Raw genomic sequence first — 109,633 nt, 5'->3', positions numbered from 1 at the left:
TCGGCGACAAGGATGTCGCCGATAAGCGTGCAGGGAAGTATCCACAGCGTGTCCCGGGCACCCCAAACCCCAACCCCGGGACGGGTTACGAAGCGACCCGGTTCACCGAGTGTAGGTAAGAGGCTGAGCCGCCCCATGTTCGATGACCTTCTCGCCATCAAACGCCAGCGCCCCGTTGATCCACACCGAGTTGATGCTGCTGCCAAACGTTCGGCCCTCGAACGGCGACCAGCCGACTTTCGACAGCACGCGGTCGCGGCTGATGGTCGTCGGGGTGTCCAGGTCGACCAGGACCAGGTCGGCGGCGTAGCCCTCGCGCAGGAAGCCGCGATTTTCCACCTCGAAGCGGATGGCCGGGTTGTGGGCGATCTTGGTAATCACTTCGGCCAGGTCCAGGTGGCCCTGGTGCGCCAGTTCCAGGCTTGCCAGCAGCACGTCCTGTACCAGCGGCAGGCCGGAAGGGGCCTTGCGGTAGTCGGTCAGCGCCTTTTCCTCCAGCGTGTGCGGCGCGTGGTCCGTCGCGAGGATATCGATGCGGCCCTCGCGTACACCGGCCAGCAGGCCGTCCCGGTCCGAGCGCATCTTGATCGCCGGGTTGCACTTGATCAGGTTGCCGAGGGTGGGGTAGTCATCCGCGCTGAAATGCAGGAAGTGAATGCAGGTCTCGGCAGTGATCTGTTTGCCGGCCATGGGTCCCGGCTCGAACAGTTCCAGTTCACGCGCCGTGGTCAGGTGCAGGACATGCAGGCGTGCGCCGTGCTCTTTCGCCAGGGCGACGGCTTTCTCCGATGACGCATAGCAGGCCGCTTCACTGCGAATGTAGGGGTGCTCTTCCACCGGAATGTCATCGCCATACTTCTCCAGCGCCTTTTCCAGGTTGGCCTGGATCATCGGCGTCGACTCGCAATGGGTCGAGATGGGGACCCGGCAGTCGCGGAAGATGGCCGCCAGGGTGTCATCGTCATCGACCAGCATGTTGCCGGTGGACGCGCCCATGAAGATCTTCAGCCCGCAGACCAGCGAGGTATCCATTGAACGGATGTCCTCGATGTTGTCGTTGGTGGCGCCGAAATAGAAGCCCCAGTTGGCCGCCGCGCTCTTGGCCGCGATAGCGCGCTTGTTCGCCAGTTCGGCGGCGTTGACGCAGGGCGGCTTGGTGTTGGGCATGTCCATGAAGCTGGTAACGCCGCCGGCGATGGCCGCGCGTGACTCGGTGTGGATATTGGCCTTGTGGGTCATGCCGGGCTCACGGAAGTGCACCTGGTCGTCGATCATGCCGGGGAGCAGGTGGCGGCCCGCGGCGTCGACGACGGTCGCACCTTCCGGGGCGCTGATCTGGCTGGCGATGGTCTCGATCCGGCCGTTCCTGATCAGCAGGTCGGACTCGAAAATTTCGCCTTCGTTGACCAGGCGGGCGTTGGTGATCAGCGTGATGTCGGACATGCGGGAATTCCTGCGTGTGAGAGGCTGGCGGACATTGTAGCGGAGCGGCAGTCCGTGTTCAGGCATCTTCACCGGATGATTCCCGCGGCGGGGGAACCGGGTCAATGCCGCCATCGCAGAACGGGTGACAGCGCGCGATTCGCCTGGCGGCCAGCCAGCTGCCGCGCGCTGCGCCATGCACCTCGATGGCCTCCGCAGCATACCGGGAGCAGGTGGGGGTAAAGCGGCAGTGATAGCCGACGATGGGGCTCAGCGTGAGCTGGTAGGCGCGGATCAGGGCCAGGAGGATGCGTTTCACGGTTTCAGGCCCGGACGGTTGCCGGTTTCACGGCAAAAAAGACTTGCCCCGCGGCGGCGGTTCGTTTATAACAACGTCCTTTTCTTGCCCCGGTTATATCTATCGGCAGGAATATGTATAGATATATCAATAACATATCAGGTATATCTCATAAAACAAAGGAGTTACTTTCCGCATGGCAGCAAGCAGCGTCACTTTGCCTGAGGGCTACAAACCGTCTGCCGACGAAGAATACATGTCTCCCCAGCAGATTGAATACTTCCGCCAGAAGTTGTTGAAATGGCGGGAAGAGTTGATCGAGGAATCCCGCGAGACGATCAGCAACCTGCGCGAAGAAGTCCGCGATGTCGGCGACGAAGCCGAGCGCGCGACCCGGGAAACCGAGAACAGCCTCGAACTGCGAACCCGCGACCGTTACCGCAAGCTGATCAAGAAAATTGACCAGGCGCTGCACCGTGTCGATGAAGGCGAGTATGGCTACTGCGAAGAAACGGGTGAAGAGATTGGCATTGCCCGCCTCGAAGCGCGCCCCATCGCGACGCTGTGTCTCGACGCCCAGGAGCGTTGGGAACTGCGCCAGCGGCAGATGGGTGACAGTCGCTGACACTGGCGTTGTCATCACGGTATTGAAAAAGCCGGCCCTCGCGCCGGCTTTTTCGTGTCCGCGCTTCGCAGGGTTCACCCGGCCAGGGCGATGGCGTGGCCGCGGATTGCGGTCAGCATGGCGTGCAGGCCCGTCGCCCGGGTGGGGGACAGGTGCTTCGACAGGCCGATGGCATCAATGAAGAATGGCTCGGTATCACGGATCGTGGCCGCGCTGGCGCCCGAGTACACGCGCACCAACAGGGCGATCAGCCCCGAGACAATGGCCGCGTCGCTGGCGGCGCGGATGGTCACGCACGCGGCATCGCCTTCCAGCACCAGCCACACGCGCGACTGGCAGCCCTGCAGGAGATTGGCGTCGATCATGTCGGCTTCGGGCATCAGCGGCAGCTTGCGGCCCAGGTCAATCAGGTACTGGTAGCGGTCCAGCCATTCGGGGAACAGGCTGAACTCGTCGATGATGGCTTCCTGTTCCGCGGCCGGGTCATGCGTGCCGGGCGTTGACGCGCTCATCGTCCGCGCCTCCAGCGCGTGCCGTCGGGGCTGTCTTCCAGGCTGATGCCCAGCGCGTCCAGTTCGTCGCGCAGCGCGTCGGCGCGGGCGAAGTCGCGTGCCGCGCGGGCCGCGTCGCGCTCGCGGACCAGCGCATCGATGGCCTCGTCGTCATCGCCGTCGCCGCCCTTGAGCCAGGCTTCGGGGTCCTCGCACAGCAGGCCAATCAGTTCGCCGTCGGCCAGCAGTTCGCCGCCCAGCGACAGGATGTCTTCCGGCGCCGTGGCATTACCCAGGCGGCGGGCCAGGCCGTTCATTTCCGCCAGCGCCTCGGGCGTGCCCAGGTCGTCATCCAGCGCCGCGGTGAAGGCGTCGCCCGGCCGGGTTGCCACGAGCGACTCACTGGCTCGGCTGGCCGCATCACGCAGCACCGCGTACATGCGGTCCAGCGTGCGCTGTGCCTGTTCGATGGCCTCCGATGACCAGTCCAGCGGCTTGCGATAGTGCGCGCTGAGCAGGACGTAGCGCAGGGTTTCGCCGGGGTGCAGTTTCAGCAGGTCGTGCACGATCAGCGTGTTGCCCAGCGACTTGGACATTTTTTCGCGGTCGGCGGTAACGAAGCCGTTGTGCATCCAGTAGCGCGCGAACGGCTTGCCGCCGTGGGCGCAGACGCTCTGTGCCAGTTCGTTTTCATGGTGCGGGAACACCAGGTCCTGGCCGCCGCCGTGGATGTCGATGGTCTCGCCCAGGTGCTCTGCCGCCATGGCCGAGCATTCCAGGTGCCAGCCCGGGCGGCCCCAGCCCCAGGGGCTGTCCCAGCCCGGCTGCGGGTCGACCGAGGGCTTCCATAGCACGAAGTCACCGGCATGGCGCTTGTAAGGCGCGACCTCGACACGGGCGCCGGCGACCATGTCGTCCAGGTCGCGGCGCGACAGCGAGCCGTATTCGGAAAAGGTATCGATGGCGAACAGCACGTGGCCTTCGGCGGCGTAGGCATGACCGCTGTCGATCAACTGTTCGATCATCGCGATCATCTGCGGGATGTGCGCCGTGGCATGCGGGTCGATGGTCGGCGGTTGTACGCCGATCGCGCCCATGTCCTCCAGGTAAGCCTGCTCGAACCGCGTGGAAATCACGTCGATGGACACGCCTTCGCTGGCGGCCGACGCGTTGATCTTGTCGTCCACGTCGGTGATGTTGCGGGCGTAGTCCACGCGCGGGTAATGACGCTCCAGGTTGCGGCGCAACAGGTCGAAGACCACGGCGGGGCGGGCATTGCCGATATGCGCATAGTCGTAGACCGTCGGGCCACAGGCGTACAGCGTGATCCGCTGCGGGTCCAGTGGTTCGAATGTCTCTTTCTTTCGCGTCAGCGTGTTGTAAATCCTGATGCCCACGTCTTAGCCTTGCCTTGGGAAAGCGCGTATTCTACCCGCATCGAAACGTCACCGTGCGCCCGCCGCACCCAATGAGGACTCTCCAGGAACATGCCAGCCAGCGAAGCCATCACTCAGCACTATGCCCATCACATCAGCGCCCAGCAGCGGGCCTGGGAAGCCGCGCTCGCCGCGGAGGGTTTCGACGCGGCCGTCATCCATTCCGGCAGCCAGATCATCAGTTTTCTCGATGACTATCACTACCCGTTTCGCCCGAATCCGCACTTCCTGGCCTGGGCGCCGCTGACCCGCCACGACGAGTGCGCGCTGATCGTCAGGCCCGGTGAGACACCGGTGCTGTACTACTACCAGCCGGCCGATTACTGGTACCTGCCGCCCGAGGACCCGGAGTCCTGGTGGGCCTCGCAATTCGACCTGCGCCCGGTGCGCGAGACGGGCGCCTGGCGCGAAGGCGTGCCGGCTGGCCGCGTGGCCTTCATCGGTGACGCGCCGGCGCTGGCCAATGAGGAAGATCTGAACCCGACGGTGCTCATCAACCGCCTGCACCTGGCGCGGACCCGCAAGACCGACTACGAGGTTGCCTGCATGGCGGCGGCCAATGAGATCGCCGCACGCGCACACGCGGCGGCGGCTGACGCGTTTCGTGAAGGGTTGGACGAGTTCAGCATCCATCACCGCTACCTGGATGCCGCGCGGCTCGATGACGCCGAACTGCCCTACAACAATATCGTCGCCCTGGACGAGCATGCGGCCGTGTTGCACTACCAGCAGCGGGATCGCGTGGCGCCGGCCCGGGCGCGGACGTTCCTGATCGATGCCGGTGCGACGGTGCACGCGTACTGCTCGGATATCACCCGCACCTGGGCACAGCAACCGGGCGAGTTCGCGGACCTGGTCGATGCCATGGACCGCCTGCAACTGGATCTGTGCGACGCCATGCGTGCCGGTGTCGATTACCGTGACCTGCACCTGCGTACTCACCAGGCGGTTGCCACGGTGCTGGAAGACGCGGGCATCATCAATGTCAGCGCTGAATCGGCGGTGGCGTCAGGGCTGTCGGCGGTGTTTTTCCCGCACGGCCTGGGGCATTACATCGGCCTGCAGACGCATGATGTCGCCGGACTGATCGCGGACGAGCAGGGCACGCCGATTCCGCGTCCGGAAGGCCACCCCTTCCTGCGCCTGACCCGCGTGCTGGAGCCCGGTAACGTGGTGACGGTTGAGCCGGGGCTGTATTTCATCCCGGTGTTGCTTGAGGGCTGGAAGCGCCAGCACGACGCTGCCGCCATTAACTGGAGTGCGGTCGAGCGTCTGCTGCCTTACGGCGGCATCCGGGTCGAGGATAACGTGGTGGTCACCGACGGTGACCCCGTGAACCTTACGCGTCCGGCGTTCGCGGCGCTGCGGTAAGGCCCAGCCCGGCGAGCTGGTCGACCGGCATTTCACCCGCAGGCCCGTGATTCCATATATTGGCGCGCGCCGCCAGGTGGATTTGCTTGTCTTCGCTGGCCATGGCGCGGACGGCGTTCATGATGTCGGCCTCGCCAATGGTGTCGGCGACAAACTGGTCCAGTTGCCCGGCATAAGGTTCGCCAATGATCTGCCGCATCATGCTGTTGGCGGCAGACAGGTCGTCCGGGAACATGTGTTTGCCGGTCTGCAGGCGGTAGTGGTCTGAAAAGGCCTGCAGCGTGGTCAAAGAACAGTAGGCGTCATCGAGCAGGCCAATAATCCCCAGGTGATCAGGAATGATGTCCTCGTCCTGCTCCCAGTACTGGGTCACCGTGTACAGGATATGCGCCATTTCCGACTCCAGGCCGACATTGGCGGCCGCCGTGATGGCGACTTTCAGCATGTAGGGGACCTGCTCGATATAGCCGAGCACGAACCGCGCGCCATTATCGAGGTCGCTCTCCGCGGGGCTGGCGTTCAGCCGCTCGGCCACGATGGACAACAATTCCTGCAGGTCATCTGCGGTATGTTCGTTGCCGCAGGTGTCCGCGATCATGGATTCGATACCCGAAATATCCATTCACCGGGTTCCTTTTGCCTGCCGCGCAGTTTCGGTGATTTGGCGCGTCATCTCAAGCCTGCATCCCGCGCCCCCGGCATCACGGGAATCACGGTAAAATAGCCGCCGTTCCGGGGAGGTCTCGTTTTGCTCATCCTGTCTATTGTCGCCCTGTTTGCGGGGCCGTTGCTGTACCAGTGGTTAAGGGCCGGTGGCCGGTTCGCCCACACCGTGGACCGTGTGCTGGTCATTGTCCTGGTGGTGCTGGTCGTGTTCCTGTTGGTGCCCGAGTCTATCGGTGAGATGGGCGTGGTCGCGCTTGCGGTGATCGCGGCCGGGTACTTCACGCCCTGGTTACTGGAACTGGCCATTCGCCGTGCCGCACACGCCTTTCACATGTTCAGCCTGGCGTTCGCGCTGTTGGGACTGGGCATGCACGCGTTGCTTGATGGCGCCGGGCTTGCCGGAAACGGTGCGCATGGCAGCCATTCGCTGGAACTGGCCATCGTGCTGCATCGCTTTGGCGTTGGCCTGGTACTGTGGATGATGGTGCAACCGGCCCTGGGCCGGGCCTGGGCGATTGGCATGCTGGTGATGATGTCGGTGGCGACCGTGATGGGTTACGTGGCCTCCGAAGCATTGATCAGTATCGAGGGCGAGGGCGTGGTACATGTCCTGCATGCCCTGATCACGGGCGTGATCATCCACAGCCTCGTGCACCGCGGCCACGTGCACAAGCCGCACTGATTTTCCGGCGGGGGATGGAATCTTTTGGTCAATCGGGTGTCCTACAAAGGCAAGCGAGTTTCGCGCGTCTCCCATAGGATGGGCCACGAAATCTCTATTTCTCCTCTTGTGTATCTTTTGAGGCGCCTTTCGGCGCCTCGTTTTTTTGTTTCCGCACTTTGCCTGGCGGTGGCGTTGCTCTGGGTGAATGCCGTTCGTGCCGCGGATGTCGATATCGAGGTCTCCGGGGTATCCAGGGCGATGGCGGACAATATCCGTGCCTTCGTCTCCACCCGCTGGCTGTCCAGCGCGCGCCTGGATGATGAGGGCGTGCGCCAGGACTTCCAGGATGCCGCGGTCCAGGACACGCTGCTGGCCTTGCGCCCTTTTGGCTACTACAACCCGGCGGTCAGCCCCGGCATGTCCAGGCGGGACAACGGCCAGTGGCAATTGCGGCTGGATGTGGTCCCGGGGGAGCCGGTGCGGGTCAGGACGGTTCGCGTCGAATTGACCGGTCCCGGGGCCGACCTGCAGGCTTTCAACACCTGGAAAAAGCAGTGGCCCCTGCAACCGGGAGAGCGGCTGGACCAGTCGATCTGGGAGGCGCAGAAATCCCGCCTGCTGGACCTGGCCGAAGACCTGGGTTTCCTGGCTGCGGATTTCACCACCCGTGACATCGCACTCGACCTGGTCGAACAGCGCGCCGACCTGGCCCTGGTCATGGACACCGGGCCGCGCGCCGTGATGGGCGACGTGGTCTTCCACCAGGACACGGTCACGCCGGAGGTGCTGGCAACGATTCCCCGTTTCGAACGCGGCGACCCGTACCGGCTGGTGTCGGTCGACCAGCTGCGGACCGACCTGTGGAAGACCGGTTATTTCAGCGAGATTGACGTCGCCGAGGTGCGCCTGCTGGACCAGGTGCCACCCGTGGTTGACGTCCGGGTGACACTGGAAGCACGCAAGCCCAACAGTCACCAGGGTTCAATCGGCTGGGGCACGGATACCGAGTTCCGGACCCAGTACCGCTGGTTGCGCAACCGCCTGTCGGAGCGCGGTGACTCGTTTGCGCTGGGCGCCGGTTGGCAAAGCCGTTACGAAGAGCTGACCGTGTTTGGCGAGTACCGGCTGCCACGGCGTGTCGACAGCCAGCAGTACTGGCTCGCTAGCGGCCAGTACAGTACCGAGGTTCAGGAACTAGAAGTGACCGCGAATGATGGCGACCAGCGCTTCAGCCTGGGCAGTGCGCGGGTCGACACGGCCCTGCTGCGTGGCGGCCGGGCGCGGATGCTTGACCCGGGCTGGTCGACCGAGCCCATCGTCGAGCAGATGTATGTTGAGTACCTGTATGAACGCAACGGGTTTGACCAGTTGCTCGAGAACCCGGAGCCGGGCAGGGCCGTGGGGTCCCCGGCGGATGTGGCTGACTCCGGGTTTGGTGACGCGATCGGCACGCTTTCGGTGGGTATCGAGTACGACTGGCCGGTCATTCGTGGCTCCGGCTTCAATACGCTGGGGCACCATGAGCGCGGCTGGCTGTTCACCAGCAGCGAAGCCTGGGGCTCGGATCGTGATTTCACCCAGGTCTACCTGTCGACTCGCCGCAACATCCTGTTTGGCGGGCGCTACAAGCTGCTGCTGCGCGCCGAGGCCGGCTACACCCATGCCGACGTCACCACGGTCGACTTCCAGGTGGACGGGGAAACCTTCCAGTTGTCCGAGACCGCGCTGCCGTTCCAGTACCGCTTCAAGGCGGGCGGCAGCCGTAGTGTCCGCGGCTACAGTTACGAATCGCTCAGCGACAACGGCCTGGGCTCCAACAACATCATCACCGCCAGTGCCGAACTGGAGTACCGCGTGCTGGACAACTGGTCCGCGGCGGCCTTTGTCGATATCGGCAATGCCTTCAACGACTGGTCGGAGACGGACCTGAAGCGTGGCGCTGGCCTGGGTATCCGCTGGTACACCATCGCCGGTGCGGTCCGCGTCGACGTGGCCCGCGCGCTCGACGGCATCGGCGATGACTGGCAGATCCACCTGACCATCGGGACGCCGCTGCTATGAAGCGCCTGTTATGGATGGTTCCCGTGTCGATACTGGTACTGCTGGCCGGCCTGTACCTTGGCGCACTCTGGTGGCTGCAGAACAGTGAAGGCGCGACCCGCTGGATGTTCGACCGCGCGGCCCTGGCGACCGACGGCCAGCTGTCGGCCGAAAAAGTCAGCGGCTCACTGGACAACGGGCTGGTCGTGCACGGGCTACAGTGGCAAGCGGATAACGTGGTCGTGCGCGTGGAACAACTGTCATTGCGCGTTGATGCCTGGTTGGCGCGACGATTGCTGGATATCGACAAGCTCGACGCGCAGAACATCCGCATCGAGACGACCAGCGGTGAGGGCGCCGGGTCTGGGTCCAGTATCGAGGAAGTCCTGGCCCGCATGGTGCTTCCCTGGGATATTGAGATTCGCCTGGGTGAGGGCAGGCTACAGGACATCGAGTGGCGGCATGACGGCGAACCAAGGCTCAGCGCGACCGCATTGACACTGGGCGGCGCCTGGAGTGACCACCTGGCCATCGAGCAGGCCCGGCTCAGCAGCAACGTGTTCAATGGCAGCGTGAATGGTGCGCTGGCGCTGACCGGCGCGCATGACGGGCGGGTGTCGGTTAGCGGCGACGTTTTTGGCCCGGACGGCGAGCCGGTTCTGTCCGGGCTCGAACTGGCCCTTGATGGTGACCGGCTCGAGCTGCACGTGGATGGCCGTTCGGCAACACCGGAGGCCGCGGTCAACGGCGTGATCAACACGCCGTTTGAGCAATGGCGCGTGGGTGTGGATGTCAGCCTACCGCAGAACCTGCTGCCCGCGGACCTGCCGCTGGCGGTGTCGGGCGTTAACGGGCGCATCGAAGGCCGCCACGATGACTGGACTGCTGAGGCCGAAGGCTGGCTGAGCAGTGAGTGGGCCGAGGGAGCACTGTTGGTGACAGGCCACGGCGACCTCTCGGGCATGAGCGTGGAGACCGCTCGCTTCGGCTCCGAAGACATGGATCTTGCGGCGAGCGGGCACGTGGAATGGCCGGACGCGTTCCGAATGGATGCCGGCCTTGTGGTCGAGCGGTGGCTGCCCGGCTCGTTGCTGTCATCCTGGCCTGCGGACTTGCCGGTCTCCGGTACCGCGACCGTGCGCTACGCCGATGGCAACCTGGTCATCGAAGACGGCGTTTCCCGATTTTCCGGCGACACCGAGGTTCGCTTTGACGGCATCTACCAGGCAGCGGACCAGCACGCCCAGCTCGAACTCGAATGGGAAAGTCTGACGTGGCCGCTGGAGGCCAGGTCAAGTGAGCCGGCCGGGGAATTGCGCACCCAGAGCCAGGGGCGCGCCTCGCTGACCGGGCAGGCGGAATCGTGGCGTGCCGTTGTGGATACCGGCCTGTCGACGCCCGGTTATCCCGCAGGCAGGCTGCAATTCAACGCCGCGGGGAATCGCGACGGTGCACGGCTCGAGCGCTTCAGTGGTGAGCTGCTGGGTGGCACGGTGGCCGGACAGGCCGACCTCGAATGGCAGCAAGGGCTGGCCGTTGTGTCGGGCTGGACGGCGGAGCGCCTGGATGTGGGTGCGCTGGTACCCGGCTTGCCAATGACGGTCAGCGCTTCGGGCGCACTGGATTGGTCGGCGGCGGAGCGTTCATTGCAATTGCAGGTCGGCGAGCTCCAGGGGGTGGTCGAAGGGCAGCCGTTCGAAGGCCGTATTGATGCCCGCTTTGGGCCGGGCGGCTGGGAATTCCCCGATCTCTACCTGGCGGCCGAGCGCCTTCGTTACGAGGATATTGTCGTCCATGCGCTGGACGCCCGGACGGATTCGTCGCGTCCCGACGGCATTGTTATTGAGGCCGGTCCGGTTGAGTTCGGCGAGCAGGTCCTGGACCATGCCGTCCTTCGGGTCGACCATGCGCGTTACCCACTGGCCATCTCGGCCGAGGCGAACCGCGAAGATCTCCGCGCCAGCGCCCAGGCCTCTTTGCGGCCCGGAACGGCCACAGGGGATAGCGGCTGGTCCGGTGCGCTCGATGACTTCCGCTTGCGCCAGGGAGATGGCGAGAAAGTCGCGCTGCGTGAAGCGACGCGCTTCGAGTACACCGGCGGACAGTTGCACACCCGTGCGCTATGCCTGGATTTACGCCCGGCGGGCGGCGTCTGCGTGGACCGGCTTGATGCCGGGGCAGGGCAGCTGGGCGTGGATGCCAGTCTGCAACAATTGCCGCTGTCACTCGTGGACCGTTTCTGGGCATCCGACCTCAGGCTGTCGCACACGGTCAGTGGCCAGGTGGCGTGGCAGCGGGGTGCCGGTTTGCCTTCCGGCTCCGCCCAGCTGACCATCAGTCCCGGCGAGGTTTCCGAGGTCGGCGTGACCGAGGTGCTGCGTACCGGGGAAGGCGTATTCGGTTTCGCGCTTGAGAGCGGCGCACTGCGCTCCGGGGTGTTCAGCCTGCCGCTGCCCGGCCTGGGCGAGATCAGTGCCGCCTTCGAGGTCGATGGGCTCGCACTCGACGGTACCGGCCGCGTCGACGGGCAAATCGACGCGCGCATCGATGACATCACCCTGCTGGAAGCGCTGGTGCCCGGCCTGGAGTCCGCGGACGGCCGCCTGACCATGGAGATCGGTATCAGCGGTGTCGTGGCCGATCCGCAGATGCAGGGTTTTGCGCGGCTCGAGAATGCCCGCTTCGACATGCCGGTCATCGGCCTGGCCGTGCGCGACCTGGCCGTTGATGGGCAGGTCACCCGCTCGGACCAGCTGGTGCTGCAGGGTGGTTTTACCGCCGGTGAAGGGCAGGGGCGGTTGAGCGCACAGGTGGATTTCAAGCAACTGTCCGAACTGGCGAGTGAGATCTCGATTTCCGGTGAGGGCCTGCAGCTTGTCGACCTGTCCGACCTGTCGATCAAGGCCAGCCCGGACATGACCGTGGCCTGGCGGGACCAGTCATGGCACGTGGATGGCCGCGTTGTCATTCCCCAGGCGCTGGTCAGCCCCAGCAGCGCATTCAGGGCGCGTACGGGCGAAAGCCTGGACGTGCGCGTGGTGGCCGGTGAGCGGCCAGGTGAGCAGGCGATCACGGAGTCGCGCCCATTGAGCCTGCAGGGCAGCCTGGATGTGCGCCTGGGCGAGAACGTTCGTTTCGATTCCGACCTGGCCAGCGGCCGGCTGGCCGGTGGCGTAACGCTGGGCTGGACCGGCAAGGCCATGCCGATGGCCACCGGCACGATCGATGTCATGGGCAATGTGCGCGCCTATGGGCCCGTCCTGCGCCTCGATGACGCCCACGTTCGGTTCCCGACCGTGGCGCTGAACAACCCGGTGCTGGATATCCGTGCCGAGCGCGAGGTCTACGGCAACACCCAGGTGCGCTCAGCCGGGGTCTTTATTAATGGCACGGCCCGCCGGCCGGAGGTCGAGGCCTATACACGGCCATTCACCAGCGAAGAACGCGCCTGGACACTGCTGATCACCGGCAGTGATATCGACTTCAGCCAGGGCATCGGCGCCTTTGATATCGGCACCTATATCGCCCCGCGCCTGTACCTGAGTTACGGCATCAGCCTGTTCGACGACGAAAACGTCGTCGGTATCCGCTACGACCTGAAGAAGGGATTCGGCATCAAGGCGACCACCGGCCAGAACGAGTCCGGTGTCGATGCGTCCTACACCTTCGACCACTAGTCAGCCGGTCCAGCGGCCGTCTTCGATGGCATCGGCCAGTGAATTGGCCCAGGATTTCAGCGCGCGGCGCGCATCGGAGTAGTTGCTGGGCCGGGTGCGCCACTCCATGTAACCCCAGCGCGGGTCCTCTTTCATGTCGCTGACCTGGACAACCGGTTTGCCGGTCGCGCCGTCTTCGAGGGTCAGCGCCAGGGTCATCCTGCCGGCCGACTCGGAATAGACGTCGACGCGCTGGGCGCGCGGAATATCCGGGGCGACAATGTCGAGGTCGACAATGTCCGGGCGCACCACCAGCGTGCCTTCATCACGGCTTTCGGCGATGACAAACCCACGCTTTTCCATGATTTCGGTGAAGACTTCGTGCGTCAGCCGCGCGTAATCTTCAATCAGTTCCTGCTCGTCCCTTGGGTACACGACGGTACCGCGGTGCGATCGATTCAGGTCCCGGGCCCAGTTCTTGCGAAACTGGACGGCGGGCTGCTCGATATAGACCGTGCGGTAATCAGACAGCCGGCTGGCCGGTGCGACATAGACTTCGTCGAGATGACGGTCGTGGACCTTGCGCAGGCCGTTCTCGTTGACGTTGGGCGTGGCCTCGCCAGCCAGCGCCACGGCGGACAGGCCGCAGATCACGGCACTGAATAACAGGGTTCGAATGGGTTGCTTCACGTTGACACTCCTCCGGCGCCTGCCGGGTTGTCTGCCATACGTCCATTATGACCGCTCAGGCGCGTGCCGGGTTCCCCGGTGCCGGTTGGCCGAGCCGCTGCCAAAACGCTGCGGCCACGGAATAGGGGCCCACCAGCAGCACCATGGGTGAAACGATCACCGCCGCCATGGACAGGTTCCATGCCAGGAGGGCGGCGCCGGACAGGTCACCGGCCTGGTAATAGGCCAGCAGGCGGGCGACAACATCGGGATACCAGGCAATGCCCACCAGCAATACCGGTACCTGCACAGCGAAGATCAGGACGAAACTCAGTTTGCGAAGCAGTTCGTGGTTCATGCCAGCGGTGCTCCTGCGGCGGTTCGGGGAATGAACCGAGCATCGCGCAACGCGCCGCGGCAGGCTTGCCGGGAAAGGACAATCGTTTGACCGTGTGGCCAGGGCAGCGGGCAATAAAAAAGCCCGCGAAAATCGCAGGCTTTTTCATCATGCATTGGTCGGCGTGGCAGGATTTGAACCTGCGACCCCTTCAACCCGAATGAAGTGCGCTACCAGGCTGCGCCACACGCCGATGAAGGCCGCGTATTCTACCGAACAAGTCCGGGAGAGGGAAGCCGAATTTCACGCGATTTTCCGGCCGTTAAACTTTGTTAAGAAATTGTAATTCATTCCTGATAAACTCCTTCCAGCGCTCGAACCCGGGCGCTGGGGAGGCGCCAGGGCAGAAAGGATCGCAAGCGACCGTACTGACCTATTGGTAACGGTGATTTAACGATCCTTAACCGTGTCACGGTTCTGTCACGTCCCCCTGTAAAGATCACGCGATGATTTTTTTTGGGGAGTCAAAAATGAACTGCTACCGACGTAATACGTGGTCCGTGCTCGCGCTGGCCGCTTTTCTTTTATTGCCATTTGCGGCCCTTGCACAGGAAACGAGTTCTTCGCTTCGCGTCGACACGTATTCCGGTGAAGGCACGCCGGTTTCGGGTGTCAACGTCACCGTGACGGACACGCGTACCGGAACAACACGTAACAACTCCACCAGCGGCTCGGGAACGGTCACGTTCAGCGGCCTGCGTATCGGTGGCCCTTACACTGTCGTCACCAGCGCCGAAGGCTTCGGTTCACAGACGGTGACCGACGTTTTCCTGAGCCTGGGCGATACCTATCGCCTGCCACTGGCACTGAGCTCCACCATCCTGGAGGAAGTCATTGTCACGGCGACCCAGGTGCAGACCTATGATGTCGCGCTCGGCCCTTCGTCCACCTTCGGGCTGAAGGACCTGGAAGACTCTCCGCATATCAATCGCGATATTCGTGACATCGTGCGCTTCGACCCGCGTGTCTACCAGGACAACGCGTTTGTCGGCGCCATGCAGTGTGCCGGCGCCAACCCGCGCTTCAACAGCCTGACGGTTGACGGCGTGCGCATGAACGACAACTTCGGCCTGAACAGCAACGGTTACCCGACCGAACGCCAGCCGTTCCCGTATGACGCCATCCAGGAAGTCGCCGTGGAACTGGCGCCGTTTGACGTGCAGTACGGTGGCTTCACCGCCTGTAATGTCAACGCGGTGACCAAGTCCGGTGAGAACGAGTTCTTCGGTTCAGTGTTCTTCGACTACACCAACGACTCAATGCGTGGCGACAAGCTGCAGGGCGATTCCATCGACCTGGGCGACTTCGACGAGAAGCGCTACGGCGGCACCTTTGGCGGCCCGCTGATCAAGGACACGCTGTTCTTCTTCGTGGCCTACGAGAAGCTTGAAGGCGCCAACCTGTTTGATCGCGGTCCGGCCGGTTCCGGTCGTGCGCGCGAGGTGAACGGTGTGTCGCAGGCCCAGTACGACGAGATCCTGGACATCCTGCAGAACGTCTACGGTTTCGACCCGGGTGGCCTGCCGCTGTCCCTGCCGAACGAAGACGAGAAGTACACCGTCAAGCTGGACTGGAACATCAACGACTACCATCGCGCGTCGCTGACGTACAACTACAACGATGGTTTCAACATTGCCCAGTCTGACGGCGACTCCAACGAACTGGAATTCGGCAAGCACTACTACGAGCGTGGCGCGGAACTGAACGCCACCTCCGGCGCGCTGTACTCCGACTGGACGGATCGTTTCTCCACGGAAGTCCGTGTCAGCTACTCGGAGCTGGACAACCGCCAGCTTTCGCGCAGCGACAGCACCTTTGGTGAGTTCCAGATCGAGACCTGGAATGATCCGGACGGTGACGGCAACTACGAGCAGGCCATTGTCTACGCGGGTACCGATGACTCGCGCCAGGCCAACGTGCTGAGCTACGAGACGCTGAACCTGAAGCTGGCCGGCGCCTACGCCTTCGACAACCACACCCTGACCTTCGGTTACGAGCGTGACGACCTGGACATGTTTAACCTGTTCCTGCAGCACGTCTACACCGAAAACCGTTTCGACGAAGAGTGTGGCCCGACCGACCCGAATGGCTGTATCGAGGCCCTTCGTGAAGGCCGTCCGGATGACATCTACTACGGCAACTCGCGGGTGACCAACGACCCGCGCGATTCGGCTGCTGAGTGGGGCTACCAGATCAACACGCTGTACGCCCAGGATGAAATGATCCTGATGGACGGCACGCTGACCCTGGTCGCCGGCCTGCGTTACGACTGGTACACCTCTGACGACCTGCCGACCGAGAACCCGAACTTCATCGATCGTGCCGGCTACACCAATGCCATGAACCTGGACGGCGAAGACCTGCTGCAGCCGCGCGTCGGCTTCACCTGGGACATCGACGGTTACTGGACGGTGCGTGGTGGTTTCGGCCTGTTCGGCGGTGGTAACCCGAACGTGTGGCTGTCCAACAACTACTCCACCGACGGTATCACCCAGGTGCAGTTGCGCGAGTTCCAGACCATCGAGCCGATCTACGGCGTGGACTTCTCGCTGTTCGACATCCCGCTGGGCCCGAACGGCAGTGGCCAGCCGGGCTACGATGTCCCGACGGCCATGATCGATGCCGTGGCGAACGGTACCGCCAACACCGCGGTTAACGCCCTGGATCCGAACTTCAAGATCCCGGCGTCATGGAAGTTCGCACTGGGCGCGACCTGGGATTTCCACGAGAACTACCAGTTGAACATGGACCTGCTGTACAACAAGTTGCAGGATTCCGCACTGCTGGTCTGTGGTACCTGTGAAGTGTCCGGTACGGCACCTGATGGTCGTCCCATCTACAGCGATTCACGGGCGTTCAGCTCCGACTACATCCTGACCAACGTGTCCGGTAGCGACGGCGAGTCACTGTCCGCATCTGTCGGCCTGTCCGCGTCCTACGACTTCGGCCTGGACTGGAGCGTCGGCTACGCCTACACACAGGCCGAGGAAGTGAACCCGATGACCTCGTCAGTGGCGTTCTCCAACTTCGCCAACATCGCGGTCGACGACTTCAACATGCCGAGCGTGGCCACGGCCAACTACGAGATCCCGCATCGCTTTACCTTCCGGGTCTCCTACGAAGCCTACTGGTGGGGTGACAACGCCTCGCGTATCAGCCTGTTCGGTTCTGCCAACGAAGGCCGTCCGTACAGCTACACCTTTGCCCAGGACGACGGTGACACCTTTGGTGACTTCATCGACTGGCGCCACCTGCTGTACGTGCCGACCGGCATGGATGACCCGAACGTGGTGTTCGGCCCCGACTTCAACACCTCGGCGTTCTTCGCCTTTGTTGAAGAAAGCGGCCTGAGCAAGTACGCCGGTGGCATCGCCGAGCGTAACGCGTTCAACAGCAGCTGGTGGACGACCTTCGATATCCGCTTCGAGCAGGAATTCCCGGGTTTCCGTGACGATCACCACTTCTCTGGTTTCGTCACCATCCGCAACTTCTGCAACATGCTGAACGACGACTGGTGCACGCTGGAGGAAGTCTCTTTCCCGCGTAGCCAGGGCGTGGTCGACATGGAAATCGAAAACGGCCAGTACCTGTACGAGCTGTTCCTGCCGCCGGGTGGTGAATCCCGCGCCGCGGACGCCTCGCTGTACGAAATTCGCGTGGGCCTGAGCTACAAGTTCTGAGTTTCGCGAAAAACTGGCGTGACAATGGAGGGGTCGGCAATTGCCGGCCCCTTTTTTGTTATCTGCGTGAACGGCCTTAGAATTGACAGAATGATGCGAAGAATGACTGGAGAATGAATTTGGCTTCTGATGTTGTTAACGCCCGGCTGTACCCGGCGGGCATGCTTACTTCCTTATCCCGCAGCGAAGTTGAACGCCTGCATGACGCCAGCCATGGCGATTTGTATGAACTGCTGAGGCGTTGCTCGCTGGCCGTGCTCAACAGCGGCAACGAGTCCGACGACGCCGAGGCGCTGCTGGCCGAGTTCAGGGATTTCGATATCACCGTGGAGCAGTTCAACCGCGGCATCCGCCTGGAGCTTTGCAACGCGCCGGGCATTGCCTTTGTCGACGGCAAGATTATCGAGGGCGTGCGCGAACTGCTGTCCGCGGTCATCCGCGATCTCGTCTATTACGACACCGAGATCGGCAGCAACCCGTCCTACACGATGGACACCGGCGAGCAGATCACCAACGCCGTGTTCGAGATCCTGCGCAACGCAAACATCATCCAGCCGCGCGTCGAGCCGCACCTGGTGGTGTGCTGGGGCGGGCACTCGATCAGCCGCGCCGAGTACGAGTACACCAAGCTGGTGGGCTACGAGCTGGGCCTGCGCAAGCTGAATGTCTGCACGGGTTGTGGCCCGGGCGCCATGAAGGGCCCGATGAAGGGCGCCACCATCGGCCACTCCAAGCAGCGGGTAAAGAACGGTCGCTACATCGGCGTGACCGAGCCCGGCATCATCGCCGCCGAGTCGCCGAACCCCATCGTCAACGAGCTGGTCATCCTGCCGGATATCGAAAAGCGCCTGGAGGCCTTCGTGCGCCTGGGCCACGGCATCGTGGTGTTCCCCGGCGGCGCGGGCACCGCAGAGGAAATCCTCTACCTGCTGGGCATCCTGCTGCACCCGAAGAACGCCGACCTGCCGTTCCCGGTGGTGTTCACCGGCCCCGCCGGCTCCGCCGCCTATTTCGAGCAGATCGACAAGTTCATCCGCCTGACCCTGGGCGACCAGGCCGCCGCGCGCTACCAGATCATCATCGACGACCCGGTGGCCGTGGCGCAGACCATGCAGGCCGGCCTGGCGGAAGTCGGCGAATTCCGCAGCGAGGTCAAGGACGCCTGGTACTACAACTGGCGCCTGCAGATCGACGAGGACTTCCAGCGCCCCTTCGAACCCACCCACGCCGCCATGGCCGGCCTGGAACTGCACCGCGACCTGCCGGTGCACGAACTGGCCGCCAACCTGCGCCGCGCGTTTTCCGGCATCGTCGCCGGCAACGTGAAACCCAATACCCTGGCCGCCATCCGCGCCGGCGGCAAGTTCGAGATCAGCGGAGAAAAAGCAATCATGGACAAGCTGGACGGGCTGCTTTCAGAGTTTGTGGCGCAGCATCGTATGAAGTTGCCCGGGGTGGCTTATGAGCCTTGTTACCGGGTTGTGAGTGGGGAGTAGTGAGTGGTAAAGAGCCGTTGGGCACGAACTGCGCGGTGATGCTACAGCGCGCCCTCTGAAGCGTTGCTTTTAAGCGGATTGTTAGCGGCTTCAGCCTGGAGCCGCTCAACCAGCCATACCTTGATGATGGACTGACGGGTGACGCCAACCCGAGCGGCTTCGCGGTCCAACGACTCAACCACCCAGGTCGGAAAGTCGACATTGATTCGCTTTTGCTTTTGATTGACACGATTCGCCGAGGACAGATAAAGGTCATCAATGATGTCTTCTTTGTCGTCGTCGAACTTCTTGTCAAATTCGCTGGCTTTCATATAAATCGACCTCCGCTTTTCGGGACCTCCTGACAGATGTCAGGCGGATCCTTAGGTTTCTATAGGTCACAACAGCCGACCAGTGTTTGGAACCTATTCGACCAATCACTAGGAACCGATCTTCATCCTCGGACTTTGCCCGGAGCTGAAGCAGGTCTGGATCTTTCCAAAGTGTCTGGGCGTCATGAAAATCGATTCCATGTTTTTCAAGGTTGGTACCGCTCTTCCGTTTATCGAACTCAAACGCAAGCATGAGTATAAATTATTCCTTTTCTACTCGCCCTGCAAGACTAAACCTTTCCTCGGCAAGAACCTGGTTGCGCTTACAGCCCATGAAACTGTCTATACCCCTGAAAGCGCCGCTCTAGCAACATTGCCCAGTTGCTGGTCGAAGGTGGCCAGTGGGGCGCGGAGGTTTATGGCGAGCGCCAGGTATGCTGCGTCATACGCGGTGAGATTCAAATGCTGGGCAAGTGCGTATTGTGCGGCGCTATCGACAGCGCAGCGGGTCAGGCGCAGGTCTGACAGGTCCTGCAGGGCGCGCTTTGCGGCTTTTTCCAGTCCCGCTTTGGACTTCTTCAGCGCCACGCTGACAATTTCGTGGTCCAGCAGGTCGGGTGCGAACAGCTCTTTGCCCGCCATGGCCACGAGCGCGGTTTCCCTTTCCGGTTCGTCAAACAGCACGGCCGCCAGCACGCTGCAATCAACCACCAGTGGTGGATAGCGGGTGTAACTTCCCGCAGGTTCCGCGATGAACAGCGACGACTCGCCTTCAGCGCGCATCGCGATCCTGTCGAATCAGCTCCGTTGAGTGCGGGCCTTTACGGTAGGGACGCTTCTTGAGTTGACGGTGCTCCTGGGCAATCTGCTCGATGGATTTGTAACCTTTTCGAGCGCGCTGAACGGTTTCCGCGCCAGAAACTGAACCCGGGTTTGTGACAACCTGGGTCACCAATGCCAGCAGTTCACCCTGCAACGAGCGGTGATTGGCGGACGCACGTTCGCGCAAACCGACGATCACGTCAGCAGGGACATTCTTGATGGAGAGGTTAGGCATTGTCGGAATAAATAGTTGCAATATGGAGCCATAATGGAACCATTTGGCACGACTGTCAATCACGAAGGCGCTTGGCCGGAAAAGGTTTGTCAGCGACAATTCCGCCGTTGTGACGGCGCCTCGGGTTCGGTTAATTACCTGGCCCGAATTTTTCCTGTTCACCCTCTATGCAAACCCGAAATTCAGGCGTATAAAGCACTCGAAATGCCGATGTGCCGGACCCGAATCAGGGTTCAGGCGTATGGCGGGTGCCGGTTTGTTCGAGCCGGTGCGTGGCGACCCGCAAGGGGTCGTTGACAATTCGGAGCCGTGGGATGCGTGTCTTTTCTAGGTTCGTGTTTTCACTGTGCGTGCTGGCAGTTTCATTCAGCCTGTTTGCCCAGGAACCGCCTGATGAGGGGCCTGTTGATGGTGGGGAATCTGACCAGGGCGGCGTCTACGCGGCCAGCGCTTCCGAAGACGGGGCGATTCAGCCGTACGTTGAATACCGCAAGCGTGTAGAGGCGGCACAAAACGTTTCCTCACTTGATACCGGCCTATTCGGCGAGCAGGTCAGCCTGTACAACGGCAGCACCGCGTTTGCCGTCACCGATATCGATATTCCCGGAAACAGTACCCTGCCGGTCAGGCTCACCAGGCGTTTCGCGGTTGAAATGCAACCTCAGAATCACCTGAAGCCTTATGACTCGTTGTTGCGCGGCGCCGGGAACTGGGATGTCGATGTTCCCTACATGGCGGCGACCTACCATACGGGGGCCGGCGACGCGCTTCGCTGTAACGGTGGATATACACCGGCACTTGTCATCAGCGCCTTTCGACGGGGAGAAGTCTGGCAGGGGATATCGATAAACGTGCCCGGTCGAGGCGCGCAGACCGCCATGGGGGTGCAAACGCAGGCACCACAGCCAAGCGGTGGCGCCACGTACAAGTTGACCACCACCGACCGCGACGTGTTCGACTGCATCGCCATGAAGACCGGGTTCACCGGGCAAGGCTTCCGGATGACCACGACATCCGGCGACAGGTACTACTTCGATGTGGCGACGACACGAACGGCTGCACGGTTGCTGAAATATGTGAACCAGGGTGGCGGCCAATTCCCACTGCCCGTAGTCATCGACCGGAATCGCCTTTACCTGCTGGCCAGCAAGATCGAGGATCGATTTGGAAACACGGTTGAGTTTCAGTACAACACTGATGGCCTGCCTACGAGAATCTGGGCGAGCGACGGCCGCGAGATCATCCTCACCTACAGCGGAAAGCGCCTGAGCACCGCGACCAGCCATGGTCGCACCTGGAGCTATGCGTACACCAATACGACATCCGGGTACTTTGCGCGGCTGTCTTCGGTGACGTTGCCTGACAACAGCCAATGGGCGTATGGCTACACCAGCAATCTGATGCCGTCACCGGACTCTGCAGGCCTTCCGCCACTGCCTTGGTGCGCCGGTTTCCCGCCCGTCCAGGAGGATGCATTCACGTTTACCGCAACGCACCCCTCAAGCGCGGTTGGTGTGTTTACATTCAACAACCGCCGGCACTATCGCAGTGGCGTCCACGCCAGCGAGTGCCTGAAAACTGGTGACCCCGCCAACCCGGATTTCGAACTATTGGTGCCGCATTACTTCGACGTCATGAGCATCGACAGCAAGGTCATCACCGGGCCGGGTCTGACGTCAATGACGTGGGGCTACGCGTATTCGCTCAACACCCAGGGCCTTTGGGGCGTGCCGACTGAACCGGCTGTTTACCCCTGTACAACGTGCACAAGCGAGAAATCGGTCACGCTGTCTCAGCCGGACGGTAGCAAGAAACGCCACACGTTCGGAATGCGCTACTACGACAATGATGGTCGGCAACTCAGGGTAGAAACGCTGCGCGTAGACAACACGGTGATCCGAACCGAAAACAGCACGTATATGACCGAAACGCAGGCGGCCACCCAGTCGTTCTACGGTCATTACGGTTCCAACCTGGGCGGGATCGCCGATCCCGCCAGCACACGGGTCCGGCCAGTGACCAATCGGACGATCAGCCAGGACGGCACCGCCTTCGTATGGAACGTAGAAAATAGTTGTTCCGGTGCATTGTGTTTCGATGGCTACGCGCGCCCGACGCGCGTCACCCGATCAAGTACCGTCATCGGCAGCCCGACCCGAACGGAAACCACCACATACCACGACAATCTGACCAAGTGGATCCTCGGGCAGGTCCGGCGGATCACCTGCGTGGCACCGACGACGGCTCTTCCGGCCGGTTGCGGTAGCGCGGGCGTCGAAATGTTCGACCGCACATACGATGCGACCTGGGCCGTGCCGTTGGTCACCGAACGCTTCGGCCGGGTGGAGCAGACGCTGGGTTGGGATACGACCTCGACAATTGCGAGCGGCCAGCGAGGCACGATCAGGACCGTCGCGGACGGCGGCGGCAACACCACGACCCTGACGAGCTGGAAACGCGGTACGCCACAATCCATCAAGCATCCCGGTACGCCCGAAATACCCGCCGGGGCGACCCAGACAGCGCAGGTTCACGACAGCGGCTGGCTGAACTGGGTCAGGGATGAGTACGGTTACCAGACAACTTACGCCCACGACGCCATGGGGCGGCTGGCCAGCATTGCCTGGCCCACCGGCGACACGACAACGTGGGCCAACACCACCCTGGTGTTCGAAAAAATAGACGACGTCGAGTACACCATCCCGGCTGGCCATTGGCGTCAGACAGTGAGTACCGGGAACGGTCGTCGAATCACTTACCTCGACGCGCTTTGGCGCCCACTGTTAGTGCGTGAATACGACACGGCCAGCCAGTCAACGACCCAACGCTTCCAAAAGTTTGAATACGACCACGAAGGACGCGCAACATTTACGTCGTACCAATCAACCTCGTCAAACCCGGTAACGGGCACATGGACCGAGTACGACGCCCTGGGTCGTACGCTGTCGGTGGCGCAGGACACGGAGTTGACGCCGGCGCTCCAGGTCACGGAATACGAGTACCTGAGTGGTTTCCAGACGCGGGTGACGAATCCACGCGGCCATGCGACAACCTCCCGCTACCGCGCCTGGGACGAACCAGGTTACGACCTGCCGGTCTACATCGCCCACCCGCAAAGCGCCTGGACGCATATCACCCGGGACGTTTTCGGCAAACCCACCAAATTGCGCCGCAGCAACAGCAGCAGCGCCACAGGCGGAACCGTGGCGCTGGACCGGACGTACACCTATAACGCCTCCCAGCAGCTTTGCCGCTCGGTTGAGCCCGAAACCGGCGCCACGCTGATGGGCTACGACAACGCCGGCAACCTGAAATGGAGCGCGGCAGGATTGCCTTCAGGCCAGGGCTGTGAAGTCAACGGCACAACAACCGCAGTAGCAAATCGACGAGTGGATCGCACCTACGACGGCCGCAACTGGCTCCGTTCACTGGTGTTCAAAGGCGGTATCGGCAACCAGGACTGGACCTACACGCGGGATGGCCTGCCAGCCACCATCGAAACCAACAACAGTAACGGTGGCACAAAGGTCACCAACGCCTACGCTTACAACAAGCGACGCATGCCGATCAGTGAATCGGTGCAACGCGACTATGACGCCGCCTGGACCATCGGCTACGCCTACAACGCGAACGGCCACCTGGCGACATTGACCTATCCCTCAACGCTTGCCGTGAGCTATGCCCCCGATGCCCTGGGCCAGCCTACCCAGGCCGGCAGTTACGCCACGAGCGTGACCCACCACCCCAACGGCGCGGTCAAACAGTTCACCTACGGCAATTCCATGGTGCACACGCTGGCGCAGAACGCCCGCGGCCTGCCGTCGAGAATCACCGACTGCGCCATCAGCGGCACCTGTGCCGCAGCCAACCGCCGACTGGACTTGCAATACGTGTACGACGGCAGTGGCAATGTCACCGCCATCAACGATGGGGTGGCGGGGAGCAAACAGGACCGCGACATGACCTACGACGGCCTGGACCGGTTGACCCAGACCATATCGCCCACGACCGTGTTTGGCACCGCCAGCTTTGGCTACGACGTTCTCGACAACCTGACCAGCGTCAACGTCACCGGCGGCAGCCACGTCCGAAATCACGCCTATACGTATGACACCACGAAACGCCTGACCCAGATCAGGCAAGGCACCACCGTGGTCGCCAACCTGACCTACGACGTCCAGGGCAACCTGGCCAGCAAGGGCCCGTCCGGCGCGGTGCAGAACTACAGCTTCGACCTGGGCAACCGCCTGCGCAGCGTCCCCAACAAGGAAACCGGCTACGAGTACGACGGCCACGGCCGGCGCGTGTACGCCAACACCGTGGGCAGCGCTCACATCCTGTCGCAGTACGCCATCGACGGGAAGCTCCTGTACCAGGAAAACCATAAACTGGGCGAACGCATCGACTACATCTACCTGGGCACCCGCCTGGTGGCCCAGCGCGAGCGACCGCTCGCAACCAGCACCGCCACGCTGAAATACCAGCACACCGACGCCCTGGGCTCACCGTTGGTGGTGACCAACCCATCGAAGGCCACCATCGAAACCAGCGAATACGAACCCTACGGCCAACTGGTCAACAAACCCCTGTTCGACGGCCCGGGGTACACCGGCCACGCCCAGGACGCCGCCACGGGCCTGACGTACATGCAGCAGCGGTACTACGACCCGCAGATCGGGCGGTTCCTGTCGGTGGACCCGGTGACGGCTTATGCGAAGCCTGGGCAGAATTTCAATCGGTATTGGTACGGAAGTGATAATCCATATCGCTACATAGACCCTGATGGGCAAGTGGCAGTCCCTTGGGAAGGTATTGGTGACACGGTTAAAAAGCGTGGGTTGCAAGCGGCGATTGCTTCTCAACTGGATAGCCCGGCACCAGGACCCGGCGACGTTGCCGGCGCTATTATCCTGCTTGGCGGTGTGATTGAGATTGGCAAATTAGTTTGGCAAGCGAACTCGACAGACTCAATCTCTTCAGCAACTGACAAAATTGGCGACGGTACAGTTCCGGCAGAAGGAGTGTCTGGTGAAAAAGGCGAGCGAGAAGGTTCTGGTGGTCGTGAAGGAGCGAATAAAAAGTTCGATAGCGTCAGTGGAACAAATGAGCGAAGCCCCCGGGACGGCGTACGTGTCAAAGACCTTTCGGGCGGAGGGTATATCGAAACTCATGATTCCACTAAGAATCCGGACTACCCCCCAGGAACACCTACAGTCAAGATTCGCGATGGAAACGGAGAAGTTGTAATCACCGTCCGCTACCCGGAACCAAAAAAATGAAGTTCTCCGAAGTATTTAGTGATGTGTTAGGGCCATCGTCTGAGGCTGTTCCATTTGCGGATCCGACATGGATCGGTGTCGCTTTCGCGAGAGATGCTTACGACAACACGCGATTTCCAGAATGGTTCTTTCAGTGCGTCATGAATCAATTCGCGATTTCACGTGAAGTCGACCTCTTGGTGGCTGGCGATTGTTTTGTCCAACTTGGATTGGAAGAGGTTTTTCAGGTTCCTTTTCAATGGGAAAGCTACCAGGCTTTTATGATGGAGCCTGAACACTACTCTATTGAATATCGGGTTGTGAGCAGTAATCGGACGTGCGGATGGTTGTCCGATGGAGACATAACGATTTTCGGAGGCGAGGAGCAGCGAATGACATTGCTTATTGAGCGTATCGGCGGCATTGACAAGGTGCTTGATTCAATGAGGGCGGAGTTTTTTCTGGGAGAGAAAGAAAAATACAGTGAGTTAGATCACTTTCTACAGAGTTTATTAAGGCCAGCTCTTCGCCCCTGTAGAAATTAGCGTAATTAGATACTCGTTGGCCAGTTAAACCAGGGGCTTTATGAGCTTTCTCTTTCTGAAAAACCTCGGGACTCCCACGAGTTGGGACGGCACGGATTACTTTGGCTACAGGTTGTCCATTATCGATAAGTTGTCGCCGGCACTGCAGTGTATGACGTCTGATGAGCGGTATGAGCCTGGCGGCCTGGACTCGTTTTGGAATTCATGGGTCACGAACGCCGGTTTCGATGGAGAAAACCTTCAACTGGATTTCTTCAACCCGGCTAACAACAAGCTATTCAGTTTTCATTATTTCGGTGTCAGGCGGATCCGGTCTGACTACCGGGACTTGCGGGGAAAACCATCGATGGCTGTGCAGGAATTGTGCTTGCTGCCGCGAGTCGATGTGTTCAGGCACGCCATCGTCAGTCCGTTCGGTAAGTTCCTGGTGGTCTACTCGACGTCAATGGATTTTAGTGAAACGCGGGTGCATTGAATCCAGCGCCCGGCCGAAAACCCGGTGCTGGTGCTCACTCCGTCGGGCGCAGTAGCGTGCGGTCGTGGGTCAGGTTCTCTTCTCCCAGTAATGGTCGGAGGTCGCCCAGCGGGATGCCGTGGGTAAAGCGGTAGCGGCCGTCGTCCTGCTGGACTAGCCATCCTCCTTCGAGCAGCGCGTCGCGCTCGGCTATCGTGAGTTCGTCGTCATCGACTACTGCGTAGGGGTCGGCGAACTGCAGGGGGCGGGCGAGGGCGGCCAGATCGTTGGTCAGTTCGAAGTTCGAGGGTGGGTAGCGCAGCGCGTAGCCGTTGTCGGCCGTGACCAGGACCTCCAGGGAGCAGCCGTGGGGCAGGCCCAGGAACTGGTTGTCAACGTCCGGGTTGTCGCGGACGAACAGCAGGTGGCGGCGACCTTCTTCACCGACATCAGGGTTCTGGAAGTAGCACTCGCCCTCATGCAGGCCTTCGTCGTAGACACGCACCAGGTCGCCGACGGGATGAGTGAGCCGCCAACGGATCAGCACGCGCAAAAATGCGGTGCCGCCGGTGGGGAAGCCGCGTGCGTAGACGTAGTCGGTGTCGGCCACCTGGACCACGGCGACCAGGTCGCTCTGGCTGGCCAGTTCGGCCAGGCTGGCGGGGGGTGGGGCTTCGGCGGCATCGTCCGTGCTATCGGTTTGCGCCCATGTGGTGCTTGCCAGGGCGGCCAGTAGCCATGCTGTTGCCCGGGTACTCATGGCGCGCTGGCTGGCAGCGCCAGGCGCTGGCCCATTTGTATTGGCGTGCCGGTGTCGAGGCCCTTGACCGTTGTCACCTGGCCCGGCGGCAGCACCAGGATCACCGTGCTGCCCATGTTGAAGCGGCCCATTTCCTCGCCGCGCGTCAGCGTGACTTCGCCGGGGGCGTAGTCGTGGCGGGCCAGGTCGCGGTGTTTGGCCGGGGTGATGGTGCCGGCCCAGGCGGTGTCCATGCTGCCGACCAGCATGGCGCCGACCAGTACCACGGCCATCGGGCCCAGGTCCGTGTCGAAGATGCTGACCACTCTTTCATTGCGGGCGAACAGGCCTGGGACCTGGCGCACGGTGGCGGGCGAGACGCTGAACAGGCGGCCGGGCACGTAGGTCATGCGCCGCAGTTCGCCGGCCAGCGGCATGTGCACGCGGTGGTAGTCGCGGGGCGACAAATAGATGGTCCAGAACTCGCCGCCTTCCAGCGCGGCGGTGGCCGGGTCGTTGGCCAGCAGGCGTGCCAGCGAGAAGTCGTGGCCCTTGGCCTGGAAGATCGTATCGCCGTTGATGGGGCCGGCGGCGCTGATGCGGCCGTCGCTGGGGCAGATCACGCTGCCTTCGGCATCATCCAGCGGCCGGGCGCCGTCGACCAGGGTGCGGGTGAAGAAGTCGTTGAAGGTTTTATAGTCAGCGGGCTCGGGCCGTGAGGCCTCGGACCAGTCGACGCCGGCGCTGGCGGCGATGGTGCGGATCAGGGCGTTCTTCACCCACGGCGTCTCCACGCGCATCAGCCAGTGCACCAGCGCGGTCAGGCTATGCTGGGGGAGGACGTGCTGGGGCGCGGTGAACACCCGGTCGAGCCAGTTTGACATACGTATTCCATGGGTCGCTCGTTGAGGGGTGAATTATACTGCCGCGATGGGTGATAGCGGCACAGGATCGGTGACGGTCGAGGACTGGACCAGGCGTTGCGCGGCGGATTTCGACGCTGCCGGGCTGCACTTTGGCCATGGCACGGATAACGCGCTGGACGAGGCCGCGTGGCTGGTGCTGCACGTGCTGGGCGCGCCGCTGGACGGTGAGTTCGATGACTGGGACGCCGCGGTGGCCGATGATGCGGCGGCGCAGATCGCCGCCCTGGCGCGGGCGCGCATCGACAGCGGGCGGCCCATGGCCTACCTGCTGGGCGAGGCCTGGTTCTGCGGCTTGCCGTTCAGCGTGACCGACGATGTGCTGGTGCCGCGTTCGCCGCTGGCCGAGATGATCCTGTCGGGCTACCAGCCCTGGCTGCCGGAGCGGTCCCGGGGCAGGGCGCTGGACCTGTGTTGTGGCAGCGGCTGTATTGGGATTGCCACGGCGGTTCACCTGCCGGGCTGGCAGGTCGACCTGTCGGATGTCAGCGACGCGGCACTGGCGGTGGCGCGCGAGAACATTCAGCGCCATGGCCTGGGCGAGCGTGTCAGTGCCTGGGCTTCGGACGGTTTCGATGACCTGCCGGAGCGGCGCTGGGACCTTATCGTCACGAACCCGCCGTATGTGCCGAACGCCGCGTTGAACGAACTGCCGCGCGAATACCTGGCCGAGCCGTCCCTTGGGCTGGTCTCGGGTGATGATGGCCTGGACCTTCCGCTGCGCATCCTGGCCGACGCGCCGGCGCGGCTGGCCGATGACGGCATCCTGGTCTGCGAGGTGGGCGAGTCCGCCGAGCGGCTCGAGGCGGAACTGCCGGATGTCGGCTTTACGTGGATAGAATTCGAGCATGGCGGCGACGGTGTCTTTACAATGTCGAAAAACGAACTGAACGACGCGCGGCCGCGGGTGCTGGCGCGACTGGAGAGCAGGAAGCATGTCCCTTAATACCTTCGGGCGGATGCTCCGGGTGACCACCTGGGGTGAGAGTCATGGGCCGGCCATTGGCTGTGTCATCGATGGCTGTCCGCCGGGCCTGGAAATCAGCGAAGAAGAGATTCGCGTCGAACTGGAGCGGCGTGCCACCGGGCGCAGCCGCCACACTTCGCAGCGCCGCGAGGCCGATGACGTGAAGATCCTCTCCGGCGTGTTCGAGGGCCGTACCACCGGCACGCCCATTTCGCTGTTCATCGAAAATACCGACGCGCGCTCCAAGGACTACGGCAACATCGCCCGGCAGTTCCGTCCGGGGCATGCCGATTACACCTATTTCAAGAAATACGGCCACCGTGATTACCGGGGCGGCGGGCGCTCCTCTGCGCGCGAGACCACGATGCGCGTGGCCGCCGGCGCGCTGGCCAAGAAGTGGCTGGCGCAGACCCACGGCATCGCCATCCACGGCTGGCTGGCGCAGCTGGGTGAGATCCGCTGCGATACCGACACCCAGTGGGACACGGTCAACGACAACCCGTTCTTCTGCCCGGACCCGGCGCGCGTGCCTGAGCTGGAGGCGTACATGGACAAGCTGCGCAAGTCCGGCGATTCCACCGGCGCGCGTGTTGACGCCCGCGCCACCGGGGTGCCGGCGGGATGGGGCGAGCCCGTCTATGGCAAGCTGGATGCGGACCTGGCCACCGCGATGATGAGCATCAACGCGACCAAGGGCGTGGAGATCGGCGCCGGTTTCGACAGCGTGTCGCAGCTGGGTACCGAGCACCGTGATGAAATGACGCCCGAGGGGTTCCTCGGCAACCATGCCGGCGGTATCCTCGGGGGTATCAGCAGCGGACAGGACGTGACCGTGTCCGTGGCGTTCAAGCCGACTTCGAGCCTGCGGCTACCGTGCCGCTCGATCGACATGGACGGTAATGAAATTGAAGTGGTCACCAAGGGCCGCCACGATCCCTGCGTGGGCATCCGGGCGACCCCCATCGTAGAAGCCATGCTGGCGCTGGTGCTGATGGATCACGCACTGCGCCACCGGGGACAGACAGGACAATGACAAGACAACTGAAGATCGCCGTCGTCGGCGCAACCGGCGCCGTTGGCGAAACCATGCTTTCCATCCTCGCCGAGCGGCTGGGCACGAAGGGCCACGAAGTGCACGCGCTGGCCAGCGAGCGTTCGCTGGGCAAACAGGTCGAGTTCGGCCGCAAGCAGCTGGACGTGGAAGACCTGGCCACCTTTGATTTTAGCGGTATCGATTACGCCCTGTTCTCGGCCGGTGGCTCCATCAGCCGCGAGCACGCGCCGCGGGCCTGCGAGGCCGGCGCGATTGTTATCGATAACACCAGTGAATTTAGATATGTAGACGATATTCCTCTGGTTGTGCCCGAGGTTAACGGTCACCTGCTGGACGATGCCGGCCCCGGCACGCTGATCGCCAACCCCAACTGCTCCACCATCCAGATGGTGGTAGCACTGGCGCCGATCCACCGCGCCGTGGGTATTTCACGCGTGAACGTGGCCACGTACCAGTCCGTGTCCGGCGCCGGGCGCCTGGGCATGGAGGAACTGGCTCGCCAGACCGCAGACCGCCTGGGCATGCGGGAAGTGAAGCCGAGCAAGTTCAGCCAGCCCATCGCCTTCAACGTGCTCCCAGCGATCGACACGCTGCAGGACAACGGCTACACCCGTGAAGAAATGAAGATGCACTGGGAAACGCGCAAGATTCTCGAGGACGACGCCATCGCCGTGAACGCCACCGCGGTGCGCGTGCCGGTGTTCTTCGGTCATGCCGAGGCCGTGCACCTGGAAACGCGTGAGCCGCTGTCGATCGAAGATGCCGCCGAACTGCTTCGCAACGCGCCCGGTGTGACCATGCCGGAAAGCGATGACCCCGGCCTGGCACCGACGCCGGCATTCACGGCGGCGGGTAAGGACGGCGTCTTTATCGGCCGCCTGCGCCGCGACCTCAGCCACCCGCAGGGCATCGACCTGTGGGTGGTGGCCGACAATGTGCGCAAGGGCGCGGCGCTGAATGCCGTGCAGATCCTGCAGGCCATTGAAGCCCGTGCCGAAGGCGGGCAGGTGGCGGCCTCGGCGTCACGCACTTAAACTGGGCGTGAAGTCCGGGCAGGTCGGGGGACCGGGAGATGGCCAGAACATGGATGTGAAGTTCAGTGCGGTATTCGCCAGGCTGGTCCTGGCCGTCCTGCTGTTGGGGCTGGTCCAGCCGGCGCACGCGCTGGGGCTGGGGCAGGCCCGCGCGCTGTCCTACCTGCAGCAGCCGCTGGACCTGCATATCCAGCTGATATCCCGCTCCGAGGCCGAAATGGCCACGGTCACCGCTGGCATGGCGTCGGCGGCCGATTTCCGGGTCATGGGCCTGGATGCCGGCGTCATGGCCGTGCCGCTGGAGTTCACTATCGTCCGTGACCTGGACGACCCGCATATCCGGGTCCGCAGCCGCGAGCCCATCACTGAGCCGGTGCTGCAGATTGTCATCGAGGTGGTCTGGGCCAGTGGCCGCATGGTGCGCCAGTACACGGTGTTCCTGGATCCGCCGACCTTCGATTCGGCCGCGCCCTTGCCATCGGTTACGCCCGCGCCGGTGCCGGAAGCCCCGCCTGCCACGCCGCCGACAGTGGTCGAGGAAGCGCCGGTGCTCGAGACCGGCCCGCCGTTCGACCCGGGTACCGAGCCGGTCAGCCCGGTGGATGAGCCGGCCGTGGCATTCGAGTCCCCGGCCGGGTCCGAACCTGCCTTGGCGCCGGAGCCGGTTGTTGAAGAGACGCCGCCTGCCGACACGCCGCTCGAAACCGAAGTCGCAGCGCCGCCCGAAGCGGCGGTGCCCGCGACGACAGAACCCGCGGCCGCGGAAACCTCGCTCGTCGAAACCGTAGCTGCGCCAGAGCCAGAGCCAGGACCAGAGCCTGTCGAGCCAATCCGCTCGGCGCTACCGGACCCGGGTACCCCCGCGGCAGATTCCTACGAAGTGTCGCGCGGCGAGACCCTTTGGGGGCTGTCCTCGCGCTGGGCCGAGGCGCACGGCGTGGATGTAAACCAGATGATGCTCGCGGTTCAGCAGCGCAATCCCGACGCGTTCAACAATGGCAACATCAACTCATTGAAAGCGGGCGCGGTGCTGCGCATTCCCCAGGCGCCCGACGATTTCACCTATGACCAGCGCCAGGCCATGCTGGAAGTGCTGCGCCAGGAGCAGATTTACCGCAACCGCTGGGACATCCCGGTCGATCCGTCCAGCCTGCCGACCGTCTCCGAGCTGGCGCAGCAGCCGCTGGCCGAGCCGGCCGAGTCGGCGGCCAGCAGTACGGCGGACGACGCGCCGGATAGCGCGGGGCGCCTGGAGCTGGTGCCGCCCTCCGAGAGCGCGGACGCTGGCGGCGAAACGCTGGCGCAGGGCGCGACCGGCGAAGCCGGCAGTGCCGGTGAAAGCGTGGTCGAGGAGCTCGCCCGCGCGGAAGAGGAACTGGCCAATGCCCGGCAGGAGAATACCTACCTGAACGAGCGCATCCTCGAACTGGAGGCCGAGATCGAGCGCGCCCGTGCCGAGGTCAGCGACAGCGGCCTGGCCCAGATGGAGGACCAGCTGCGCGAGGACCGCGCCGCCGGTGAGGACGAACCCATCGCCATTGTTCCGGACGATATGCCGGAGCCGTGGCTGGCGAAGTATGTCTGGTGGCTGGTTGGCCTGCTGGTGGCCCTGGTCGCCGGCCTGGTGTGGTGGTTGCGTACGCGCGCGGACGACAGCGAATACGTCGACAGCCACCCGCTGTCCTGAGTCCGGATTCAGCTGATGCGTATCGCTCTCGGTATCGAGTATGACGGCCGTGCGTTCTACGGATGGCAGACCCAGCGCCAGGAACCCACGGTGCAGGCCACGCTCGAGCGTGCGCTCAGCAAGGTGGCCAATCACCCGGTCAGCGTGATCTGCGCCGGCCGCACCGACACCGGCGTGCACGCGCGTTGCCAGGTGGTGCATTTCGATACCAATTCCGAGCGCCAGGCGCGCTCCTGGATCCTGGGCGCGAACGCCAATCTTCCATCGACCGTGTGTGTGCTCTGGGCCCAGCCGGTACCCGAAGAATTTCACGCCCGTTTCACCGCGCTTGGGCGACGCTATTGCTACCGCTTGCTCAACCGCTGGGTGCGCCCGGCCGTTGATGCCGGGCTGGTGAGCTGGGAGCGCCAGCACCTGGACGCCGACGCCATGAACGAGGCGGCCCAGGCCCTGGTGGGCGAGCATGATTTCAGCGCCTTCCGCTCGGCCGGTTGCCGTGCCAATCACCCCGTTCGCACCATCCGGGAAATCTCGGTTCGGCGCGAAGGCGAGCACGTGGATATCGAGGTGGCCGCGAATGCTTTCCTCTATCACATGGTCCGCAATATCGCCGGCACTCTGCTGCCGGTCGGTCGGGGCGAGCGGCCCGTGGACTGGGTGGCCGAGGTGCTGCATGGAAAGGACCGCACACGGGCCGGGGTCACGGCAATGCCGGACGGGCTGTATTTCATGAGCGTGCGTTACCCGGCCGAGTTCGGCTTGCCCGAGGGCGTGCCGACCTGGCCGCAGGGTTCACGGCCGGAATGAGCAACGTCAAGGTCAAGATCTGCGGCCTGGTGCGCGAACAGGACGTCATGGTGGCGGCCGAGGCGGGTGCCGACGTGCTGGGGTTCATCTTCGCCCGCAGTCCGCGGCGGCTGGAGCCTGCGCAGGCCGCGAGGTTGACGGAGCGGGTGCGCGGCGGGATCATCCGGGTAGGGCTGTTCATGGACCAGGATGCCGACGAGGTTCAGGCCATCCTGGACGCGGTTGAACTGGACCTGCTGCAGTTTCATGGCAGCGAGCCCAATGCGTACTGCCGCAGTTTCGGCCGGCCCTTTATCAAGGCGATTTCCATGCGCGCCGGGGATCCCGGCGAACTCGCGGCCGCGTATCCCGATGCCCAGGGTATCGTGCTGGACAGCCATGAGCCCGGCGGCGCCGGTGGTACAGGGCAGACCTTCGACTGGCGCAGGCCGGTGCGGGTCGAGCAGCCGGTCTGGCTGGCCGGCGGGCTGAACCCGGATAACGTGGCCGAGGCCGTGCAACGATTTTCACCCTACGCCGTGGATGTTTCCAGCGGCGTGGAAGACTCACCGGGTGTGAAGAACCACACCCTGATCAGGACGTTTATAGACCATGCCAGGCGCTAGTGATTACGACATTGGGCGGCCGCAACCGGACGCCACCGGCCATTTCGGCGACTATGGAGGCAGCTATGTCTCCGAAACGCTGATGCACGCACTCGACGAGTTGCGCGAGGCCTGGTCGCGCTGGCGCAAGGACGACGAGTTCATTCGCCGCCTGGACCACGACCTGGCGCATTACGTGGGCCGCCCGTCGCCCGTCTATCACGCCGAGCGCCTGAGCGCGGCCTGTGGTGGCGCGCAGATCTGGCTCAAGCGCGAGGACCTGAATCACACCGGTGCGCACAAGATCAACAACACCGTGGGCCAGGGCCTGCTGGCGAAGCAGATGGGCAAGCGCCGCATCATCGCCGAGACCGGCGCCGGGCAGCACGGCGTGGCGACCGCCACGGTCTGCGCCCGGCTCGACCAGGACTGCGTGGTCTACATGGGTGAGACGGACATCAAGCGCCAGTCGATCAACGTCTTCCGCATGAAGTTGCTGGGCGCAGAGGTGCGCAGCGTTACGTCCGGCTCGAAGACGCTGAAGGACGCCCTCAACGAGGCGATGCGCGACTGGGTGACCAACATCGACGATACCTTCTACGTGATCGGCACCGTCGCCGGCCCGCATCCGTACCCGGAGATGGTGCGCGACTTCAACGCCGTGGTCGGGCGCGAGGCGCGCCGGCAGATGCTGGAGCAGCGCGAGACGCTGCCCGACGCGCTGGTGGCCTGCGTGGGCGGTGGTTCCAACGCCATGGGCCTGTTCCACCCGTTTATCGGTGACACCGACGTGAAGATGTATGGCGTCGAGGCCGCCGGTAACGGCCTGGATACCGGCGAACACGCGGCCTCGCTGTGCGCGGGTCGGCCCGGTGTGCTACATGGCTGCCGGACCTACCTGCTGGACGATGATGCGGGCCAGATCGTGCATACCCATTCCGTGTCCGCCGGCCTGGACTACCCCGGCGTGGGGCCGGAGCATGCCTGGCTGAAGGACAGCGGCCGGGCGCAGTACGTGGCCATCAATGACCAGGAAGCGCTGGACGCGACCCAGGCGCTGACCCGCCTGGAGGGCATCCTGCCGGCGCTGGAAAGCGCCCATGCCGTGGCCTACGGTATGAAGCTGGCGGCCGAGATGCGTCCCGACCAGGTCGTGCTGGTGAACCTGTCCGGTCGCGGCGACAAGGACGTGGAGACACTGGCCGGCATCAAGGGGCTGTCGCTGTGAGTGGCCGGATCGATACCGCGCTGGGTGCGCGGCGGCAGGCTGGTGGCAAGGCGCTGGTGCCTTTCATCACCGCGGGCGACCCGGAGCCGGGCTGGACCGTCGACATCATGCACGCGCTGGTGGCCGGTGGCGCCGACCTGATTGAGCTGGGTGTGCCGTTTTCAGACCCGATGGCGGATGGCCCGGTCATCCAGGTGGCCAGCGAGCGCGCCATTGCCAGGGGCGTGACGCTGTCGTCCGTGCTCGACATGGTGGCGGATTTCCGCCGTGACGACCCCGACACCCCGGTCATCCTGATGGGCTACCTCAACCCGGTCGAGCGACTGTGCCAGGCCGGTGGCGAACAGGCCTTCGCCGAGCGCGTACGTGACGCTGGCGTGGATGGCCTGCTGCTGGTGGACTGTCCGCCGGAAGAGGGCGGGGCGCTGCACCAGGCGATGGCCGGGGCGGCCATCGACAACATCATCCTGGTCGCGCCGACCACCGACCCGCAGCGGCTGGAAAAACTGTGCGCCGCCGCCAATGGCTTCATCTACTACGTGTCGTTCAAGGGCATTACCGGGGCCAGCCGCCTGGACAGTGCCGCGGTAGCGGAGCCCGTGTCCCGCATCCGCGCCCATTCCGAGCTGCCGGTCATGGCGGGTTTTGGCATCAGCGATGCGGCATCGGCCGTCGCCGTGGCCGAACATGCTGACGGCGTGGTCATTGGCAGCGCGCTGGTGCGACTGCTGGAAACGGCCGATGACGCCGAAGAGGCCAGCCGCCTGGCGGGCGACTTTGTTGCGTCGGTCCGGCGGGCATTGGACAATATCGGCTGAAACAGACAGGAAGACCCGATGAGCTGGTTGAGCAAACTGATGCCGTCCCGTATTCGTACCGAGGGCGGAAACAAGCGCAATGTACCCGAAGGGCTGTGGACCAAGTGCACCTCGTGCACGTCGGTGCTGTATCGCCCGGAGCTGGAGCGCAACCTGCTGGTCTGCCCGAAATGCGGCGAGCATATGCGCCTGGGTGCCCGTGACCGTATCGACCTGTTCCTGGATGAGGGCGAGCAGCGCGAAATCGCCGCCAACCTGGAGCCGGTGGACGCGCTGAAGTTCCGCGACAGCAAGCGTTACCGGGACCGGATCAGTGCCGCGCAGAAAGCCACGGGCGAGAAGGACGCACTGATCGTCAAGGTGGGTGAGCTGAAAGGGCGCCCGGTGGTGGTCGCGGCGTTCGAGTTCTCCTTCATGGGCGGCTCCATGGGTTCGGTCGTCGGTGAGAAATTCGCCCGTGCCGGGCAGGAGGCGCTGAAGCTGGGCTGCCCGCTGGTGTGCTTTACCGCCAGTGGCGGCGCGCGCATGCAGGAGGGTGTGCTGTCGCTGATGCAGATGGCCAAGACCAGCGCCGTGCTTGAGCGCATGGCCGTGAACGGCCTGCCGTTTGTCTCGGTGCTGACCAACCCCACCACCGGCGGCGTGTCGGCCAGCCTGGGCATGCTCGGCGACCTGAATGTGGCCGAACCCGGCGCGCTGATCGGCTTCGCCGGTGCGCGCGTCATCGAACAGACCGTGCGTGAGAAGCTGCCCGAGGGTTTCCAGCGCAGCGAATTCCTGTTGCAGAAGGGCGCCATCGACCAGATTATCGATCGCCGCAACCTGCGTGACGACCTGGGCGCGATGCTCGACCTGCTGATGTCGGGCCACCGGCCACGCGCGGTGGAAGGCGAAGTCGTCGGCGCCTGATACCGGACCGGCGCCATGTCGCCTGCGCTGACTGACTGGCTGGCGCTGCTCGAGCGCCGGCACCCCGTTGAGATCGACCTTGGCCTGGAGCGCTGTGGCCAGTTGTGGCAACGCCTGGGCGCGCCACGGCCGGGACGGCACGTGGTCACGGTGGCCGGTACCAATGGCAAGGGCAGCACGGTCGCGACGATCTGCGCCCTGGCCCAGGCGCTGGGCTGGCAGACCGCCGCCTATACTTCCCCGCACCTGCTGGTGTTCAACGAGCGGCTCCGCATTAACGGCGAGCCGGTCGACGACGATTCCCTTGTTGACGCGTTCGACGCCGTCGAGGCCGCCCGCGGCGACATTTCACTGACCTATTTCGAATTCACCACGCTGGCCTGCCTGCTGTTGTCGGCGCAGCGCCAGCCGGACCTGGCCGTGCTCGAGGTGGGCCTGGGCGGCCGCCTGGATACGGTGAACCTGGTCGATGCCGACGTGGCCGTGATCACGCCGGTCGGGCTGGATCACCAGGCCTTCCTGGGCAATGACCGCGAAACCATTGGGGCGGAGAAGGCGGGCATCCTGCGCCCCGGCATACCGCTGGTCTGTACCGAGACCGCGCCCCCGGCCAGCGTGCTGGAGCGCGCCACCAGGCTGGGCTGCCAGGTTCACCTTGCGGGCCGTGACTATCACTGTGAACCCAGCGCGGAAGGTGTGCGGTTTCGCATGGGGGCGATCGACCTGGCCCTGCCGGCACCGGCCCTGGCCGGGCGTCACCAGGTCGATAACCTGGGCGCCGCGCTGGCAGCAATCGCCCAATTGCGTCCCGACCTGGGCGAGGAGGCCGACAGGGTCGCCGACGCCATCCGCGGCGTTCGCCTGCCGGGCCGGCTGTATTCGCCACCCGGGCATGGCGACGTGCTCCTGGATGTCGGCCACAACCCGATGGCGGCCGCGGTGGTGGCGCAACAACTGGCAGACCAGGCGCCGGTGGTCTGTGTACTCGCCATGCTGGCGGACAAGGACGCGGTGGCCGCCGTGACCGAACTCGCACCGGTCGTCGGCGAATGGCATTTCGCCGGGCTGTCCGGGTCCAGGGGGCAGGGTGGTGAGGCGCTGGCCGCGCGGGTCGGCGCCGCGGTGGGGCAGGCGGAAACCGCCGTTCATGACCGCGTCGAGATCGCGCTCGATGCTGCCATGCGAGCGGCCGATGGGCGTAAGGTACTGGTGTTCGGGTCTTTTCACACGGTGGCCGAGGCCATGCTCGCGCTGTCCGAACGGGCGTCGTGATGGGTGATAGAATCGCAAGCTGTTTTCCGCCCAGGCAGACCTGATGGATAAAGCATTAAAACAACGATTGGTCGGGGCAAGTGTTCTCGTCGCGCTGGCAGTGATCGTCCTGCCGATGCTGCTGGGTGGCCAGCCCGAACCGGGCCAGGACGCGCGGCCGATTGAAATCCCGCCCAAGCCGCGCGAGACCAGTTTCGAGACCCGCCGATTCCCGATCGGCGACCAGCCGTCCTCGCAGCCCTCGGTGGTTGAGGACATCGAAGATGAGCCCACCGTGGCCTTGCAACCACCGGCCGCCCGTCCCGCGATCGACGAGACTGTGGATGAATCGGCGGAATCTGCGGGCGCGTTGACGCCGGCGAATGACGACACCGGCGCGTCGATGGCTGCCCAGTCGGCCGAAACCGCCGAGGCCGTTAAACAGGCAGCCGGTGGCGAAGTGCTCGCCGCGGCTGAACCCGAAACGACACCCGTCGAAGCCCCTGCGCCGCCGCCTGAGCAGGCGCCTGGGCCAACACCTGAGCCGGTCACGGCGCCGGTCACTGCGGCCGCGGGTGGCCGCTACCTGGTGCAGGTCGCCAGTTTCAGCGCCACCGGCAACGCCACCCGGCTGGCCACGCGCCTGCGTGACCAGGGCCTGCCGGTGATCGAGGACACGGTCGACAGCGAGGCCGGCACCCTGCACCGGGTTCGCCTGGGTCCCTTCGACCAGCAGGCGCAGGCCGACCAGGCCATTGCCAGCCTGCGGCAGCAGTATTCCGACCTGAACCCGCGCGTGCTCGACCTGCGCCCCGGCGACGAGGCGCCTGTGACCGCCCCGTCCGACCCGCTGGTTCGCTGGGTGGTGCAGCTGGGCAGCTTCGGCGAGGCCGAAAACGCGGAGCAGCTGGTTTTCCGTTTGCGCGATGCGGGCTACAGCGCCTTCAGCGTGGCCGTTTCAGGTACGTCAGGCACCTCGCACAAAGTGCGCGTGGGCCCCACGCTCAGCCGCGATGACGCGGTCCGGTTGGAGTCGGATATCGAGTCATCGATGGGCCTGGCGGGCCTGGTCATGAGCACCGACTAGGCACGGACCTACTAGCCGCTTTACTTCACTTGACATGAGCCCCGCCGACATTTTCCTGCTGGCCGTGATCGGCCTGTCATTGCTGGTTGGCCTGTTGCGGGGCTTCGTGCGCGAAGTCTTCGCGCTGGCGGTCTGGGGACTGGCCTTCCTGGTGGGCTACCAGTACGCCGGCGGCGTGGCCGAATGGATATCACCGCAGGTGTCGCTGCCGTCCATGCGCCTGGCGCTGGCCTTTGGCGGCCTGTTTGTCGCCACCCTGCTGGTCGGCGGGCTGGTGACCTACCTGTTGGGGCAACTGGTGGACAAGACCGGGCTGACCGGCACCGACCGGCTGCTGGGCGGCGTCTTCGGCCTGGTCCGGGGTGTCCTGCTGGTGGTGCTGCTGATCGCCGTGGCCGGTTTCACGCCGCTGCCGGCGGACCCGTGGTGGCCACAGTCACGGGTCATCCAGAGCTTCCTGCCGATGGCCGAATGGGCGGTTTCTTTCCTGCCGGAGAACGCCCGGGAATACCACGATTTCGATCCGACGCCCGAAGCGTCCGAACCCGCTGGCCCCGGAGATGCTCCGGGCGCGGATGAGCCCACCACGGATGACGCCGCGGTGTCGACGAACGCGGGCATGGCCGCGGACAGCCGTGTTAGAATCGCCGCCGACGACGCCGGGCCAGCGTCACCAGGGTAAATCAACCATGTGTGGAATCATTGGAATCGTTGGGCAGTCGGCGGTCGCGCCGGCCATTTATGATGCCCTGACCATCCTTCAGCACCGCGGGCAGGACGCTGCCGGGATCGCCACCCTGGAAGGGCACTGGCTGAACCTGCACAAGGCCCGCGGCCTGGTCGCCGAAGCATTCAGCCAGGCGGAGATGGACAAGCTTCGCGGCAATGTCGGTATCGGCCATGTCCGTTACCCGACCGCCGGCGGCGACCATTCCGCCGAGGCGCAGCCGTTTTACGTCAATTCACCCTATGGTGTGGCGCTGGGCCATAACGGCAACCTGATCAACACCGATGCGCTGGCCTCCGAGCTGTTCGAAAGCGACCGCCGTCACCTGAACACCGAATCCGACTCCGAGGTGCTGCTGAACGTGCTGGCGCACGAACTGCAGACCAAGAAGAACAAGAGCCTGACCCCCGAGCGCATCTTCAAGGCGGTGGACGTGGTCCATCGTCGCTGCAAGGGTGCCTACACGGCGATCGCGCTGCTGGTGAACCAGGGCATCCTCGGTTTCCGCGACCCCTGGGGTATCCGCCCCGCGGTGCTGGGCATGCGCGAAACGGCCAGGGGCCCCGAGTACGCGATCGCGTCCGAGAGCGTGGCGCTGGACGGCATTGGCTTCGAGCTGGTCCGCGACCTGCGACCCGGTGAAGCCCTGTTCATCAACAGCGAAGGCGAGATGTTCAGCCACCAGAGCCCGGAGGCGAAGACGCTGACGCCGTGCATTTTCGAGCACGTTTATTTCGCGCGTCCGGATTCAATGATCGACGATGTGTCCGTGTACAAGTCACGCCTGCGCATGGGCGAGGCGCTGGCGGCCAAGATCAACCGGGTCTGGCCCGACCACGATATCGACGTGGTAATCCCGGTGCCGGACACCAGCCGCACGGCGGCGCTGCCGCTGGCGCACAACCTGGGTGTGAAGTACCGCGAAGGGTTTATCAAGAACCGTTACATCGGCCGGACCTTCATCATGCCGGGCCAGGAGCAGCGGCAGAAGTCGGTGCGCCGCAAACTGAACGCGATCGACCTTGAATTCCGCCGCAAGAACGTGCTGATTGTTGATGACTCCATCGTCCGTGGCACGACGTCGCGGCAGATCATCCAGATGGCCCGCGAGGCCGGCGCCAACAAGGTCTACTTTGCCTCTGCCTCACCGCCGGTACGCTACCCGAATATCTACGGCATCGACATGCCGGCGACGGCTGAGCTGATCGCCCATGGCCGCGACGAGAAGCAGATCCAGGAAGCGCTGGGCGCTGACTGGCTGGTGTACCAGGACCTCGACGACCTGGTGGATGCCTGCCGCGAGGGCAACGACGATATCGGCCAGTTCGATACCTCGTGCTTCTCCGGCGAGTACATCACCGGCGTGGAACCGGGCTACCTGGAGAAGCTGGAATTGCGCCGCTCCGACGCGGTCAAGGCCCAGCGGCGCGAAGAGGCCCGCACGGCCACCGGCTGATTGCGATAATCACCCGCGTTACGGGCTGGGTTCATCCAGCCCGAACCATTACAATGCACGATTCCCCGCAATCCGGTGCCAGACATGAGCGACACGGACAAGCGGCTGGCCGACGTGCGCGCGCGGATTGATGCGCTTGATGTCGACATCCAGCGCCTGATCAGTGAACGCGCGAAACTCGCCTTCGAGGTCGCGCAAACCAAGGGTGAGCAGTTGCCCGCGGCCGACTACTATCGCCCCGAGCGCGAGGCGCAGGTGCTGCGCGGCGTGCTCGAGCGCAACCAGGGCCCGCTAAGCGACTCGGAAATCCTGCGCCTGTTCCGCGAAATCATGTCCGCCTGCCTGGCCCGCCAGGAGCCCATGCGGGTGGCCTACCTGGGCCCGGAAGGCACATTCACGCAGCAGGCGGTTTACACACACTTCGGGCACTCGGTGCTGGCCATGGGCCAGGCCGGGATCGAGAACGTGTTCGAGCAGGTGCAGGGCGGCGAGGCCGATTTCGGCGTCGTGCCCATTGAGAATTCCACCCAGGGCGTGGTGACCCATACCCTGGACCTGTTCATCGACTCGCCGCTGCACATCTGTGGCGAGATCGAACTGCGCATTCATCACAACCTGCTGACCCATGCCAATGGCCTGTCGGGTATCGAGCGTGTTTACGCGCACCAGCAATCACTGTCGCAGTGTCGCGAGTGGCTGCGGCGCAACCTGCCGGGGGTGGAACTGCTGCCGGTCAGCAGTAACGCCGAGGCCGCGCGACGGGTACGCAGCGCGCCGGAAGCGGCCGCCATCGCCAGCCTGACCGCCGCGGAGATTTACGGCATTCCGGCCCTGTTCTCGAACATCGAGGACCAGCAGGACAACACCACGCGCTTCCTGGTCATTGGTCGCGAGCGGTTCTCGCCGTCCGGCGATGACAAGACCTCGTTCCTGCTCACCGGCGACGAGGGGCCCGGGCTGCTGCACGCCCTGCTGGCGCCGCTGGCCACGCATGGCCTGAACATGTCACGCATCGAGTCCCGCCCGGCGCCCGGGCGCAAGTGGTCTTACGTCTTTTTCATCGATGTCGATGGCCATGCCGACGAGGCGCCGCTGAGCACCGCGATGGCGGAAATGGAGAAGGTGGGCGGCGAAGTCCGGTTGCTGGGGTCGTACCCGCGGGCGGTGACGTCACGAATCCAGGCTGGCAATGAGAAAGCGTCCTGAGCCGGTGGGCACTTACGGATTACCGAATCATTTGCGCGTCACCGTGAGCACGGCGACGCAGAACCAACGCCTGGAAAGGGCGATCAGACAGGGCAGGGAGCATGATGCCGCTTTACGCTAAGAAAGCCACGGCGCCGTTGGCAGGAACGCTGACACCGCCGGGCGACAAGTCCATTTCACACCGCGCGCTGATCTTTGGCGGCCTGGCCGACGGCGAAACCGTGGTCGAGGGCCTGCTGGTCAGCGCCGACACCACCGCGACACGCAACGCGATGGTCCAGCTGGGCGCCAGCGTGACCGATGAGGGTGACGTGCTGCGCATTCGCGGCCTGGGACAGGCCGGCCTGTCGGCGCCGTCGGCGCCACTGGACATGGGCAACTCGGGCACCGCCATGCGCCTGCTCGCGGGCGTGCTCGCCGCACAGTCATTCGATTCCGTGCTCACGGGCGACGCGTCACTGAACAGCCGGCCGATGCGCCGCATCATGACGCCGCTGGCGCAGATGGGCGCGAACGTGGAGGCCACGGAAGCCGGAACCGCGCCGCTGCACATTCATGGCAATCCGGCGCTGAAGGGCATTCACTACGACTCGCCGGTGGCCAGCGCGCAGATCAAGAGCTGTGTGCTCCTGGCCGGCCTGTTCGCCCAGGGTGAGAGCCGCGTCACCGAGCCGCGCCTGAGCCGTGACCACACCGAGCGCATGCTGCCGCTGTTTGGCGTTCGCATGGGCGAGGGCGCCGCGCTGCAGGGCCCGCAGGGGCTCACCGGTGCGAAGGTCCTGGTTCCGTCGGACCCCTCGTCCGCGGCCTTCCTGGTCGCCGTGGCGTCGCTGGTGCCGGGGTCGGACGTGACCCTGCGCAATGTCGGCCTGAACCCCACGCGGTCGGCATTTTTTGACGCCGTGAAGGCCATGGGCGGCCGCATCGACATCGAGACCGTCAACGATGGCTCCGACGGCCTGGAGCCGGTGGGTGACCTGCGGGTGCGCTACAACGGCCGCCTGAAGGGCATCGACCTGCCGCCGGAATGGGTGCCCGCCATGATCGACGAGATTCCCATCCTGATGGCACTGGCCGCAACGGCCCAGGGCCGCACGCGGGTCACCGACGCGGCCGAGTTGCGAGTCAAGGAATCCGACCGACTGGCGGTCATGGCGCGGGGCCTGGAGTGCATGGGCATCGAACTGTCAGAGCGCCCCGACGGCGTCGACGTGTTTGGCGGTGAACCCTGCCCGGCGCGTGTCGAGGCGGAGAACGACCACCGTTGCGCGATGAGCTTTGCCGTGCTGGGGCAGTTGATCGAGGAGGGCGTGCTGATCGATGGCGCGGACTACATCGATACGTCTTACCCGGGCTTCAGCGCCGACATGCTCAGCATCGGTGCCCAGCTGGAGCGCCGCGACGGATGAAAAATCCGGCGGACGCCATCCCGGTGATCACCATTGACGGCCCGGTCGGGTCCGGCAAGGGCACGATCGCCGCGCGACTGGCGGAGCGCCTGGGCTGGCACCTGCTCGACAGCGGTGCGCTCTACCGGCTGGTGGCGCTGTCAGCGATGGACGGGGGCGTGGCGGCCGAAGACGAGGCCGCGCTTGAGCGCCTGGCGGCGGAACTGGATGCGGTGTTCCGGTTCGAGCAGGGCGCGCTGCGGATTTTCCTGCAGGGCCGCGAGGTTACCGGCGCGATTCGCGAAGAAGCGGTCAGTACCCTGGCATCGCGGGTGGCGTCCGTCGGCGCGGTCCGGGATGCACTGGAGAAGCGGCAGCGGGCGTTCAGGCAGGCGCCGGGCCTGGTGGCCGACGGACGCGACATGGGCACCGTCATCTTCCCCGACGCGAAACTGAAGATCTTTCTGACCGCCAATGTCCAGGCCCGCGCCGAAAGGCGATATAAGCAGTTGAAAGAAAAAGGGGAAAGTGTTAATCTCTCGCGCCTTTTCGGGGACCTGGAAGCCCGCGACCGGCGGGACACCCAGCGCGACGTCGCGCCGTTAAAACCGGCGCCCGACGCAGTCACCATCGATTCGACCGCGATGAGCATCGAAGAAGTGGTGCATGCAGTCGTTAAACTGGCTGAAGAAAGATATCCATCTTCCTGAAAAATATAGATTATTTGGGTCACGTTCGCGTGACATTTATTAACCGGCATTAATGCCGAATTACCGGGTGGGCACTGGCCCGTTGGCCAGCAGCCTGTGAGTATTCAATCAATGACTGAAAGTTTCGAACAACTCCTTAACGAAAGCCCTGCGATGCAAAACCTGACGCCGGGCTCCATCATCACCGGCCAGGTCGTGGAAATCCGTGACGACGTCGTCGTCGTCAACGCCGGCCTCAAGTCCGAAGGCATCGTGCCGATCAGCCAGTTCAAGTCCAGCAATGGCGACCTCGAGGTCGAGCTGGGCGACGATGTGCAGGTCGCGCTGAAAGCCGTCGAAGACGGTTTCGGCGAAACCCGCATGTCCCGTGACGACGCCAAGCGTTCCATGGTCTGGGACAAGCTGGAACAGGCCAACGAGAACGACGAGATCGTCCAGGGCAAGATTTCCGGCAAGGTGAAAGGTGGTTTTACCGTCGACATCAACGATATCCGCGCGTTCCTGCCGGGCTCGCTGGTGGACGTCCGCCCCGTGCGCGATCCCGCGTACCTGGAAGGCAAGGACCTCGACTTCAAGATCATCAAGCTGGACCGCCAGCGTAACAACCTCGTGGTGTCACGCCGCGCGGTGGTCGAGTCCGAGTACAGCGCCGAGCGTGAAGAACTGCTCGAGAAGCTGGAAGAAGGCCTGGTCGTGAAGGGCGTGGTCAAGAACCTGACCGATTACGGCGCCTTCCTGGACCTGGGCGGTATCGACGGCCTGTTGCACATTACCGACATGGCGTGGAAGCGTGTTCGTCACCCGTCCGAAGTCGTCAACGTCGGCGACGAGCTGGAAGTGCGCGTGCTCCGTTTCGACCGCGAGCGCAACCGTGTCTCGCTGGGCCTGAAGCAGCTGGGCGAAGATCCGTGGACGGATCTGGGCCGCCGCTACCCGGTGGGTACCCGCCTGTTCGGCAAGGTCACCAACATCACCGACTACGGTTGCTTCGTTGAAATCGAAGACGGCGTTGAAGGCCTGGTCCACGTGTCCGAAATGGACTGGACCAACAAGAACGTCAACCCGGCCAAGGTCGTTCAGACCGGCGACGAAACGGAAGTCATGGTGCTGGAGATCGACGAAGAACGTCGTCGTATTTCCCTGGGCATGAAGCAGTGCCAGTCCAACCCGTGGGATGCCTTCGCGGCCACCCACAACAAGGGCGACCACGTGTCCGGCGCGATCAAGTCGATCACCGACTTCGGAATCTTTATCGGCCTGGACGGCGGTATCGACGGCCTGGTGCACCTGTCCGACATCTCCTGGCTGACGCCGGGCGAAGAGGCGGTTCGCAACTTCAACAAGGGCGAAGAAATCGAAGCCGTGGTCCTGGCCGTTGATCCCGAGCGTGAGCGTATCTCGCTGGGCATCAAGCAGATGGACCAGGATCCGTTCGCCACTTTCATGGCCAACAACCCGCGCGGTAGCGTGGTGAAGGGCACGATCAAGGAAGTGGACGCCCGTGGCGCCGTGGTTGAACTGGCCGATGCCGTTGAGGGTTACCTCCGCGTTTCGGAAATCAGCAAAGACCGCATCGAGGACGCCAGCCGTGTGCTGAACGTCGGTGACGAGATCGAGGCCAAGTTTGTCAGCCTGGATCGCAAGAGCCGTTCCCTGAGCCTGTCCATCAAGGCACTGGAAGACGACGAACTGGCTGAGGCTCTGGAAGAGTACCAGCAGACCAGCGCTTCCGGCGGTACGACCTCACTGGGTGAACTGCTGAAAGAGCAGCTCGACCAGAACGGTTGATCGGTATGACCGGGCGGCCCTCGCGGCCGCCCGGTTCACCTTTGCCTGAACGTATCGAATTCGCAGAGAACGAACATGACAAAATCAGAACTCATCGAGCGGCTCGCCGAGCAGCAGAAGCATCTCCACCACACCGACGTCGAACTGGGTGTGAAGGCGATCCTCGAGCAGATGAGCTTGTCGCTTGCCGATGGCGAGCGGATCGAGATTCGCGGTTTCGGCAGCTTTTCGCTGCATTACCGTGCACCGCGACTGGGCCGTAACCCCAAGACCGGCGACGCCGTATCGCTGCCGGGCAAGTACGTCCCCCATTTCAAGCCCGGAAAGGCCCTGCGCGAACGGGTCAACGGCGACTGAAACCGGCGGCGCGGCTGAAATGACCCGCATCGCCTTCCTCGTAGCGGCTGCCCTGGTGGCCGCGCTGGGCCTGGTCATCGGCACCCTCAATGCCGACCCGGTCCATCTTGACCTGCTCTGGGTCCAGCTCAACTGGCCGCTCGGCCTGGTGCTGCTGGCGTCATTGTCGTTGGGCATTGCCATCGGTGTGCTGATGACCTGGCTGGTGCGCGTATTGCCGCTGCGTGCCCACTTGCGGACCGTAAAACGTCGCCAGGCGGAATCGGAAGCATCGGCCAGCCAGGCGCTGACGGAAACAGCAAGCAATGATTGAAGCCCTGTGGGTACTGAGCGTGATTGCAGCGGCCCTGCTGGGCGGCTGGTTCGCCCGCAAACTGTCCCGTCGCGGTGAGCGCAAGCGCAACCGTGTCTTCAGCCGGCGCTATTTCCAGGGCCTGAATTACCTGCTCAGCGAACAGCCTGACAAGGCCATCCAGGTGTTTCTCGAAATGGCCGAGGTCAACAAGGATACGGTGGAAACCCACCTTGCGCTCGGCAGCCTGTTCCGGCGACGGGGCGAGGTCGACCGTGCCATCCGCCTGCACCAGAACATCATCTCCAAGCACAACCTGGACGAGAGCCAACGCACCAAGGCGCTGCTGGAGCTGGGCGAGGACTACATGCGTGCCGGGCTGTTTGACCGCGCCGAGCGGCTGTTTTCCGAGCTCACCCAGCGCGGCGCCCACGCGCCTCCGGCCTTGCGGCACTTGCTGGACATCTACCAGCAGGAGAAGGACTGGCCCAAGTCACTGGAGATGGCGGAGAAGCTGGAAGCCCTGACCGGCGAGCGGATGGGCGCCTACATGGCGCATTTTTGCTGTGAACTGGCCGAGAAGGCAATCCAGGAGCAGGCCTTCGAAGACGCCAGGAAACAACTGCGGGCGGCACGCCGGCATGACCCGCAGAGCATTCGCGCGCGGCTGCTGCTGGCCCGCATCGCGCGGCTGCAGGCGCATCATTCCGAAGCGCTGGACCTGTATGAAGAAATTGTCGACATGGACAGCGACTTCATTCCCCAGGTGCTGGAAGATTACCTGGCCTGCGCGCAGGCGGCCGGCGAGGAAGAACGCGTCGATCCGCACCTGCGCGACTGGTGTGAGCGCCATCGCAGCACCAGCGCGGTACTCAAGCTCGCCGCCATGATCCAGGAAGCCGACGGCATCGACGCGGCGGCGCAGTTTCTCGCCGATGAACTGTCGCGCAATCCCTCGGTCCGCGGCCTGGACCGCTTGATCGAACTGAAGCTGAATGGCGGCCCGGAGATCGAGTCCGGCGACGAAATTCTACGGGCGGTGGCGCAGCGATTGCTGGCTCGCCAGCCCACCCATCGCTGTGCACACTGCGGCTACAGCGGGCATACCCACTACTGGCAGTGCCCCAGCTGCAAGCAGTGGGGCACCACGCGGGTGATCCACGGCGTCCTGGGCGACTGAGCCATGTCGTTCCTGACCGCGTCACCGGGGCTGGCCTGGTGGCCGCTCGCGCTAACCACCCTGTTCCTTTCCTTGCTGCTGGTTGGCCTGGTGCGCCGGCTTGCGCTGCGCTCAAACATGCTCGACCGGCCGGGAGAGCGTTCCAGCCATACGACAGACACACCCACGGGTGGCGGTGCCGGGCTGTACGCGGCGATGCTGCTGGTGGCGTTGTTGCCTTTCCCCTGGTGGTCGGTGCCGGCCCAGTGGGTGGTGGTGCTGGTGTGCATGCTGCCCCTGGTCGTCATCGGCTGGGTCGACGACCGTCACGACCTGGCCTGGACCTGGCGGCTGTCCGTTCAGTTTGCAGTCAGTTTGGGGCTGGTACTGTTGGCCCAGGCCAGCCAGGCAGGAATCGGTTGGCCAGGGGCCACGCTGACCGTGTCGTTGATGGCCGTGGCGACGTTCTACCTGGTCTGGATGATGAATATGTTCAACTTCATGGATGGAAGTGACGGCATGGCAGGGGGGCAGGGCATGTTTTGCGGCGGGGTCATCGCCGTTTTGTTCCTGGTCGCAGGCGACACCGGGCTCATGCAGGCGGCGGTCGCACTGGCGGCGGCCTGCCTGGGTTTCCTGGCGTGGAATCACCCGCCGGCACGCATTTTCCTGGGTGATACCGGCAGCATCCCTCTGGGACTCGCCATCGGGGCCCTACTGCTGCTGGGCGTGGCCAGTGGGGACATTTCCCCGCCGGTGGCGTTGCTGGTTCCGGCAACCTTCATGGTCGACGCGGGCATGACCCTGTTATGGCGCGTCGCGCGCGGGGAGCGGTGGTATACTGCGCATCGCAATCACTTGTATCAAAGGCTGATCAGACATGGATGGTCGCACGGCCGGGTGTTGTGGGTTTACCAGGGTGCCAATGTGTTCTTCGTGGTGCCCATGATTGTACTGGCGGACAAAAATCCTGGAACGGCGTGGCTAACAGTGGGTATCTGTGTCACGCTGATGGTGGCGGTCTGGACCGTCTCAACGGCACACCTGGGGGGTGTACGTGAACAAGCCTGACAACCCGTTACCGTGGGGTCCCGTCTATCACCCGCGTGGCGCGGTCGTGCTGCACGACCTGCTGATGGTCGCGCTGGCCTGGTGGGCCAGTCGCTGGCTGGCCGAGCGCCTGTCCGGCCTGCCATTTACCGAGAACATCATTCCCTGGGTCGAACTGCCCCTGGTGCTGGCCCTGCAGGGCCTGGTGCTGTGGGCGACCGGCCTGTACAAGGGCCTGTGGCGCTTCGCCAGTTTCGAAGACCTCTGGAACATTCTCCGCGCCGTCGGCGCCGGCACACTGCTGATTTTCGGTGCACTGGCCGTGTTCAGCGCGCCCGCGGGGCGCGACTGGCTGGCCGGCATGCTGGGTTACCCCGTGCTGCTGTTCGTGCTGCTGGCCCTGCCGCGCATGTGTTACCGCTTCTGGAAAGACTCCAACGGGCCGCGGCGCGAGCCGGCCCGGGATGACAAGCGGGTGCTGATCCTGGGCGCGGGCCGCTCCGGGGCGATGCTGGAACGTGAGCTTCGGCATCGCGGCGGTTTCAATGTGCTGGGTTTCCTCGATGACGACCAGCGACTGCGCGGCACCCATGTGCATGGCGTGCCGGTACTCGGCAGCCTGGATGAGCTGGAAAGCCGCGGCCGGTCGATGCGGCTGGACCTGGCCATCATCGCCATGCCGTCGGCGAGTAACCAGCAGATGCAGCGCATCGTTCGGATCTGCGAGGACAGTGGCCTGGAATTCCGCACCCTGCCAACCCTGCAGGACCTGGGCAGCAAGGCGACCCAGGTCAACGTGCTGAAGAAGGTCGCGATTGACGACCTGCTGGGCCGCGAACCGGTGTCGCTGGACTGGAATTCCATGCGCGAGGGCCTGGTGGGCAAGCGCGTACTGGTGACCGGCGGTGGCGGGTCCATCGGCTCGGAGCTGTGTCGCCAGATCGCCCGCCTGAACCCGGTTGAGCTGGTGGTGGTCGACAACAGCGAGTACTCGCTGTACCGAATCGACCTGGAGCTGCGCAGCGATTACCAGGACCTGGTGTTTACCTCGATCCTGGGCGATATCTGTGACGCGGCCACGGTGGATCGCGTGGTCGGGCGCTACAAGCCGGACGTGATTTTCCACGCCGCCGCGTACAAGCACCTGCCAATCCTGCAGACGCAGATCCGCGAGGCGATCCGCAACAACATCATCGGCACCATGCGGCTGTCGGAGGCGGCAGAACGCCATGGTGTCGGTTCCTTCGTGCTGATTTCCACCGACAAGGCGGTCAACCCGGCCAATATCATGGGCGCGACCAAGCGGGTCGCGGAAATGTACTGCCAGAACATGAATACGCGTTCTGATACGCGTTACATCACGGTCCGCTTCGGCAACGTGCTGAACTCCAACGGCAGCGTGGTGCCGTTGTTCCAGGAGCAGATCAGCAAGGGCGGGCCGGTGACGGTCACGCACCCGGAGATTTCCCGCTATTTCATGACCATCGCCGAGGCCAGCCAGTTGATCATGCAGGCGTCCCTGCAGGGCTCAGGCGGCGAAATCTACGTGCTCGACATGGGTGAGCCGGTGCGCATCACCTACCTGGCCGAGCAGTTGATCCGGCTCGCCGGAAAGGAACCCGGGCGCGATATCCAGATCGTCTACACCGGGCTGCGGCCGGGCGAAAAGCTGTTCGAGGAACTGTTCCACGAACTCGAGCCGAACGAAATGACGACCCACGAGAAGATCTACCTGGCGCATCCGCGCGAGGTCGACTGGGCCGAGCTCAGTCGCGAACTGAAAATCATGGAAGCGGCGGTCAGGGAATACGATACCGAGCGCCTGGCGGCCAGCCTCGACCGGCTCGTGCCCGAACTGTCGCGGCATGTGCAGGTAGACGAAACATCAAGGGTCATACCATTCAGACAACAGGGTACAGCATGACATCTACGCCTCGAGCAGGCATTCCCACCGCAGTTTTCCCCGTCGCCGGCCTCGGCACACGTTTTCTACCGGCAACCCGGGCCGTTCCCAAGGAGTTGCTGCCTGTCGTCGACAGGCCACTGGTACAGTACGCGGTACACGAGGCCGTCGAGGCGGGTGCGAAGACACTGGTCTTCGTCATCAGCCATGGCAAGGAGTCCGTGGCCGAACACTTCCGCCCGGATCCCACCCTGGAGGCCTCGTTACAGGCCGCTGGCAAGCAGGCCCTGGTCGAGCGACTGCACGACATCCTGCCTGCGGGGGTCAACGTCGAAGTGGCCTACCAGCCTGAACCGCTGGGGCTGGGTCACGCGGTGCTGTGCGCCCGCGAGCACGTTGACGAAAACGCCTTTTTCTCGGTGTTGCTGCCCGACGACATGGTGCTCAATGACGGGCCTGGCGCGCTGCAGCAGATGGCGGACGTGCATGCCCGCACCGGTGGCGGTGTCGTCGGCGTGGAACGTGTCGACCCGGCCATGACCGGCAGTTACGGCATTGCCGAAGTGGACGGCGGCGAGCCGCCGCGCATTACCTCGCTGGTAGAAAAGCCGGCGCCGGAAGACGCACCGTCCAACCTGGGCGTGATTGGCCGCTATATTCTCGACGGCCGGATCTTTTCCCGGTTGCAGGACCTGGGCGCCGGCGCGGGTGGTGAAATTCAGTTGACCGATGCGATCGCCGGTATGCTCGGCGAGCACCCGGTGTACGCCGGCACGCTTAACGGAACGCGCTACGATTGCGGCAACCGCGCCGGCATGCTGAAGGCCAACATCGACTATGCGCTGGCCAACCCGGACCTGCGCGAAGGCCTGCTCGCCCACCTGCGTGGGCTCGACCTGAACGGCTGAACGGCATGCCCCGGGTTCGTCCTCCCATCGAATGGCCGCAAGGCCAGGTGCGGCGTTTGCGCCATGTTTCATCTGTCCTGCAGGACAATCCCTGGCGCGACCCGCATGAACGGGAACTGTGCGTGTACCTGCCGCCGGGCTACGAAGACGGGGGTGCACCCTTTGCCGCGCTCTGGGACCTTGCCGCGTTCACCAACGCCGGCCCCGGCCACCTGAACTGGCGCAACCATGGTGAAAACCTGGCGCAGCGCCTCGACCGGCTGATCCACGAGGGTGGCCTGCCGCCGGTCGTCGTGGTCATGCCGGACGCGTACACCTCGCTGGGCGGTAACCAGTACGTGGATTCTCCGGCTGTCGGCCGGTACGAGACACACGTCATCGAGGAACTGGTGCCGTTCGTCAGCGAGCAGTTCAATGTCGTCGACGGTGCCGCGGGCCGGGGCGTGTTCGGCAAGTCATCCGGCGGCTACGGCGCGCTCGTGCATGCCATGCGCCACCCAGACACCTGGGGCGCGGCGGCCGTACACGCGGGGGACTGCGGCTTCGACCGGGTGTTCCTGCCTGAATTCGGCACCGCCGCGCAGGTGCTGGCGGAATACGGTGGCGACCCGCTGGCGCTGGTGGAGGCCTTCTGGCGCAAGCGGCAGCCGGGCGGTCGTGAGTTCACCGCGCTGATGATCGTGGCCATGGCCGCCAGCTACGACCCGGACCCCGACCACCCCGAACACATCCGTCTGCCCTTCGATGTGCACACCTGTGCGCTGGATGACGAGCGTTGGGCGGCCTGGCTGCGGCACGACCCGCTGACCATGATCGATGACCATGCCGACGCGCTGCGTGGCCTTCGGTGCCTGCACATCGACGTCGGCCACCGGGACCAGTACAACATCCAGTTCGGCACCCGGCAGTTGTCGGCGGAACTGGAAAAACGCGACATCCGTCACCATTTTGAAGAATTCGACGGAACCCATTCGCATATCGACTGGCGCCTGGACATCTCCCTGCCGAGAATGGCGGGCGCCCTGGAAGGAAGACAGTGATCGACATCAGCCCGGCGGCGCAGGCCTATTTTCTCAAACTGATTGACCAGCAGGGTGGCGATGGCCTGGCGCTGCGCCTCAGCGTGCTGGCGCCCGGCACACCCCGTGCCGTCTGCGACCTGCAGTTCTGGCCCGCTGACCGGCACAACGACAACGACCGCCAGTTGCATTTCGACGGCTTCGAAGTGCATGTCGAACCGTCCAGCGCCGAGTGGCTGGAAGGCGCCGAGATCGATTTCGAGGTAGCCGATGCCGGCGGCCAGCTGAACATTCGTGCCCCGGGCATCAAGGGCAACGCCCCTGCCGAGGACGCGCCGTTGGCCGAGCGGGTCCAGTGGGTGCTGGAAGCGGAGGTCAACCCCGGCCTGGCCGCGCATGGCGGGCACGTGAACCTGGAGCGCGTGACCCCGGCCAACGAACTGGTGCTACGGTTTGGCGGCGGCTGCCAGGGCTGCGGAATGGTGGGCGTGACCCTGAAGCAGGGTATCGAGACCACGCTGAAGAAGCACTTTCCGGAAATTACCGCGATTCTCGATGCCACCGATCATGAGAGTGGTGAGAACCCGTACTACGATCGTGAAACCGGCGACCAGGCCGCCGGGTAATTCATTCTTCGATTCTCGCTGCGGGCGAAGCGCCGCCCGCGGCGGTCACTTCACCTCAGACAGGTCTTTCAGGCCTTCCAGGCTGGCGTACCAGGCCGCCAGGTCCTCGATGTCCTCGTCGGTCAGGTTGGTCGCAAAACCGCTCATCAGCGGGTTGACGCGCCGCCCATCACGGTAGTCGGCCAGGGACTTGGCCAGGTAGTCGGCATGCTGGCCGGCCAGTTTCGGGTAGGTCGGGTCAATGCCCAGGCCGTCTTCACCATGGCAGGCCTGGCAGGGCACGGACTTTTCCTTGCCGGCAGCGGCGTCACCGGCGGCGACCGCGAACTGGGGCAGGGCAATGGCAAGGCCAATCACGGCCGCGAGTGTCTTGGTGCTGTTCATCACGAGTCGTCCTTGTCGTCCAGGCTGCCCAGCCAGGCGGCGATATCGGCGATATCCTGGTCGGTCATGCTCTCGGCCTGGGCCTGCATGGTCGGGTGTTTGCGCTCGCCGGTACGGTAGGCCTTCAGCACCGCGGTGATGTAGGCCTCGTTCTGGCCACCAATCTTGGGTACCGAGTAGGTCGGGTAGATGTTCTTGTAGTCCGGAATGCCGTGGCAACCTTTACAGGTGTAGGCCTTGATGCGACCGGCTTCCGGGTCGCCTTCGGCCATGGCCGGTGTGGCCTGCAGGGCGGCAATCGCGATGACCGCGAAAATGAATCTGGGCATAACGGGGTGTTCTCCGGCTGGTGCGCTACAAGGGGAGCGATTATACCGGCTGGCGGGGGCAAACCAAAGCCGGTTGGTGCGTTCCGGTGATTTAGGCCACGCGGTGGTGGTATTGACCACCCTGCGTATCGTTTGGCCTGGCCAAAGATGGGCTAAGTGACTGACATATTTAGCTAAAAACGTATGGCGTGGAATTTGCATCTTGTGGGTGCAAGCGCAAGAACGGGGCCGGCCCGCCAGTATCCGCACACGCGGGTCTGCTCCTCCGGACCGCCTCCACCCCGGTGTCTGGTCACCCGGGGTGGGGCGGCCCGCCCTACATCCCTTCAGCAGAAGTCCCGTGAACGGGCCTCCACGCCGGGTAACAGCGACGAGTAGTCGTGAACCCGCTCGGCGATCAGGTGGTGGACATCGCCATCGCTCTCCATGATGCCGTCGACGGCCAGTAGCCGGGCGCCCAGTACCACGGCGCGCTGGCGCTCCCAGGTGCGTTGCCAGAGCACCACGTTGACATTGCCGGTCTCATCCTCGAGCGTCAGGAACATCGTTCCGCTGGCGGTCAGCGGCCGCTGGCGCAAGGTGACCAGGCCGCAGGCCCGTACCCGCGTCCCATGGACACAGGTGTTCAGCGCCGCGGCGGCCTGGGCCCGCCGCTGGCGCAGCCGCGCGCGGATGAACGCCAGCGGGTGCCGCCCCAGGGTCAGCCCGGTCGAGGCGTAGTCGGCCTCCAGGTCGTCGATGGCCGAGGGAGGGCGGATGGCAATGGCGCCCTGTTGTGGGTCGGCGCGCCCGGGCGCGTCATGCAACAGGTCCCGGGGCACCGGCCGTACCGCCGCGGCTTCCCAGCGGGCCCGGTGCCGGTGCCCGGCCAGCGCGCCCAGGGCCGAGGCCTCGGCCAGCGCCGACAGCGCCCGGCGGTCGAGCCCGGCGCGCCGGGACAGGTCCTCCAGGTCGTTGAACGGGCGCCGCGCACGGGCCGCGCACAGGCGCGCGGCGGCGGCTTCGCCGAAACCCTTCACCTGGCGGAGCCCCAGGCGCAGCGCCGGGTGCTCGTCACGGCCGCGCTCCAGCGCACAGTCCCAGTCGCTGTAGCGGGCGTCGACCGGCAGCACCGTGACCCCGTGGCGGCGGGCGTCCTGGACCAGTTGTGAGGCGGTGTAGAAGCCCATGGGCTGGCTGTTCAGCAGCGCGGCCGTGAACGCGGCCGGGTGGTGGCGCTTGAGCCAGGCCGAGACATAGACCAGCAGGGCGAAGCTGGCGGCGTGGGACTCGGGAAAACCGTACTCGCCAAACCCCTTGATCTGGTTGAAAATCTGTTCCGCGAAGCCGGCGCTGTAGCCGCGCTCAAGCATGCCGCCAACCAGCCGCTGCCGCAGCGGCTCGAGCCCGCCGCGCCGCGCCCAGGCCGCCATGGAGCGGCGCAGCTGGTCCGCCTCGGAGCCGCTGAAACCGGCCGCCACCATCGCAATCTGCATGACCTGCTCCTGGAAGATGGGCACCCCCAGGGTGCGGTCCAGCACCCGGCGCAGGTCCTCGGATGGGTACGCCACCGACTCTTCGCCGCGCCGGCGCCGCAGGTAAGGGTGCACCATGTCGCCCTGGATGGGGCCGGGCCGGACGATGGCGACCTCGATGACCAGGTCGTAGAAGCAGGCGGGTTTCAGTCGCGGCAACATGGCCATCTGGGCCCGCGACTCCACCTGGAATACGCCCACGGTGTCGGCGCGCTGGATCATCGCGTAGGTGTCCGGATCCTCGGCGGGAATGCTGGCCAGCGACAGCGCCGTGGCCTGCGTCGGCGCCTGCCAGCCGTTGACCAGGTCGATGCAGCGGCGGATCGCTGTCAGCATGCCCAGGGCCAGGCAGTCGACCTTCAGCAACCCCAGTGTCTCCAGGTCGTCCTTGTCCCACTGGATGACCGTGCGGTCCGCCATGGCCGCGTTCTCCACCGGGACCAGGCAGGACAGCGGTTGCTCGGAGATGACGAAACCGCCGACATGCTGGGACAGGTGGCGCGGGAAGCCGCACAGTTCCGGCACCAGGTAGAGCAGCTGCCGCACCGGCAGGCTGTCCGGGTCCAGGCCGATGCCGGCCAGGCGGGTCGCCAGCTCGTCCGGCCGGTCCCACCAAGCCAGGTTGCCGGCCAGCTGCTCGAGCTGGTCGGCACTGAAGCCCAGTGCCTTGCCGACATCGCGCACTGCGCTGCGGGGGCGGTAGCTGATGATGGTGGCGGCCAGGGCGGCACGCTCGCGCCCGTATTTGCGGTAGATGTACTGGATGACCTCTTCGCGGCGCTGGTGCTCGAAGTCGACGTCGATATCCGGTGGCTCGTCACGCTCGCGGGAGATGAAGCGCTCGAACAGCATGCTCATCCGCGCCGGGTCGACCTCGGTAATGCCCAGGCAGTAGCAGACCGCGGAGTTGGCGGCCGAGCCGCGGCCCTGGCACAGGATGCCCTGGCCGCGGGCGAACTGGACGATATCGTGCACGGTCAGGAAAAAGGGCTCGTAGCCCAGCTCGCCGATCAGCGCCAGTTCGTGTTCCACCTGGGCGCGTACGCTGTCGGCCACGCCGCCGGGCCAGCGCTGGCGCATGCCGGCCTCGGTCAGCTGGCGCAGGTGGGCGGTGGCTGTCAGGCCCGCCGGCACCACTTCCCGGGGGTACTGGTAGCGCACCTGGTCCATGCGGAATTCGCAGCGCGCGGCGATAACGCCCGTTTCTGCCAACAGGGCGTCGGGGTAGCGCCGGCGCAGTTCGTCGACCGGGCGCAGGTGGCGTTCACCGGAGGGCAGGGCGCGGAAGCCCAGTTCCCGCACCGTGCAACCGTGGCGGATGGCGGCCAGCAGGTCGTGCAGCATGCGCCGTGGCCGATGGTGCATGCGGACGTCGCCGCAGGCGGTCATCGGTAACCCGGCCATCGCGGCCAGGCGCGAAAGCCGCTCCAGGCGCCGCCGGTCATCGGGGCCCAGGCACAGGTTCACGGCCAGCCAGGCACGCCCCGGAAAATGCTCCGCGACCCAGCATGCGGTGCCGCTGTCGTCTTCATCGGCCGGAAGCCACAGGGCAAGGCAGCGCGCCAGGCCGCTTTCGAGGTCGCGGTTGTCGAGCCGGTAGCGGCCCTTGGGCGCCCTGCGGCGGGCGCGTGTGACCAGGCCGCAGAGTTGCGCGTAGCCGTCGCTGTCCATCGGCAGCAATACCAGCGCCGAGCCATCGTCCAGGCGAAAGCGGCTGCCCGGGATCAGCTCGATGGGCTGGCCCGCCTGCCGGCGCCGAACGGCCTCCTCGTGGCCACGCACCACGCCCGCCAGCGAGCACTCGTCGGCCAGCGCCAGCGCGGAATAGCCGAGTTCGGCCGCACGCCCCACCAGTTCCTGGGGGTGCGAGGCCCCGGCCAGGAAGGTGAAATTGCTGATGCAGGCGAGTTCGGCGTAGGGGGTGGGTGTCTCGGTCATGGGCTGAAGGGTCAATAGCTGTAATAATATACACCTTCATATCCTGTTATAATACTTAGCCGCGTCCGAGCAGGCCGCGCCGACCGGAAGGCGGCGACGAACAGCCCAGGGGTGCGGGCCACAACCACTTGAACACGACAGACCGGACTTGATCCCGAAGGACAGGTACCATGAAAGACCACGACATCCATTACGCCGTCCTTGGTGACGGTCGCCTGGCGCGACACCTGCGCCGTTACTTCGATTTGCTGGGCATTCGCCACACGGGCTGGGCGCGTCGCCGTGCCTCCCTGGCCAACACCGCGCGCCACGCCGATGCCGGGGCACGCCTGCGCCAGGCGCTGGAGCCCGCCACCCACGTGTTGTTACCGGTCAGCGACGACGCCATCGCCGGCCTGCTGCGCCAGTACCCGTTCCTGCACCAGCACACCCTGGTGCACTGCTCGGGCGCGCTGAGCCTGCCGGGCGTTGCCGGGGCCCACCCGCTGATGACCTTCAATGACGGCGAATACACGCTGGACCAGTATCGGCGGATTCCATTCCTGGTGGAAGAAGGGCAGGCATTCGACACGCTGCTCCCGGGCCTGCCCAATCCGCACCACGTCTTGCCGGTGGAGCAAAAAGCGCTTTACCACGCCCTGTGCGTGGTGGCCGGCAACTTCCCGCAGTTGCTCTGGAGCGCGGCCGCCGAGCGCATGAAGGGTGACCTGGGCCTGTCGGCCGACCTGCTCGGGCCATACCTGCAGCAATCCCTGGACAACTGGCTGGCGGCACCGGACGCCGCACTGACGGGTCCGCTTGACCGCGGTGACGAGGGCACCCTGCAGCGCCATCGCGCGGTCCTCGCTGGTGACCCGCTGGCGGACATCTACGGCGCCTTCGAGCGCCTGCACGCGGCCCGCACCATTACCCCGGTGGTGACCGGGAAGGAGCGTGCCTCGTGAACATCCTGAATTTCCCGGAACGCAAGAAGGGCCGCGAGGCCATCGTCATGGTCACCTGCTATGACTACACGATGGCCCGCATCGTCGCGGACTCGGCTATCGACATGATCCTCGTCGGCGACAGCGCCGCGATGGTCATGCATGGCCACGACACCACGCTGCCGATCAGCGTCGACGAGATGGCCATGCACGTGCGCGCGGTGCGCCGTGGTGCGCCGGAGACCTTTGTTGTCGCCGACCTGCCGTTCCTGGCCACCCGCAAGGGGCTAGAGGCCGCGATGGACGCGGTTGAAGCGGTCATGAAGGCCGGGGCCAGCGCGGTCAAGATCGAGGGCATCGAGGGCCAGGCGGACCTGGTCAGGCATATCGTCGCCTCCGGCGTGCCGGTCATGGGGCACCTGGGCCTGACGCCGCAGGCGGTCAACCAGCTGGGTGGCTTCCGGGTCCAGGGGCGCAGCGAGGATGACCGCGCCCGGCTGATGCGCGAGGCCCGTGAATGCCAGGCGGCCGGGTGCTTCGCGCTGGTGCTTGAATGCGTGCCGGAGAGCCTGGCCGAGGCTATCACGCGGTCGCTCGATATCGTCACCATCGGCATTGGCGCCGGAGACCGGACCGATGGCCAGGTCCTGGTCATGCATGACCTGCTGGGCCTGACCGATGGCTTCAAACCGAAGTTCGTGCGTCAGTACATGGATGGCCGGGCACAGGTGTGCCAGGCGCTGGACCAGTACGCCTCCGACGTCCGTGAGCGGGCATTTCCGGCGCCTGAAGAGCGCTACGCGGGATGAACCGCTTCGATGACCTGGGCCAGTGGCAGGCCCATCGCCGGGCACTTCGCACCGGTGAACTTGGCTTCGTGCCCACCATGGGCGCGCTGCATGCCGGTCACCGCTCACTGGTTGAGGCCAGCGTCAACGGCAACGAACGCACCGTGGTCAGCCTGTTCGTCAACCCGACCCAGTTCGACCAGCGCGCCGACCTGGATGCGTACCCGGCCGATCTCGACGGCGACCTGGACAAGCTGCGAGCCTGGGGCGTGGATGACGTGCTGGTCCCCGACTACGGCGCCCTGTACCCGGATGGTTACCGTTATCGCGTGGCCGAATCGGGGCTGTCGTCACGCCTGTGTGGCGCCCACCGTCCCGGGCATTTTGACGGCGTGTTGTCCGTGGTCATGAAGCTGTTCAACCTGGTGCGCCCGGCGCGGGCCTACTTCGGCGAAAAGGACTGGCAGCAGCTGGCGCTGGTCCGTGGCATGGTCGAGGCCTTTTTCATGCCGGTCGACATCGTCGGCTGCCCGACGGTACGGGAAGGCGATGGCCTGGCCCTGTCTTCACGGAACCAGCGGCTGAGCCCGGCCGAGCGTGCCATGGCGCCGGGGTTTCATCGTGCGCTGGTGCAACAGGCGTCCGCCGATGACGCGGCCCAGGCGCTGCAGGCGGCCGGGTTTGACGTCGACTATGTCGAGGATATCGACGGCCGCCGCCTGGGTGCGGTTCGGCTGGGCAGCACCCGGCTGATCGATAACATTGCACTGGAGTCATGACATGACGCCTTCACGCAAGATCCTGCTGATGATGTCCGGCTCCATCGCCTGCGCCAAGGCGACCACGCTGATTTCCACCTGGCGCAAGGCCGGCCATGCCGTGCGCGTAGCCTGCACGCCGTCGGTGCGTTCCTTCGTCGGGTCGGCCACGCTGGAGGGGCTGAGCGGGGAACCGGTGTTCGACGACACGTTCACGTCGGGACGCATCATGGACCATGTCGAACTCGCCCGCTGGGCCGACATGGTCGTTGTCTGCCCGGCGACGTCCAACCTGCTCAACAAGCTGGCGGCGGGCATCGCCGACGAGGCCGTCAGTACGCTCTGGCAGGCGGCCTGGGGCCGGGGGCTGCCGATGTTTATCGTCCCCGCCATGAACACCCGCATGTGGAACTACCCGGCAACGCGCGAGGCCGTGCGGCGCCTGGGTGAATGGGGCGCGCACGTGCTGCCCGTGGGTGCGGGCGCACTGGCCTGTGGTGAGCAGGGTGAAGGGCGCATGCTCGAGCCTGAGCGCGTTATTGACACCATCGAGAGCCTGCTGAGCCAGGACGCGCCCGGCAACGGGTGCCGTGTACTGGTGACCGCGGGCGGCACGCGCGAGCTGATCGACGCGGTCCGGCATATCGGTAACGGCAGCAGTGGCCGAACCGCAGCGGTGCTGACGGACCGCCTGGTCGAACTGGGCTGTGAGGTCACCTGGCTGGGCGCGGCCGACGCGGTGCGCCCGAGCACGCCTTGCCGGCAGGAAACCTTCGTCACGTTTTCGGATCTCGACACGGCACTGGGCCGCCTGCTGGGCGAACAAGGCCACGATGGCGTGGTTCACCTGGCCGCGGTCAGTGATTTTCACGTCGCCGGCATCGACGGCCACGCGCCCGGTGGTGCCAAGCTGGGTAGCAACGGCGACCTGGTGCTGCGCCTGGCGCCGAACCCGAAACTGCTCAACGGCCTGAAGGCGCGGTCATTGAACGATGACATCAAGGTCATCGGCTTCAAGCTGACGGTCGGCGCCGGGCCCGATGCCGTGGCCGACGCCGTGGCCCGCCAGTTTGGCCGTGGCGGCGTGGACGCCATCGTCCATAATGATCTTGAAACAATCGGCGTGGATCATCATCCCATGCGACTGCATGAGTCCGGCGGCGACAGCCGTGATATCGATGGTCCGCGGGCACTGGCCGAGGTGCTGGTCTCGAGGCTGGGCAGGGCGCCGGGGTATGATCCGTCAGGGGATAGCCAACGCCATGAGGGGGTGGCAAGCGATGATTCTATGTCTTGATGTCGGCAACAGCCATATCTACGGCGGCCTGTTCGAGGGCGACCAGCTCAGGCTGACCTTTCGGCGCACGTCCAGCGGGCGCTCGTCATCCGATGAACTGGGGTTGTTTTTCCGCTCGGTCTTGCGCGAGAACGGTTTCGACCCGGACGCCATCACCAACGTGGCGCTGTGCAGCGTTGTCCCGGAACTGGTCTACAGCATCGCTGGATCCATGCAGAAATACTTCGGCGTGCGCCCGTTCATTCTCAAGGCGGGGGTCAAGACCGGGCTGAAGATCCTCTATCGCAACCCGGTCGAGGTTGGCTCCGACCGCATCGCCAATGCGATTGCCGGTACCGGCATGTTTCCGGATGAGAACCTGCTCATTATCGACCTTGGCACCGCCACCACGGTCGATGCCATCAGCGCGGAACGGGATTACCTGGGTGGCGCGATCATCCCGGGGTTGCGGCTGTCCATGCAGGCCCTGGACCAGGGCACCGCGCGGCTCAGTTCGGTCGAGATCATCCGCCCCGACAAGTGCCTGGGCCGGACCACCGCGGCCAGTATCCAGTCCGGGCTGTACTTTGGTCACCTGGGTGCGCTGAGCACGATCTGCGCGCACCTGACGGCGGAAATGTTCGATGGGAAGAAGCCCCGCGTAATCGCCACGGGTGGCTTTGCCTCGCTGTTTGCCGAGGCCGGGCTCTATGACAACCAGGCCCCGGACCTGGTGCTACGTGGCCTGCTGATGGCGCTGGTCATGAATCTTCCGGCGTCCCACTGACCATTCCGGCCGGTGGTGTCGGGCTGGCCGGACGGCGGGTGACACCGCCGGTGATGGCCAGGCGCATGCCTTCCTCGAAGCTGATGTCGACCGCCGTAATGCATTCACGCGGCAGGTACAGCGTGTAACCGCCAATCTGGTAACTCATCGGCAGGTACACGGCTACGGCATCGTCAACCGCCAGCGGCAACGGCAGGTCATCGAAGGCCTCGCGGGTGACAAAACCCAGGCACTGGTAGCGCTGGCCCGGCAGGGTGACCAGCACCACCTTCGACAGTTGCCCCTGCTGCTCGGGGCTGAAGTAGCCGATGAAATCCTTGATGGCGGTGTAGATCGTCTTGATCAGGGGCAGGCGGTTCAGCCAGGCCTCGCTCCAGAAGAACAGCTTCTGGAAAAACAGCACATGGGACAGCACGCCCACCAGTAGCACCAGCCCCACGGCCGATGCCAGGCCCATGCCGGGGACATACCAGCCGCCGGGCAGGATTTCCGTGAGCAGGCCACCGAGCACGCGCTCCGCGGTGGCGGCAAACCACCAGACAATGGCGATGGTCATCGCCACCGGAATGGTGACCACCAGCCCCTTCAGGAATAACGATCCGATTCGGTTCATGCTGGAAAGTTACGCAATTTCCCGATACGACGCAAAGCTTTCCTGCGCGCCTATCCGAAGATGCCCTGCAGGTACCAGCCGGGGGCCGGCTTGAACTCCCGGTAGACCCACACGGTGGCGCCGTCCGGGTCGCGCATGACGTAGTAATCGCGCCGGCAGTCATGGCCATCCCACCAGCCGGCCTCGATCCGCTCCGGGCCAGCCAGCACCCGGTACTGGCCGACATCGCAGCGGCGCGGCGGCTGGCATAGCCAGGTGGGACGATGCGGCAGCGCGGGGCAGGGGCTGTCTTCGCCCGGTGGCGGCTGGGTCCAGCTGTACTCCGGGCGGTGTTCCTCGACGCCCCCCAGGCCGGTGATGGCCGCATCGCCCAGCCGCGCGCCCAGGCGTTCGAGCACGGTGCGCAGGCTGTCACCGGCCTCGTCATCCGCGGCCTGGCCAAACAGGTCGCCGGCCGGGGCCTCGAAGGGCAGCAGCCGGGCGACATGCAGGTCGATGGCCAGCGCCGGGGACGGCAGGCGCAGGTGCTCCAGCCGCTCCCGCAGCAGGCTGACCATGCGGGCCTCGTCGCGCCCCGGCGATTGCAGGCCCAGGCTGAAGCGGTGCCGGCCCTTGCGCAGGGCCAGCCTGATGTCCAGTTGCTGGATGCCCTGGTCGCCGCCGCGCAGCACGCCGCAGAGTTCCTGCACCATGCGTTGCAGCGGAAACAGCAGACCCTGGGCCTGGTGGACCTCGGCGGCCAGGTCCAGGTGGGCCCGGTAGTGCGCAGAGGGATGCCAGGCCGGGCGGGGGTCGGGCCGTAACCCGCGCAGGCGGTCGAGCCGCGCCAGCAGCGGCGGGTCGAGGCGGCGGGCCAGTTCCGCCCGTGGCAGGCCCAGGATTTCGCCGGTGGTGCGAAACCCCATGCGCAACAATGAGCGGCGCTCGGTGGATGACAGGTCGAGTTGCTCCAGCGGCAGGCGCGCCAGGCACTGCTCCAGTTGCTCGCGGTCCGCGATGTCCTGGCCCAGGCGCGCGGCCAGGCGGGCGGCAGCGGGCGTGGGCGCCGTGCCGGTTCGGGCCTGGTAGCCCAGCGCGGCCAGTTCATCCGCCAGGCGCGAGGCCAGGGCGGCCGCGGCGCCGAACAGGCGCTGGCTGGCGCCGGCCTCCAGGTACAGCACGTGCTCGCCGTCGCCAACCGAGACGCGGCTGCTGTACTGGTAGGCCCAGGCGGCCAGGCGCTGCAGGGCCTGTTCCTCCGCCGCAAGGTTGCGTTCACGTAGCACCAGCTCGCCGCAGAGCCCGAGCGCCGCCGTCACCGGCATGCCGGGGCGCACGCCGTGGCCGGCGGCCGGGTCGTTCATGTCAACGATGACCGCGCGCCCCCGGTGGGCCTCGGTGATCGCCATGGCGGTGACGGCCGGCTGGCCAGCGCGGGTTACCAGGTCGAGCGCCAGGCGTGGCAGCCATACCGCCAGCCAGGCTTCAGGCATGACCGGTGGGGATTGGCGTGGCCATCATGATGGCGTCGTCATCGTGCGGGCGGCGCAGGTGGATGGGCTGTGCGGGGCGGTGGCCACGGCATTTCAGCAGCCGGATCTCCAGGCCACGCTTGCCGGCGTCCAGGCCCAGGCACAGGGCCGCGGGCGTGGCCCGCGACGCGTCGCCGGGCGCGGCAAACAGGAAGGCCGGCTTGTGGCCGTCACGCGCGGCCAGTTGCAGGCGCCGCAGCTGGCTGAATGCACCCTGGCGGCGGTCGTCGCCTGCCCAGGCCAGGACCGTGCCGCCCCGCGCGCCCCGCAGGGCCTGCTCGCAGGCCCACAGGGTATCCGCGGCGCCGCCGGTCTGTACCCGCAGCAGGCGCTTCAGCTCGATGCCATGGCCGCGCAGTGCCGGCGGGTAGGGGATCCAGGGCGGGTTGACCAGGATGGCCCAGCCGCCACCGTGGGTGACCCGTGCGAGCAACGGCAATAGCAGCCAGAACTCACCGAGCCCGGGCCGGGCTGGGCGTAATTCGGTCAGCGCGCCGACCGGCCAGCCGCCGCCCGGCAGGTGTTGATCCAGAACCGGGTGCCCGCTGGGCAGGACAGGCAGCGCGTGTTGGCGTTGGCCGCCCCGCCAGACCAGCGGATGCCCCGGCGCCTGGCGCGGGGCCGGGCGCATCAGCCTGTCAGGTGGCTGCGAATGACGCCGACACCCAGGCCCTCGATTTCGAGGTGCTGGTGGGCCAGGTCGATCTCGATGGGGGAAAAGTCGGGGTTCTCGGGCAGTAGCGTGACCCGGCGGCCATCACGGTGGAACCGCTTGACGGTGACCTCGTCCTCGATGCGGGCGACCACGATCTGGCCGTTGCGCGCCTCCGGCACGCGGTGCACCGCCAGCAGGTCGCCATCGAGGATGCCCGCGTCACGCATGCTCATGCCCTGTACGCGCAGCAGGTAGTGCGGCCGTGGCGAAAACAGCGCCGGGTCGAAACGGTATTCGTTCTCGATGTTCTCCTCGGCCAGCACGGGGCTGCCGGCGGCGACCCGGCCCACCAGGGGCAGCGGTGTGCGGCCACCGGCGGCGGGCAGGCTGGCACGGGCCAGCGCGGTCAGGGTGATGCCCCTGGAGCGCCCCCGCCCCAGCTGGATGACACCCTTGCGGTCAAGCGCCTTCAGGTGACTCTCGGCGGCATTCGGCGAACGGAAGCCGAAAAAGGCGCATAGCTCATTCCGGGTTGGAGGAAACCCATTCTGATCAATATGTTCAGAGATAAAGTTGAGGATTTCCTGCTGGCGTTTGGTGAGGTTGTCCTGGGTCATGGGGCGGCTCCGTTGCATGGTGTAAATATATACAGACCACGCCGGTTTTTCAAGCCATGACTGGCGCTGGAATTACCAGCCGCCCCCGCCGCCTCCGCCGCCCCCACCGCCGGAAAAGCCACCCCCGCCGGAGCCCGATGACGAGCCCGGTGGGCGAGAGGACGCAGAGATGGCGCCACCCAGGTCGCTGCCAAAGCCCGACGACATCCGGTTCAGGGCCGAACCCGAGCCGTTCATGCTGAAATCACCGCTGTACCAGGCCGGGCTGAAGCCCGAGTCGCGCTCGGCCGGCTGCGGGAACTCGCGCTCAAACCGGCGGCACCAGTCATTCTCCACTTCGAGCGCGAAGGCGTAAGGCAGGAAGCGCTCGAACACTTCCGGCGTCAGCGCCGGTGAGCGCATGGCCTGCAGACGGTCGCGCTCGGCCGTGCCCAGGTACATCCGGAAGCCCTCGATCTCGTCCATGATCCGTCGCCCGGCGATCGTCGGCGCGCGCAGCAGGAACAGGAACAGGCCATGCAAGGGCAGGGCCAGTGCGCCGGCAATCACCCAGGCGAAGGGCCCGGCAGCCAGCGGCACCGAGATCACCGCGGCGATCGCGCTGATGGCAAACGCGGGCAGGGCGTAGTGACCGTTGAAGCGGAACAGGCTGCCCTTGTATTCGCGCGACAGCGCCAGCAGCAGGCCCCAGCGCGCCGCGGCGAAGGCCTTGTGGTTGTCCTGCTTCATGCGCACATAGTCGGTGCCCTTTGGCAACAGGGCGTCGAAGACCACCTGCTCGCCCGGTGAAGGCGGCGCCTTGGGGCGCCCGTGGCGGCGGCGCAGCGTGTACTCGCCATCCGCCTCCTCGATCGACAGGTGACCCTTGACCCCCAGGCTGATGACCGCGGCCGTGAACGCCTCGTCCTTCAGGGTCATGTCCATGATGTACGCACAGGCTGCCGGGGACAGGCCGGCCGGGGGCTTGAACCGCGGAATGATGACGCCCTTCTCCGGGTCGCGGCCCACGCGGTTCCACGCCCACAGGTACCAGGCCAGCGTAGCCAGCAGGCCGGCCGCCAGCACCCCGATGCCCAGGTTGTCGGCCACGAACCAGCGCATTTTCTCGCCGAATCCGGGCACGTGCACCAACCCTTTAGGCCAGGCGACGGCGACGGTCAGGCCGCCGCCGGGGTCCTGCATGGCCGTGGCCCGGAACTGCACCGTGCGCGTGTCGACGATGGTCTGCTCGACGTCCGATTCGGTGCGGCCGTAGCTGCCCGTCCAGGCATTGAGTTGCAGGTCGCCGGGCTCGACATCGGCGGGCAGGTGCACCGTTGCGGTAGCCCGGTCGATGGGAAATGCCCAACCCAGGCCGGTGACGTTCCACCACAACTCGTCGTAACTGTCGAAATAGCCCAGTTGCCGGTAGGTCTGGTAGCGCAGGCGGTACCGGTAGGTGCCCGGGGCAAGTTGCGTATCCTTGTCGCCGATATAGACGCGAACGCCGTTGAACTGGCGGACGCTGTGCCACGGTGTGGGCTGGCCGTCGCGTGTGACCTCGTGCACATCGAAGCCCACCCGGACCGTGGTATCGAAGCGGGCCTTGTAACGGGTGGGGAAGTCCCGGTAAATGCCGCGCCGGATCTGCTTGCCCTCGGCGCGCACGGTGATGGTCTCGATGATATCCAGGCGGGCATCGGGGCGGATGGTGATGTCGACGTCGTAGTCCAGCACACGCTCATCGGCCTTTGCCGCAGCCATGCCGGTGGCCAGCATAAGCCCGGCCAGCAGCAGGGCCCGCAAGGGGCGCCTAGAGCCGGACATCCGGCACCTCGCGCTGGCTGGCGAACTCGATCTCGAAAAACGCCCCGGTGCGGAAACCAAACAGGCGCGCCACCAGGTTGGCGGGAAAGCTCTCGACCGCGTTGTTGAGGTCGCGCACGGCGCCGTTGTAATAACGGCGCGCGTACTGCAGGTGGTCCTCGGTGTCGACCAGGCTGGCGTGCAGTTGGCTGAACACCTGTGCGGCTTTCAGCTCGGGGTATTGCTCGGCCAGCATGACCAGGCGGCCCAGCGCCCGCGACAGGTCACTCTCCCGGGACGCCAGCGATTCCATGCCGTGCTGGCCGGGCGCCTTTGCGCCCGTGGTGTCCGGGGCGGCGCCCCGTGCCCGGGTGACGTCTTCGAGGACGGTGGATTCATGGCTGGCGTACTGTCGCGTGACAGCCACCAGGTTGGGCACCAGCTCATGGCGCCGCTGCAACTGCACATCGATCCCGGCCCAGGCCTCCGCCATCACGTTACGGGCCCTGACCAGGCGGTTGTAGGTGACGATCGCGTAGACGGCGAGCGCGACCAGTGCCAGCCCGATCAGCCAGGCCATGTCATTGTCCCCGTGTCGCTCATCCGGACTTCCGTTGTGGGTTCACCCGGAATCCTCTCACGCCGGCCGTGAAGGCGTCGAGCCTGCCGCCGTCGGCGGCGTAGCGCAGCCGCCGGTACTGTCCGGTGATGGCGTCAATCTCGCCAGCCTGGTCGGGCAGGGTGGCCGCGGCGGCGGCACCGACTTCCCGTGGCCCCATGGACGGCCGGATCTCGACGCCGACCTTGTCCAGCCGGCGCAGGAAACGGGCCCAGGCCCGGCCCAGCGGGTCACGCCGACGCCCCGTCGACCGGCGTAGCAGCCAGGGCACGATAAACGCGGACGCGAGCAGCAGCCCCAGGGTCAGCAGCGCGACCAGGGCGCGCGGCCCCAGTTGCTCGATACCGAAGGCCGACAGCAGCCGGGACTGGCGCGCGGCATCGAAAGCGATGACCCAGTCGTTCCAGTTGCGACCGAGCCAGTCCACACCGTTGCGCAGTTCGCGCACCCAGGCGAAGTCAAGGGCGTGACGCCGGCCCTCGAGCGCATCCATGGCGCCCTGCTCGACGCGCGAGGGCGCCACGGCGGCGGTGGGGTCGACCCGGGTCCAGCCGGTTCCCGGTAGCCAGACTTCGCTCCAGGCATGGGCGTCCGACTGGCGCACCAGCACGTAATCACCAAACTCGTTGTACCAGCCACCCTGGTAACCGGTGACCACGCGGGCGGGGATGCCCAGCATGCGCATCATCACGGTGAAGGCCGAGGCGTAGTGTTCGCAGAAGCCCTCGCGGGTGTCGAACAGGAATTCGTCCACGGAATGGCGCGTCAGCAGCGCCGGGTTCAGGGTGTAGCGGAACGGCTCGGCATTGAAGTGGGCCAGCGCGCGGCGGACGAGTTCCGCGTCGGTCGCGGCTTCGGCCTTCCATTCGGCCATCAGTTCGCGGGTTCGCGGATTGAAGCCATCGGGCAGACGCAGCGCCTGGTCACGCAGCGTGGCCGACAGTTCGGGTGAGTCGATGAAGTCGCTGTCGGACATCATCTCGTACTGCCGCAGCCGCGTGATCGGCTTGCGGCTCAACAGCTGGAAGTCGAGCGTGACGCGGCTGTCCGGCGGTGTGACGGCCGGGTAGTCCAGTGCGAACATCCAGTGCTGCTCGGTGGGCTCCATCAGCACCGTGTAGTGGCTCTCCGCATTGCCCACGGTGGGTTTCTCGCGGGCGGCGATATTGCGTCCGTAATAGCTGCCTTCCCAGCTCCTGCCGTCGAAGTTCCAGAACACCGGGCCGCGCCAGTACAGCGCCTGTTGCGGCGGCACCGGGCTGGTGAACTCGACCCGGAACGCCGGTGTGTCGTCCATGAACAGGTTCTGGATGGAGCCCGGGGTCATTTCCCCGGACAGGCCCGTGCGCGCGTCCAGCGACTCCTCGGGCACACCCCAGAGCGGGCTGCTCCAGCGCGGGAAGAACATGAACAGCGCCAGCGCCGCCGGCAGGGCGATGACCATCAGCCGCAGGCTGTAGCGGACTTCCGTGGCCATGCCGGGGCCGGCGGGTGCAGGCTGGCCCGTCCCGAAGAAGGCCTGGGCGCGGGCGAGCAGGGCGAAGGTCACCAGCGCCGCGGCCATGACGGCGGCGGCGTAGACCACCATGACCAGGCCCTGCGAGAACAGGAACTGGGTCGCGGCCAGGAACAGCGCCAGGCTGGCCACCAGTCGGGCGTCACGGACCTTGAAGGTTTCCAGCAGCTTGAGCGACAGCATCAGCGCCAGCAGGCTGACCGCGGTGCGCCGTCCCAGCGGGTTACCGTAGGTGGAGAACAGCACCACCATGGCGATGATGGTCGCGGCCAGCCGGACCAGCGGGTGCAGCGGTTTCCAGTGGCGCCACTCGGCGAGTGTGCGCCAGGCTGGCGCCACCAGCGTCAGGGCTGCCAGGTGGACGGGCATCGACGCCAGTTGCGGTAGCAGGGCGACCAGCAGGCAGGCGATGACCCAGTAGGTGGGCCGGCCTGCGGACGCGGGCGTCACGGTGCTCACAGCCCGTACACCGCGAGCGCTTCCAGGCAGCGGGCGCGATGCGCCGGGCCGCTGCCGCCGATGGCCGGCTGGCCGGGCAGGCGCAGGCGGTACTCAAGCTGGCGGTGGTCGGCCTGCAGCACCCAGGCGGTGAGCACGGACAGGCGTAGTTCGGTGTCCCCGCGGACCTCGTTCCAGTCCAGTTCGCAGGCGGCGTCGCGCGGGCTTTCCATTTCCCGCGTGTACAGCGTGTCGTGGCGGGCGCTGGTGCGCCAGGCCACCCGGCGCAGGGCGTCACCCGGGCGGTAGCCGCGCAGGCCATGGACCTGGTCGCCATCGCCCAGCCGTGGCCGGCCCTGGCGGCCGCTTGCCCGGTTGGGCAACGGCGGTGGCTTCTTCGCCGGTGCGGGATAGACCAGAACCGGCGTGGCGGGAAAGACCCAGGACCAGGCCCGGAACAGGCCCAGCGGGTAGCGGGTTTCTACCCGGAACGGCGGTGGCGCGAGCCAGCCACGACGCTCGGTGGGCACGGCGACAGCGAGCACGCCGGAGGCGCTGGCGGGCAGGTCCATGCAGGCGCTTGCCGCCGTCGTGGCCAGCGCGGCCTGAAGGCTGTAGCGGACGCGCGGGTCGCGGTTGTCCAGCCGCACGTGGAAGTGGGCGGGCTCGCCGGCGAACACCGGGTCGGCGCGGACCGAGTCGATCTCGACCCCGGCCAGGTCGCGGTAGGCCAGCAGCGTGGTCATGGCCGCCAGCGCGCCCAGCGTGAACACCATCAACAGCGCCATGTTGTTGTTGAAGTTCAGGCCACCCAGCGCGGTGAACACGAGCATGGCGCCAAAGCCCATGCCGAAAACCGTGGGCAACACGAAGACATGGCGGTAGGCCAGCCGGTAGGGCGGTGCGATGCGGGTGCGCCGGCGGACCCGTTCAATGGCCCACGCGTGCAGTCGATCGCCGAAAAGGTTCACCAGCCGGCCGTCAGGGAATGGCGACCCGCTCCAGCAAGGCCGTCACCTGGTCCTCGACCGTCGCATCCATTCCCGCGGGCACGGTCATGCGGTGGCGGGTCAGGCCCAGGAAGACCGCCTTGATGTCTTCGGGTTCGACGAAGTCGCGTCCGTCGAGATAGGCATGGGCACGGCCGCAGCGCATCAGCGCGATGCCGGCGCGGGGTGAAAGCCCGGACTCGAACCAGCGGTCATCGCGGGTCTCGGCCAGCAGGGCCTGGACGTAGTCGAGCAGCGCGTCGCTGGTGTGCACGGCCGCGCATTCGGCCTGCAGCGCGGCGACGTCGTCCATCGACAGCATCGGGGGCACGCGGGCCAGGACATCGGCGCGGCTTTCGGCGACCAGCAGTTCGCGCTCCGCGGCGGGGTCCGGGAAACCCAGGCGGATGCTCAGCAGGAACCGGTCCAGCTGCGAGTCGGGCAACGGGAACGTGCCGACCAGGTCCAGCGGATTCTGGGTGGCGATGACAAAGAACGGGTTGGGCAGGGCATGGGTCACGCCCTCGACGGTCACCTGGCCTTCGGCCATGGCTTCGAGTAGCGCGCTCTGTGTTTTCGGCGTCGCCCGGTTGACCTCGTCGGCGAGGACCAGGTCGGCGAAGATGGGGCCGGGGTGAAACTCGAAGCGTTCCTGGTCGCGCCGGTAAATGGATACGCCAAGGATATCGGCGGGCATCAGGTCGCTGGTGAACTGGATACGCTGGTAGCGTGCGCCCAGGACCGTGGCCAGGGCATGCGCCAGCGTGGTCTTGCCCACACCGGGCAGGTCCTCGATCAGCAGGTGACCGCCGGCCAGCAGGCAGCTGAAGGCCAGACGCACCTGCGGGGCCTTGCCCAGCACGACCTGGTTGACGGTATCCATGGCGCGCGCGAGTCGCGCCTGGGGGGTGGCTGCGGCGGGCGCCGCGGCGGTTGCTTCCGTACTCGACATCTGTTCAGTCCCTTGCCAATCGATCCAGCCGTGCGGCGCAGATAAAATCATTTTCGGACAGGCCGCCAATCGCATGGGTCGAATACCGCACCACGCATCCCCCCGGGAAGACCCGGAAATCGGGATGGTGCCCCTGGCGGTGGCTGAGCCAGGCCAGGCGGTTGATGAAGTCCAGCACCCGGGAAAACCCCTCGATCCGGAAAGTGCGTTTGATCTCCAGTCCATCCGCGTCCATGCGCCAGTCTTCGAGTTGCCGCAGCAACTTGCGCGCGCGTTCAACGGGCAGGCGTTCGGTTCCACCTTCGCAGGGTCGGCACTGACGTTCTGAAAGGCTCATATCCTGCGGCCGAGTATACACCGGGGCCCCGTGATGGTTGCACCGGAACGGCCGCGCCGGTAGTTTGCCGGCAGGGGTTACGACCCCCGGACAGGAGCGAGAGTTCAGCGAACATGGAACAGGCGACAGGGGTTTGTGGACTGGTGTTACCCGGCGGTGGTGCCCGCGGCGCCTACCAGGTGGGTGTGCTGAAGGCGATCGCGGAACTGTACCCGCGCCCGGCGGGGCCCTTCAGGGTGGTGACAGGCACCTCGGCGGGTGCCATCAACGCCGCCGTTGTGGCCAGTCACGCGCACGAGTTTGCCGCCGGGATCGAGCGCCTGGCGGCGTTCTGGGGCAGCATGCACTGCGCGCGGATCTACCGTACCGACGCGCTCACCGTCCTGGGCTCGGGCCTGCGCTGGGCGATGGGACTGGGCTCCGGCGGCTTGCTAAACGTCGCGCCAAAAGCCTTGTTGGATAACAACCCCTTACGAAACTTTCTTCAGTCAACACTGCAGCTCGAAGGGGTCGAGACGGCCATTGACCAGGGCGCCCTGGACGGCGTCGCGATCACGGCGTCAGGCTATACCCGCGCGGGGGCGGTGAGCTTTTTCCAGGCCCGGCCCGGCATCAAGCCCTGGCGCCGGCACCGGCGCGAGGGCCTGCCGGCCAGGCTGGATGTGTCCCACCTGATGGCGTCTGCCGCCCTGCCGATGCTGTTTCCCGCCGAACGGCTGGGCGACGAGTACTTCGGTGACGGCGGCATGCGCATGACCGCGCCGCTGAGCCCGGCCATCCACCTGGGCGCGGAGAAAATTCTCGTGATCGCCACCCGCGACGAGCGCCCCGACCCGGCGCCGACGGCGCCCACCCGGTATCCGTCACCGGCGGAGATCGGTGGCTACCTGCTCGATACCATCTTCATGGATACGCTGAACGCCGACCTGGCCCGGCTGGGCCGCGTCAACCGGACGCTGTCGCTGGTTCCCGACACGGACCGGCAGGCGACCGGGCTGAAGTACATCGACGCCCTGGTGATCCGTCCCAGCCGCGACCTGCGGGACATGACCGCCGGCCACGCGGCCGATATTCCCTGGGCGGTGAAGCTGATGCTGCGCAGCCTGGGTGGCTGGGGAAGGGACTGGCGCATGGCCAGCTACCTGCTGTTCGAGGCGCCTTACTGCCAGGCCCTGATGGACCTGGGCTATGCCGATGGCATGGCCCAGCAGCGACGGATCCGCGACTTCCTGGGCCCGGCCGCGGACTGAGACTCAGCCCGCGGGCGCTTCGGTCCTGCTGGTGTCAGCCTGGGCGTATCGGTCCGATGCCGGGCGGAACGGTGACTTGTCGAAGCCTTCGATCGCCGACTTGGGAAAATCATCCACCGCGATGACCTTGGCCGCGGCCTGCTGCGCCAGGCGCACAGCGGTGGCCTGTTCCTCGGTGATCACGCCGCTTTCCACGGCGCGCCGGACCAGGCTGGTGTAGTTGTCGATGGTCACGCTTTCCTTCAGCGCGTTGCGGATGGCCTGTTCTGCATCGGCGGATTCGAGCACCAGGTGGAAGGCGTTGAGCACGCGCCCGGCGGCATCGTCGGCATCGGAGATGAACACGCCCTCGGTGATGCGGTCGCGGCTCGCCGTTTCCGCCAGGATCAGCCGTGCCGAAGCCTGTGCCACCGCGTCACTGGGCGGCTGGTAGGGCAGGCCGAGCGGAAACACGGCCCACTTCAGCAGTCGGCCCATGCCGGGCAGGGGGTAGTTCTGCATCACACCCAGCAGGCTCTGCTGGATCTTGTACAGGCTGTCATCCAGCGACCACTGGACCAGCGGCAGGTCCTCGGCAGGACGGCCGTCGTCCTCGAAGCGCTTGAGCACGGCGGAGGCCAGGTACAGGTGAATCAGCGCATCCGCGAAGCGCCCGGACAGGGTTTCGCGAAACTTGAACTTGCCGCCCAGCACCAGCAGCACGCTGTCGCCCAGGAAGGCGAAGGCCGCGCTCAGGCGGGTCAGCTGGCGGTAGTAGCGGGCGGTCTTGCCCCGCACCGGCGCGCGTGTCGACCAGCCCCCGGTCACGCCCAGTACGAAGGCGCGAACCTTGTTGCTGATGACGTAGCCCACGTGGCTGAACAGGGCATGGTCGAAATCGCGGCGGGCCTTGCTGCTGGGCGGCGCACCGGCGGCGCGCATCTCCTTCAGCAGCCAGGGATGGGCGCGGATGGCGCCCTGGCCAAAGATGATCAGCGACCGGGTCAGGATATTGGCGCCTTCGACCGTGATCGAAATCGGCACTGCCTGGTAGGCGTGCGCCAGGTAGTTGTTGGGGCCGGTGATGATGCCCTTGCCGCCATGGATGTCCATGGCGTCGTTGAGTGTCTGGCGGTTGCCCTCGGTCAGCTGGTACTTGACGATGGCCGACAGCACGCTGGGCTTCTCGCCTTCATCCAGGGCCACAAGGGTCAGGCGGCGGGCGGCATCCATGCGGTAAGTCCGGCCGGCGATTCGCGCCAGCGGCTCCTGAACCCCCTCAAACAGACCGATGGGCAGGTCGAACTGCTTGCGTACCCGCGCGTAGGCGCCGGTCAGCAGCGCCGACATCTTGCCGCCGGAGGTGCCCAGCGCCGGCAGGGAAATGGCCCGTCCGGCCGCCAGCGACTGCATCAGCATGCGCCAGCCCTGGCCGACCCGTGGCTGGCCACCGATGACCCAGTCCATCGGGATAAAGACATCCTTGCCACGCGTCGGGCCGTTCTGGAATACCGAACCGACCGGCATGTGGCGGTTGCCGATCTCGATGCCCGGTGTGTCGACCGGGATCAGCGCGCAGGTGATACCCGGCTCCGGGTCCTCGCCCAGCAGGCCGTCAGGGTCCAGCGCCCGGAAGGCCAGGCCCAGCACCGTGGCGACCGGCGCCAGGGTGATATAGCGCTTGTTCCAGTTCAGGCGGAATCCCAGCACCTGCTGGCCGTCGTGCTCGCCCATGCAGACCACGCCGGTGTCGGGCATGCCGGCGGCGTCGGAGCCCGCCGTGGGTCCGGTGAGCGCAAAACAGGGGATGTCCTCGCCGCTGGCCAGGCGTGGCAGGTAGTGGTTTTTCTGCGCATCGGTGCCGTAATGCAGCAGCAGTTCGCCCGGCCCCAGGGAGTTGGGCACCATTACCGTGACCGCCGTGGTCAGGTTGCGACTGGCCAGTTTCATGACCACCGCGGAATTGCCCTGGGCGGAGAAGCCCAGCCCGCCAAAGGACTCGGGGATGATCATGCTGAAGAAACGGTGCTCGCGCAGGAACGACCAGATCGGCTCAGGCAGTCGGCGGTAGTGGTCGCAGATCTCCCAGTCGTCGAGCATGCGGCAGAGTTCTTCCACCGGCCCGTCCAGGAAGGCCTGCTCGCGCGCCGACAGCGATGGCGCCGGGGTCTTCAGGAGCCGGCGCCAGCGTGGGCGGCCGGAGAACAGCTCGGCGTCCCACCACACCGTGCCAGCATCCAGCGCTTCGCGCTCGGTATCGGACATTTTCGGCAGAACCTTGCGGAAAATGGGCAGTAAACGGTTGGAAATCAACAGCCTGCGCAATGGTCGTATGGAAAATCCGAGCAACGTCACGGCCAGGATGCCGTACATCCAGCGGAACCAGGACGGCGTGTAATAGACCTCGCGCAACTCGGTCAGGACGACGGTAATGGCCACCAGCACGGCCACGCAGATTCCCAGCGGGATTCGGTTGTAGGCAAACACCATCAGCGTCAGGACGATGATGGCGAGGAACAAAAGCGTCATGGGGATCCCCCGTGGTGGGCCAACTCATCATAGTTTTTGGCCTCCAAAGCGGTCAAGAGAAGCGCTAATTCTGCCGTGGACATTGCAGGCAGGCGGCATCAACCTTAAAATTGACGCGTTTTATGTGGCCGTTTCGTCTTTGCGGTGAAGCGGAATTAAAATTTTGCAAAACAGTTTATTACGAGGATTTTTTAAGTGACCGTCGAAAGAACCCTGTCGATCATCAAGCCCGACGCCGTAGCCAAGAATGTCATTGGCAAGATTTACTCCCGTTTTGAAGATGCCGGGCTGCGTATTGTCGCCGCGCGCATGGCGCAGTTGAGCCAGGCCGAGGCCGAGGGTTTCTACGCCGTTCACAGCGAACGTCCGTTCTTCAAGGACCTGGTCGCGTTCATGACCTCGGGCCCGGTCATGATCCAGGCGCTGGAAGGCGAAAACGCCATCGCCAGGAACCGTGAACTGATGGGCGCTACCAACCCGCAGGAAGCGGCGCCGGGCACCATTCGCGCCGATTTTGCCGAGAGCATCGACGCCAACGCCGTGCACGGTTCCGATGGCCCGGACACCGCCCGCACCGAGATCGTCTACTTCTTCGGCGAAGACGCCCTGGGCGCCTGAGCGAACGACGATGTCCGGCGAGACCACCCGCATCAACCTGCTGGACCTGGATGAGCCGGGTCTGCGCGAGTTTTTCGCCTCCATCGGCGAGAAGCCGTTTCGTGCCCAGCAGATCCTGCGGTGGGTCTACCACCACCAGGTCAGTGATTTCGAGCAGATGACTGACCTCGGCCTGGCTTTGCGGCAGAAGCTGTCATTGCTGGCCGAAATCCGTCCACCGGAAGTGGTTTCCGAGAAAATCTCCTCCGACGGTACGGTCAAGTGGCTCATGGGTCTCCCCGGCGGCAACGCCGTGGAGACCGTTTTCATCCCGGAGCCGGGCAGGGGCACGCTGTGCGTGTCTTCGCAGGTGGGCTGCGCGCTCAACTGCAGTTTCTGCTCCACCGGCGCGCAGGGCTTCAATCGCAACCTGACCACCGGCGAGATCATCGGCCAGGTCTGGCAGGCCGCGAAGGCCCTCGGCCACGAACGCAATGGTGAGCGCGCCATTACCAACGTGGTGATGATGGGCATGGGCGAGCCGCTGCTGAATTTTGACGCTGTTGCACCGGCCCTGTCGCTGATGCGCGACGACCTGGGCTTCGGCCTGGCCGCGCGCCGGGTCACGGTTAGCACCGCCGGCCTGGTGCCGGGCATCCGCCAGCTGCGCGAAACCGTCGACGTGGCGCTGGCCGTTTCACTGCACGCCCCGGTCGACGACCTGCGTGAAGAGCTGGTGCCGCTGAACCGCAAGTACCCGATTGCCGAGCTGATGCAGGCCTGCCAGGACTACGTCGACGGCAAGCACAAGCGCTCCATCACTTTCGAATACACCTTGATGGACGGCATTAACGACAGCCCGGAGCACGCCCGGCAGCTGGTCAAGCTGCTGCGCCGCGTGCCCAGCAAGCTGAACCTGATCCCGTTCAACCCGTTCCCGGGCACGGCCTACCGCTGCTCCACGCCGGAACGCATCGACCGCTTCCAGGACATCGTCCGCAAGGGCGGCCTGATCGCGACCGTGCGAAAGACGCGTGGGCAGGACATCGACGCCGCCTGTGGCCAGCTGGCCGGCAAGTTCCAGGACCGCACCCGTCGCAGTGAGCGCATCCGCCTGCGCCAGGTCGAGGAGACGCACTGACCCATGTTCCCAAGCCGCCTGATCGCCATCATGCTGACAACCGCCATCCTGGCGGGCTGCGCGAGTTCGCCTGATACCGACACCATGGGAGGCCCCACCGACCCGGCACGCCGGGCAGCCGAGATCAACACCCGGCTGGGTACCGAGTACATGAACCGGGGGCAGTACGAGATCGCGCTGGAAAAACTCAAGCGCGCCGTTCGCTCCGACAACGATTACGCCCCGGCACACACGGTCATCGCCGTGCTGTACGAGCGCATTGGTGAGTATGAGCTGGCGGGCAAGCATTACAAGGAAGCCGTGCGCGCCAAGCCCGATAGCGGCGACGCCAACAACAATTACGCGGCCTACCTGTGCCGCAGCAATCGCAGCCGCGAAGCGCAGGAATACTTCGAGCGCGCGCTGGATGACCCGTTCTACCGCACACCGGCCGTGGCTCTGGCCAATGCGGGTTCCTGCGCGCTAGAGCACGGGGACATGGACGCGGCGGAAAACTATCTGCGACAATCACTGAAGTACGATGCCGCGTTCCCGGACGCGTTGCTGTCCATGGCCGGCCTGAGTTACCGGAAGTCTGACTTCCTGCGGGCACGGGCCTTCCTGCAGCGTTACGAAGCGACCGGGACAACGTCGGTCGAAGGGCTGATGGTCGGGTATCGCGTCGAAACGAGGCTTAACAACCCGGAAGGCGCGAGCGCGTACCGAAACCAGATTTTTGATCGCTACCCGAACTCACCGGAAGCTGAGCAGATTCGCATGGGTACCACGGGATGAATGAACAACAACAAGACCTGATTCCATTGAGCCCCGGCGAACGCCTTCGGGCGGGTCGTGAGCATCGCGGTTTGTCCGAAGAGGACGTTTCGCGTTCATTGAAATGCAGCGTCGAGGTCATTCGCGCCATCGAGGCCGACAAGCATGCCCGGCTGGCGCCGGTGTATCGCCGCGGTTTCGTGCGTGCCTATGCCGAGTTTCTCGACATCGACCCGGCCCTGGTGCAGTCCGCCACCGACGAGACCTACGAGGAATCGTCCGCGTTACGCTCGGTGTTCCCCGAGGCGCGACAGCTGAAGTCTTCCGATCGCTGGCTGCGCGTCGCCAGCTACGCCCTGGCGTCTTTGCTGGTGGGCACGCTGGCCTGGCAGGTCACGCACGAGGCCGCCCGGTTGACGAATGTCGAGGGTGACAGCGTTTCGGCCGCGGGTACGATGACCCCGCCGCCCAGCGCCCATGTGTCGGCCTCCATCGCCTCGCTGGAGAGCCTGCGGGTTCCGGCCGCGGCCCGTGCCGGCGCAGGCCGCCAGGCCTGGCAGGCGGTTGATAACGGCCTGGCCAATGCGCCTTTGGCCGAGGGTGAACACCTGCTGGAGCTGCATGCGTCGGCCGACAGCTGGGTGGAAATCGTCGGCCCGGACGGCCAGCGCCTGGAGCGTGACCTGGTCCGAGGTGGCGAAAAACGCAGCTATCGTGGCCAGGCACCATTTGACCTGTCCATCGGCCGGTCCTCGGCCATCCAGTTGTTCCTGGATGGCGAATCCGTGGACCTCAGCGCCCATGCCCGCGAAGATGTCGCGCGGCTTCGCCTGGACCCGGCGGCTGCGCCGGCCGAGAGCGAGGAAGTAGCGGAACAGCCGCCCCAGGAATCCTGAAGCGTTCGCAAGAGCGCTTCCCGCAAGGCCCCAGTTCATGAGTTCAGCACCACGTTCAGTACGCGGAATGCACGATATTCCGCCCGCGGAAATGTCCACCTGGCAGCGCTTCGAGCGTGAGGCGCGCGCCGTTCTTGGCGCCTATGCCTTCGAGGAGATCCGCACGCCCATCGTTGAGAAGACCGCGGTGTTCACCCGCGCCATCGGTGAGGCCACCGACGTGGTCGAAAAAGAGATGTACACCTTCGAGGACCGCAATGGCGACAGCCTGAGCCTGCGGCCCGAAGGCACCGCCGGCGTGGTCCGCGCGGCGTTGCAGAACGGCCTGCTGTACGCCGCACCCATTCGGCTGTGGTACATGGGCCCGATGTTCCGGCACGAGCGGCCGCAGAAGGGCCGCACCCGCCAGTTTCACCAGGTGGGCGCGGAGGTCTTCGGCGCACCCGGCCCGGATGTCGATGCCGAGCTGCTGGCCATGGGCGAGCGCCTGTGGGCGCGCCTGGGCCTTGACGACGTCCAGCTGGAGATCAACAGCCTGGGTAATACCGACGAGCGCGTCGCCTACCGCGAGGCCCTGGTTGAATACATGTCGGCGCATGCCGAATCGCTGCCTGAAGACGCCCGCGAGCGCCTGGCGCGGAACCCGCTGCGCATTCTCGACTCGAAGGATCCGGACGTGCAGGCGCGCCTGGCTGACGCACCGGTGCTGGGTGATTTCCTCGGCGATGAGTCGCGGGCGCACTTCGACGGCCTGCGCGAGCGCCTGGATCGCCTGGGTATCGGATACCGGGTCAATCCCCGCCTGGTGCGCGGACTGGATTATTATTGCCACACGGTCTTCGAGTGGGTGACCCAGTCACTGGGTGCCCAGGGCACCATCTGTGCCGGCGGGCGTTATGATGGCCTGGTTGAGCTGCAGGGTGGCAAGCCCTGGCCGGCAACCGGTTTCGCGATGGGCGCCGAGCGTATCGTCGCGTTGATGAATGACCTGGGTGCCGGCGAAACCGTGGCGCCACATGCCTACGTGGTGGCCGTCGGCGATGTCGCCGGCCCGGAAGCGCAGCGCCTGGCCGAACAGTTGCGGGACGCCAATGGCGACCTGCGGGTGCAGATGAACGCCGGCGGCGGCAGCTTCAAGGCGCAATTCAAGCGTGCCGACCGCAGCGGCGCGCCGCTGGCGCTGGTTCTGGGCGATGACGAAGTCGCCGCGGGCCAGGTCACGGTCAAGCACCTGCGCGAAGACCTGCCCCAGGAGACGGTGTCCCTGGCGGATTTGAATCAATGGATCGATGCCTGGCTGGCGTCGGCGTAATCAATAGAGTGGAACGACATGGTTGAAGTTTACGATTCGGTAGAGCAGAGCGAACGCGTCAAGGGATGGCTGCGCGAAAACGGCGGCGCCATCATCATGGGGCTGGTGCTCGCTTTTGGCGGTCTTTTCGGTTTCAAGCAGTGGCAGGTCTGGGACCAGAACAAGTCGCAGCGTGCCTCGGCAGAATACGAGGTGCTGCTCGAAGAACTGGCCGAGGAGCGCCTGGACCCGGCGGTCGCCAATTTCGAGACCCTGAAGGCGGACCATGCCGGTTCCGCCTATACCCACCTGGCGGCACTGAGCATGGCCCGCGCGCGGGTCGAATCCGGCCAGGGTGAGCTGGCCGTGAGCCTGCTGGAATCGGTCATGAAATCGGGTGAGCCGGCGCCGCTGCGGGAAATCGCCCGCGAGCGCCTGGCCCGGCTGAAGATCGACCTGGGTGATGCCGAAGCCGCGCTGGCATTGATTGATGCCGCGCTCACCGAGACCGGCTTCGAGTCGCGTTACGCCGAAATCCGCGGCGACGCGCTGGCCGCGCTGGGCCGCAACGCCGACGCGATTGCCGCCTACACCGAGGCGCTGGAGCGGCAGGAGACCGGCATCGGCTTCCGCCCGCTGCTGGAAATGAAGCGTGACGCCCTCGAGGCCGACGCCGGGATGGAATCCTGATGCGATACCGTCTGCTGGCGGCCCTGCTGCTGGTTGTCGCGCTGCCGGGTTGCAGCTGGTTCAAGAGCTGGGGCGGCGACCCCAAGCCGGGTGAGCCGGCCGAACTGGTCGAGTTTGAACCGACCGTCGGCACCGATGAACTGTGGTCGCTCAGCGTGGGCGACGGCACCCGCCGCGGTACCCAGCAACTACGCCCGGTATACCGTGACGGCGTGCTGTACGTGGCCGATTACGAGGGCGAGCTGACCGCGGTCGACGCCATGTCCGGCAACCGCATCTGGCGCCTGAAGACGGAACTGCCGTTCAGCGGCGGCCCCGGCCTGGGGGCCTCGCTGGTGATCGTCGGTACCGAAAACGGCGAAGTCCACGCGTTTACGCCGGAAACCGGCACGCCGGTCTGGATCGCGCGCGTGTCATCGGAAATTCTCGCGGCGCCCACCGAGGCCGACGGCATTGTCGTCGTGCGCTCGATTGACGGCCGCGTGTTCGGCCTGGACGCCCGCAATGGCCGCCGGGTCTGGGTCTATGACCACAGCGTGCCGCTGCTTACCCTGCGGGGCAACGCCAACCCGCTGATCCGCGCCGGCATCGTCTACCTGGGTTATGACTCCGGTGAAGTGGTCGCGCTGCGCCTGGATGACGGTACCCTGGTCTGGGAACAGGCCGTGGTGACCCCGGAAGGCCGTAGCGAACTGGACCGCCTGGCGGACGTCGACGGGCAGATGGCCATTGTCGCGTCCGACCTGCTTGTCTCCAGCTTCAAGAACCGCGTGTCGTCCCTGGCGGCGGATTCCGGCCGCCTGCTGTGGTTCAAGGACGTGTCCTCGGCCACCGGCGTGACCGTGCTGCGCACCCACCTGGCCACCAGTGACGCCAACGGCCACGTCTGGCTGATGGATCGTCGCAACGGCACCACGCTGTGGAAGCAGGACGCGCTCAGCAACCGCGACCTGACCCGTCCCGCCATCTACGGCGACTACGTGGTCGTGGGCGACTACGACGGCTACCTGCACTGGATCGACCTGGAGACAGGTCACTTCGTGGCCCGCGACAAGCTCGGCGGCAAGGGTTTCAACGGCGCGCCGCTGGTGATAGGCGATACGCTGTACGTCTATACCCGCAAGGGCAAGTTGATCGCCTTGCGCGCCAACGCCGCCCTCTGAGCCCCGCATGCTGCCCGTCGTCGCCATTGTCGGCCGCCCCAACGTCGGCAAGTCGACGTTATTCAACGCACTCACGCGCACGCGTGACGCGCTGGTGGCGGACCTGCCGGGCGTTACCCGTGATCGCCAGTACGGCATCAGCCGGGTTGGCGAGCGCCCGCTGGTGCTCGTGGACACCGGCGGCCTGGTCTCCGGCGCCGAGGGCATCGATTACCTGACCGCGCACCAGGTGCACCAGGCCGTCGAGGAATCGACGCTGGTGCTGTTCGTGGTCAGCGCTCGTGACGGCCTGACCGCCGCCGACGAGGAAGTGGCCGAGGTCCTGCGCCAGAAGGGCGTCCCGGTGCTCCTGGTGGCCAACAAGACCGACGGCCTGGATGCCGATGTCGCCGTTGCCGATTTCGCCTCGCTGGGCCTGGGCGAGGCTGCGCAGGTGGCCGCCGCGCACCGTCGCGGCGTGGAAAAGCTCATGGGCCGCGTCGATGAGTTTCTCCCGCCCGCCGAACCCGAGGAACCGGAAGAGGACGAGCCCGACCGTCGCCGGCTGGCCATCGTCGGCCGCCCGAACGTCGGCAAGTCGACGCTGGTGAACCGCCTGCTGGGGGAAGAACGCGTCATGGCCTTCGACATGCCCGGCACCACGCGCGACACCATCACCGTGCAGTGGAACAAGAACGGGCTGGAATACGACCTGATCGACACCGCCGGCGTGCGGCGCCGCGCCAAGGTGCATGACGCGGTCGAAAAATTCAGCGTGATCAAGGCCCTGCAGGCCATTGAGCGCGCCCACGTGGTGATCCTGGTGCTCGACGCCCGTGAAGGCCTGACCGACCAGGACATGACCCTGCTGTCGCACGTGCTGGAACAGGGCAGGGGGCTGGTCATCGCGGTCAACAAGTGGGATGGCCTGGAAGACGACCACCGCAAGCAGGTGCTGGATGAACTCGATCGCAAGCTGGATTTCGTGCCGTGGGCGCGGCGGGTTCGCATCTCGGCGCTGCATGGCACCGGCATGGACATCCTGCTGCGCGCGGTCAATGACGCCTGGGAAAGCGCAACGCGCGAACTGCCGACGTCCGCGCTGACCCGCGTACTGATCAAGGCGTTTGAGGCCCACCAGCCGCCCATGAAGCAGGGCCGCACCGCGCGCCTGCGCTTTGCCCACATGGGCGGCAAGATGCCGCCGCGTATCGTCGTGCATGGCAACCGCGTCGACACCGTGCCGGTGTCCTACCGGCGCTACCTTGAAAACACCTTCATCAAGGCGTTCAAGCTGTCCGGCACGCCGGTCATCATTGACTTCCGCAGCGGCGACAACCCTTACAAGGACCGGCGCAACACGCTCACCGAGCGCCAGGTCAAGCGCCGCAAGCGCCTGAAGAAATTCACCAGCCGCAAGAAGGGCCGCTAGCCGCCAGCGTCGTCAGAACACCCAGGAGTTCAGGTTGCGTTCTACCTGGTGTGTCAGCAACGGGTCATTCGGCGTGACCTTTGACGGCCAGCACTCGATCAGTTCCCCGCGCCGGTCAAACAGGTACTTGTAGAAGTTCCAGCGCGGCGTGACGTCATCGCCATAGGTTTCACGCAGGGCATGGAACAGCGGGTGCGCGGCGTAGCCCATGACGCTGATCTTGCGCGTCAACGGAAACCGCACCCGGTATTCCTCCCAGGTGAGTTTGGCGATGTCTTCTTCGCTGCCCGGCTCGCGATGACCGAAATCATCACAGGGCAGGCCGATGATGACCAGTCCGCTTTCACGGTAATCATCGTAAATCCGTTGCAGTTGTGCGTACTGCGGCGCGAATTCACTTTCTGACGCGGTGTTGACCAGCAGAAGGGGCTGTCCGGTCCAGTTTTGCAGTCGTAATGGCGCGCCTCCAATGGACTGGAAAACGTATTCAAATACGTTCACGTATCCTCTCCCAGGGAATAGAGCCTTCCTACCAGTCTAGTCCACGATTCCGGAATCACAAACCAGTACAATGCGCGCGGTTGGAAACACTACTGATGACAGGAGCCTCCCATGACCGCGGAGATCATCGACGGCAAGGCCATCGCGGCCACCATTCGCGAAGAAATCAGGCAGGAAGTGGCCGCCATGCAGGCCGCCCACGGCCGCGTGCCCGGGCTGGCCACGGTGCTGGTCGGCGCGCGCAAAGACTCGGAAACCTACGTGCGCATGAAGAAGAAGGCCTGCGCCGAGGTGGGCATCGCGTCATTCGGCCATGAACTGCCCGCCGACATCAGCCAGGACGAGCTTCTGGCGGTTGTCGAAGGCCTGAACGCCGACCCGGCGGTTCACGGCATCCTGGTGCAGCTGCCGCTGCCGGACCATATCGATGACGAGGCCGTGCTGGCCGCGATCAGCCTGGAGAAGGACGTCGACGGCTTCCACCCGCTGAACATCGGTCGCCTGTCCATGAAGCGCCGCGACCCGCTGTTTGTGCCGTGTACGCCCAAGGGCTGCATCGAGCTGCTGGACCGCAGCGGCATCGAGATTTCCGGCCGCAACGCCGTGGTGCTGGGGCGCAGCAATATCGTCGGCCTGCCGGTCGCCATGCTGTTGCTGCATCGCAATGCCACGCTCACCGTCTGCCATTCACGCACCGCCGACCTGCCGGCCATGGTCCGCCAGGCGGATATCCTGATCGCCGCCGTTGGGCGTGCGGAAATGGTCAAGGGTGACTGGATCAAGCCGGGCGCCGCGGTTATCGATGTTGGCGTCAACGCCATCGATGACGCCAATGACCCGCGGGGTTACCGCCTGGTGGGTGACGTGGCCTTCGACGAGGCCCGTGAAGTGGCCGGCGCCATCACCCCCGTGCCCGGGGGTGTGGGCCCGATGACCATCGCCATGCTGCTGCGCAACACGACGGACGCCGCGGTTCGCGCCTTCGGCGGGTAGAACACCGGGCGGCTACTCGCGTTCGACGATTGCCGCCACGCCCATTCCACCGGCGGTGCAGACGGAGATCAGCCCGCGGCCGCCGCCTTCGTTGTCCATCAGCTGTGACAGCGTGCCCAGGATGCGCGCGCCAGTGGCGGCAAACGGGTGACCCACGGCCACGCTGCTGCCCTTGACGTTCATCTTCGAGCGGTCGATGGGCCCCAGCGGCTCGTCCAGCCCCAGGCGGTTGCGGCAGTAATCTTCTGATTCCCAGGCCTTGAGCGTGCACAACACCTGTGCGGCGAAGGCCTCGTGGATTTCGTAGTAGTCAAAATCCTGCAGTGACAGCCCGGTGCGCTGCAGCAGTTCCGCCACGGCCACGGTGGGCGCCATCAGCAGCCCCTCGTCGTTGACGAAGTCCACGGCGGCGGAGCGGCCGGTCACCAGCCAGGCCTGCACAGGCAGGTTGCGCTCGCGCGCCCACTCCTCGGAAGCCAGCAGCACGCCGGCGGCGCCGTCGGTCAGCGGCGTGCTGTTACCGGCGGTCAGAGTAGCGGCGTCATCCTTCGCGAATACGGTCTTCAGGCCGGCCAGCTTCTCCGCGCTGGTATCCGGGCGGACGTTGTTGTCACGCGCGGCGCCGCCCCAGGGCGTCACCAGCGGGTCGAAAAAGCCCTCGTTCCAGGCCTTCGCGGCGTTCAGGTGGCTGGTCGCGGCCAGTTCGTCCTGGTCCTCGCGGCGGATACCCCATTCGCGCGCCATGCGCTCACAGTGCTGGCCCATGGACATGCGCGTGCGCGGCTCGCCGTTGGCCGGCGGCACGGGCGCCAGTTCGGCCGGGGAGAAGCCCTTGAACACCTTCAGCTTGTCACCGAAGCTGCGCGCGCGACCCAGCTGCACCAGGCGCCTGGAGAACTTGGGCCCGAACACGATTGGCGGATCGGACGTGGTGTCGGTGCCGGCGGCAATGCCGCACTCGATTTGCCCGGCCGCAATCTTCGCGGCGATGCCCAGTGCCGCCTGCAGGCTGGTACCGCAGGCCTGTTGCAGCGTGATGCCGGGCGTCAGCGGGCTGAGCGTGGTGGACAGCACGGCCTCGCGCGCCAGGTTCCAGTCGCGCGAATGCGTGGTCACCGCACCGGCGACCACCTCGTCCAGTTGCACGCCGTCCAGGCCGAAACGGTCGGTCACGCCCTGCAGCGCGGCGGACAGCATGTCCATATTGCTGCGCGTGGCGTAGATGCTGTTGGAGCGGCAGAAGGGAATCCGGCTGCCGCCGATGATGGCGACCCGGCGCAGGGAATCAGTCATTGTCGTTCTCCGTGTCGGCTTCCAGGGTCGACAGGTAGTGCAGGGGGCCGCCGCGGAACGGCGCGAACCCGGTACCGAAAATCATCCCGGCATCCAGCACATCGCCATCCTCGACGATGCCGTCGGCCAGCGCCGCCTTGCACTCGTCAAAATAGGGTTGCATCAGCATCAGGGCGATCTCGTCCAGCTCATCTTCGCCGGCTGTGACCGAGCCCTTGGACGGCTTGCCCTTGTCCCATTTGTAGAAACCTTCGCCGGACTTCTTGCCCAGCTTGCCGGCGTCAACGTAGGACTGCAGCAGTTCGCGCTCGGCGCCGGAATCCTTGTCGCCCAGCGTGCCCAGCACGCCCAGGCCGATATCCAGCCCGACCACGTCGGCCAGTTCCACAGGACCCATCGGCATGCCGAAGCGCTCGGCCGCGGCATCCAGGTTCTCGGCGCTGACACCGCCGGTGTTGCGCATCCGGAAGGCCTTGATCAGGTATGGCGCCAGCACGCGGTTGACCAGGAAGCCGGGGCTGCTCTCCACCGGCAGCGGAAAGCGGCCAATCTGGTTGCAGAAGGCCGCGCCATCGAGCACGGCGCGGGCGTCGGTCGCATCACCATGCACGACTTCCACCAGCGGCATCTTCGCCACCGGGTTGAAAAAATGCAGGCCGATCAGGCGCTCGGGGCGTTCCAGGTCGGCCGCGAGTTCGGCCAGCGGGATGGCGGACGTGTTGGTCGCCAGCAGCGCGTGTGGCTGCAGTTTCGGCTCGATGGTCGCGTACAGCGCTTTCTTGGCCTCGGCGTTCTCGAAGATGGCCTCGATGACCACGTCGGCGAGGGCCGCGCCATCACCGGCCACGTCCGGCAACAGCCGGGACATGGCCCCGGCCACCTGGTCGGGCGTCTTCAGGCGCTTCTTGAACAGCGACTTGGCGCGCGCCAGGGCCGGCTCGATGTACTTCATTTCGCGGTCCTGCAGCGTGACCTCCAGGCCGCGGGTCACGCACCAGGCGGCGATATCACCACCCATGGTACCGGCGCCGACCACGTGCACGCGGCGGGCGCGGAACGGGCTCTTCTTGCCATAGCCTTTCAGTCGCTCGGTGAGCGCGTACACACGGCGCAGGTTGATCGAGGTATCGCTGGTGATCAGGCGGCCCACACGGACCACTTCCTCGGCCAGCATGGCATGCGGGTCGTCGCCACAGTCTTCCCAGGCGTCGATCAGTTCGAACGGCGCAGGGTAATGATCCGGATTGGCCTTGGCGGCGGTCTGCTTGCGCATCTGCCCGGCCAGGAGCTTGCGCACCGGCGCCATGCCCTGGACGCTGGCCATCCAGCCGGGCCCTTTGGACTTGCGCGCTTTCAATACCGCGCGGCGCGCGGCCCAGCGCGGCGAGCCGTGCTGCCCGACCAACTCGTCGACCAGGCCCTGGCCGCGTGCCGCGCGGGCACGCAGGTTGCGGGCCGACAGCATCAGAGGCATGGCCTTAAGTGCACCGCACTGGCGGACGCTGCGCGCACTGCCGCCGAACCCCGGGTAGATGCCCAGTTGTACCTCGGGAAAGCCCAGCCGGGTGTTGTCATCATCACGGGCGATGCGCCAGTCGAAACACAGCGCCAGTTCCAGCCCGCCACCCAGGCAGTAGCCCTCGATGATCACCGCGGTGGGGAAGGGCAGCGCCTCGATGCGGTTAAACAGCTGGTGGACATGGTGAATGAACTCGGACGCCTCGGCGGCGTTATCAACCTTGTCGAACTCGCGCACATCGGCGCCAACGATAAACGAGCCCTTCTTGGCCGATTGCAGCACCAGGCCAATGGGTGGTTCCGCTTCCAGCTGGCCAACAATGCGCTCAAGCTCCGTGAGCACCTCGCGCGACAGGCTGTTGGCGCTCTCGCCCTCGCGGTCGAGGCTGAGCCAGCAGATCCCGTCGAGGTCGCTGTCCAGTCGCCAGTGTCGATAACCGTTGTCACTCATGGAGATTCTCCGTCCATACGCCACAGAATGGTGGGCAATTATAGTGCTGCCGGAAGGGCTTCGCCAGAATACCGGAAAAATCTTGGCTCCTCATCCGCTTATGGTGTAAAATTCCCTGTTTGCCCAAGCGCCTTTGGCGGGTGAGCAGTGATGTCGCGGGAGTTTCCAGACTGGATCAACCCCTGGTTGGCCGCACAAGGCCGCAGGGATTTTGGCGGAACAATGCCATTGGTCCGTATGCCGCGCCTGCTCGAAATGGTCGAAGACGAGGGCGGCGAGGCCGAGTTCCGGCTTTCGGTCAGTTCGGATATCGACGGGCGGCCTGAACTGGATCTCTCGGTGAAGGCGGGGTTGACCCTAGTGTGCCAGGCCAGCCTGAAGCCCTACGTGGAAAACGTCGAGCGACGCACGGTGTTGACCGTGATCGCCGAAGAGGCGGAGATGGCCTTGTTGCCGGACAGCGCCGAGCCGGTGGTGGTCGACGAAGGCCGGGTGGCCCTGGCCACGCTGGTCGAAGATGAATTGATACTGGGGTTGCCGGTGGTACCGCGCAACCCCGAGTTTGCCGATGTGAATTTCAGCAGCGGCGAGCTGCCGGAACCCGAAGAGGATTCGGGTACACGGAAACCCTTTGCGGCGCTTGGTGACCTGGTCGGCAAGCAGCGCTAGTACGAATCGGTAAGAATTGGTAATAGGAGTCAGTAACATGGCTGTACAGAAAAGTCGTAAAACCCCTTCACGCCGCGGCATGCGGCGTTCGCACGACGCCCTGAAGGCGCCGACACTGTCCGTCGAGCCGACCACGGGTGAAACGCACCTGCGTCATCACGTCAGCCCCGAGGGCTACTACCGCGGCCGCAAGGTTGTGGATAGCCCCGTCGTGGAGTTCGACGACGAGGATTGAGGCCCTTAACGGCTTCAAACCCGATGCAATTGGACGACAGTAGCTGCCGCCGGCCCCCGGGTCGGCGGTTGTTTTGTTGCGCCTGAACGAAACCAATAGGGCAGGGAAGCGATGAACCTGGACAAGTCCAGCACCCTGGCACTCGACGTGCATGGCGGCGATCACGGGCCCAAGGTGACCGTGCCGGCCGCGGTGGATGCCTTGGCCGAATCCCCCGGACTGCGAATCATCCTGGTCGGGCGGCCGGACGAGATCGAGCCGTTGCTGGCCGGTGTCGATGCCGGTCTGCGGGACCGTCTCGTGATCGAGGCGACCAGTGAAGTCATCACGTCCGATGCCCGGCCGCGCGCCATCCTGCGCGCCGGCCCCGAGTTCAGTCTTTACCGCGCATTGCAGCTGGTCCACGAAGGGCGCGCACAGTCCTGTGTCAGCGCCGGCAATACCGTTGCACTGATGGCCCTGGGCGTGAAATTGCTGGGCGTGCTGCCCGGCGTCAGCCGCCCGGCGCTGATGTCACAGTTCCCCAATGCCGCCGGCACCGTCGGCATGCTGGACCTGGGTGCCAACCTGAATGTCGATGCCCGCCAGCTGGCGCAGTTCGCGTTCATGGGCGCCGAAGTGCGCCGCGCCGCGCACCCCGAGCGGCCCGCGTCGGTCGGTCTGCTCAACGTTGGTCACGAAGACGGCAAGGGCCACGCAGTGGTCCGCGAGGCGCACGAACTGCTGAAGGCCTCGGACCTCGACTACCGTGGTTTTATCGAGGGCCATGACATCTTCGAGGGCACCGTGGACCTGGCCGTGTGTGACGGTTTCGCCGGCAACCTGGTGCTGAAATCCAGCGAGGGCCTGGCGGCGATGCTGTTCGGCGAGTTCCGCAAGACGCTGGAGTCGACGTGGCGGTCACGCCTGGGCGCGTTGCTGGCCAAGCCGGCGCTCAAGGCCATGGTGGAACGTTTGGACCCCGCCAAGCATAATGGGGCACCGTTGCTCGGACTGAATGGCGTCCTCGTCAAAAGCCATGGCCGCTCCGGCCGGCTGGCGACGACCCAGGCCATTCTGGAAGCCGGGCAGGAGGCTCAACATCACGTGCCCGACCGCATCGAAGCGGTGATCAAAAAACACGAACGAGAGACAGCATCGTGAAATATTCCCGAATTATTGGCACCGGCAGTGGTCTGCCCGAAAAGGTGCTGACCAACGCCGAACTCGAAACCATGGTCGATACCACCGACGAGTGGATTCGTACGCGCACCGGCATCCGGGAGCGCCGGGTGGCCGCCGAGGGCGAGTACACCTCGGACATGGCGTTCCGCGCGGCCGAGAACGCCATCGAGGCCGCCGGCCTGTCGCCAAAAGACATCGACCTGATCATCGTCGGTACCACCACGCCCGACCTGGTGTTCCCGACCACCGCTGTGCTGCTGCAGCAGCGCCTGGGTCTGCCGCACGTGGGCGCCATGGACGTCAACGCGGCCTGCACCGGCTTCTTGTACGCGCTCAGCATCGCCGACAAGTTCATCAAGGTGGGCGACGCGAAACGCGCGCTGGTCATCGGCGCCGAGTCGATCACCCGCCTGGTCGACTGGAACGACCGTGGCACCTGCGTGCTGTTTGGCGACGGCGCCGGCGCGGTGGTGATCGAGGCCGCCGACGAACCCGGCATCATCTCCACGCATATTCACGCCAATGGCGAGCACGTCGACCTGCTGCGCACGAAGCGCGGCATTTCCACCGGTTTCGATTTCGACCTGCCGCGCGGCGGTATCAATATCGAGATGAAGGGCAACGAGGTGTTCAAGGTGGCGGTTCGCACCCTGGGCCGTATCGTTGACGAGACCCTCGACGCCAACGGCATGGACAAGTCCGAACTGGACTGGCTGGTGCCGCACCAGGCGAATATGCGCATTATTTCCGCCACCGCGAAGATGCTGGACATGACCATGGACCAGGTCGTGGTGACGGTTGACCGCCACGGCAACACCTCGGCGGCCTCGGTGCCGCTGGCACTGGACGAGGCCGTGCGTGACGGCCGTATCCAGCGTGGCCAGAACCTGCTGCTGGAAGCCTTCGGCGGCGGCTTTACCTGGGGCTCGGCCCTGGTGAGGTACTGAGATGGCCACGGCTTTCCTGTTCCCCGGCCAGGGTTCCCAGTCCGTCGGTATGCTCGCCGGGCTGGCCGACGATTTCCCGCAGGTGAAGGCGACCTTCGCCGAAGCTTCCGATGCCCTGGGTTTTGACCTGTGGGCACTGTGCCAGGACGGCCCGGAAGCGGACCTGAACCGCACCGAGAATACCCAGCCGGCCATGCTGGCGGGCGACATCGCCACCTGGCGAGCCTGGCGCGAGGCCGGCGGCCCGGTACCGGAATTCATGGCCGGGCACAGCCTGGGTGAATACGCGGCACTGGTTGCGGCCGGTGTGCTCGATTTCGCCGACGCCGCCCGCCTGGTCGCGCTGCGCGGCCGCCTGATGCAGGCCGCCACGCCGGAAGGCGTGGGCGCCATGGCCGCGATCATCGGCCTGGACGACGCCGTGCTGGAAAAAATCTGCGCCGGCATCAATGGCGACGAGATCGTTTCCTGTGCAAACTACAACGCCCCGGGGCAGGTGGTTATCGCCGGTCATCGCGGCGCCGTCGACAAGGCCTGTGAAGCCGCCTCGGAAGCGGGTGCGCGTCGCGCGTTACCGCTGCCGGTGAGCGTGCCGTCGCATTGCGCGTTGATGCGCGATGCCGCCGACGAGCTGGGTGAGGCCCTGGCGCAGATCACCATCAATGCGCCGGCCGTTCCGGTCTACCATAACGTGGATGTGGCCACGCATGACAGCGCCGACGAGATCGTCGAGGCGCTGGCGCGGCAGCTGTGGCAGCCGGTGCGCTGGACGGCGACCATCAACGCGCTGGGCAGCGCAGGCGCCACTCGCTTCGTCGAGTGCGGTGCGGGCAAGGTGCTGGCCGGGCTGAACCGCCGCATCAACCGCGACGCGGCCGTCACCGCGCTGGGCTCACGCGCCGACATCGAACAACTAATTGGAGAGCTGCAAGCATGAGCGAAGCCACTGAAACCCGCGTCGCCCTGGTCACGGGCGCCAGCCGTGGCATCGGCGCCGCCATTGCCGACACGCTGGCCGCGCGGGGTGACCGCGTATTCGGTACCGCCACCAGCGAAGCCGGTGCGGCCGTCATCAGCGAGCGCCTGGGCGCCATCGCCGCCGGCAGTGAAGGGCGCGTGCTGGACGTCAACGACGCCGACGCGGTCACCGACCTGGTCGGCGAGATCAGCAAAAGCGCCGGTGCGCCGGTCATCCTGGTGAACAACGCCGGCATCACCCGCGACACGCTGCTGATGCGCATGAAAGACGAAGACTGGGATGCCGTGCTGGACACCAACCTGCGCTCAGCATTTCGCCTGAGCCGCGCCTGCCTGCGTGGCATGATGAAGGCGCGCTACGGCCGCATCGTCAACATCGCATCGGTGGTGGGCGCGATGGGCAACCCGGGCCAGGTCAACTACTGCGCGGCCAAGGCCGGCATGGAAGGTTTCGCCCGCTCGCTGGCGCGCGAAATCGCCGCCAGGGGCGTGACGGTCAACACCGTCGCACCGGGCTTTATCGACACCGACATGACCCGGGAGCTGGGCGAGGAACAGCGCGATTCACTGCTGTCCGGCATCCCCATGCAGCACCTGGGCCAGGCACAGGACATCGCCGACGCGGTGGCGTTTCTCGCCTCCGACGCGGCCAGCTACATCACGGGCCATACATTGCACGTCAACGGCGGCATGTACATGGGCTGAATTTCCATGCGCCAGCGCATGGTTACAAACTGGAAGCGGAGCAGGACAATGGATAAAATTGCGACCCACTTCCCCCTGACTGAAGGAAATCAATCAAAATGAGCAGCATTGAAGAGCGCGTCCGCAAGATCGTCGTCGAACAACTGGGTGTGAAAGAAGACGAAGTTACCGCCAACGCTTCTTTCGTTGACGACCTGGGCGCCGACTCCCTGGACACCGTTGAACTGGTGATGGCCCTCGAAGAAGAATTCGAGTGCGAAATTCCGGACGAGGAAGCTGAGAAGATCACCAGCGTCCAGCAGGCCATCGACTACGTCAATTCACACAGCGATTGATTCGCCGACAGGCGGAAACAGTCTCAGGAGTGGAACGTCACGGCCGGCGCCTAGCCGGCCGTCATTCTTTATATCGAGGTCAGTATCGTGTCTAAACGTCGAGTCGTCGTCACCGGTATGGGGATTGTTTCCCCGGTTGGAAACACCCTCAAGGATGCCTGGAGCGCCATCACCGAAGGCCAGAGCGGAATCGGAGAAATCCAGGAGTTCGACGCCTCGGCGATGAACACCCGCATCGCCGGTGAAATCAAGGATTTCGAAGTCACCGACTGGATTTCACCCAAGGATGCCAAGAAGTTCGACAAGTTCGTGCATTACGGCATGGCGGCCTCGATGATGGCGCTGGCCGACGCCGGCATCGACGCCGAGGGCGAGCACGGTATCCCGGCCCCGCGCATTGGCGCGGCCGTGGGTGCGGGCATCGGCGGTATCCGCACCATCGAGAAGACCACGGAGTCGTACCTGAATGGCGGCCCGCGCAAGGTCAGCCCGTTCTTCATCCCGGGCTCCATCGTCAACATGATCGGCGGTTACCTGTCCATGCAGTACAACCTGCAGGGGCCCAACATCGCCATCGTCACGGCCTGCACCACGGCGACCCACAACATCGGTTCGGCCATGCGCATGATCCAGTACGGCGATGCCGACGTCATGGTCGCCGGTGGCGCCGAGTACGCGACTACGCCCACGGCGATTGCCGGTTTTGGCTCCGCGCGCGCCATGTCCACCCGCAACGACGACCCGCACGGCGCCAGCCGCCCGTGGGACGAGGGCCGCGACGGCTTCGTGCTGTCTAACGGCGCCGGCGTGCTGGTGCTGGAAGAACTGGAACACGCGAAGGCCCGTGGCGCCAACATCTACGCCGAGGTCAAGGGTTTCGGCATGAGTGGCGACGCCCACCACATGACCGCGCCGCCGGAAGACGGCAACGGCGCCGCCCGCTGCATGGCCACGGCGCTGGCCGATGCCGGCATGGCGCCGGAAGACATCGATTACATCAACGCCCACGGCACCTCTACGCCGCTGGGCGACCTGGCCGAGGCGCGCGCCGTGCACACGGTGTTTGGCCACGCGGCCGATTCCATCGCTGTGAGCTCGACCAAGTCCATGACCGGCCACCTGCTGGGCGCCGCCGGTGGCGTTGAAGCCATCTTCAGCCTGCTGGCCCTGCGCGACGGTGTCCTGCCGCCGACCATCAACCTGGAGAACCCCAGCGAGGGTTGCGACCTGGACTTCGTGCCCAACGAGGCCCGCCAGGCGCCCGTCAAGGCGGCGCTGTCCAACTCCTTCGGTTTTGGCGGCACCAACGGCAGCCTGGTTTTTGCCCGCCTGGATGACTGATCGACAGCCGTGACGGCGCCACGGCCCGTCACGCTTGACCGTGTCCCGGACCTGGTCGCCCTGTCGGCGACCCAGTCCGGGACCTATCCTTTCCTGCTCGACAGCGCGGCCACGGGTCACCTGGGCCGTTACAGCCTGTTGCTGCGCCATACCGGCGAGTCCCTGGTCAAGACGCGGCAGGGTAGCGACTCAACCGTGTTCCTCGCGGAACTTAAAGCCACGCTGGCGGCATCCAGTGCGCCACACGATGCTGAATCCACGCTGCCATTTATCGGCGGCTGGTTCATCTACCTGGGCTACGAACTGGCCGCCGAGATCGAGCCGGTGCTGGAGTTGCCGGCCAGCCCCGACGGCCTGCCGGTGGCCATCGCCGCGCGCTGTGACGGCGCCGTGATCGTCGAGCATGGCGACCAGCCAACCGCCTTCGTCATCGCCGAAAGCGACAAAACGCTGGCGGCCATGCTGGCGGATATCGCACATGCCCAGGGTGACGTCGCCGGTGATCCTGCACGGCGTGACAGCGCGGCCACAGACAATGTCGACATCGCCGAACTGCGAGCCGAACCCGCCGCGGAATTCGAAGCCTCGGTCCGCAGGATCCACGAATACCTGCTCGACGGCGACGTGTTCCAGGTGAACCTTTCACGCGGCTGGCAGGGCCGTTTCAGCCGGACGGTCGATGCCAGCCATCTCTACCGCCGCCTGGCCCGCGCCAACCCGGCGCCGTTCGCCGGCATGATGCGCTGGGGCGACCGCGTGCTGATGAGTTCGTCACCGGAACGCCTGGTCGAAGTCCGGGGGCGCGAGGTACAGACCCGACCGATTGCCGGCACCCATCCCCGCGGCGCCGACGCGGAGTCCGACCGGGCCCTGCGCCAGGCAATGATTGACCACCCCAAGGAACGCGCCGAGCACATCATGCTGATCGACCTGGAACGCAACGACCTGGGCCGCGTCTGTGAGCCGGGCAGCGTGGAGGTGGATGAGCTGATGGTGGTGGAGTCCTACGCCCACGTACACCACATTGTTTCCAATGTCCGTGGCCGGCTACGTGACGGCCAGGACGCCGTCGACGTGATCCGGGCGGTGTTCCCCGGTGGCACCATCACCGGCTGCCCCAAGGTACGCTGCATGCAGATCATCGCCGAGCTAGAAGGGCAGGGTCGGGGTTACTATACCGGGGCCATGGGCTATATCGATCACAGGGGACACATGGACCTGAACATACTCATTCGCAGCCTGGTCACCGACGGCACCGGTTTTCGTTTCCGTACCGGCGCGGGCATCGTGGCTGATTCCGACCCCGCGCGGGAGGTCGAGGAAACCCGCCACAAGGCGCGCGGGCTGATGCGGGCGCTGGGCGCCACGGGAGAAGGTGAATGAGCGAATCCGGATTCGAATGCCTGGTGAATGGCGAAGTCTCCGACTGGGTCAGGGCCAGTGACCGCGGCTTTGCCTACGGCGACGGGCTGTTCGAAACCTTCGCTGTGGAGCAGGGCAGGCCACGCTTCTGGCAGGCCCATATCGACCGCCTGGGCCGCGGCTGTGAAACGCTGGGGCTGGCCATGCCGCCACAGGAGTTGTTGCTGCGCGAAGTGCGCACGGCGGCCACCGGCCAGTCCCGCTGCGTGGTCAAGGTAGTGCTGACCCGCGGTGTGGGTGGCCGTGGTTATGCGCCTGCCGAAGGGCTCTCGACCACACGGGTGGTGAGCTCACATCCCTTTCCAGATGGCCTGGAAGAACTGGCCCGCGGTGGGGTCCGGGCGCGCACCTGCGACCTGCGGCTGGCTTTGCAGCCGGCCCTGGGGGGCATTAAGCACCTGAACCGCCTGGAGCAGGTGCTGGCGGCGCGCGAAATGGCTGCGCATCCGGGCCTGGAAGGCATCCTGGTGAACCAGGAGGGCTTCCTGATCAGCGGCCTGCAGGCCAACCTGTTCCTGGTCGTAGGGCGCACCCTGCTGACGCCGCGCATGGACCGTTGCGGCATCCGTGGCGTACTTCGCGGCCTGCTGCTGCGTGACTTCAAGTCCCGGGCCGAACTGCGCCGCATCCATCCCGGCATGCTCGAGGAGGTCGACGAAGTGTTCCTGTGCAGCGCGCTGCGCGGCATCACCCCGGTCACGGCCATCGACGAGCACGAGTGGCGCATCGGCGCCGTCACGCGGGAGATGCAGGAATGGTTCGAGGCCCGCAAGGCGGCCACATGACCCAGGGTTCACGCTGGTCGGCCGGCCGCGTTGTCGTGGTCGCGCTACTGTCCCTGGTCGTGCTGCTGGCCGGCGTGGCTGCGTTCGGCTGGGGCCAGTACCGCGCCTTCCTCGACCGGCCCCTGGACGTGCCGGCCGCGGGCCTGGTGCTCGAAGTCCAGCGCGGAGACCACCTGGGGCGGGTGGTCGAGTACCTGGAAACACAAGGCGCGACGCGCAATGACTGGCGCTGGCGACTGCTGGCGCGCCTGCAACCGGCTACCATCCAGGCCGGCGAGTTCATGGTCCCGGCCGGTACACGGCCGCTGGACCTGGTCCAGCGTCTGGAAAGCGGCGAGGTGATCCAGCATCGTTTCACCATCGTCGAGGGCTGGCGCTACCGTGATCTGGCCAAGGCCCTGCTGGCCGAACCCCGGCTGGCCGTCGACCCGGCGCTATTGGCCGAGGACGCGGTGATGGCGACCATCGGCGCCGAGGAGGCCCACCCGGAAGGCTGGTTCCTGCCGGAAACCTATGCCTGGGTTGCTGGTGATACTGCCATCGACCTGCTGCGCCGCGCGCATGGCGCCATGCGTGACGCGCTGGCCGCCGAATGGAGCGACCGGGACCCGGATGCACCGCTGGATAGCGCCTATGAGTTGCTGATCCTGGCCTCCATTGTCGAGAAGGAGACCGCGGTGGCCAGCGAACGGGCCGAGGTCGCCGGCGTGTTTGCCCGGCGTTTGTCCGCACGCTGGCGGCTGGAAACCGATCCCACGGTCATCTACGGGCTGGGCGACCAGTTCGACGGCGACATCCGCTATCGCGACCTGCGGGCCGACACGCCGTACAACACCTACACGCGCTACGGCCTGCCGCCCACGCCCATTGCGCTGCCAGGCCGAAAGGCATTGGCCGCCACGGCCAGGCCCGCCGCCGGTACCGCCATGTTCTTTGTCGCCGATGGCCGCGGTGGCCACGTGTTCTCCGATACCCTGGAAGAGCACAATCGCGCCGTGCGCGCCTACCTCGACCAGACCCGGGATGGCGGCTGAATGAACGAGATAACGGCAACCGGGCGCGGGCTCTTTATCACGCTGGAGGGCGGCGAAGGCGCGGGCAAGACCACGCAGCTGGCGTTCATCCGTGACTGGTTCGAACACCGCGGGCACACCGTGCAGGTGACCCGCCAGCCCGGTGGCACACCGCTGTCGGAACGCATCCGTGAGCTGCTGCTGGACCCGGCGCAGGGCGACATGACCCCGCTGGCCGAGTTGTTGCTGCTGTTCGCCGACCGGGCCCAGTTCCTGGCCGACGTGGTGCGCCCTGCGCTGGCGCGCGGCGAGGTGGTGCTGTGCGACCGTTTCACCGACTCCACCCGCGCCTACCAGGGGGGTGGCCGCGGCATGGCAGCCGATACCATCGAGACGCTGGCGCGGCTGGTCCATGGCGACGTTGAACCGGACCTGACCCTGCTGCTGGACCTGCCGGTCGAAACCGGCATGGCCCGTGCAGGCGCGCGCGGCGAGGCCGACCGCATGGAATCGGCCGGCATGGCCTTCCACGAAGCGGTGCGGCGCGCCTACCGAGACCTGGCAAAGGGCGAGCCCGAACGCGTAAAGCTTATCGACGCCTCAGCCAGTGCCGCAGAGGTCAGCCGCGCCATCAACGAGATCTTGGAGCAGATTCATGTTTGACACCGAACCCTGGCTGCAACTGGCCTGGCAGGCGTTCGTCACCCGCCTGTCGCAGGACCGGGTGCCACACGCGCTGCTGCTGGCCGGCCCGCTGGGCATCGGCAAGGGCGCGCTCGCGCGCCGCATCAGTGCCGCGCTGCTGTGTATCGAGCCCCGGGACAATGGTGATGCCTGCGGCGATTGCCGCTCCTGTCGGCTGGTCAGCAGCGGCGCCCACCCGGAATGGCTGCGGCTGGAGCGCCAGGAGGACCGGACGGCGATCATCATCGAGGACCTGCGCGAGTTCACCCGCCGCATCAGCCTGTCGTGCTCCATCAGCCCGCGCAAGGTGGCCGTGGTCGAACCCGCGGACGAAATGAACAGGCAGACGCAGAACGCGCTGCTGAAGACCCTGGAAGAGCCCCCGGGCGACACGGTGATGGTCCTGGTCTGCCACGACCCGTCGCGCTTGCCAGCGACCATACGCAGCCGCTGCCAGTGGCTGGACGCGAAGGCGCCGACGGCCGACGAGACCCGCGAGTGGCTGCTGCAGCAGGACGAGGCCAAGGCCACCCCAGAGCTGGTTGATGCGGCCCTGGACGCCTCCGGCGGACGGCCGCTACTGGCGCGTTACCTGCTGAAGGAGCCCGAGGTACTGGCCGGCTACCCGAAGATGGGCAAGGCGCTGGCGACGGTGCTGGCCGCACCGGGCAAATCGGGCGCCGCGGCCGGCTACCTTGCGGGCATCCCCATGGACCTGATGTGGACCTGGCTGTCCCGGCACGCCGCCGAGGCCCTGCGTGCGGCGCTGGGTGCGGGCCAGCCGACCTGGCTTGGCGGTGCCGCGGGGCGGCTGGATCCGGCCTGCGTGGCCGGCCTGCAGCGACGCGCCGACCGCCATGTCACCACCGTGGTGGGCAGTTCGCTCAGACAGGACTTACTTTTGCAGGATTGGTTGCTAGAATGGGGCCGCCAGCGCGGCCATGACGCCGCCACCTGATCCTCGGGGGGATACCAAGAACATGGCACAGCAAGGCATTCTGTCACTCACCATCAACGACAAACCGTCGCTTTACAGCGCCTACATGCCATTTGTGAATGGTGGTGGCCTGTTCGTCCAGAGCACCAAGCGTTTCAACCTGGGGGATGAAGTCTTCCTGCTGTTGACGCTGATGGACCTGGAAGAACGCCTGCCCATCCCGGGCAAAGTGGTGTGGATCACGCCGCCAGGTTCACAAGGCAACCGCCGCCCCGGCATCGGCGTGCAATTCGCCGATACGCCCGATGGCGCCCACGCCCGCACCATCATCGAGTCGCACCTCGCCAACCTGATGAAGAGCGACAAGAAAACCTACACGATGTAGCCTCAGTGGCCGCCGGCCACCTGTTCAACCCGTTCAAGCACCTGTTCCATCTGCGCCTTGCCCTGGTAGAGGTGCGGTGACAGCCGCACGCCACCGCGTGGCGCGCAGATCACGCCATGGCGGCCCAGTTCGCCGCACAGCGCCTGCGCCGAACGCCCCGGCACCTCGAACAGTACGATGCCCGAGCGCCGCTCCGGCGCCGAGGGGCTCAGCACCCTGACCGACGGCATGGCCTCCAGCCCCGTGACCAGCGCCTGGGTATTGGCCAGTACGCGGCGGCGGGCCTCTTCAGCGCCGATGGCCTCGATCAGTGACAGACTCGCGTCCAGCGCGAGCTGCCCCATGGTGTTGGGCGTGCCGGGCTCGAATTGCCGCGCGTCGGTGGCATCGCTCTGGGCGGCCGAGTCCATGTCATAAGGGCGCTCGACCATTCGCCAGCCGGCCCTGGCCGCCACCAGCCGTTCCTGCCAGGGCCTGGCAATGTAGAACAGGCCGATGCCTTCCGGCGCCATCAGCCACTTGTGTCCGCCGCAGGCCAGGAAATCGATGTGGCAGGCCGTGACATCAATGGGCAGGGCACCCAGCTGCTGGATGGCGTCGACGAAGAACGCGGCGCCGGCCTGGCGGCATCCCGAGCCCAGGCGCGCCAGGTCGAGCCGGAAACCGTCGGTCCATTGCACCGCGCTGACGGTCATCAGACGGGTGCGCTCATCAACCTGGGCCAGCAGCTCCGCTTCCGGGTCGTCGGTGGCGCGGATATCGACGCTGCGCAGGCTCACCCCGACCGCGGCCAGTCGCTCCCAGGCCATACGGTTGGTGGGGAACTCGCCGTCGACGGTGACGATGTTGTCGCCGTCGCGCCAGGGCAGGCCGCGGGCGACAATATCCACGCCCTCGGTGGTGTTGGCCACCATGGCAATGTCACCGCCACTGTCCGCGCCGATCATCCGCGCCGCACGCTCGCGCAGGCCGGCCGCGGTCTTCAGCCACTGCGGGTAGCGCAGGGCGCCTTCATCCCGGTTGGTGCTGGCAAAGGTGCTGACGACATCGGCCACCCGCCGTGGCCAGGGCGAAATGGCCGCATGGTTGACGTACAGGTGGCGGTCCAGCGAAGGAAACTCATCGGTCAGCAGGGCGTCGATCGCGGCCGTGTCCAGGGCATCATTCATCGGCCTATAATGACGGCAAGATCGTGGTGCCTCAAGCCACGGCACAGGCAACCCGGAACCCATGTCCGCGAACCCCTCCAGGGCCATCATTCATGTCGACATGGATGCGTTTTACGCGTCCGTGGAGCAGCATGACGACCCCGAACTGGGAGATAAGGCCGTCATCGTTGGCGGGCTGGGCCCGCGCGGCGTGGTCTCGGCCGCCAGCTACGCGGCCCGCGCGCTGGGTGTGCGCTCCGCCATGCCGGTGGCGCAGGCCCGCCGGCTGGCGCCAGGGGCGACCTACCTGTCACCGCGCCTGTCGCGCTACCGCGAGGTCTCGGCCCTGGTGTTCGAGCAGTTCAGGCGCTACACGCCGCTGGTCGAGGGGCTGTCGCTGGACGAGGCTTTCCTGGATGTCACCGGCAGCCTGAAACTGTTTGGCAGCCGCGAGGCCATCGGCGAGCGCATCCGCGACGATATCCTGGCTGCAACCGGCCTGGCGGCCAGCGTCGGTATCGCTCACAACAAGTTCCTGGCCAAGCTGGCCTCGGATGCGGAAAAGCCCAATGGCTTCGTGTCCGTCAGCGAGGACCGTGCGCAGGCTTTCCTGGACCCGATGCCGGTGGGGCGGTTGTGGGGCATCGGCAAGCGCACCGAGCCCCGCCTGCGCGCAATTGGCGTGCTGACCATCGGCCAGCTGCGCCGCGCCGACGGCGGCGCGCTAAAGACGGTGCTGGGCAACCAGGTAGGGCACTTCGTGGCCCTGGCCAACGGCATCGACGACCGCGAGGTGGTGCCGGCCCGGCCGGACAAGTCGATCAGCCACGAGATTACCTTCGACCGCAACCTGACCGACGAGCGCGCGTTGCGGGCGGAACTGCTGGCGCTGTCGGAAGCGGTGATGCGGCGCGTGCGTAAGCAGCACCTGGCGGCACGCACGGTGCACCTGAAGATCAGGGATGGTCGCTTCCAGACCGCCACCCGCAGCCTGACGCTGCGCGCGCCCACCAGCCAGACCCGCGGCCTCTACCAGGTGGGCAGGAGCCTGCTGGAACGCTGGCTGGCGGAGCACCGCTACACGCCGGTGCGGCTGCTGGGTATCGGGGTCTCGGGGTTCAGCGAGGCGATTGAGCCCGCCACGGGCAGCGGCGGGCTGGATTCGGCGATTGACGCGATCACCGGGCGCTTTGGCGACGCCAAGCTGGTGCGCGGGCTTACGCTGGGGCGCCGTCCGCTGCGTCGCTGACCCCCGCCTCGCGGGCGCGCAGTTCCTTGCGCAGGATCTTGCCTACATTGGACTTCGGCAACTCATCAAAGAACTCGATCTCTTTCGGCCGCTTGTAGCCGGTCAGGTTCTCGCGGCAGTACGCCACCAGTTCGGCCTCGGTCAGCGACGGGTCCTTCTTGACCACGCACAGCTTGACCACTTCGCCCGAATGCTCGTCCTCGATGCCGATGGCGGCCACCTCGAGCACCTTCGGGTGATCGGCCACCACGTCTTCAATCTCGTTGGGATAGACGTTGAAGCCGGACACCAGGATCATGTCCTTCTTGCGGTCGACGATGCGGAAATAGCCCTCGGGCGACATTTCCGCCATGTCACCGGTGCGCAGCCAGCCCATGTCGTCGAGCACCTCCTCGGTTTCCTTCGGCCGCTGCCAGTAACCCTTCATGACCTGCGGGCCGCGCACGCATAGCTCGCCCACTTCACCCGGCGGCAGCCACTCGCCATCCTCGCCGCGAATGGCGCAGTCGGTGGACGAAATGGGCAGGCCGATGCAGCCGTTGTAGTCTTCCAGCGTCATCGGGTTGATGCAGGCCGCCGGCGACGTCTCGGTCAGGCCATAGGCCTCGACCAGGGTGGTGTTGGTCACCCGCTTCCAGCGCTCGGCTACGGCGCGCTGCACGGCCATGCCGCCGCCCAGCGTCAGCTTGAGCGAGGAGAAATCCAGCTTGTCGAAGCCCGACGTGTTAAGCAGGCCGTTGAACAGCGTGTTGACGCCGGTAATGGCGGTGAACTTGTGCTTCGACAGTTCCTTGACGAAGCCGGGCATGTCCCTGGGGTTGGTGATCAGCAGGTTCTTGCCGCCCAGCGCCATGAACACCAGGCAGTTCGCCGTCAAGGCAAAGATATGGTACAGCGGCAGCGCGGTGACAATGATCTCGCTGCCGGCCCTCAGGTTGCCCAGCCAGGCCTTGGCCTGCAGCATGTTGGCGACCATGTTGCGGTGGGTGAGCATGGCGCCCTTGGCCACGCCGGTGGTGCCGCCGGTGTACTGCAGGAAAGCGATGTCCTCGAAGCCCAGCGGCGGCTTGTTCAGCGGCTGCGAGCGGCCTTCTTCCAGCACCTTGCTGAAGCGCTCGGCGCCGGGAATGTCGTAGTCCGGCACCACGCGGCGGACGTACTTCAGGATGAAATTCAGCACCGCGCCCTTCGGGAACGACACCATGTCGCCGATGCCGGTGGTGAACACGAACTCCAGCGGCACATCCTTCATCACCCGCTGCACCACGTGAGCATAGTTGTCGACTACGACAATCGCGCGCGCGCCGGAGTCCAGCAGCTGGTGACGCAGTTCACGTGCGGTGTACAGCGGGTTGGTGTTGACCACCACCGCACCGGCGCGCAGGGCGCCAAACAGCGCCACCGGGTACTGCAGCAGGTTGGGCATCATCAGGGCGATGCGGTCACCGGGCGCGATGCCCCGCGCCTGCAGCGCGGCGGCGAAATTGCGGCTCAGCTGGTCCAGCGTGGCGAAGTCCAAGCGGGTGCCGAAATTCTCGAAGGCCGGCTGGTCACGGAACTCGTCACAGGCCTGCTCAAAAATATCCACGACGGAATGGTATTCGGTCAGGTCAATGCGGGCAGGCACGCCCTCGGCATAATGCTCCAGCCAGGGTCTTTCCATCATGTTTTTCTGTCTCCGGTTACGGGCGCGATGAGCCGGGTTCGCGTCTCCAATCGAATCATTCCATCACAGGCACAAGGTCACAGACAAGCGGCACCGGGCGCGGCGCCGTTTGCCGCACCGTGCCACACTGTTTATCATCGCTTCAACGCTACCGGAACAAGGCAGCATGCCCGTATCCCCCAGAGACCACGCCCGTGGGTGAAGCTAACGTTCGCACGACCGACGATGAAGGGGTTCGCCAGGCCTTCATGAAGTCGCTGCTGGACGAGGTCCAGGCCCTGGAACGCATGCTCGACAAGGGCATGCTCGAAGTCGGCCAGCGACGCATTGGCGCCGAGCAGGAAATGTTCATCGTTAACCGCGCCTGGAAACCGGCGCTGGCGGCGCTGGACATTCTCGATCGCATTGACGACCCGCGCTTCACGCACGAACTGGGCCTGTTCAACCTGGAAGCCAACCTGGGTGTCCAGAACATGGACCGGCACTGCCTGCGCCGCATGGAGCAGGAGGCGCAGGAGGTCTATGCCATGGCCCGCAATGCGGCCCATGATGCCGGCTGCGAGATTGCCCTGGCCGGCATCCTGCCGACCCTGGGCCGCGACCAGCTGGGCCTGGACGCGATGGTGCCCATGGCGCGCTACCACGCGCTGAACGACGCGCTGCGGCGGCTGCGCGGCAAGGACTTTGAGTTCACGATCAACGGCATCGACCAGCTCACCGTCCGCCATGACAACGTCATGCTGGAAGCCTGCAACACCAGCTTCCAGATTCACCTGCAGGTGGGCCCGGACGAGTTCGCGCGGCTCTACAACATCGCCCAGGTGGTCACGGCGCCGCTGATGGCCGCGGCGGTGAATTCACCCATCCTGCTGGGGCACCGGCTGTGGCAGGAAAGCCGCATCGCCGTGTTCGAGCACTCCGTGGACGCGCGCTCGGAAACCCACCGCACCCGCGGCCTGAAACCCCGTGTGCACTTTGGCGACCACTGGGTCGACGAGTCCGTGGTGGAGATATTCAAAGAGGACATCGCGCGGTTCCGCGTGATCCTGACCACCGACACCGAGGACGACCCGCTGGGCATGGTCGAGCGCGGCGAGCCGCCCCGGCTGAACGCATTGCGGCTGCACAACGGCACCGTCTACCGCTGGAACCGCCCGTGCTACGGCGTCCACAACGGTATCGCGCACCTGCGCATCGAAAACCGGGTGATTCCTTCCGGGCCCACGGTGCTGGACGAAGTGGCCAACGCGGCGTTCTTCTTCGGCATGATGGCTGGCTTTGCCGATGCCGGCGACGATGTCCGCGACCGCTTCGAGTTTTCCGATGTGAAGGCCAATTTCCTCGCCGCCGCCCGCGACGGCCTGCGCGCCCAGCTGCACTGGTACGACGACCAGTACCTGACCGCCAAGGAGCTGATCCTGGACCAGTTGCTGCCGCTGGCCCGCTCCGGCCTGCACGCCGTGGGCATCGACGGCGACGACATCAACCGCTACCTGGGCGTGATCCAGGATCGAGTGGAGAAGCGCCGCACCGGTGCGCGCTGGATGCTGGAGTCCGTGGCCGGCATGAAGGGGCAGGGCACACCCGACCAGCGCATGCGCTGCCTGGTGTCGTCGATGGTGCAGCAGCAATCGGCCGGCGAGCCGGTCAGTCACTGGCAGCTGGCCACCTTCTGCGAAAAGCTCGACTGGCGCGACAGCTACCGCTTTGTCGGCCAGTTCATGGTCACCGACCTGTTCACCGTCCGCGACGACGACATCGTCGACTTCGCCGCCAGCCTGATGGACTGGCGCCACGTGCGCCACGTGCCCGTGGAAGGCGATGACGGCGAACTGGTGGGCCTGGTCTCACACCGCGCGCTGCTGCGCCTGGTCGCCAACGGCAAGCTGAACGAAAGCGGCAAGGTCACCGTCAGCGAGATCATGAAACCCGACCCGATCACCGTCACCCCGGACACCCAGACCGTCGACGCCATCCGCCTGATGCGCGAGCACAAACTCGCCTGCCTGCCCGTGGTCGAAAACGGCAAGCTGGTCGGCCTGGTCACCGAACACGACCTGATCGTCGTCTCCTCGCAACTGCTCGAGCGCTACCTGGCCGAAGAAGAGTGAGCGGCGCCTTCGCACACCGCTTCGCGTCCGCGCTGGTTTTACTGATGTTGAGCACAATGCTCATGTCATGCAGCAGCGACAGCGTCGAGGACCAGGTCCGCGCCACCATCGACGCCATGGAAACCGCGGCGGAGGAGGGCGCCCCCATCGCCTTCATGGGCCACGTGGCCGAGGACTTCGAAGGCCGCAACGGCCAGATGCAGCGCCAGGACTTCATGCGCTTCATGACCCTGCAAATCAACCGCCACAGCCGCATCCGCGCCCAACTGTTCCCCATTACCGTCACCGACGACGGCGGCAACTTCGCCACCGCAACCTTCAAGGTTCTGGTCACCGGCGGCGGCAGCCTGATCCCTGAAGAAGGGCAGGTCTACGACGTCGAAACCACCTGGATCCGTGAAGGTGGCGACTGGTTGTTGTGGCGGGCCGACTGGCGGGTGGTCATTCGCTAGCCACCAGGCCGGGCACTACCCGGACAGCCATTTTCATCTCCTCTTTGCGCCGCGCTGAAGGTACTATGCAGGGCCCGTACGTACACAGAGATTGAAATGGCGTTCGACAAGCTGAAAGAAATTCCACCCGACGCAATCCTGGGCCTGATGACGGCTTACCAGGCGGATCATTCCCCCGACAAGATCGACCTGACCGTGGGCGTTTACAAGGACAACCAGGGCAACACCCCGGTGATGCGCGCCGTGGCGGAATCCGAGCGTCGACTGATCGAGACGCAGGCCAGCAAGGCTTACCTGCCACCACTGGGCGTGGCCGGGTTCCGCGAAGGCATCCGGAGAATGGTTCTGGGCCCGGTGGACGGCACGGTGGAATCGCGCACAGCGGTCATCCAGACCCCCGGCGGCTGCGGCGCGCTGCGCGTGGCGGCCGACATGTACCGCCGCACCGGTAGCGGGGACACGGTGTACCTGAGCAACCCCACCTGGGGCAACCACCGCGGCCTGATGACCGCAGCCGGCCTGGCGCTGGAGGAGTACCCCTACTACAGCCCGTCCACGCACCAACTGGAAGTGGACCAGATGCTGGACAGCCTGTCGCGCATTCCGCCGCAAAGCCTGATTGTGTTGCAGGCCTCGTCACACAACCCCACCGGCGAAGACCCCGACGCCGCCACCTGGGAACAGGTGCTGGACATTATCGAAGAGCGCGACATCCTGCCGCTGTTCGACCTGGCCTACCAGGGCCTGGGCGACGGCCTGGACCAGGACGCCGCGGTGATCCGCGCCGCCGCAGAGCGCCTGCCGGAAATGTTCGTAGCCGTATCGTGCTCAAAGAACTTCGGCCTGTACCGCGAAAGAACCGGCGCCCTGCTGATCATGGGCAAGGACCCCAGCCACAGGAAGGTACTGGAAACCCAGGCCGCCAACGTGGCCCGCGGCAGCTACAGCATGTCACCCGCGCACGGCCCGCTGATCGTGGCCGGCATCTTCGAAGACCCCAAACTCCACCAGCTGTGGCTGGACGAAGTGAACGAGATGCGTGGCCGCATCCAGGGCCTGCGCAACAAATTCGCCCAGGCGCTGGCCAACGAACGCAGCGACCTGGACTTCAGCTGGATTAGCCATCAACGTGGCATGTTCAGCTTGCTGGGCCTGACCCAGAACGAAGTAGACACCCTGCGCGAAGACCAACATCTGTACATGGTGCGCGACAGCCGCATCAACATAGCCGGGCTACAGGGCGCCACTATTGAACCCATCGCAAAGGCCGTGGCACCGCTGATGAGCTAACAGCCAGCATTTCACCAGGTTCACAGAGCCGGCTGCACTGTCAGCCGGCTTTTTAATTTTCAGGCCCGCGTAAACAGCGATGGATAGGGGGAACTCCTTATTCGGGATATTTGCTGTTTATCGCGACAGTACTCACTTAATGTTGACGCCAATTCACCAAAAAAGTACTTTATAAACAGCAACAAAAGGAGTATTTATAATGCGCGAAATCACATCTTTGCGATTAAATCGAACTCCTGCTCATCAAATATAGTTAACTGCCATCAAACCAGCGGTGAAACTCTTCAAGTACATTGCAATTTTGGTGCTGGTTGTTGGGCTCTCGTTGGCTGGCGTAGTTCTATGGTTTGAGCGCCCTCAGCGCATTGATTTTGCCAAGCACCTCCCAATCGCCTGGGAAACCTGCGAGGGGCGAACGGAGGCTGGAACTAAAAGCCATGAACGTATCAGGGCTTGGTTAGAGTCCAACAACTCTGGGTGGCGGAGCTATTTGGCCACTCCTGCTGTTGGGTACTACTATGCAAGCGACAAGATTACTGTCCATGTCTTTGAGAGCAGCGTGGTAGTTAACTATCAAAATGATGGCGCTTGGAACCAAGTGTATAAGCAAGCAGATACGCGAGATATCTATGGGAGTTGCCAAGTTGGCAGTTAACAATCCATTTAAATCGCAGCCCAGGGGCTGCTCAGACGTCCGCTACGCGGCCGCTGTTTAATTC

Annotated in this window: 100 protein-coding genes and 1 tRNA gene; 68 read left to right on the top strand and 33 right to left on the bottom strand. The window is 65.3% G+C overall.

Annotated features, from left to right (window positions below; genetic code table 11):
• Positions 1–102: 102 nt before the first annotated feature.
• Together F3N42_RS07970 and yidD are read right to left on the bottom strand one after the other, a co-directional pair.
• Positions 103–1,443 (bottom strand): dihydroorotase, encoded by a 1,341-nt coding sequence (locus F3N42_RS07970; RefSeq protein WP_150863886.1) that lies wholly within the window; start codon positions 1,441–1,443, stop codon positions 103–105.
• Between the two features lie 58 nt (positions 1,444–1,501).
• Entirely contained in the window at positions 1,502–1,741 is a 240-nt protein-coding gene (yidD, locus tag F3N42_RS07965) for a membrane protein insertion efficiency factor YidD (protein WP_150863885.1), read from the bottom strand.
• 175 nt (positions 1,742–1,916) lie between these two features.
• On the opposite strand from yidD, the gene dksA reads away from it, so the two are divergent.
• On the top strand, positions 1,917–2,345 hold the full coding sequence (gene dksA, locus F3N42_RS07960; protein WP_150863884.1) for an RNA polymerase-binding protein DksA: 429 nt from the start codon (positions 1,917–1,919) through the stop codon (positions 2,343–2,345).
• Between the two features lie 74 nt (positions 2,346–2,419).
• On the opposite strand, the gene F3N42_RS07955 is transcribed toward dksA, so the two are convergent.
• Both F3N42_RS07955 and cysS read right to left on the bottom strand, forming a co-directional pair.
• Complete coding sequence (locus tag F3N42_RS07955) at positions 2,420–2,857, bottom strand: SufE family protein (protein WP_150863883.1); 438 nt, start codon at positions 2,855–2,857, stop codon at positions 2,420–2,422.
• On the bottom strand, positions 2,854–4,233 hold the full coding sequence (cysS, locus tag F3N42_RS07950) for a cysteine--tRNA ligase (RefSeq protein WP_150863882.1): 1,380 nt from the start codon (positions 4,231–4,233) through the stop codon (positions 2,854–2,856). The genes F3N42_RS07955 and cysS overlap by 4 nt, the downstream gene beginning before the upstream one ends.
• 90 nt (positions 4,234–4,323) lie before the next feature.
• On the opposite strand from cysS, the gene pepQ reads away from it, so the two are divergent.
• Positions 4,324–5,643, top strand: coding sequence for a Xaa-Pro dipeptidase (gene pepQ, locus F3N42_RS07945; protein ID WP_150863881.1), 1,320 nt, complete (start codon positions 4,324–4,326; stop codon positions 5,641–5,643).
• On the opposite strand, the gene F3N42_RS07940 is transcribed toward pepQ, so the two are convergent.
• Positions 5,612–6,265: a DUF1232 domain-containing protein gene (locus F3N42_RS07940; RefSeq protein ID WP_150863880.1), complete on the bottom strand. Its 654-nt coding sequence runs from the start codon at positions 6,263–6,265 to the stop codon at positions 5,612–5,614. The genes pepQ and F3N42_RS07940 overlap by 32 nt on opposite strands.
• Before the next feature lie 126 nt (positions 6,266–6,391).
• Between F3N42_RS07940 and F3N42_RS07935 the strand changes: the two genes are divergently transcribed.
• The 3 genes from F3N42_RS07935 (at position 6,392) to F3N42_RS07925 (ending at position 12,690) form a co-directional block, all read left to right on the top strand.
• Positions 6,392–6,991 (top strand): hypothetical protein, encoded by a 600-nt coding sequence (locus tag F3N42_RS07935; protein WP_150863879.1) that lies wholly within the window; start codon positions 6,392–6,394, stop codon positions 6,989–6,991.
• Positions 6,992–7,159: 168 nt separating this feature from the next.
• The gene (locus tag F3N42_RS07930) at positions 7,160–9,034 is read left to right on the top strand and encodes an autotransporter assembly complex protein TamA (protein ID WP_191621298.1); all 1,875 of its coding nucleotides are present in this window, start codon (positions 7,160–7,162) and stop codon (positions 9,032–9,034) included.
• On the top strand, positions 9,031–12,690 hold the full coding sequence (locus F3N42_RS07925; RefSeq protein ID WP_150863877.1) for a translocation/assembly module TamB domain-containing protein: 3,660 nt from the start codon (positions 9,031–9,033) through the stop codon (positions 12,688–12,690). The genes F3N42_RS07930 and F3N42_RS07925 overlap by 4 nt, the downstream gene beginning before the upstream one ends.
• On the opposite strand, the gene F3N42_RS07920 is transcribed toward F3N42_RS07925, so the two are convergent.
• The 3 genes from F3N42_RS07920 to F3N42_RS07910 form a co-directional block, all read right to left on the bottom strand.
• Positions 12,691–13,359: a DUF3313 family protein gene (locus F3N42_RS07920; RefSeq protein ID WP_150863876.1), complete on the bottom strand. Its 669-nt coding sequence runs from the start codon at positions 13,357–13,359 to the stop codon at positions 12,691–12,693.
• A gap of 55 nt (positions 13,360–13,414) precedes the next feature.
• Positions 13,415–13,696: a hypothetical protein gene (locus F3N42_RS07915; protein ID WP_150863875.1), complete on the bottom strand. Its 282-nt coding sequence runs from the start codon at positions 13,694–13,696 to the stop codon at positions 13,415–13,417.
• A gap of 155 nt (positions 13,697–13,851) precedes the next feature.
• Positions 13,852–13,928, bottom strand: a tRNA-Pro gene (locus F3N42_RS07910).
• Between the two features lie 277 nt (positions 13,929–14,205).
• Here F3N42_RS07910 and F3N42_RS07905 point away from each other — a divergent pair.
• The gene (locus F3N42_RS07905) at positions 14,206–17,415 is read left to right on the top strand and encodes a TonB-dependent receptor (protein WP_150863874.1); all 3,210 of its coding nucleotides are present in this window, start codon (positions 14,206–14,208) and stop codon (positions 17,413–17,415) included.
• 113 nt (positions 17,416–17,528) lie between these two features.
• The gene (ppnN, locus tag F3N42_RS07900) at positions 17,529–18,911 is read left to right on the top strand and encodes a nucleotide 5'-monophosphate nucleosidase PpnN (protein ID WP_150863873.1); all 1,383 of its coding nucleotides are present in this window, start codon (positions 17,529–17,531) and stop codon (positions 18,909–18,911) included.
• Positions 18,912–18,952: 41 nt separating this feature from the next.
• Here ppnN and brnA read toward each other — a convergent pair whose 3' ends face one another.
• The 4 genes from brnA to F3N42_RS07880 all read right to left on the bottom strand — a co-directional run bounded on the left by brnA (position 18,953) and on the right by F3N42_RS07880 (position 20,342).
• Positions 18,953–19,222: a type II toxin-antitoxin system BrnA family antitoxin gene (gene brnA, locus F3N42_RS07895; protein WP_150863872.1), complete on the bottom strand. Its 270-nt coding sequence runs from the start codon at positions 19,220–19,222 to the stop codon at positions 18,953–18,955.
• Positions 19,203–19,475 (bottom strand): BrnT family toxin, encoded by a 273-nt coding sequence (locus F3N42_RS07890; protein ID WP_150863871.1) that lies wholly within the window; start codon positions 19,473–19,475, stop codon positions 19,203–19,205. Before F3N42_RS07890 ends, brnA begins: the two co-directional genes overlap by 20 nt.
• Positions 19,476–19,564: 89 nt before the next feature.
• Positions 19,565–20,005, bottom strand: coding sequence for a type II toxin-antitoxin system VapC family toxin (locus tag F3N42_RS07885; protein ID WP_150863870.1), 441 nt, complete (start codon positions 20,003–20,005; stop codon positions 19,565–19,567).
• Complete coding sequence (locus F3N42_RS07880) at positions 19,995–20,342, bottom strand: FitA-like ribbon-helix-helix domain-containing protein (RefSeq protein ID WP_224784805.1); 348 nt, start codon at positions 20,340–20,342, stop codon at positions 19,995–19,997. Before F3N42_RS07880 ends, F3N42_RS07885 begins: the two co-directional genes overlap by 11 nt.
• Before the next feature lie 251 nt (positions 20,343–20,593).
• Here F3N42_RS07880 and F3N42_RS07875 point away from each other — a divergent pair, with 251 nt between their 5' ends.
• From F3N42_RS07875 to F3N42_RS07865, 3 genes are read left to right on the top strand one after another with little or no spacing between them, the layout of a single operon-like run.
• Positions 20,594–25,558: an RHS repeat-associated core domain-containing protein gene (locus F3N42_RS07875; protein WP_150863869.1), complete on the top strand. Its 4,965-nt coding sequence runs from the start codon at positions 20,594–20,596 to the stop codon at positions 25,556–25,558.
• Entirely contained in the window at positions 25,555–26,082 is a 528-nt protein-coding gene (locus tag F3N42_RS07870) for a hypothetical protein (RefSeq protein WP_150863868.1), read from the top strand. Before F3N42_RS07875 ends, F3N42_RS07870 begins: the two co-directional genes overlap by 4 nt.
• Before the next feature lie 40 nt (positions 26,083–26,122).
• Positions 26,123–26,557, top strand: a complete 435-nt coding sequence (locus F3N42_RS07865) for a hypothetical protein (RefSeq protein WP_150863867.1) — start codon at positions 26,123–26,125, stop codon at positions 26,555–26,557.
• A gap of 34 nt (positions 26,558–26,591) precedes the next feature.
• On the opposite strand, the gene F3N42_RS07860 is transcribed toward F3N42_RS07865, so the two are convergent.
• Positions 26,592–27,296 carry a hypothetical protein gene (locus F3N42_RS07860; protein WP_150863866.1) on the bottom strand — a complete coding sequence of 235 codons (705 nt, stop codon included), beginning with the start codon at positions 27,294–27,296 and terminating at the stop codon, positions 26,592–26,594.
• The gene (gene asd, locus F3N42_RS07855) at positions 27,293–28,159 is read right to left on the bottom strand and encodes an archaetidylserine decarboxylase (protein WP_150863865.1); all 867 of its coding nucleotides are present in this window, start codon (positions 28,157–28,159) and stop codon (positions 27,293–27,295) included. Before asd ends, F3N42_RS07860 begins: the two co-directional genes overlap by 4 nt.
• A 46-nt stretch (positions 28,160–28,205) precedes the next feature.
• Here asd and prmB point away from each other — a divergent pair, with 46 nt between their 5' ends.
• The 25 genes from prmB (at position 28,206) to F3N42_RS07730 (ending at position 54,213) form a co-directional block, all read left to right on the top strand.
• Positions 28,206–29,144: a 50S ribosomal protein L3 N(5)-glutamine methyltransferase gene (gene prmB / locus F3N42_RS07850; RefSeq protein WP_150863864.1), complete on the top strand. Its 939-nt coding sequence runs from the start codon at positions 28,206–28,208 to the stop codon at positions 29,142–29,144.
• A complete protein-coding gene (gene aroC, locus F3N42_RS07845) occupies positions 29,134–30,198 on the top strand; it encodes a chorismate synthase (RefSeq protein WP_150863863.1) in 1,065 nt (354 codons plus the stop codon). The genes prmB and aroC overlap by 11 nt, the downstream gene beginning before the upstream one ends.
• Positions 30,195–31,253 carry an aspartate-semialdehyde dehydrogenase gene (locus F3N42_RS07840; protein ID WP_150863862.1) on the top strand — a complete coding sequence of 353 codons (1,059 nt, stop codon included), beginning with the start codon at positions 30,195–30,197 and terminating at the stop codon, positions 31,251–31,253. Before aroC ends, F3N42_RS07840 begins: the two co-directional genes overlap by 4 nt.
• A 49-nt stretch (positions 31,254–31,302) precedes the next feature.
• The gene (locus F3N42_RS07835) at positions 31,303–32,940 is read left to right on the top strand and encodes a type IV pilus assembly protein FimV (protein WP_150863861.1); all 1,638 of its coding nucleotides are present in this window, start codon (positions 31,303–31,305) and stop codon (positions 32,938–32,940) included.
• Between the two features lie 15 nt (positions 32,941–32,955).
• The gene (gene truA / locus F3N42_RS07830; RefSeq protein ID WP_150863860.1) at positions 32,956–33,747 is read left to right on the top strand and encodes a tRNA pseudouridine(38-40) synthase TruA; all 792 of its coding nucleotides are present in this window, start codon (positions 32,956–32,958) and stop codon (positions 33,745–33,747) included.
• A complete protein-coding gene (locus tag F3N42_RS07825; protein WP_150863859.1) occupies positions 33,744–34,352 on the top strand; it encodes a phosphoribosylanthranilate isomerase in 609 nt (202 codons plus the stop codon). The genes truA and F3N42_RS07825 overlap by 4 nt, the downstream gene beginning before the upstream one ends.
• On the top strand, positions 34,339–35,559 hold the full coding sequence (gene trpB, locus F3N42_RS07820) for a tryptophan synthase subunit beta (RefSeq protein WP_150863858.1): 1,221 nt from the start codon (positions 34,339–34,341) through the stop codon (positions 35,557–35,559). Before F3N42_RS07825 ends, trpB begins: the two co-directional genes overlap by 14 nt.
• Positions 35,556–36,377 (top strand): tryptophan synthase subunit alpha, encoded by an 822-nt coding sequence (gene trpA / locus F3N42_RS07815; protein WP_224784803.1) that lies wholly within the window; start codon positions 35,556–35,558, stop codon positions 36,375–36,377. The genes trpB and trpA overlap by 4 nt, the downstream gene beginning before the upstream one ends.
• An 18-nt stretch (positions 36,378–36,395) precedes the next feature.
• The gene (accD, locus tag F3N42_RS07810; RefSeq protein ID WP_150863857.1) at positions 36,396–37,286 is read left to right on the top strand and encodes an acetyl-CoA carboxylase, carboxyltransferase subunit beta; all 891 of its coding nucleotides are present in this window, start codon (positions 36,396–36,398) and stop codon (positions 37,284–37,286) included.
• A gap of 15 nt (positions 37,287–37,301) precedes the next feature.
• Positions 37,302–38,558 carry a bifunctional folylpolyglutamate synthase/dihydrofolate synthase gene (locus F3N42_RS07805; protein ID WP_150863856.1) on the top strand — a complete coding sequence of 419 codons (1,257 nt, stop codon included), beginning with the start codon at positions 37,302–37,304 and terminating at the stop codon, positions 38,556–38,558.
• Between the two features lie 43 nt (positions 38,559–38,601).
• Positions 38,602–39,624, top strand: coding sequence for an SPOR domain-containing protein (locus tag F3N42_RS07800; RefSeq protein ID WP_150863855.1), 1,023 nt, complete (start codon positions 38,602–38,604; stop codon positions 39,622–39,624).
• A gap of 34 nt (positions 39,625–39,658) precedes the next feature.
• Positions 39,659–40,306, top strand: coding sequence for a CvpA family protein (locus F3N42_RS07795; RefSeq protein WP_150863854.1), 648 nt, complete (start codon positions 39,659–39,661; stop codon positions 40,304–40,306).
• A 7-nt stretch (positions 40,307–40,313) separates the two neighbouring features.
• Positions 40,314–41,807: an amidophosphoribosyltransferase gene (gene purF / locus F3N42_RS07790; RefSeq protein ID WP_150863853.1), complete on the top strand. Its 1,494-nt coding sequence runs from the start codon at positions 40,314–40,316 to the stop codon at positions 41,805–41,807.
• 84 nt (positions 41,808–41,891) lie between these two features.
• Positions 41,892–43,013, top strand: a complete 1,122-nt coding sequence (gene pheA / locus F3N42_RS07785) for a prephenate dehydratase (protein ID WP_150863852.1) — start codon at positions 41,892–41,894, stop codon at positions 43,011–43,013.
• Positions 43,014–43,117: 104 nt separating this feature from the next.
• Complete coding sequence (aroA, locus tag F3N42_RS07780) at positions 43,118–44,422, top strand: 3-phosphoshikimate 1-carboxyvinyltransferase (protein WP_224784801.1); 1,305 nt, start codon at positions 43,118–43,120, stop codon at positions 44,420–44,422.
• The gene (gene cmk, locus F3N42_RS07775) at positions 44,419–45,111 is read left to right on the top strand and encodes a (d)CMP kinase (protein ID WP_150863850.1); all 693 of its coding nucleotides are present in this window, start codon (positions 44,419–44,421) and stop codon (positions 45,109–45,111) included. The genes aroA and cmk overlap by 4 nt, the downstream gene beginning before the upstream one ends.
• A 111-nt stretch (positions 45,112–45,222) precedes the next feature.
• Positions 45,223–46,899: a 30S ribosomal protein S1 gene (rpsA, locus tag F3N42_RS07770; protein WP_150863849.1), complete on the top strand. Its 1,677-nt coding sequence runs from the start codon at positions 45,223–45,225 to the stop codon at positions 46,897–46,899.
• A gap of 75 nt (positions 46,900–46,974) precedes the next feature.
• On the top strand, positions 46,975–47,256 hold the full coding sequence (gene ihfB / locus F3N42_RS07765) for an integration host factor subunit beta (RefSeq protein WP_150863848.1): 282 nt from the start codon (positions 46,975–46,977) through the stop codon (positions 47,254–47,256).
• A 19-nt stretch (positions 47,257–47,275) separates the two neighbouring features.
• Positions 47,276–47,569, top strand: a complete 294-nt coding sequence (locus F3N42_RS07760) for a lipopolysaccharide assembly protein LapA domain-containing protein (RefSeq protein WP_150863847.1) — start codon at positions 47,276–47,278, stop codon at positions 47,567–47,569.
• Positions 47,562–48,728 carry a lipopolysaccharide assembly protein LapB gene (gene lapB / locus F3N42_RS07755; protein WP_150863846.1) on the top strand — a complete coding sequence of 389 codons (1,167 nt, stop codon included), beginning with the start codon at positions 47,562–47,564 and terminating at the stop codon, positions 48,726–48,728. Before F3N42_RS07760 ends, lapB begins: the two co-directional genes overlap by 8 nt.
• Positions 48,729–48,731: 3 nt before the next feature.
• Entirely contained in the window at positions 48,732–49,778 is a 1,047-nt protein-coding gene (locus F3N42_RS07750; RefSeq protein ID WP_150863845.1) for an MraY family glycosyltransferase, read from the top strand.
• Positions 49,765–51,681, top strand: coding sequence for a nucleoside-diphosphate sugar epimerase/dehydratase (locus tag F3N42_RS07745; RefSeq protein WP_224784800.1), 1,917 nt, complete (start codon positions 49,765–49,767; stop codon positions 51,679–51,681). Before F3N42_RS07750 ends, F3N42_RS07745 begins: the two co-directional genes overlap by 14 nt.
• Positions 51,678–52,568 (top strand): UTP--glucose-1-phosphate uridylyltransferase, encoded by an 891-nt coding sequence (locus tag F3N42_RS07740; protein WP_150863844.1) that lies wholly within the window; start codon positions 51,678–51,680, stop codon positions 52,566–52,568. Before F3N42_RS07745 ends, F3N42_RS07740 begins: the two co-directional genes overlap by 4 nt.
• Before the next feature lie 5 nt (positions 52,569–52,573).
• Positions 52,574–53,608 carry an alpha/beta hydrolase gene (locus F3N42_RS07735; protein ID WP_150863843.1) on the top strand — a complete coding sequence of 345 codons (1,035 nt, stop codon included), beginning with the start codon at positions 52,574–52,576 and terminating at the stop codon, positions 53,606–53,608.
• Positions 53,605–54,213, top strand: a complete 609-nt coding sequence (locus F3N42_RS07730) for an NfuA family Fe-S biogenesis protein (RefSeq protein WP_150863842.1) — start codon at positions 53,605–53,607, stop codon at positions 54,211–54,213. Before F3N42_RS07735 ends, F3N42_RS07730 begins: the two co-directional genes overlap by 4 nt.
• Before the next feature lie 45 nt (positions 54,214–54,258).
• On the opposite strand, the gene F3N42_RS07725 is transcribed toward F3N42_RS07730, so the two are convergent.
• From F3N42_RS07725 to F3N42_RS07715, 3 genes are all read right to left on the bottom strand, one after another.
• Positions 54,259–54,597 carry a c-type cytochrome gene (locus tag F3N42_RS07725; protein WP_150863841.1) on the bottom strand — a complete coding sequence of 113 codons (339 nt, stop codon included), beginning with the start codon at positions 54,595–54,597 and terminating at the stop codon, positions 54,259–54,261.
• The gene (locus tag F3N42_RS07720; RefSeq protein WP_150863840.1) at positions 54,597–54,926 is read right to left on the bottom strand and encodes a c-type cytochrome; all 330 of its coding nucleotides are present in this window, start codon (positions 54,924–54,926) and stop codon (positions 54,597–54,599) included. The genes F3N42_RS07725 and F3N42_RS07720 overlap by 1 nt, the downstream gene beginning before the upstream one ends.
• A gap of 326 nt (positions 54,927–55,252) precedes the next feature.
• Positions 55,253–58,378 carry an error-prone DNA polymerase gene (locus tag F3N42_RS07715; protein WP_150863839.1) on the bottom strand — a complete coding sequence of 1,042 codons (3,126 nt, stop codon included), beginning with the start codon at positions 58,376–58,378 and terminating at the stop codon, positions 55,253–55,255.
• Between the two features lie 170 nt (positions 58,379–58,548).
• Between F3N42_RS07715 and F3N42_RS07710 the strand changes: the two genes are divergently transcribed.
• Genes F3N42_RS07710 through F3N42_RS07690 form a run of 5 tightly spaced genes read left to right on the top strand, consistent with a single transcriptional unit; the run spans position 58,549 to position 62,910 of the window.
• Positions 58,549–59,322 (top strand): Rossmann-like and DUF2520 domain-containing protein, encoded by a 774-nt coding sequence (locus F3N42_RS07710; RefSeq protein WP_150863838.1) that lies wholly within the window; start codon positions 58,549–58,551, stop codon positions 59,320–59,322.
• Positions 59,319–60,110, top strand: coding sequence for a 3-methyl-2-oxobutanoate hydroxymethyltransferase (gene panB, locus F3N42_RS07705; RefSeq protein WP_150863837.1), 792 nt, complete (start codon positions 59,319–59,321; stop codon positions 60,108–60,110). The genes F3N42_RS07710 and panB overlap by 4 nt, the downstream gene beginning before the upstream one ends.
• Complete coding sequence (gene panC / locus F3N42_RS07700) at positions 60,107–60,868, top strand: pantoate--beta-alanine ligase (RefSeq protein WP_150863836.1); 762 nt, start codon at positions 60,107–60,109, stop codon at positions 60,866–60,868. The genes panB and panC overlap by 4 nt, the downstream gene beginning before the upstream one ends.
• A gap of 1 nt (position 60,869) precedes the next feature.
• Positions 60,870–62,144 (top strand): bifunctional phosphopantothenoylcysteine decarboxylase/phosphopantothenate--cysteine ligase CoaBC, encoded by a 1,275-nt coding sequence (coaBC, locus tag F3N42_RS07695; RefSeq protein WP_150863835.1) that lies wholly within the window; start codon positions 60,870–60,872, stop codon positions 62,142–62,144.
• The gene (locus F3N42_RS07690) at positions 62,128–62,910 is read left to right on the top strand and encodes a type III pantothenate kinase (protein WP_150863834.1); all 783 of its coding nucleotides are present in this window, start codon (positions 62,128–62,130) and stop codon (positions 62,908–62,910) included. The genes coaBC and F3N42_RS07690 overlap by 17 nt, the downstream gene beginning before the upstream one ends.
• Here F3N42_RS07690 and F3N42_RS07685 read toward each other — a convergent pair.
• The 10 genes from F3N42_RS07685 to F3N42_RS07640 form a co-directional block, all read right to left on the bottom strand.
• The gene (locus F3N42_RS07685; protein ID WP_150863833.1) at positions 62,885–63,523 is read right to left on the bottom strand and encodes a DUF502 domain-containing protein; all 639 of its coding nucleotides are present in this window, start codon (positions 63,521–63,523) and stop codon (positions 62,885–62,887) included. The genes F3N42_RS07690 and F3N42_RS07685 overlap by 26 nt on opposite strands.
• A 50-nt stretch (positions 63,524–63,573) precedes the next feature.
• A complete protein-coding gene (locus F3N42_RS07680) occupies positions 63,574–64,995 on the bottom strand; it encodes a Y-family DNA polymerase (RefSeq protein ID WP_150863832.1) in 1,422 nt (473 codons plus the stop codon).
• Positions 64,988–65,665: a translesion DNA synthesis-associated protein ImuA gene (imuA, locus tag F3N42_RS07675; protein WP_150863831.1), complete on the bottom strand. Its 678-nt coding sequence runs from the start codon at positions 65,663–65,665 to the stop codon at positions 64,988–64,990. Before imuA ends, F3N42_RS07680 begins: the two co-directional genes overlap by 8 nt.
• Positions 65,665–66,306, bottom strand: a complete 642-nt coding sequence (lexA, locus tag F3N42_RS07670) for a transcriptional repressor LexA (RefSeq protein ID WP_150863830.1) — start codon at positions 66,304–66,306, stop codon at positions 65,665–65,667. Before lexA ends, imuA begins: the two co-directional genes overlap by 1 nt.
• Positions 66,307–66,378: 72 nt before the next feature.
• A complete protein-coding gene (locus F3N42_RS07665; protein WP_150863829.1) occupies positions 66,379–68,112 on the bottom strand; it encodes a DUF2207 domain-containing protein in 1,734 nt (577 codons plus the stop codon).
• The gene (locus tag F3N42_RS07660) at positions 68,099–68,671 is read right to left on the bottom strand and encodes a LemA family protein (RefSeq protein WP_150863828.1); all 573 of its coding nucleotides are present in this window, start codon (positions 68,669–68,671) and stop codon (positions 68,099–68,101) included. Before F3N42_RS07660 ends, F3N42_RS07665 begins: the two co-directional genes overlap by 14 nt.
• Before the next feature lie 19 nt (positions 68,672–68,690).
• Positions 68,691–70,685, bottom strand: coding sequence for a transglutaminase TgpA family protein (locus F3N42_RS07655; RefSeq protein WP_150863827.1), 1,995 nt, complete (start codon positions 70,683–70,685; stop codon positions 68,691–68,693).
• Positions 70,682–71,635, bottom strand: coding sequence for a DUF58 domain-containing protein (locus tag F3N42_RS07650; RefSeq protein ID WP_150863826.1), 954 nt, complete (start codon positions 71,633–71,635; stop codon positions 70,682–70,684). The genes F3N42_RS07655 and F3N42_RS07650 overlap by 4 nt, the downstream gene beginning before the upstream one ends.
• A 10-nt stretch (positions 71,636–71,645) precedes the next feature.
• Positions 71,646–72,605 carry an AAA family ATPase gene (locus F3N42_RS07645; protein WP_150863825.1) on the bottom strand — a complete coding sequence of 320 codons (960 nt, stop codon included), beginning with the start codon at positions 72,603–72,605 and terminating at the stop codon, positions 71,646–71,648.
• A 4-nt stretch (positions 72,606–72,609) separates the two neighbouring features.
• Positions 72,610–72,942, bottom strand: a complete 333-nt coding sequence (locus F3N42_RS07640; protein ID WP_150863824.1) for a 4a-hydroxytetrahydrobiopterin dehydratase — start codon at positions 72,940–72,942, stop codon at positions 72,610–72,612.
• Positions 72,943–73,055: 113 nt separating this feature from the next.
• Here F3N42_RS07640 and F3N42_RS07635 point away from each other — a divergent pair, with 113 nt between their 5' ends.
• Complete coding sequence (locus tag F3N42_RS07635; protein WP_150863823.1) at positions 73,056–74,192, top strand: patatin-like phospholipase family protein; 1,137 nt, start codon at positions 73,056–73,058, stop codon at positions 74,190–74,192.
• 3 nt (positions 74,193–74,195) lie between these two features.
• Here F3N42_RS07635 and F3N42_RS07630 read toward each other — a convergent pair whose 3' ends face one another.
• A complete protein-coding gene (locus F3N42_RS07630; RefSeq protein ID WP_150863822.1) occupies positions 74,196–76,700 on the bottom strand; it encodes an acyl-CoA dehydrogenase in 2,505 nt (834 codons plus the stop codon).
• A 195-nt stretch (positions 76,701–76,895) separates the two neighbouring features.
• Between F3N42_RS07630 and ndk the strand changes: the two genes are divergently transcribed.
• From ndk to der, 8 genes are read left to right on the top strand one after another with little or no spacing between them, the layout of a single operon-like run.
• Positions 76,896–77,318, top strand: a complete 423-nt coding sequence (ndk, locus tag F3N42_RS07625; RefSeq protein WP_150863821.1) for a nucleoside-diphosphate kinase — start codon at positions 76,896–76,898, stop codon at positions 77,316–77,318.
• Between the two features lie 10 nt (positions 77,319–77,328).
• The gene (rlmN, locus tag F3N42_RS07620; RefSeq protein WP_150863820.1) at positions 77,329–78,438 is read left to right on the top strand and encodes a 23S rRNA (adenine(2503)-C(2))-methyltransferase RlmN; all 1,110 of its coding nucleotides are present in this window, start codon (positions 77,329–77,331) and stop codon (positions 78,436–78,438) included.
• Between the two features lie 3 nt (positions 78,439–78,441).
• Positions 78,442–79,212, top strand: a complete 771-nt coding sequence (pilW, locus tag F3N42_RS07615) for a type IV pilus biogenesis/stability protein PilW (RefSeq protein ID WP_150863819.1) — start codon at positions 78,442–78,444, stop codon at positions 79,210–79,212.
• Positions 79,209–80,087, top strand: a complete 879-nt coding sequence (locus tag F3N42_RS07610; RefSeq protein ID WP_150863818.1) for a RodZ domain-containing protein — start codon at positions 79,209–79,211, stop codon at positions 80,085–80,087. The genes pilW and F3N42_RS07610 overlap by 4 nt, the downstream gene beginning before the upstream one ends.
• A gap of 37 nt (positions 80,088–80,124) precedes the next feature.
• Positions 80,125–81,399 carry a histidine--tRNA ligase gene (hisS, locus tag F3N42_RS07605; protein WP_150863817.1) on the top strand — a complete coding sequence of 425 codons (1,275 nt, stop codon included), beginning with the start codon at positions 80,125–80,127 and terminating at the stop codon, positions 81,397–81,399.
• A gap of 18 nt (positions 81,400–81,417) precedes the next feature.
• Positions 81,418–82,068: a YfgM family protein gene (locus tag F3N42_RS07600; RefSeq protein ID WP_150863816.1), complete on the top strand. Its 651-nt coding sequence runs from the start codon at positions 81,418–81,420 to the stop codon at positions 82,066–82,068.
• The gene (gene bamB / locus F3N42_RS07595; protein WP_150863815.1) at positions 82,068–83,231 is read left to right on the top strand and encodes an outer membrane protein assembly factor BamB; all 1,164 of its coding nucleotides are present in this window, start codon (positions 82,068–82,070) and stop codon (positions 83,229–83,231) included. Before F3N42_RS07600 ends, bamB begins: the two co-directional genes overlap by 1 nt.
• Positions 83,232–83,238: 7 nt before the next feature.
• On the top strand, positions 83,239–84,642 hold the full coding sequence (gene der, locus F3N42_RS07590; protein ID WP_150863814.1) for a ribosome biogenesis GTPase Der: 1,404 nt from the start codon (positions 83,239–83,241) through the stop codon (positions 84,640–84,642).
• A 12-nt stretch (positions 84,643–84,654) separates the two neighbouring features.
• On the opposite strand, the gene F3N42_RS07585 is transcribed toward der, so the two are convergent.
• A complete protein-coding gene (locus tag F3N42_RS07585; protein WP_150863813.1) occupies positions 84,655–85,143 on the bottom strand; it encodes a glutathione peroxidase in 489 nt (162 codons plus the stop codon).
• 111 nt (positions 85,144–85,254) lie between these two features.
• On the opposite strand from F3N42_RS07585, the gene folD reads away from it, so the two are divergent.
• Entirely contained in the window at positions 85,255–86,136 is an 882-nt protein-coding gene (gene folD, locus F3N42_RS07580) for a bifunctional methylenetetrahydrofolate dehydrogenase/methenyltetrahydrofolate cyclohydrolase FolD (protein ID WP_150863812.1), read from the top strand.
• Positions 86,137–86,148: 12 nt separating this feature from the next.
• On the opposite strand, the gene F3N42_RS07575 is transcribed toward folD, so the two are convergent.
• Both F3N42_RS07575 and F3N42_RS07570 read right to left on the bottom strand, forming a co-directional pair.
• Positions 86,149–87,429, bottom strand: coding sequence for an acetyl-CoA C-acetyltransferase (locus F3N42_RS07575; RefSeq protein ID WP_150863811.1), 1,281 nt, complete (start codon positions 87,427–87,429; stop codon positions 86,149–86,151).
• Positions 87,422–89,398 carry a 3-hydroxyacyl-CoA dehydrogenase NAD-binding domain-containing protein gene (locus F3N42_RS07570; RefSeq protein WP_150863810.1) on the bottom strand — a complete coding sequence of 659 codons (1,977 nt, stop codon included), beginning with the start codon at positions 89,396–89,398 and terminating at the stop codon, positions 87,422–87,424. The genes F3N42_RS07575 and F3N42_RS07570 overlap by 8 nt, the downstream gene beginning before the upstream one ends.
• Positions 89,399–89,620: 222 nt before the next feature.
• Here F3N42_RS07570 and F3N42_RS07565 point away from each other — a divergent pair, with 222 nt between their 5' ends.
• The 14 genes from F3N42_RS07565 (at position 89,621) to F3N42_RS07500 (ending at position 100,998) form a co-directional block, all read left to right on the top strand.
• Positions 89,621–90,067 (top strand): YceD family protein, encoded by a 447-nt coding sequence (locus tag F3N42_RS07565; protein ID WP_191621297.1) that lies wholly within the window; start codon positions 89,621–89,623, stop codon positions 90,065–90,067.
• 37 nt (positions 90,068–90,104) lie between these two features.
• Entirely contained in the window at positions 90,105–90,302 is a 198-nt protein-coding gene (rpmF, locus tag F3N42_RS07560; RefSeq protein WP_150863808.1) for a 50S ribosomal protein L32, read from the top strand.
• Positions 90,303–90,413: 111 nt separating this feature from the next.
• Complete coding sequence (gene plsX / locus F3N42_RS07555) at positions 90,414–91,445, top strand: phosphate acyltransferase PlsX (protein ID WP_150863807.1); 1,032 nt, start codon at positions 90,414–90,416, stop codon at positions 91,443–91,445.
• Positions 91,442–92,413: a beta-ketoacyl-ACP synthase III gene (locus F3N42_RS07550; RefSeq protein WP_150863806.1), complete on the top strand. Its 972-nt coding sequence runs from the start codon at positions 91,442–91,444 to the stop codon at positions 92,411–92,413. The genes plsX and F3N42_RS07550 overlap by 4 nt, the downstream gene beginning before the upstream one ends.
• Before the next feature lies 1 nt (position 92,414).
• The gene (gene fabD, locus F3N42_RS07545; protein ID WP_150863805.1) at positions 92,415–93,350 is read left to right on the top strand and encodes an ACP S-malonyltransferase; all 936 of its coding nucleotides are present in this window, start codon (positions 92,415–92,417) and stop codon (positions 93,348–93,350) included.
• On the top strand, positions 93,347–94,096 hold the full coding sequence (gene fabG, locus F3N42_RS07540; RefSeq protein ID WP_150863804.1) for a 3-oxoacyl-ACP reductase FabG: 750 nt from the start codon (positions 93,347–93,349) through the stop codon (positions 94,094–94,096). Before fabD ends, fabG begins: the two co-directional genes overlap by 4 nt.
• A 98-nt stretch (positions 94,097–94,194) precedes the next feature.
• The gene (gene acpP / locus F3N42_RS07535) at positions 94,195–94,431 is read left to right on the top strand and encodes an acyl carrier protein (protein ID WP_150863803.1); all 237 of its coding nucleotides are present in this window, start codon (positions 94,195–94,197) and stop codon (positions 94,429–94,431) included.
• Positions 94,432–94,518: 87 nt separating this feature from the next.
• Positions 94,519–95,772, top strand: a complete 1,254-nt coding sequence (gene fabF / locus F3N42_RS07530; RefSeq protein ID WP_150863802.1) for a beta-ketoacyl-ACP synthase II — start codon at positions 94,519–94,521, stop codon at positions 95,770–95,772.
• A 9-nt stretch (positions 95,773–95,781) separates the two neighbouring features.
• Complete coding sequence (locus tag F3N42_RS07525) at positions 95,782–97,155, top strand: aminodeoxychorismate synthase component I (protein WP_150863801.1); 1,374 nt, start codon at positions 95,782–95,784, stop codon at positions 97,153–97,155.
• Positions 97,152–97,979: an aminodeoxychorismate lyase gene (pabC, locus tag F3N42_RS07520; RefSeq protein WP_150863800.1), complete on the top strand. Its 828-nt coding sequence runs from the start codon at positions 97,152–97,154 to the stop codon at positions 97,977–97,979. The genes F3N42_RS07525 and pabC overlap by 4 nt, the downstream gene beginning before the upstream one ends.
• On the top strand, positions 97,976–99,013 hold the full coding sequence (gene mltG, locus F3N42_RS07515; protein ID WP_150863799.1) for an endolytic transglycosylase MltG: 1,038 nt from the start codon (positions 97,976–97,978) through the stop codon (positions 99,011–99,013). Before pabC ends, mltG begins: the two co-directional genes overlap by 4 nt.
• On the top strand, positions 99,014–99,655 hold the full coding sequence (tmk, locus tag F3N42_RS07510; RefSeq protein WP_150863798.1) for a dTMP kinase: 642 nt from the start codon (positions 99,014–99,016) through the stop codon (positions 99,653–99,655).
• Positions 99,648–100,634 carry a DNA polymerase III subunit delta' gene (gene holB / locus F3N42_RS07505; protein WP_150863797.1) on the top strand — a complete coding sequence of 329 codons (987 nt, stop codon included), beginning with the start codon at positions 99,648–99,650 and terminating at the stop codon, positions 100,632–100,634. Before tmk ends, holB begins: the two co-directional genes overlap by 8 nt.
• 22 nt (positions 100,635–100,656) lie before the next feature.
• A complete protein-coding gene (locus F3N42_RS07500) occupies positions 100,657–100,998 on the top strand; it encodes a PilZ domain-containing protein (protein WP_150863796.1) in 342 nt (113 codons plus the stop codon).
• Between the two features lie 2 nt (positions 100,999–101,000).
• On the opposite strand, the gene F3N42_RS07495 is transcribed toward F3N42_RS07500, so the two are convergent.
• Positions 101,001–102,167 carry an aminotransferase class V-fold PLP-dependent enzyme gene (locus F3N42_RS07495; RefSeq protein WP_191621296.1) on the bottom strand — a complete coding sequence of 389 codons (1,167 nt, stop codon included), beginning with the start codon at positions 102,165–102,167 and terminating at the stop codon, positions 101,001–101,003.
• Positions 102,168–102,228: 61 nt separating this feature from the next.
• Between F3N42_RS07495 and dinB the strand changes: the two genes are divergently transcribed.
• Complete coding sequence (gene dinB / locus F3N42_RS07490) at positions 102,229–103,395, top strand: DNA polymerase IV (protein ID WP_150863794.1); 1,167 nt, start codon at positions 102,229–102,231, stop codon at positions 103,393–103,395.
• Here the strand turns inward: dinB and F3N42_RS07485 are convergent.
• The gene (locus F3N42_RS07485) at positions 103,364–105,061 is read right to left on the bottom strand and encodes an AMP-binding protein (RefSeq protein ID WP_150863793.1); all 1,698 of its coding nucleotides are present in this window, start codon (positions 105,059–105,061) and stop codon (positions 103,364–103,366) included. The genes dinB and F3N42_RS07485 overlap by 32 nt on opposite strands.
• Positions 105,062–105,255: 194 nt before the next feature.
• Here F3N42_RS07485 and F3N42_RS07480 point away from each other — a divergent pair, with 194 nt between their 5' ends.
• The 3 genes from F3N42_RS07480 (at position 105,256) to F3N42_RS07470 (ending at position 108,914) form a co-directional block, all read left to right on the top strand.
• Positions 105,256–107,172: a CBS domain-containing protein gene (locus tag F3N42_RS07480; protein WP_224784798.1), complete on the top strand. Its 1,917-nt coding sequence runs from the start codon at positions 105,256–105,258 to the stop codon at positions 107,170–107,172.
• Positions 107,173–107,219: 47 nt separating this feature from the next.
• Positions 107,220–107,624, top strand: coding sequence for a hypothetical protein (locus F3N42_RS07475; RefSeq protein WP_191621295.1), 405 nt, complete (start codon positions 107,220–107,222; stop codon positions 107,622–107,624).
• 96 nt (positions 107,625–107,720) lie between these two features.
• On the top strand, positions 107,721–108,914 hold the full coding sequence (locus F3N42_RS07470) for an amino acid aminotransferase (protein WP_150863791.1): 1,194 nt from the start codon (positions 107,721–107,723) through the stop codon (positions 108,912–108,914).
• Positions 108,915–109,633 lie beyond the last annotated feature (719 nt).

The sequence above is a fragment of the Marinihelvus fidelis genome, from assembly GCF_008725655.1.
In the GTDB taxonomy this organism is placed as follows: Bacteria; Pseudomonadota; Gammaproteobacteria; order Xanthomonadales; family SZUA-36; genus Marinihelvus; species Marinihelvus fidelis.
The sequence above is the reverse complement of the archived record's forward strand: the minus strand, read 5'-3'. Positions and strand labels throughout refer to the sequence as shown.

Coding starts and splice junctions, on each gene's coding strand:
- F3N42_RS07970 (WP_150863886.1), bottom strand. CDS start 1,443: ATGTCCGACATCACGCTGATCACCAACGCCCGCCTGGTCAACGAAGGC.
- dksA (WP_150863884.1), top strand. CDS start 1,917: ATGGCAGCAAGCAGCGTCACTTTGCCTGAGGGCTACAAACCGTCTGCC.
- F3N42_RS07955 (WP_150863883.1), bottom strand. CDS start 2,857: ATGAGCGCGTCAACGCCCGGCACGCATGACCCGGCCGCGGAACAGGAA.
- pepQ (WP_150863881.1), top strand. CDS start 4,324: ATGCCAGCCAGCGAAGCCATCACTCAGCACTATGCCCATCACATCAGC.
- F3N42_RS07940 (WP_150863880.1), bottom strand. CDS start 6,265: ATGGATATTTCGGGTATCGAATCCATGATCGCGGACACCTGCGGCAAC.
- F3N42_RS07925 (WP_150863877.1), top strand. CDS start 9,031: ATGAAGCGCCTGTTATGGATGGTTCCCGTGTCGATACTGGTACTGCTG.
- F3N42_RS07915 (WP_150863875.1), bottom strand. CDS start 13,696: ATGAACCACGAACTGCTTCGCAAACTGAGTTTCGTCCTGATCTTCGCT.
- F3N42_RS07905 (WP_150863874.1), top strand. CDS start 14,206: ATGAACTGCTACCGACGTAATACGTGGTCCGTGCTCGCGCTGGCCGCT.
- ppnN (WP_150863873.1), top strand. CDS start 17,529: ATGAATTTGGCTTCTGATGTTGTTAACGCCCGGCTGTACCCGGCGGGC.
- brnA (WP_150863872.1), bottom strand. CDS start 19,222: ATGAAAGCCAGCGAATTTGACAAGAAGTTCGACGACGACAAAGAAGAC.
- F3N42_RS07890 (WP_150863871.1), bottom strand. CDS start 19,475: ATGCTTGCGTTTGAGTTCGATAAACGGAAGAGCGGTACCAACCTTGAA.
- F3N42_RS07885 (WP_150863870.1), bottom strand. CDS start 20,005: ATGCGCGCTGAAGGCGAGTCGTCGCTGTTCATCGCGGAACCTGCGGGA.
- F3N42_RS07875 (WP_150863869.1), top strand. CDS start 20,594: ATGCGTGTCTTTTCTAGGTTCGTGTTTTCACTGTGCGTGCTGGCAGTT.
- F3N42_RS07870 (WP_150863868.1), top strand. CDS start 25,555: ATGAAGTTCTCCGAAGTATTTAGTGATGTGTTAGGGCCATCGTCTGAG.
- F3N42_RS07865 (WP_150863867.1), top strand. CDS start 26,123: ATGAGCTTTCTCTTTCTGAAAAACCTCGGGACTCCCACGAGTTGGGAC.
- F3N42_RS07860 (WP_150863866.1), bottom strand. CDS start 27,296: ATGAGTACCCGGGCAACAGCATGGCTACTGGCCGCCCTGGCAAGCACC.
- asd (WP_150863865.1), bottom strand. CDS start 28,159: ATGTCAAACTGGCTCGACCGGGTGTTCACCGCGCCCCAGCACGTCCTC.
- prmB (WP_150863864.1), top strand. CDS start 28,206: ATGGGTGATAGCGGCACAGGATCGGTGACGGTCGAGGACTGGACCAGG.
- aroC (WP_150863863.1), top strand. CDS start 29,134: ATGTCCCTTAATACCTTCGGGCGGATGCTCCGGGTGACCACCTGGGGT.
- F3N42_RS07840 (WP_150863862.1), top strand. CDS start 30,195: ATGACAAGACAACTGAAGATCGCCGTCGTCGGCGCAACCGGCGCCGTT.
- F3N42_RS07835 (WP_150863861.1), top strand. CDS start 31,303: ATGGATGTGAAGTTCAGTGCGGTATTCGCCAGGCTGGTCCTGGCCGTC.
- truA (WP_150863860.1), top strand. CDS start 32,956: ATGCGTATCGCTCTCGGTATCGAGTATGACGGCCGTGCGTTCTACGGA.
- F3N42_RS07825 (WP_150863859.1), top strand. CDS start 33,744: ATGAGCAACGTCAAGGTCAAGATCTGCGGCCTGGTGCGCGAACAGGAC.
- trpB (WP_150863858.1), top strand. CDS start 34,339: ATGCCAGGCGCTAGTGATTACGACATTGGGCGGCCGCAACCGGACGCC.
- accD (WP_150863857.1), top strand. CDS start 36,396: ATGAGCTGGTTGAGCAAACTGATGCCGTCCCGTATTCGTACCGAGGGC.
- F3N42_RS07805 (WP_150863856.1), top strand. CDS start 37,302: ATGTCGCCTGCGCTGACTGACTGGCTGGCGCTGCTCGAGCGCCGGCAC.
- F3N42_RS07800 (WP_150863855.1), top strand. CDS start 38,602: ATGGATAAAGCATTAAAACAACGATTGGTCGGGGCAAGTGTTCTCGTC.
- F3N42_RS07795 (WP_150863854.1), top strand. CDS start 39,659: ATGAGCCCCGCCGACATTTTCCTGCTGGCCGTGATCGGCCTGTCATTG.
- purF (WP_150863853.1), top strand. CDS start 40,314: ATGTGTGGAATCATTGGAATCGTTGGGCAGTCGGCGGTCGCGCCGGCC.
- pheA (WP_150863852.1), top strand. CDS start 41,892: ATGAGCGACACGGACAAGCGGCTGGCCGACGTGCGCGCGCGGATTGAT.
- aroA (WP_224784801.1), top strand. CDS start 43,118: ATGCCGCTTTACGCTAAGAAAGCCACGGCGCCGTTGGCAGGAACGCTG.
- cmk (WP_150863850.1), top strand. CDS start 44,419: ATGAAAAATCCGGCGGACGCCATCCCGGTGATCACCATTGACGGCCCG.
- rpsA (WP_150863849.1), top strand. CDS start 45,223: ATGACTGAAAGTTTCGAACAACTCCTTAACGAAAGCCCTGCGATGCAA.
- ihfB (WP_150863848.1), top strand. CDS start 46,975: ATGACAAAATCAGAACTCATCGAGCGGCTCGCCGAGCAGCAGAAGCAT.
- F3N42_RS07760 (WP_150863847.1), top strand. CDS start 47,276: ATGACCCGCATCGCCTTCCTCGTAGCGGCTGCCCTGGTGGCCGCGCTG.
- lapB (WP_150863846.1), top strand. CDS start 47,562: ATGATTGAAGCCCTGTGGGTACTGAGCGTGATTGCAGCGGCCCTGCTG.
- F3N42_RS07750 (WP_150863845.1), top strand. CDS start 48,732: ATGTCGTTCCTGACCGCGTCACCGGGGCTGGCCTGGTGGCCGCTCGCG.
- F3N42_RS07740 (WP_150863844.1), top strand. CDS start 51,678: ATGACATCTACGCCTCGAGCAGGCATTCCCACCGCAGTTTTCCCCGTC.
- F3N42_RS07735 (WP_150863843.1), top strand. CDS start 52,574: ATGCCCCGGGTTCGTCCTCCCATCGAATGGCCGCAAGGCCAGGTGCGG.
- F3N42_RS07725 (WP_150863841.1), bottom strand. CDS start 54,597: ATGAACAGCACCAAGACACTCGCGGCCGTGATTGGCCTTGCCATTGCC.
- F3N42_RS07720 (WP_150863840.1), bottom strand. CDS start 54,926: ATGCCCAGATTCATTTTCGCGGTCATCGCGATTGCCGCCCTGCAGGCC.
- F3N42_RS07715 (WP_150863839.1), bottom strand. CDS start 58,378: ATGACCGAGACACCCACCCCCTACGCCGAACTCGCCTGCATCAGCAAT.
- F3N42_RS07710 (WP_150863838.1), top strand. CDS start 58,549: ATGAAAGACCACGACATCCATTACGCCGTCCTTGGTGACGGTCGCCTG.
- panC (WP_150863836.1), top strand. CDS start 60,107: ATGAACCGCTTCGATGACCTGGGCCAGTGGCAGGCCCATCGCCGGGCA.
- coaBC (WP_150863835.1), top strand. CDS start 60,870: ATGACGCCTTCACGCAAGATCCTGCTGATGATGTCCGGCTCCATCGCC.
- F3N42_RS07690 (WP_150863834.1), top strand. CDS start 62,128: ATGATTCTATGTCTTGATGTCGGCAACAGCCATATCTACGGCGGCCTG.
- F3N42_RS07685 (WP_150863833.1), bottom strand. CDS start 63,523: ATGAACCGAATCGGATCGTTATTCCTGAAGGGGCTGGTGGTCACCATT.
- F3N42_RS07680 (WP_150863832.1), bottom strand. CDS start 64,995: ATGCCTGAAGCCTGGCTGGCGGTATGGCTGCCACGCCTGGCGCTCGAC.
- imuA (WP_150863831.1), bottom strand. CDS start 65,665: ATGCGCCCGGCCCCGCGCCAGGCGCCGGGGCATCCGCTGGTCTGGCGG.
- lexA (WP_150863830.1), bottom strand. CDS start 66,306: ATGACCCAGGACAACCTCACCAAACGCCAGCAGGAAATCCTCAACTTT.
- F3N42_RS07665 (WP_150863829.1), bottom strand. CDS start 68,112: ATGTCCGGCTCTAGGCGCCCCTTGCGGGCCCTGCTGCTGGCCGGGCTT.
- F3N42_RS07660 (WP_150863828.1), bottom strand. CDS start 68,671: ATGGCCTGGCTGATCGGGCTGGCACTGGTCGCGCTCGCCGTCTACGCG.
- F3N42_RS07645 (WP_150863825.1), bottom strand. CDS start 72,605: ATGTCGAGTACGGAAGCAACCGCCGCGGCGCCCGCCGCAGCCACCCCC.
- F3N42_RS07640 (WP_150863824.1), bottom strand. CDS start 72,942: ATGAGCCTTTCAGAACGTCAGTGCCGACCCTGCGAAGGTGGAACCGAA.
- F3N42_RS07635 (WP_150863823.1), top strand. CDS start 73,056: ATGGAACAGGCGACAGGGGTTTGTGGACTGGTGTTACCCGGCGGTGGT.
- F3N42_RS07630 (WP_150863822.1), bottom strand. CDS start 76,700: ATGACGCTTTTGTTCCTCGCCATCATCGTCCTGACGCTGATGGTGTTT.
- rlmN (WP_150863820.1), top strand. CDS start 77,329: ATGTCCGGCGAGACCACCCGCATCAACCTGCTGGACCTGGATGAGCCG.
- pilW (WP_150863819.1), top strand. CDS start 78,442: ATGTTCCCAAGCCGCCTGATCGCCATCATGCTGACAACCGCCATCCTG.
- F3N42_RS07610 (WP_150863818.1), top strand. CDS start 79,209: ATGAATGAACAACAACAAGACCTGATTCCATTGAGCCCCGGCGAACGC.
- hisS (WP_150863817.1), top strand. CDS start 80,125: ATGAGTTCAGCACCACGTTCAGTACGCGGAATGCACGATATTCCGCCC.
- F3N42_RS07600 (WP_150863816.1), top strand. CDS start 81,418: ATGGTTGAAGTTTACGATTCGGTAGAGCAGAGCGAACGCGTCAAGGGA.
- bamB (WP_150863815.1), top strand. CDS start 82,068: ATGCGATACCGTCTGCTGGCGGCCCTGCTGCTGGTTGTCGCGCTGCCG.
- der (WP_150863814.1), top strand. CDS start 83,239: ATGCTGCCCGTCGTCGCCATTGTCGGCCGCCCCAACGTCGGCAAGTCG.
- folD (WP_150863812.1), top strand. CDS start 85,255: ATGACCGCGGAGATCATCGACGGCAAGGCCATCGCGGCCACCATTCGC.
- F3N42_RS07575 (WP_150863811.1), bottom strand. CDS start 87,429: ATGACTGATTCCCTGCGCCGGGTCGCCATCATCGGCGGCAGCCGGATT.
- F3N42_RS07570 (WP_150863810.1), bottom strand. CDS start 89,398: ATGAGTGACAACGGTTATCGACACTGGCGACTGGACAGCGACCTCGAC.
- F3N42_RS07565 (WP_191621297.1), top strand. CDS start 89,621: ATGCCATTGGTCCGTATGCCGCGCCTGCTCGAAATGGTCGAAGACGAG.
- rpmF (WP_150863808.1), top strand. CDS start 90,105: ATGGCTGTACAGAAAAGTCGTAAAACCCCTTCACGCCGCGGCATGCGG.
- plsX (WP_150863807.1), top strand. CDS start 90,414: ATGAACCTGGACAAGTCCAGCACCCTGGCACTCGACGTGCATGGCGGC.
- fabD (WP_150863805.1), top strand. CDS start 92,415: ATGGCCACGGCTTTCCTGTTCCCCGGCCAGGGTTCCCAGTCCGTCGGT.
- fabG (WP_150863804.1), top strand. CDS start 93,347: ATGAGCGAAGCCACTGAAACCCGCGTCGCCCTGGTCACGGGCGCCAGC.
- acpP (WP_150863803.1), top strand. CDS start 94,195: ATGAGCAGCATTGAAGAGCGCGTCCGCAAGATCGTCGTCGAACAACTG.
- pabC (WP_150863800.1), top strand. CDS start 97,152: ATGAGCGAATCCGGATTCGAATGCCTGGTGAATGGCGAAGTCTCCGAC.
- mltG (WP_150863799.1), top strand. CDS start 97,976: ATGACCCAGGGTTCACGCTGGTCGGCCGGCCGCGTTGTCGTGGTCGCG.
- tmk (WP_150863798.1), top strand. CDS start 99,014: ATGAACGAGATAACGGCAACCGGGCGCGGGCTCTTTATCACGCTGGAG.
- holB (WP_150863797.1), top strand. CDS start 99,648: ATGTTTGACACCGAACCCTGGCTGCAACTGGCCTGGCAGGCGTTCGTC.
- F3N42_RS07500 (WP_150863796.1), top strand. CDS start 100,657: ATGGCACAGCAAGGCATTCTGTCACTCACCATCAACGACAAACCGTCG.
- F3N42_RS07495 (WP_191621296.1), bottom strand. CDS start 102,167: ATGAATGATGCCCTGGACACGGCCGCGATCGACGCCCTGCTGACCGAT.
- dinB (WP_150863794.1), top strand. CDS start 102,229: ATGTCCGCGAACCCCTCCAGGGCCATCATTCATGTCGACATGGATGCG.
- F3N42_RS07485 (WP_150863793.1), bottom strand. CDS start 105,061: ATGATGGAAAGACCCTGGCTGGAGCATTATGCCGAGGGCGTGCCTGCC.
- F3N42_RS07470 (WP_150863791.1), top strand. CDS start 107,721: ATGGCGTTCGACAAGCTGAAAGAAATTCCACCCGACGCAATCCTGGGC.